At 56.8% G+C, this 115,343-nt stretch carries 101 protein-coding genes and 2 tRNA genes (1 of these 103 cut by a window edge); 49 read left to right on the top strand and 54 right to left on the bottom strand.

Annotation, left to right across the window (positions count from 1 at the left end):
* Nucleotides 1–1,641, bottom strand: the 5' end (the start) of a protein-coding gene (secA, locus tag OQH67_RS13060; protein ID WP_215435735.1) for a preprotein translocase subunit SecA. Its footprint begins 1,710 nt before the window's first position; only the first 1,641 of its 3,351 coding nucleotides appear in the window; its start codon is at nt 1,639–1,641; its stop codon lies beyond the left edge, outside the window.
* Nucleotides 1,642–1,862: 221 nt separating this feature from the next.
* Between secA and OQH67_RS13055 the strand changes: the two genes are divergently transcribed.
* A complete protein-coding gene (locus tag OQH67_RS13055) occupies nt 1,863–2,234 on the top strand; it encodes a hypothetical protein (RefSeq protein ID WP_215720044.1) in 372 nt (123 codons plus the stop codon).
* Between the two features lie 27 nt (nt 2,235–2,261).
* Here OQH67_RS13055 and OQH67_RS13050 read toward each other — a convergent pair whose 3' ends face one another.
* Complete coding sequence (locus OQH67_RS13050) at nt 2,262–2,420, bottom strand: hypothetical protein (protein ID WP_215435734.1); 159 nt, start codon at nt 2,418–2,420, stop codon at nt 2,262–2,264.
* Nucleotides 2,421–2,663: 243 nt separating this feature from the next.
* Between OQH67_RS13050 and uvrA the strand changes: the two genes are divergently transcribed.
* A complete protein-coding gene (gene uvrA / locus OQH67_RS13045; protein ID WP_215435733.1) occupies nt 2,664–8,186 on the top strand; it encodes an excinuclease ABC subunit UvrA in 5,523 nt (1,840 codons plus the stop codon).
* A 1,162-nt stretch (nt 8,187–9,348) separates the two neighbouring features.
* Here uvrA and OQH67_RS13040 read toward each other — a convergent pair.
* The gene (locus tag OQH67_RS13040; protein WP_215435731.1) at nt 9,349–9,846 is read right to left on the bottom strand and encodes a hypothetical protein; all 498 of its coding nucleotides are present in this window, start codon (nt 9,844–9,846) and stop codon (nt 9,349–9,351) included.
* A gap of 514 nt (nt 9,847–10,360) precedes the next feature.
* Between OQH67_RS13040 and OQH67_RS13035 the strand changes: the two genes are divergently transcribed.
* From OQH67_RS13035 to OQH67_RS13015, 5 genes are all read left to right on the top strand, one after another.
* Entirely contained in the window at nt 10,361–11,407 is a 1,047-nt protein-coding gene (locus tag OQH67_RS13035; RefSeq protein WP_215711758.1) for a glycosyltransferase, read from the top strand.
* 14 nt (nt 11,408–11,421) lie between these two features.
* On the top strand, nt 11,422–13,677 hold the full coding sequence (locus OQH67_RS13030; protein WP_215711757.1) for an alpha-1,2-fucosyltransferase: 2,256 nt from the start codon (nt 11,422–11,424) through the stop codon (nt 13,675–13,677).
* Between the two features lie 258 nt (nt 13,678–13,935).
* Nucleotides 13,936–16,053: a glycosyltransferase family protein gene (locus OQH67_RS13025; protein WP_215435025.1), complete on the top strand. Its 2,118-nt coding sequence runs from the start codon at nt 13,936–13,938 to the stop codon at nt 16,051–16,053.
* The gene (locus tag OQH67_RS13020) at nt 16,050–19,262 is read left to right on the top strand and encodes a glycosyltransferase family 10 domain-containing protein (protein ID WP_215435026.1); all 3,213 of its coding nucleotides are present in this window, start codon (nt 16,050–16,052) and stop codon (nt 19,260–19,262) included. The genes OQH67_RS13025 and OQH67_RS13020 overlap by 4 nt, the downstream gene beginning before the upstream one ends.
* Nucleotides 19,263–19,303: 41 nt before the next feature.
* Nucleotides 19,304–20,113 (top strand): hypothetical protein, encoded by an 810-nt coding sequence (locus tag OQH67_RS13015; RefSeq protein WP_215435027.1) that lies wholly within the window; start codon nt 19,304–19,306, stop codon nt 20,111–20,113.
* A 108-nt stretch (nt 20,114–20,221) separates the two neighbouring features.
* Here OQH67_RS13015 and OQH67_RS13010 read toward each other — a convergent pair.
* A tRNA-Ser gene (locus OQH67_RS13010) sits at nt 20,222–20,309 on the bottom strand.
* Nucleotides 20,310–20,608: 299 nt separating this feature from the next.
* On the opposite strand from OQH67_RS13010, the gene OQH67_RS13005 reads away from it, so the two are divergent.
* The gene (locus OQH67_RS13005; protein WP_215435028.1) at nt 20,609–20,971 is read left to right on the top strand and encodes a TfoX/Sxy family protein; all 363 of its coding nucleotides are present in this window, start codon (nt 20,609–20,611) and stop codon (nt 20,969–20,971) included.
* A 41-nt stretch (nt 20,972–21,012) separates the two neighbouring features.
* Here the strand turns inward: OQH67_RS13005 and OQH67_RS13000 are convergent, their stop codons facing one another.
* Both OQH67_RS13000 and OQH67_RS12995 read right to left on the bottom strand, forming a co-directional pair.
* Nucleotides 21,013–22,023, bottom strand: coding sequence for a TlpA family protein disulfide reductase (locus OQH67_RS13000; protein WP_215435029.1), 1,011 nt, complete (start codon nt 22,021–22,023; stop codon nt 21,013–21,015).
* Nucleotides 22,024–22,110: 87 nt separating this feature from the next.
* A complete protein-coding gene (locus tag OQH67_RS12995) occupies nt 22,111–22,611 on the bottom strand; it encodes a GNAT family N-acetyltransferase (protein WP_215435030.1) in 501 nt (166 codons plus the stop codon).
* Between the two features lie 193 nt (nt 22,612–22,804).
* Between OQH67_RS12995 and OQH67_RS12990 the strand changes: the two genes are divergently transcribed.
* The 9 genes from OQH67_RS12990 (at nt 22,805) to OQH67_RS12950 (ending at nt 36,479) form a co-directional block, all read left to right on the top strand.
* The gene (locus OQH67_RS12990; protein ID WP_215435031.1) at nt 22,805–23,659 is read left to right on the top strand and encodes a hypothetical protein; all 855 of its coding nucleotides are present in this window, start codon (nt 22,805–22,807) and stop codon (nt 23,657–23,659) included.
* Nucleotides 23,660–23,772: 113 nt separating this feature from the next.
* Nucleotides 23,773–24,297: a hypothetical protein gene (locus OQH67_RS12985; RefSeq protein WP_215435032.1), complete on the top strand. Its 525-nt coding sequence runs from the start codon at nt 23,773–23,775 to the stop codon at nt 24,295–24,297.
* A gap of 170 nt (nt 24,298–24,467) precedes the next feature.
* A complete protein-coding gene (locus OQH67_RS12980) occupies nt 24,468–24,614 on the top strand; it encodes a hypothetical protein (RefSeq protein WP_215435033.1) in 147 nt (48 codons plus the stop codon).
* A 159-nt stretch (nt 24,615–24,773) separates the two neighbouring features.
* Nucleotides 24,774–26,531: an arginine--tRNA ligase gene (argS, locus tag OQH67_RS12975; RefSeq protein ID WP_215435034.1), complete on the top strand. Its 1,758-nt coding sequence runs from the start codon at nt 24,774–24,776 to the stop codon at nt 26,529–26,531.
* Nucleotides 26,532–26,549: 18 nt separating this feature from the next.
* On the top strand, nt 26,550–28,154 hold the full coding sequence (locus OQH67_RS12970; protein WP_215435035.1) for a tetratricopeptide repeat protein: 1,605 nt from the start codon (nt 26,550–26,552) through the stop codon (nt 28,152–28,154).
* 28 nt (nt 28,155–28,182) lie between these two features.
* Nucleotides 28,183–30,279 (top strand): M3 family metallopeptidase, encoded by a 2,097-nt coding sequence (locus OQH67_RS12965; RefSeq protein WP_215435036.1) that lies wholly within the window; start codon nt 28,183–28,185, stop codon nt 30,277–30,279.
* 24 nt (nt 30,280–30,303) lie between these two features.
* On the top strand, nt 30,304–31,626 hold the full coding sequence (locus tag OQH67_RS12960) for a Gfo/Idh/MocA family protein (RefSeq protein ID WP_215435037.1): 1,323 nt from the start codon (nt 30,304–30,306) through the stop codon (nt 31,624–31,626).
* A gap of 336 nt (nt 31,627–31,962) precedes the next feature.
* Nucleotides 31,963–32,652 carry a PEP-CTERM sorting domain-containing protein gene (locus OQH67_RS12955; protein ID WP_215435038.1) on the top strand — a complete coding sequence of 230 codons (690 nt, stop codon included), beginning with the start codon at nt 31,963–31,965 and terminating at the stop codon, nt 32,650–32,652.
* Nucleotides 32,653–32,786: 134 nt separating this feature from the next.
* Nucleotides 32,787–36,479 carry a LamG-like jellyroll fold domain-containing protein gene (locus tag OQH67_RS12950; RefSeq protein ID WP_215435039.1) on the top strand — a complete coding sequence of 1,231 codons (3,693 nt, stop codon included), beginning with the start codon at nt 32,787–32,789 and terminating at the stop codon, nt 36,477–36,479.
* A gap of 241 nt (nt 36,480–36,720) precedes the next feature.
* On the opposite strand, the gene OQH67_RS12945 is transcribed toward OQH67_RS12950, so the two are convergent.
* The 9 genes from OQH67_RS12945 to nadA all read right to left on the bottom strand — a co-directional run bounded on the left by OQH67_RS12945 (nt 36,721) and on the right by nadA (nt 45,707).
* Entirely contained in the window at nt 36,721–39,438 is a 2,718-nt protein-coding gene (locus OQH67_RS12945; RefSeq protein ID WP_215435040.1) for a tetratricopeptide repeat protein, read from the bottom strand.
* 164 nt (nt 39,439–39,602) lie between these two features.
* Nucleotides 39,603–40,742: an AMP-binding protein gene (locus OQH67_RS12940; RefSeq protein ID WP_215458880.1), complete on the bottom strand. Its 1,140-nt coding sequence runs from the start codon at nt 40,740–40,742 to the stop codon at nt 39,603–39,605.
* 10 nt (nt 40,743–40,752) lie between these two features.
* Nucleotides 40,753–41,064 carry a ribonuclease III domain-containing protein gene (locus tag OQH67_RS12935; RefSeq protein WP_067572909.1) on the bottom strand — a complete coding sequence of 104 codons (312 nt, stop codon included), beginning with the start codon at nt 41,062–41,064 and terminating at the stop codon, nt 40,753–40,755.
* Entirely contained in the window at nt 41,061–41,891 is an 831-nt protein-coding gene (locus OQH67_RS12930) for an RbsD/FucU domain-containing protein (RefSeq protein ID WP_215435042.1), read from the bottom strand. Before OQH67_RS12930 ends, OQH67_RS12935 begins: the two co-directional genes overlap by 4 nt.
* Nucleotides 41,892–41,926: 35 nt before the next feature.
* On the bottom strand, nt 41,927–42,511 hold the full coding sequence (locus OQH67_RS12925) for an NADH-quinone oxidoreductase subunit C (protein WP_215435043.1): 585 nt from the start codon (nt 42,509–42,511) through the stop codon (nt 41,927–41,929).
* A gap of 35 nt (nt 42,512–42,546) precedes the next feature.
* Complete coding sequence (gene nuoB / locus OQH67_RS12920; RefSeq protein WP_215435044.1) at nt 42,547–43,128, bottom strand: NADH-quinone oxidoreductase subunit NuoB; 582 nt, start codon at nt 43,126–43,128, stop codon at nt 42,547–42,549.
* A gap of 329 nt (nt 43,129–43,457) precedes the next feature.
* Entirely contained in the window at nt 43,458–43,739 is a 282-nt protein-coding gene (locus OQH67_RS12915) for a hypothetical protein (RefSeq protein ID WP_215435045.1), read from the bottom strand.
* A gap of 12 nt (nt 43,740–43,751) precedes the next feature.
* Nucleotides 43,752–44,756 (bottom strand): SAM-dependent methyltransferase, encoded by a 1,005-nt coding sequence (locus OQH67_RS12910; RefSeq protein ID WP_215435046.1) that lies wholly within the window; start codon nt 44,754–44,756, stop codon nt 43,752–43,754.
* A gap of 15 nt (nt 44,757–44,771) precedes the next feature.
* A complete protein-coding gene (gene nadA / locus OQH67_RS12905) occupies nt 44,772–45,707 on the bottom strand; it encodes a quinolinate synthase NadA (protein ID WP_215435047.1) in 936 nt (311 codons plus the stop codon).
* 112 nt (nt 45,708–45,819) lie between these two features.
* On the opposite strand from nadA, the gene ffh reads away from it, so the two are divergent.
* The 3 genes from ffh to OQH67_RS12890 all read left to right on the top strand — a co-directional run bounded on the left by ffh (nt 45,820) and on the right by OQH67_RS12890 (nt 49,943).
* Nucleotides 45,820–47,244 (top strand): signal recognition particle protein, encoded by a 1,425-nt coding sequence (gene ffh, locus OQH67_RS12900; protein ID WP_215435048.1) that lies wholly within the window; start codon nt 45,820–45,822, stop codon nt 47,242–47,244.
* An 88-nt stretch (nt 47,245–47,332) separates the two neighbouring features.
* Nucleotides 47,333–48,988: a beta-N-acetylhexosaminidase gene (locus tag OQH67_RS12895; RefSeq protein ID WP_215458879.1), complete on the top strand. Its 1,656-nt coding sequence runs from the start codon at nt 47,333–47,335 to the stop codon at nt 48,986–48,988.
* A 193-nt stretch (nt 48,989–49,181) separates the two neighbouring features.
* Nucleotides 49,182–49,943 (top strand): DUF3313 domain-containing protein, encoded by a 762-nt coding sequence (locus OQH67_RS12890; RefSeq protein WP_215435050.1) that lies wholly within the window; start codon nt 49,182–49,184, stop codon nt 49,941–49,943.
* Between the two features lie 46 nt (nt 49,944–49,989).
* Here OQH67_RS12890 and OQH67_RS12885 read toward each other — a convergent pair whose 3' ends face one another.
* From OQH67_RS12885 to OQH67_RS12875, 3 genes are all read right to left on the bottom strand, one after another.
* On the bottom strand, nt 49,990–50,442 hold the full coding sequence (locus OQH67_RS12885) for a 6-pyruvoyl trahydropterin synthase family protein (protein WP_215435051.1): 453 nt from the start codon (nt 50,440–50,442) through the stop codon (nt 49,990–49,992).
* Between the two features lie 263 nt (nt 50,443–50,705).
* Nucleotides 50,706–51,722, bottom strand: coding sequence for a hypothetical protein (locus OQH67_RS12880; RefSeq protein WP_215458878.1), 1,017 nt, complete (start codon nt 51,720–51,722; stop codon nt 50,706–50,708).
* A 392-nt stretch (nt 51,723–52,114) separates the two neighbouring features.
* A complete protein-coding gene (locus OQH67_RS12875; RefSeq protein WP_215435053.1) occupies nt 52,115–52,450 on the bottom strand; it encodes a hypothetical protein in 336 nt (111 codons plus the stop codon).
* A gap of 58 nt (nt 52,451–52,508) precedes the next feature.
* On the opposite strand from OQH67_RS12875, the gene OQH67_RS12870 reads away from it, so the two are divergent.
* Nucleotides 52,509–53,048, top strand: a complete 540-nt coding sequence (locus OQH67_RS12870; protein WP_215435054.1) for a hypothetical protein — start codon at nt 52,509–52,511, stop codon at nt 53,046–53,048.
* Nucleotides 53,049–53,127: 79 nt separating this feature from the next.
* Here OQH67_RS12870 and OQH67_RS12865 read toward each other — a convergent pair whose 3' ends face one another.
* From OQH67_RS12865 to OQH67_RS12855, 3 genes are all read right to left on the bottom strand, one after another.
* Entirely contained in the window at nt 53,128–54,345 is a 1,218-nt protein-coding gene (locus OQH67_RS12865; protein ID WP_215435055.1) for a DUF418 domain-containing protein, read from the bottom strand.
* Nucleotides 54,346–54,360: 15 nt separating this feature from the next.
* A complete protein-coding gene (locus tag OQH67_RS12860; protein WP_215435056.1) occupies nt 54,361–55,527 on the bottom strand; it encodes a 1-deoxy-D-xylulose-5-phosphate reductoisomerase in 1,167 nt (388 codons plus the stop codon).
* 86 nt (nt 55,528–55,613) lie between these two features.
* Nucleotides 55,614–57,218, bottom strand: a complete 1,605-nt coding sequence (locus OQH67_RS12855) for a DUF4153 domain-containing protein (protein WP_215435057.1) — start codon at nt 57,216–57,218, stop codon at nt 55,614–55,616.
* 204 nt (nt 57,219–57,422) lie between these two features.
* Here OQH67_RS12855 and coaD point away from each other — a divergent pair, with 204 nt between their 5' ends.
* Nucleotides 57,423–57,950: a pantetheine-phosphate adenylyltransferase gene (gene coaD, locus OQH67_RS12850; protein ID WP_215435058.1), complete on the top strand. Its 528-nt coding sequence runs from the start codon at nt 57,423–57,425 to the stop codon at nt 57,948–57,950.
* Nucleotides 57,951–58,070: 120 nt separating this feature from the next.
* On the opposite strand, the gene OQH67_RS12845 is transcribed toward coaD, so the two are convergent.
* From OQH67_RS12845 to OQH67_RS12820, 6 genes are all read right to left on the bottom strand, one after another.
* The gene (locus tag OQH67_RS12845; protein ID WP_215435059.1) at nt 58,071–58,394 is read right to left on the bottom strand and encodes a DMT family transporter; all 324 of its coding nucleotides are present in this window, start codon (nt 58,392–58,394) and stop codon (nt 58,071–58,073) included.
* A gap of 9 nt (nt 58,395–58,403) precedes the next feature.
* On the bottom strand, nt 58,404–58,841 hold the full coding sequence (locus tag OQH67_RS12840) for a MarR family winged helix-turn-helix transcriptional regulator (protein WP_215435060.1): 438 nt from the start codon (nt 58,839–58,841) through the stop codon (nt 58,404–58,406).
* Nucleotides 58,842–58,987: 146 nt separating this feature from the next.
* On the bottom strand, nt 58,988–59,350 hold the full coding sequence (locus OQH67_RS12835) for a peptide chain release factor family protein (RefSeq protein WP_215435061.1): 363 nt from the start codon (nt 59,348–59,350) through the stop codon (nt 58,988–58,990).
* Nucleotides 59,337–59,846, bottom strand: coding sequence for a hypothetical protein (locus OQH67_RS12830; RefSeq protein WP_215435062.1), 510 nt, complete (start codon nt 59,844–59,846; stop codon nt 59,337–59,339). Before OQH67_RS12830 ends, OQH67_RS12835 begins: the two co-directional genes overlap by 14 nt.
* A gap of 31 nt (nt 59,847–59,877) precedes the next feature.
* Nucleotides 59,878–61,263 (bottom strand): UTP--glucose-1-phosphate uridylyltransferase, encoded by a 1,386-nt coding sequence (locus OQH67_RS12825; RefSeq protein ID WP_215435063.1) that lies wholly within the window; start codon nt 61,261–61,263, stop codon nt 59,878–59,880.
* A gap of 242 nt (nt 61,264–61,505) precedes the next feature.
* Entirely contained in the window at nt 61,506–62,249 is a 744-nt protein-coding gene (locus OQH67_RS12820; RefSeq protein WP_215435064.1) for a class I SAM-dependent methyltransferase, read from the bottom strand.
* Between the two features lie 158 nt (nt 62,250–62,407).
* On the opposite strand from OQH67_RS12820, the gene OQH67_RS12815 reads away from it, so the two are divergent.
* From OQH67_RS12815 to OQH67_RS12805, 3 genes are all read left to right on the top strand, one after another.
* Nucleotides 62,408–63,256 (top strand): hypothetical protein, encoded by an 849-nt coding sequence (locus OQH67_RS12815; protein WP_215435065.1) that lies wholly within the window; start codon nt 62,408–62,410, stop codon nt 63,254–63,256.
* A gap of 101 nt (nt 63,257–63,357) precedes the next feature.
* The gene (locus OQH67_RS12810) at nt 63,358–63,975 is read left to right on the top strand and encodes a tetratricopeptide repeat protein (protein ID WP_215435066.1); all 618 of its coding nucleotides are present in this window, start codon (nt 63,358–63,360) and stop codon (nt 63,973–63,975) included.
* Nucleotides 63,976–64,279: 304 nt separating this feature from the next.
* Nucleotides 64,280–65,308 (top strand): glycosyltransferase family 2 protein, encoded by a 1,029-nt coding sequence (locus OQH67_RS12805; RefSeq protein ID WP_215435067.1) that lies wholly within the window; start codon nt 64,280–64,282, stop codon nt 65,306–65,308.
* A gap of 100 nt (nt 65,309–65,408) precedes the next feature.
* Here OQH67_RS12805 and OQH67_RS12800 read toward each other — a convergent pair whose 3' ends face one another.
* A complete protein-coding gene (locus OQH67_RS12800) occupies nt 65,409–66,680 on the bottom strand; it encodes a polysaccharide pyruvyl transferase family protein (protein WP_215435068.1) in 1,272 nt (423 codons plus the stop codon).
* On the bottom strand, nt 66,658–67,422 hold the full coding sequence (locus OQH67_RS12795; protein WP_215435069.1) for a glycosyltransferase family 32 protein: 765 nt from the start codon (nt 67,420–67,422) through the stop codon (nt 66,658–66,660). Before OQH67_RS12795 ends, OQH67_RS12800 begins: the two co-directional genes overlap by 23 nt.
* A gap of 295 nt (nt 67,423–67,717) precedes the next feature.
* On the opposite strand from OQH67_RS12795, the gene OQH67_RS12790 reads away from it, so the two are divergent.
* Nucleotides 67,718–69,754: an alpha amylase C-terminal domain-containing protein gene (locus tag OQH67_RS12790; protein ID WP_215435070.1), complete on the top strand. Its 2,037-nt coding sequence runs from the start codon at nt 67,718–67,720 to the stop codon at nt 69,752–69,754.
* Nucleotides 69,755–70,007: 253 nt separating this feature from the next.
* Here the strand turns inward: OQH67_RS12790 and OQH67_RS12785 are convergent, their stop codons facing one another.
* The 7 genes from OQH67_RS12785 to hprK form a co-directional block, all read right to left on the bottom strand.
* Nucleotides 70,008–70,406 carry a PEGA domain-containing protein gene (locus tag OQH67_RS12785; protein WP_215435071.1) on the bottom strand — a complete coding sequence of 133 codons (399 nt, stop codon included), beginning with the start codon at nt 70,404–70,406 and terminating at the stop codon, nt 70,008–70,010.
* Nucleotides 70,407–70,420: 14 nt separating this feature from the next.
* Entirely contained in the window at nt 70,421–70,843 is a 423-nt protein-coding gene (locus OQH67_RS12780) for a SufE family protein (protein WP_067572967.1), read from the bottom strand.
* An 18-nt stretch (nt 70,844–70,861) separates the two neighbouring features.
* A complete protein-coding gene (argF, locus tag OQH67_RS12775) occupies nt 70,862–71,779 on the bottom strand; it encodes an ornithine carbamoyltransferase (RefSeq protein WP_215435072.1) in 918 nt (305 codons plus the stop codon).
* 101 nt (nt 71,780–71,880) lie between these two features.
* Nucleotides 71,881–73,572: a sulfatase gene (locus OQH67_RS12770; protein ID WP_215435073.1), complete on the bottom strand. Its 1,692-nt coding sequence runs from the start codon at nt 73,570–73,572 to the stop codon at nt 71,881–71,883.
* A gap of 121 nt (nt 73,573–73,693) precedes the next feature.
* Complete coding sequence (gene ptsP, locus OQH67_RS12765) at nt 73,694–75,475, bottom strand: phosphoenolpyruvate--protein phosphotransferase (protein WP_215435074.1); 1,782 nt, start codon at nt 75,473–75,475, stop codon at nt 73,694–73,696.
* Between the two features lie 46 nt (nt 75,476–75,521).
* Entirely contained in the window at nt 75,522–75,788 is a 267-nt protein-coding gene (locus tag OQH67_RS12760) for an HPr family phosphocarrier protein (RefSeq protein WP_067572974.1), read from the bottom strand.
* A 77-nt stretch (nt 75,789–75,865) separates the two neighbouring features.
* Entirely contained in the window at nt 75,866–76,834 is a 969-nt protein-coding gene (hprK, locus tag OQH67_RS12755) for an HPr(Ser) kinase/phosphatase (protein WP_067572977.1), read from the bottom strand.
* Between the two features lie 153 nt (nt 76,835–76,987).
* On the opposite strand from hprK, the gene OQH67_RS12750 reads away from it, so the two are divergent.
* The 3 genes from OQH67_RS12750 to OQH67_RS12740 are packed head-to-tail and all read left to right on the top strand — an operon-like array spanning nt 76,988 to nt 79,775.
* Entirely contained in the window at nt 76,988–78,328 is a 1,341-nt protein-coding gene (locus tag OQH67_RS12750; protein ID WP_215435075.1) for a dipeptidase, read from the top strand.
* 11 nt (nt 78,329–78,339) lie between these two features.
* Entirely contained in the window at nt 78,340–79,218 is an 879-nt protein-coding gene (locus OQH67_RS12745; RefSeq protein WP_265145535.1) for an ABC transporter ATP-binding protein, read from the top strand.
* Nucleotides 79,185–79,775 carry a 5-formyltetrahydrofolate cyclo-ligase gene (locus OQH67_RS12740; RefSeq protein WP_215435077.1) on the top strand — a complete coding sequence of 197 codons (591 nt, stop codon included), beginning with the start codon at nt 79,185–79,187 and terminating at the stop codon, nt 79,773–79,775. Before OQH67_RS12745 ends, OQH67_RS12740 begins: the two co-directional genes overlap by 34 nt.
* 114 nt (nt 79,776–79,889) lie before the next feature.
* On the opposite strand, the gene OQH67_RS12735 is transcribed toward OQH67_RS12740, so the two are convergent.
* From OQH67_RS12735 to OQH67_RS12715, 5 genes are all read right to left on the bottom strand, one after another.
* The gene (locus OQH67_RS12735; protein WP_149873320.1) at nt 79,890–81,536 is read right to left on the bottom strand and encodes a GTPase family protein; all 1,647 of its coding nucleotides are present in this window, start codon (nt 81,534–81,536) and stop codon (nt 79,890–79,892) included.
* 100 nt (nt 81,537–81,636) lie between these two features.
* Complete coding sequence (locus OQH67_RS12730; RefSeq protein WP_215435078.1) at nt 81,637–82,338, bottom strand: YggS family pyridoxal phosphate-dependent enzyme; 702 nt, start codon at nt 82,336–82,338, stop codon at nt 81,637–81,639.
* A gap of 11 nt (nt 82,339–82,349) precedes the next feature.
* Nucleotides 82,350–82,907 (bottom strand): YqgE/AlgH family protein, encoded by a 558-nt coding sequence (locus OQH67_RS12725; RefSeq protein ID WP_161981253.1) that lies wholly within the window; start codon nt 82,905–82,907, stop codon nt 82,350–82,352.
* A gap of 103 nt (nt 82,908–83,010) precedes the next feature.
* Nucleotides 83,011–83,862: a L,D-transpeptidase gene (locus OQH67_RS12720; protein ID WP_215435079.1), complete on the bottom strand. Its 852-nt coding sequence runs from the start codon at nt 83,860–83,862 to the stop codon at nt 83,011–83,013.
* Between the two features lie 9 nt (nt 83,863–83,871).
* Nucleotides 83,872–85,383 carry a cellulose synthase family protein gene (locus OQH67_RS12715; RefSeq protein WP_215435080.1) on the bottom strand — a complete coding sequence of 504 codons (1,512 nt, stop codon included), beginning with the start codon at nt 85,381–85,383 and terminating at the stop codon, nt 83,872–83,874.
* A gap of 134 nt (nt 85,384–85,517) precedes the next feature.
* Here OQH67_RS12715 and OQH67_RS12710 point away from each other — a divergent pair, with 134 nt between their 5' ends.
* Nucleotides 85,518–86,408 carry a hypothetical protein gene (locus tag OQH67_RS12710; RefSeq protein ID WP_215435081.1) on the top strand — a complete coding sequence of 297 codons (891 nt, stop codon included), beginning with the start codon at nt 85,518–85,520 and terminating at the stop codon, nt 86,406–86,408.
* Nucleotides 86,409–86,423: 15 nt separating this feature from the next.
* Nucleotides 86,424–86,801: an ApaG domain-containing protein gene (locus OQH67_RS12705; protein ID WP_215435082.1), complete on the top strand. Its 378-nt coding sequence runs from the start codon at nt 86,424–86,426 to the stop codon at nt 86,799–86,801.
* 144 nt (nt 86,802–86,945) lie between these two features.
* Here OQH67_RS12705 and OQH67_RS12700 read toward each other — a convergent pair whose 3' ends face one another.
* Nucleotides 86,946–90,455 (bottom strand): DEAD/DEAH box helicase, encoded by a 3,510-nt coding sequence (locus OQH67_RS12700; RefSeq protein ID WP_251828172.1) that lies wholly within the window; start codon nt 90,453–90,455, stop codon nt 86,946–86,948.
* Nucleotides 90,456–90,842: 387 nt separating this feature from the next.
* Here OQH67_RS12700 and OQH67_RS12695 point away from each other — a divergent pair, with 387 nt between their 5' ends.
* The 5 genes from OQH67_RS12695 (at nt 90,843) to OQH67_RS12675 (ending at nt 95,604) form a co-directional block, all read left to right on the top strand.
* On the top strand, nt 90,843–91,250 hold the full coding sequence (locus OQH67_RS12695; protein WP_231863920.1) for an Lrp/AsnC family transcriptional regulator: 408 nt from the start codon (nt 90,843–90,845) through the stop codon (nt 91,248–91,250).
* Between the two features lie 27 nt (nt 91,251–91,277).
* A complete protein-coding gene (locus tag OQH67_RS12690) occupies nt 91,278–92,447 on the top strand; it encodes an aminotransferase class I/II-fold pyridoxal phosphate-dependent enzyme (RefSeq protein WP_215435084.1) in 1,170 nt (389 codons plus the stop codon).
* A 12-nt stretch (nt 92,448–92,459) separates the two neighbouring features.
* Entirely contained in the window at nt 92,460–93,239 is a 780-nt protein-coding gene (locus tag OQH67_RS12685) for a CPBP family glutamic-type intramembrane protease (protein ID WP_215435085.1), read from the top strand.
* A 70-nt stretch (nt 93,240–93,309) separates the two neighbouring features.
* Nucleotides 93,310–93,945, top strand: coding sequence for a YdcF family protein (locus OQH67_RS12680; RefSeq protein WP_215720042.1), 636 nt, complete (start codon nt 93,310–93,312; stop codon nt 93,943–93,945).
* 114 nt (nt 93,946–94,059) lie between these two features.
* Complete coding sequence (locus tag OQH67_RS12675; protein WP_251828171.1) at nt 94,060–95,604, top strand: glycine--tRNA ligase; 1,545 nt, start codon at nt 94,060–94,062, stop codon at nt 95,602–95,604.
* 204 nt (nt 95,605–95,808) lie between these two features.
* On the opposite strand, the gene cas7c is transcribed toward OQH67_RS12675, so the two are convergent.
* The 4 genes from cas7c to cas3 are packed head-to-tail and all read right to left on the bottom strand — an operon-like array spanning nt 95,809 to nt 101,625.
* Nucleotides 95,809–96,672: a type I-C CRISPR-associated protein Cas7/Csd2 gene (gene cas7c / locus OQH67_RS12670; RefSeq protein WP_215435088.1), complete on the bottom strand. Its 864-nt coding sequence runs from the start codon at nt 96,670–96,672 to the stop codon at nt 95,809–95,811.
* 20 nt (nt 96,673–96,692) lie between these two features.
* Nucleotides 96,693–98,564, bottom strand: a complete 1,872-nt coding sequence (gene cas8c, locus OQH67_RS12665) for a type I-C CRISPR-associated protein Cas8c/Csd1 (RefSeq protein ID WP_215458877.1) — start codon at nt 98,562–98,564, stop codon at nt 96,693–96,695.
* Nucleotides 98,521–99,237 carry a type I-C CRISPR-associated protein Cas5c gene (gene cas5c, locus OQH67_RS12660; protein ID WP_215435090.1) on the bottom strand — a complete coding sequence of 239 codons (717 nt, stop codon included), beginning with the start codon at nt 99,235–99,237 and terminating at the stop codon, nt 98,521–98,523. Before cas5c ends, cas8c begins: the two co-directional genes overlap by 44 nt.
* Before the next feature lie 12 nt (nt 99,238–99,249).
* Nucleotides 99,250–101,625: a CRISPR-associated helicase Cas3' gene (gene cas3, locus OQH67_RS12655; protein ID WP_215458876.1), complete on the bottom strand. Its 2,376-nt coding sequence runs from the start codon at nt 101,623–101,625 to the stop codon at nt 99,250–99,252.
* 126 nt (nt 101,626–101,751) lie between these two features.
* Between cas3 and cas1 the strand changes: the two genes are divergently transcribed.
* Both cas1 and cas2 read left to right on the top strand, forming a co-directional pair.
* A complete protein-coding gene (gene cas1, locus OQH67_RS12650) occupies nt 101,752–102,150 on the top strand; it encodes a CRISPR-associated endonuclease Cas1 (RefSeq protein WP_257226998.1) in 399 nt (132 codons plus the stop codon).
* A 13-nt stretch (nt 102,151–102,163) separates the two neighbouring features.
* Entirely contained in the window at nt 102,164–102,454 is a 291-nt protein-coding gene (gene cas2, locus OQH67_RS12645; protein WP_067573023.1) for a CRISPR-associated endonuclease Cas2, read from the top strand.
* Between the two features lie 500 nt (nt 102,455–102,954).
* Here cas2 and OQH67_RS12640 read toward each other — a convergent pair whose 3' ends face one another.
* From OQH67_RS12640 to OQH67_RS12630, 3 genes are read right to left on the bottom strand one after another with little or no spacing between them, the layout of a single operon-like run.
* Nucleotides 102,955–103,212: a hypothetical protein gene (locus OQH67_RS12640; protein WP_215435093.1), complete on the bottom strand. Its 258-nt coding sequence runs from the start codon at nt 103,210–103,212 to the stop codon at nt 102,955–102,957.
* A complete protein-coding gene (locus OQH67_RS12635) occupies nt 103,209–103,502 on the bottom strand; it encodes a MarR family winged helix-turn-helix transcriptional regulator (RefSeq protein ID WP_215435094.1) in 294 nt (97 codons plus the stop codon). Before OQH67_RS12635 ends, OQH67_RS12640 begins: the two co-directional genes overlap by 4 nt.
* A 50-nt stretch (nt 103,503–103,552) precedes the next feature.
* Nucleotides 103,553–104,173: a phage connector family protein gene (locus tag OQH67_RS12630; RefSeq protein ID WP_067573029.1), complete on the bottom strand. Its 621-nt coding sequence runs from the start codon at nt 104,171–104,173 to the stop codon at nt 103,553–103,555.
* Between the two features lie 322 nt (nt 104,174–104,495).
* Between OQH67_RS12630 and OQH67_RS12625 the strand changes: the two genes are divergently transcribed.
* Genes OQH67_RS12625 through OQH67_RS12610 form a run of 4 tightly spaced genes read left to right on the top strand, consistent with a single transcriptional unit; the run spans nt 104,496 to nt 107,500 of the window.
* Nucleotides 104,496–104,702, top strand: coding sequence for a hypothetical protein (locus OQH67_RS12625; RefSeq protein WP_067573031.1), 207 nt, complete (start codon nt 104,496–104,498; stop codon nt 104,700–104,702).
* An 8-nt stretch (nt 104,703–104,710) separates the two neighbouring features.
* Nucleotides 104,711–106,348, top strand: a complete 1,638-nt coding sequence (locus tag OQH67_RS12620; RefSeq protein ID WP_215435095.1) for a portal protein — start codon at nt 104,711–104,713, stop codon at nt 106,346–106,348.
* The gene (locus tag OQH67_RS12615; protein WP_215435096.1) at nt 106,345–106,626 is read left to right on the top strand and encodes a Bbp19 family protein; all 282 of its coding nucleotides are present in this window, start codon (nt 106,345–106,347) and stop codon (nt 106,624–106,626) included. The genes OQH67_RS12620 and OQH67_RS12615 overlap by 4 nt, the downstream gene beginning before the upstream one ends.
* Entirely contained in the window at nt 106,619–107,500 is an 882-nt protein-coding gene (locus OQH67_RS12610) for a hypothetical protein (protein WP_215435097.1), read from the top strand. The genes OQH67_RS12615 and OQH67_RS12610 overlap by 8 nt, the downstream gene beginning before the upstream one ends.
* A gap of 337 nt (nt 107,501–107,837) precedes the next feature.
* Here OQH67_RS12610 and OQH67_RS12605 read toward each other — a convergent pair.
* Nucleotides 107,838–107,912, bottom strand: a tRNA-Val gene (locus tag OQH67_RS12605).
* Nucleotides 107,913–108,085: 173 nt separating this feature from the next.
* Here OQH67_RS12605 and OQH67_RS12600 point away from each other — a divergent pair.
* From OQH67_RS12600 to OQH67_RS12590, 3 genes are all read left to right on the top strand, one after another.
* Complete coding sequence (locus OQH67_RS12600) at nt 108,086–108,586, top strand: thioredoxin family protein (protein ID WP_215435098.1); 501 nt, start codon at nt 108,086–108,088, stop codon at nt 108,584–108,586.
* Between the two features lie 186 nt (nt 108,587–108,772).
* Nucleotides 108,773–109,120 carry a ferritin family protein gene (locus tag OQH67_RS12595; RefSeq protein WP_215435099.1) on the top strand — a complete coding sequence of 116 codons (348 nt, stop codon included), beginning with the start codon at nt 108,773–108,775 and terminating at the stop codon, nt 109,118–109,120.
* A 439-nt stretch (nt 109,121–109,559) separates the two neighbouring features.
* Nucleotides 109,560–109,907: an encapsulin nanocompartment ferritin-likeEncB family encapsulin nanocompartment ferritin-like cargo protein cargo protein gene (locus OQH67_RS12590; RefSeq protein WP_130082608.1), complete on the top strand. Its 348-nt coding sequence runs from the start codon at nt 109,560–109,562 to the stop codon at nt 109,905–109,907.
* 60 nt (nt 109,908–109,967) lie between these two features.
* Here the strand turns inward: OQH67_RS12590 and OQH67_RS12585 are convergent, their stop codons facing one another.
* Both OQH67_RS12585 and OQH67_RS12580 read right to left on the bottom strand, forming a co-directional pair.
* Entirely contained in the window at nt 109,968–110,444 is a 477-nt protein-coding gene (locus tag OQH67_RS12585) for a C-GCAxxG-C-C family protein (RefSeq protein ID WP_215435100.1), read from the bottom strand.
* A 10-nt stretch (nt 110,445–110,454) separates the two neighbouring features.
* Nucleotides 110,455–111,105, bottom strand: coding sequence for a DedA family protein (locus OQH67_RS12580; protein ID WP_067573190.1), 651 nt, complete (start codon nt 111,103–111,105; stop codon nt 110,455–110,457).
* Between the two features lie 133 nt (nt 111,106–111,238).
* Here OQH67_RS12580 and lpxB point away from each other — a divergent pair, with 133 nt between their 5' ends.
* Nucleotides 111,239–112,357 (top strand): lipid-A-disaccharide synthase, encoded by a 1,119-nt coding sequence (gene lpxB, locus OQH67_RS12575; protein ID WP_215435101.1) that lies wholly within the window; start codon nt 111,239–111,241, stop codon nt 112,355–112,357.
* Nucleotides 112,358–112,487: 130 nt separating this feature from the next.
* Complete coding sequence (gene ybaK / locus OQH67_RS12570) at nt 112,488–112,991, top strand: Cys-tRNA(Pro) deacylase (RefSeq protein ID WP_215435102.1); 504 nt, start codon at nt 112,488–112,490, stop codon at nt 112,989–112,991.
* Nucleotides 112,992–113,038: 47 nt separating this feature from the next.
* Here ybaK and OQH67_RS12565 read toward each other — a convergent pair whose 3' ends face one another.
* A complete protein-coding gene (locus tag OQH67_RS12565) occupies nt 113,039–113,464 on the bottom strand; it encodes a hypothetical protein (RefSeq protein WP_215435103.1) in 426 nt (141 codons plus the stop codon).
* Nucleotides 113,418–113,879, bottom strand: a complete 462-nt coding sequence (locus OQH67_RS12560) for a hypothetical protein (protein WP_215435104.1) — start codon at nt 113,877–113,879, stop codon at nt 113,418–113,420. The genes OQH67_RS12565 and OQH67_RS12560 overlap by 47 nt, the downstream gene beginning before the upstream one ends.
* Nucleotides 113,880–114,011: 132 nt before the next feature.
* Between OQH67_RS12560 and OQH67_RS12555 the strand changes: the two genes are divergently transcribed.
* Both OQH67_RS12555 and OQH67_RS12550 read left to right on the top strand, forming a co-directional pair.
* Nucleotides 114,012–114,512 carry a pyridoxamine 5'-phosphate oxidase family protein gene (locus OQH67_RS12555; RefSeq protein WP_251828174.1) on the top strand — a complete coding sequence of 167 codons (501 nt, stop codon included), beginning with the start codon at nt 114,012–114,014 and terminating at the stop codon, nt 114,510–114,512.
* Between the two features lie 15 nt (nt 114,513–114,527).
* Nucleotides 114,528–115,265 (top strand): YwaF family protein, encoded by a 738-nt coding sequence (locus tag OQH67_RS12550; protein ID WP_215435106.1) that lies wholly within the window; start codon nt 114,528–114,530, stop codon nt 115,263–115,265.
* The last annotated feature ends 78 nt before the right edge of the window (nt 115,266–115,343 follow it).

Raw genomic sequence — 115,343 nt, 5'->3', positions numbered from 1 at the left:
GGTGGCGTAGGTCTGGTTTTCGCGTTCCACTTCCACGCCTTCCTTGGCTTCCACGGCCTGGTGCAGGCCGTCGCTCCAGCGGCGTCCCGGCATTTCACGGCCCGTGTTCTGGTCGATGATGATGACCTTGTCGTCCTTGACGACGTATTCCACGTCTTTTTCGTAAATGCAGTAGGCCTTGAGAAGCTGGGAGGTGGTGTGCAGGCGGGCGCCCGTTTCATCCAGCTTTTTGGTGAGTTCGTTTTTAAGGCGGAGCTTGTCTTTTTCCGTCAGGCGGGGATTTTCATCCATTTCCGCAAAGGCGGTGCCGAGGTCCGGGAGAACGAAGTCTTCCGGGTGTCCGGGGGAGATGATTTCACGGCCTTTTTCCATCAGGTCCGCGTCATGGGTTTTTTCATCCACGGTGAAGTACATTTCCTCCTTCAGCTTGTAGAGTTCCTTCTTGCGGGTGTCCTGGTAAAGGGTCAGTTCGTATTTTTCCACGATGCGGCGGAGTTCCGGGTCCTGCATGGCGCGCATGAAAGCGCGGTGGCGGGGCTGGCCCATTTTCACCTTGAACAGGTTGCGTCCCACTTCTTCCGTCCTGCCTTCTTCCTGGGCTTTCAGGGCCTGGGTCATGAGTTCGTTGCAGAGGTCGGTCTGAGCCTTCACCACGCGTTCGATGGAGGGGCGCAGGTTGTCGTACTGCTGTTCACGGGTAACGACGGCGGGGCCGGAGATGATGAGCGGCGTACGGGCTTCGTCAATGAGGATGGAGTCCACTTCGTCCACGATGGCGAAGTAGTGGCCCCTCTGCACCTGCTCTGATTTGGACGTGGCCATGCCGTTGTCGCGCAGGTAGTCGAAGCCGAATTCGGCATTGGTGCCGTAGGTGATGTCGCAGGCGTATTGTTCGCGGCGCAGCTGGGAAGGCATCATGCTCTGGATGCAGCCGACCGTCAGCCCCAGGAACTGGAAGAGCATGCCCATCCATTCGGAGTCGCGGCGCGCCAGGTAGTCGTTCACCGTTACCACGTGCACCCCCATGCCGGTTAGGGCGTTGAGATAGACGGGAAGGGTGGCGACGAGGGTTTTGCCTTCGCCCGTGGCCATTTCCGCGATGTAGCCGCGGTGCAGGGCGATGCCGCCGAGCAGCTGGACGTCAAAGTGGATCATGTCCCAGAGCTGTCTTTGTCCGCAGATTTCCCGTTCTTCTCCGCAGAGCAGGCGGGCGCCGTGCTTGACGGCGGCAAACGCTTCCGGAAGGATCTGGTTGAGGTAGCGTTCCCGGAGTTTGTCGAACTGGGGCGTGATGTTGTTCCAGGCGGCCTTGCCTTCTTCAATGGAGGCCGGAGTGGCTTCCACCGTGGGGAGGGCGGCGAATTCGTTTTTCAGGGATTCAAAGCGGGCATTCAGCCGGGAGGCGATGCTTTCCAGCTCTTCTTTGGGCGCGGCTTCCACGATGCGCACGGGCGGCAGGTCCATGGGGAGGAAGCGATGCAGGTAGCTCTGCCATTCCTTTGTTTTTTCAAGCAGGAAGTCCTGTCCCTTGCCGTTCCATGATTCCTCAATGGAGACGATTTGTTCCACAATGGGGCGCAGGCGGCGCACTTCACGCTGGTTTTTGGTACCGACAATCTTGGTTAGAATCCACTTAATCATCTTTGTCTTGTTGAAAATTGACGAGGTAGAGGCGCTTTCAGCGATCTAAGAATCGAAAAATACTAGCGGGTGCGGAAGGAAATGCAAGCACGGCCCGCGATTTGGGCCAATCATGACGTGATCGGTTCATTTTTGAATGACATGCCGGGGCGTTGGACCTGATTTTCCTTGCATCCTTATTTTCCCTGCAAGATGTTATAGGAGAAAGGAGAGAACGTTTTATGCCTCATGTTTTCCACAAACTTCCCTGCTGGGTTCCCATGGCCCTCGCCTGTACGCTGGCGGGATGCTGCCATGAGGACGGAACCGTGTGCAAGGACGATATTCATTTGATATCCGGGGAAATTAATGAAGAAGGGAATATTTCCCTTCATTTTGACTTGAATACCCAGTATCAGGGAGACTTGTACGTGGAGATGCAGCCGGAAGGCGATGAGGTCAACGTGTTCCTCTACACCCGGCCTGCGGGCAGAACTTCCGGAAAGCTGCTCTATGCGGGCGGTTATCAGCTGGTCATTCCCTGGCCGGAGAATGCCGCCTCCGTGGAGGTCAACCTCTGCGGCATGAAGCTGGACACATGGACAAAGGAGTAAAGAGCGGCAGCGGAGGCACGGCGATGTTCAACGGCCGGTCGGCTTGTTGCGGGCAAGATGGATGAGCCAGGTGCAGAGCAGGGTGAACCAGCCGAAAAGCAGGAAAAGAGGAATGGTGACCAGATATTCCGTGCCGGTGACGGGTTTTTCCTTGTTGCGGGACCGTAGCCAGTAATAGATGGCCATGGGGAGGATGCTCCAGAACAGGAGCAGGAAATTTCGGGAGCTCCAAGTCGGAATAAGGTTAAAGCAGGCTGGTCCATGAAAGGGTGGAAGGGGACGTTTCCAGAATAATTTTTCCTGAGGGAATACAAGGGAAAAAGGCAGAGGAAATAAAGGAAGCAACGGGAAACCCGCAGGGCGAATGAATTCGGAATCATGACATGTAACATCATTGGAATGATTCCAAATTGATGATATTATCCGCCCATGAGTCATTGCGATGATGGGCGCATACGCATCCGGGGCGCCCGCGAGCATAATTTGCAGAATGTGGATGTGGATATTCCCCTGGGGCGTTTGACGGTGGTGACGGGGCCCTCCGGGTCCGGAAAGACAAGCCTGGCCATGCATACGCTGTACGCGGAAGGGCAACGGCGGTATATGGAAACCTTTTCCCCCTACGTGCGCCAGTTCATGGACCGCATGGACAAGCCGGACGTGGATGCCGTGGAGAATATTCTTCCGGCGATTGCGCTGCACCAGCGCAATTCCGTCAGGACTTCCCGCTCTACCGTGGGAACGATGACGGGACTGAACGATTACTGGAAGTTCGTCTTCGCCCGGCTGGCGTCCGGATTTGATCCGGAGACGGGCCGGGAGATTAGGCCGGAGACGCCCGGTTCCATCGACGAAAAGCTGAACGCGGAACTGCCTCCGGGCACGGAGCTGATGATTTGCCTGGAGGTGCCCCGTACGGAGTCTATTGATCTTCCCACGCTCAAGATGAACCTGGTGGCCCAGGGGTATTTGCGCGTTTTCGCGCATGGGGAGATGCTGCGGCTGGAGGACGATGGCTGGTCCCTGCCGGAAGGCGAATCCCTGCTGGTGATTCAGGACCGTGTTCGGCTGAATGAGGAACAGAGGGAACGCCGTCTGGAGGCTCTGGAAACGGCCATGCGCCTGGGCGGCGGGGTGGCCCACGTGGTCCCGCGCGTGGACGGAATTTGGCTGCCGGCCATGAAGTTCCGCGGAGACTGGTATCCGCTCATGGAGCCGCGGCCCGGCCTGTTTTCCTTCAATTCCCCCCTGGGCGCCTGTCCGGAATGCCGCGGCTACGGCCGCGTGATTACGGTGGATTACAACCGCTGCATCAAGCCGGAATTGAGTGTCAGGGACGGGGCCATCCATATTTTCGAGGGAGAGGGCAAGGTCTTCTCCGAATGCAAGAAGGACCTGATGCGCGCCTGGCGCAAGAGCTCCCGGCAGGTGCGTCTGGACGTGCCCTGGAAGGATTTGAAGCAGTGGGAACGGGACTGGCTGATGTATGGCGACGGCAGTGACCCGGATGAAATGTACGAACGCGGACTGTGGTACGGCATCGCTGGATTTTTCAAGTATCTGGAGAGCCGGACGCACAAGATGCACGTCAGGGTATATTTGAGCCGCTTCCGGGTTTATCAGGAATGCCCGTCCTGCCATGGACGGCGCCTGAGGCCGGAGGCCCTCCAGTTCAAGCTGGGTGGCAAAAGCCTGCCGGATCTGTTCTGCATGCCCATGGATGAGTTGCTGGCTTGGGTGGACAAGCACGTGACGCCGCGTTCCCATGAAGACCCCGGCCTGAAGCATGCCGTGGCGGAATTGCGGAGCCGCCTGGAGTATCTTAATGAAGTGGGCCTGGGTTACCTGAGTTCCGACCGCGCCACGCGCACCCTTTCGGGTGGGGAGATCGAGCGCGTCAGCCTGACTACCTGCTTGGGGGCCTCTCTGACGGATACGCTGTTCGTGCTGGATGAACCGACCGTGGGCCTGCATCCCAGGGACACCTCCCGCCTGATTTCCGCCATGAACCGCCTCAAGACACGGGGAAATACATTGGTGGTTGTGGAGCACGAGGAAGCCGTGATGCGCGCCGCCGACTGTCTGGTGGACATGGGCCCCGGCTCCGGCCGCGAAGGGGGGCGCCTAGTGTATTCCGGCGCTCCGGACTGTATTGCGGAGGTGCCGGAATCCCTGACGGGGGCGTTCCTGTCCGGCAGGCGGCGCATCGCCATTCCGCAGAAGAGGCGCAAGCCCGGAAAGTTTTTGCAGATTTCCGGCGCTACCCGGCACAACCTGAAGAAACTGAACGTAAATATTCCTCTGGGCGTGTTCGCCTGCCTGACGGGCGTCAGCGGTTCCGGCAAGAGTACGCTGGCACACGACGTGGTGTATTTGAACGCGCTGGTGGCCAAGGGCGGCGTGTGCGAGGAGGAGCCTGCACACGTGAAGTCCGTCAAGGGCTGGGAGCTGCTTGATGAAGTGGTGATGGTGGACCAGAGCCCCATCGTGCGCACACCCCGTTCCACTCCTGCCGTGTATTCCGGCGTGTTTGAGGAAATCCGCACCCTGTTTGCGGATACGGAAACGGCCCGCGCCCGCGGGATGAAGCCGGGATTCTTTTCCTTCAACAGCGGCGACGGGCGCTGTCCCCGCTGCATGGGGATGGGCAGCGAGAAGGTGGAGATGCAGTTTCTTTCAGACATTTTCGTCCAGTGTCCCCTGTGCCACGGTGCCCGCTACGGGAACGAGGTATTGAGCGTGTACCGCGACGGCAGGAATATTGCCGACGTTCTGGGCATGACCGTGACGGCCGCCCTGAAATACTTCGGCGGGGAAAAGGGTGCGCGTGCCAGACGCATTGCGGAAAAGCTGGGCGTGCTCCGGCGCGTGGGGCTGGGCCACCTGACGCTGGGACAGCCGCTGAATACGCTGTCCGGCGGGGAGAACCAGCGCCTGAAGCTGGCCAAGATACTGCTGGACCAGATGGGCTCCGGCAAAAACAATCCCAAGATGCTGATTCTGGACGAGCCGGGAACGGGGCTGCATTTTGCCGATATTGAAGTGCTGCTGGCCGTTTTCCGGGAGCTGGTGGAGCAGGGGCATACCCTGCTGGTGATTGAGCACAACCCGGAGTTTATCAAGTCCGCGGATTACGTGATTGACCTGGGGCCGGAAGGCGGAGCGGGCGGCGGCCATGTGGTTGCGGCCGGGACGCCGGAGGAAATCGTGGCGGGCGGCAAGGGCTACACGGGCAAGTACCTCAAGGACGTGCTCGAAGGCCTTCCCTCCGTTTACGATCCGCAGGACGCCGCCATGCCGGATTCCGCGGATATGGATATTCCGGCAGGCGTCATGGCCCTGCGGGGGGCGCGGCACCACAACCTGAAGAACGTGGATCTGGACGTGCCTCGCGGAGAAATGACCGTGCTGACCGGCTTGTCCGGGTCGGGAAAAAGCTCCCTGGCCTTCGATATCTTTTTTGCGGAAGGGCAGAGGCGTTTCATGGACGTCATGTCACCGTATGCCCGACAGTTTACCGAGCAACTGGAAAGTCCGGACATTGACCGCCTTACGGGCCTGCCGCCCACGGTGGCCATTGAGCAGAACATGTCCCGCGGCGGTACCAAGTCCACGGTGGGGACGGTTACGGAAATCTGGCAGTTCCTGCGCCTGTTGTATTCCAAGTTGGGGCAGGCCTATTGCCCGAAGTGCGGAGTGCCGGTAGGCAAGCGTTCGGAATCGGAAGTGGTGGAACTCGTTTCCCGGCAGTTGAAAAAGCATGGCAGTCTGGCCCTGCTGGCGCCCCTGGTGCGCGGGCGCAAAGGGCATTACGCCGATCTGGCGCGCTGGGCGGAAGGCAAAGGGTATGAAGAATTGTGGGTGGACGGAGGCCTGGTGCCGCTGAGCGGCTTTCAGCCCCTGGACCGTTATTCCAGCCACGATCTGGACCTGGTGATGAGCCGTCCGGAAAGTTCCTGGACCCCGGATGAAGTGGCGCAGGCGGTTCACGCCGCGCTGGACATGGGGGAAGGCTTCCTGCAGGTACTTCCTCCCCGTTCCTCCTCCCCGGAATTGATGGGCGTGAAGCTGGCTTGCGCCTCCTGCGGCCAGTCCTTCCCGGAACTGGAGCCGTACACGTTTTCCTTCAATTCTCCCCGCGGCTGGTGTCCCGTCTGCCGGGGGCACGGCGTGGTGGGCAAGCGCAAGATGAAGGAAGACCAGGCCCAGTCCCTGCTGGAAGCGGAGTTGAAATACGACAAGGAGCTTGCCAAGCAGGTGGATGACGAAAAGGAGGTAAAAACATGCCCTGCCTGCCGCGGCGTGCGCCTGAATGAATTTGCCCGTGCCGTCAGGCTGCAGGGCGTGACGCCTGGCGAGCTTGCCTCATTGCCGGCCATGGAGGCCGCCAAACTGGTGGAGGGCTGGAAGTTTGAACGTGAAGAAGCCCTGATCGCCCGGGACGTAGTTGCGGAAGTGACGCAGCGACTCGGCTTCCTCCAGCGCGTGGGGCTGGGGTACCTGTCCCTGGACCGCAGTGCGACGACGCTTTCCGGCGGGGAGACGCAGCGCATCCGCCTGGCCTCCCAGCTTGGCTCTCATCTCCGGGGCGTACTGTACGTTTTGGATGAACCCACGATCGGGCTGCACCCGCGCGACAACGAACTGCTTCTGGGTACGCTGGATGAACTCAAGCGCCGGGGGAACACCCTGTTGGTGGTGGAACATGACGAGGACACGATGAAGCGTGCGGACCGCATTGTGGACATGGGTCCCGGAGCGGGCGTCCACGGTGGGCGCGTTATGGCCCAGGGGACTTTTGAGGAACTGGCGGAAATGCCGGATTCCGTCACCGGGCTGGCCCTGCACCACAAGCCGCACCATCCGTACCGCGGCAAGCGCCGCCGGATACCTGCCCGCAAGGATGAAACCGCGTGGCTCCGGGTGGAGGGCTGCTGCCTGCATAACCTGAAGAGTGTGGACGTGGCTATTCCCAAGGGGCGTCTTACCGTGCTGACCGGCGTTTCCGGAGCGGGAAAGACCTCCCTGATGACTGGGACCATCCGTCTGGCGGCGCGCCAGGCGCTGGGGGACAAACTGACCCGTGAGCAGAAGAAGCTGTGGAAAACCTCCTCCGGCTTTGACTCCATCCGTATGGTGTACGGCGTGGACCAGAGTCCCATCGGCAAAACTCCCCGTTCCACCCCGGCCACCTACGTGGGCTTTCTGGACGACATCCGGACCCTGTTCGCGCAGACGGCGGACGCCCGCAGGCTGGGCTTCGACCGCGGGCGCTTCTCCTTCAACACGGGGCAGGGCAACTGCGAATCCTGCAAGGGAACAGGCATGCAGAAGCTGGAAATGGACTTCCTGCCTCCCTGCTACGTGCCCTGTGAAACCTGCCGGGGCAAGCGTTACAACGCCGCCACCCTGACCGTGAGGTACAAGGGGAAAACTATTGCGGACGTGCTGCGGATGGACTTCTCGGAAGCGGCGGAATTCTTTGAAAGCCAGCCCCGCATTTCAGATCCCCTCAAATTGCTGGCGGAAACCGGTCTGGGCTATCTGACACTGGGGCAAGCCTCCAACACGCTCTCCGGCGGGGAAGCCCAGCGGCTCAAGCTGGTGACGGAGCTCATCAAGGGGCGGCGCGTCAGCCGGAACGCCTTGATGAAAGGCAAGGAACTGCCCGGCGACCTGTACCTCATTGAGGAACCCTCCATCGGCCTGCATCCGCGGGACGTGCGTCTTCTTATCGACGTGCTGCACCGCCTGGCGGACCAGGGGAATACGGTCATTGTCATTGAGCACAACACGGAAATCATGGCGGAGGCGGATTATATTATCGACATGGGGCCCGGACCGGGAGAGGAAGGCGGCCGCATCGTAGCCAGCGGAACCCCGGAGCAAATCGCTCAAAAGGATTCGCCCACAGCGGAATACATACGCCGGGAGTTGGTTGAGAGTAAATAGCCGTAACATCTGCAACGCCGTTCCGGATTTTTTCGGAACGGCGTTTTTATGTATGGACAAAGGCCGATTTTGTCAGATGACTCCTATAATTGTTTATAGAAAATAGGTGAGGGTACAGAATGTGGCGTTAAAGTATTTCCAGATATTTTTTTAATATTATCATTCATCATATCTACTTCATACCATTCATTGTCTATACACACGGAAATGGTATGAATATCATTTCGATAAATACAGGAAACCGCCTGGTTAAAGGGTATGTCAGGCAACGAAGAATACTTTTTCCACAGGACATACATATCTCCTTCTTGAAAATAGTATAAATAATAGTCTTTATAAATATTACGACCGTGTAGATTAAAGGGATCTTCCAAAGACGGACAAAATAGAATACTATGCCCAATTATAAAAATTGTAACCAATATTGATAATATTACGACAAAGTATTTTATGATTTTCATAATTTTAAAAAGGAGGACAAATGTTGGTCGGTTCAAGATGTTCTGGTACTACATGCTTGAATATGCCGCCGTTCAAAGGAGGCGGGTATTTCAGTTTCTGGAAAAGCAATCGTTTTGGAAGGTTTCTGGAAATAGTACAACAAAGTATTCAATTTAAATACTTTATGGTCAAGATTTGTTTTTTCTAAGCTTCAAAAACGCACAGAATAGTAATAGGGAAAATAGTAGTAATAAGCAAAAACAAATAAGGAGTCCTATCATACTTGACAATATGGAACTGCCAAAAGTGTATTGCTCCGGATCCTCGGGATTAACATAGAGACGGACCAGATTTCCTTTCGTGGCATTTTCCCCATGCTGGTGCCACAGGAAACTTTTCTCATACAGGGATGTATACAATTTTTTCCCTTTCCAAGAATATGCTACACGGAATCCATCCTTGTGTTCAGATTTCTGCATTTCCTCCACTCTCCCCTGGATTTCAACCCAGTGTCTGGAATATTTATAATTCACGTATTCCACAGATAAAGGAAGACCTGTTAGTATCGTGCCAAAAAAGCATAAAAGAGAAAGCGCCAATGCGGACCGTTTTTTTACGGAATTTATCCGCTTTCTGTATTCATCAAGTAATCTTTTTTCACTGCTCGTATCAATTTCAGCCGTTAATTCCGGATATAGGCTGGAGATCTGGCGGAATATTTTTAATACCAGTAATAATTACCTGATGAAAGAACAACGTCTGATCTGCCTGCCTCCTGAATTTTGATACTGTATACGACTGGAGCCATCAGGAATGCCTGGACCTTACCATTGTTTTTAAAGATATGGGCATTTGAACCGGAAGGACCGCTTTCCAGAATAATACGGGTATCGCCGCTTAAAGGAATCTGCTTTGATGCCATGCGTATTCCCAGCACATATTGGTCAATAACAATTTTAAAATGATCTAAGACAATATGTAATTTTCCAAAAACAATCAGCAAACTGATGTAGAAAGTTGCAATAATGAAAATCAAAGAAAAAAAGGACGTGATTCCCAGAATTATGAAATGGCCATTGGTTTCCTTATTTAATTCGATGATAAATGAATATAAAACGACGGGAAAGAATATGCAGATGAAACAGAGGAATAGGAAAACCACTATCACTATCGGGTTAATTCCTGAAATCCATCTGTTATTAAAAATTATTGTAGTCATAACATATTTTAATTCAAAAAAGTATTTTATATACTTAATGAATTCCTGTCAAGATTATTAAAAATAAATAACTTAGTTCAATTTCAATGCAGGATTTTTAAATTCGTAAAGATCACTTCCCGGGGATAAATTATTGAGTACATCTATTATATAGGGCATGGAGGGAGAGAAAACAGGTTTTAGCCGTGGTGACTTTGAGGTATCCGAACCATTCATGTCGGGTATTGGCGGAAGCCGGGCGTTTGGCAACAAGGACGGGAGCGGTGAGACCGTTGACGAAGAAGTCGCCTTGTAAATGGTTGCGACTGTTCTGAAAACAGAGACTACCAGTGTAAACACGCTGGAAGCGTTAAGGAGGATCGATGAGTTTTGGAGGCGGATGGCAATGTGGAAAAAGGGAAGGATTCTTCTCCGGTGGCAGGTATTTCTTTGCCATATTTTCCAAACTTGTCCATTGCCAGGATAAAAGTTTGCGTGCTAGCGTCGCTCAGTGAATCCACTTGAGAATTAACCCATGAGCACCTCCTTAAAGAAAATCTATGTCAACGGCTTCCCCAGCCTCTACGGCGGAGCGGGAACCGAACTCCACCACCAGATCCTGGTCTGGAAACACATGGACATTGACGTCCACATCATCCCCACCAACGACGGCTTCCAAAACGAAATCCTCTATCTGGACATGGTCAGGCTGGGCGTCCATATCCACGCTCCCAACGACTGGTCCGTCCTGGAAGAAGGCGATGCCATCATCGGATTCTGCAACGGCGAATACCTGGAAAACCTCCCCGCCATCCGCCAAAAAACCAGGCGCACCATCTTCGTCAACTGCATGACCTGGCTCTTCAACAAGGAAAAGGAACTCATGAAGCAGGGCATGATTGCCATGTTCCTCTACCAGAACGAAGAAGTCCGCCAGAAAAACATGCCCCTGCTCAAGCGCTGCAACGACGATCCGGCCATCTCCTTCCTCACCTTCAAGCCCTACTTCCACAACGACTCCTTCCCCTTCATCGCCGAGAGAAGCGGGGAATACTTCGGCTGCGGGCGCATCTCCCGGCAGGACGCGGACAAATTCGCCGCCAACACGCTCCACATCTACGAATACTTCGTCTCCCCTCTCTTCAAGCGTGGCCTGTTTTTGGGCTTCGACCAGAGGAGCCGGGAGAAAATCGGAGAGCCCTACGGGTGGATACGCACGGCGCGCGACCAGAGGGAGGTGAGCCAGCAGGACTTCTACAAGCACTGTGAAATAGTGCTTCAGCCCACGGACACGACGGAAAACTGGCCGAGAGTGGGCTTTGAGGCGATGGCCAGCGGAAGCGTACTGGTGGTGGACAACCGCGGAGGTTGGCGCCAGATGGTGGAGCACGGCAAAACCGGATGGCTGTGCGACCATGAAAGGGACTTCATCTACTACGCCAGCAAGATGGCCTACGAACCGAACCTGAGGAGGGATATGGCGGAGGCGGCTCGGGAGCGCGGTATGGAGCTGGGGGGGCTGGAATCGTCGGTAGCCAGCTGGGAGGAAATCTTTGAAGCGGTGGAACAGCTTCCTGCCTAGAAAGGAGAAAAGACATGAAAAAGCAAGTGAAGATACTGGTAGGAATCTGCTCGTGCCAGCGGATGAAGGAAAAGAGGGATGCGGTGAGGGAGACGTGGCTGAGGCATCCGGCGGATGGGATAGAATGCGTGTTCTTCGTGGGAGGAAAGGAAGGAGTGGAAGAGGAAAGGAGGGATACGGTGGTGCTGGACACAGCGGACGGCTACAACGAGCTTCCGGGGAAGGTGAAATCTTTCTTTGTGTATGCGCTTGAGAACTACGACTTTGAGTGGTTGTTCAAGTGCGATGACGACACGTATGTGGACTTGGGACGTTTGGAATCCCTGGTTGATGATGAGTATGACCTGATCGGGGATGCGCTGGTGTCCATGCGCAACTCACCGAGTGGAGGAGCGGGTTATTTCCTGAAGAGAAGCATGGTGGAGAAGCTTGTGGAGGCGCCCGGTTTTCCTGACTGCGGAGCGGAGGACCTGATTGTGGGTGAACTGGCAGGAAGGCTGGGAGGCCGGCTGAAGTCAACCGGCCGTCTTTACATGAGCAATGTCCATTATCCGTATAAGGACAACGACATGGTGACGGCGCACTGGTGTACGCCCGCCATTCTGCGTGCCCTGCATACTTTCAATCACAAAGTTCCTTCAGTTGTTTGCGACGTAGAACATCTCCATTGGAAAGGCGAGATGCTGTTTTATTCCAATGGGGTGTTCCGCCGCCGTGATACTTCCTGTTATGGCTGGTGGAGTGTTGGACAGAAAGAGGAACTGACGTTGAAATGGCAGATGTGGCCGATGGAACAGCTTCTTCTAGAAGGAGATTCCTATATCGGCTCGGAAATGGAAATTCACCAGCGCCCAGGCATGCCTTCTCTGTACCGGTTGTGGTCTGAAAGCCCCCCCTCTGCCAGCAGTGCCGAAATCATGGACCAGTCTCCTCTGCTGTACATTCACCTGGGCTGCGGCAACCGGAGATTGAATGGCTGGTTGAACCTGGATTCCCCCAACTATGACATTACCCGTCCGCTTCCATGGAAGGATAGCTCGGTAGATGCATTTTATCTGGAACATGTGATCGACAAGGTCACGCCCCCAGAAGCCTGCCGTTTCTTTGCGGAGGCATTCCGTTGCTTGAAACCGGGAGGCATTTTGCGTCTGAGTTTCCGTGATATTCGTTTGATGCACGGGGTGATTTCTCCCGCATTTAAACAATATTTGAAAAAACGGCTCCGGGAAAAGCCGGTTCCGGAACATGACTTGTGCATTCTTATGGAAGCCTACCGGCATCAGTCCCTGTGGAATACCGATTTTCTAAGATATCTGTTGGAGGAATTCGGATTTCACGTTTCACAGCATGCTCCGGGCGAGTCACGTTATCTGCATCTTCAATGCCTTGAAAGACGCATTGACCGTGACGAGCATCCTTTTGACCTACTGGGCGCCGTTTGCCTGGATGCGGGGAAGCCGAAGAAGAGCAAATCCAGAAAGCTCCCGTCTTTGTCTTCTGATTCAGAACAGATTTCTCCCGAATACGTTACTACGCAATTCATTCCAAACTCACGAACAGGCAGACATTTGTTCCAGATAGCCGCCACTTACGCCCATGCGCTTAGAACGGATGTGGGATGCCGCATTCCCTGGCGGCACGATTTGAACACCTGGAAGCTGATGTCTTATTTGGGGGGTGCGTGTTCCCCGTGTCCGGATGGCGGTTATTCTGATCCCGTAACATACAGGGAATCCAGATTTTCTTACAGGTCCATCCCGGATACGGTCCGTCGCGGCGCGTTGAGCGGCTACTTTCAGAGTGAACGGTATTTTAAGGATTTTGCTGAAGAAATACGTTCGCTGTTCCAGCCCCTCATCGCACCCGTGCGGGAAAGTACAGCCGGCGTTCATCTGAGAATGGGAGATTACCTTCAGAAAACGGATGTGTACCATACCCCGGATGCCGCCTTCCTTAATGAGGCGTTTAAAAATCTTTCCGACAATATCAGAACACTGGTTGTTTTTTCCGACTCTCCGGATCTGGCCCGGAAGCTGGTGGAGGATGTTCCGGAAGCCAGGCGTTTTGAAATAGTCATGGATGAGCATGAAACACTGGACGCCCTGCGGGAATTGACGGCCATGCAGGAACTTGTCCTCTCTTGCTCCTCCTTTTCCTGGTGGGGGGCGTGGCTGGGCTCCCAGCAACGGGTTTTCATTCAAAAAAAGTGGTTTACCGGAAATATTGAAGATGAACAGGATATTTTCTGCCCAACCTGGATTAAACTTTAACATTGAAATTTTATGAAATGCGTCTTGATTGTATCTTCCGGCGAGATGGCGGAAGGAGCTTCCGAACTGCACCGGATGGGATATGAATTGGAACTCTATCCTTCCACCCGGGATCTTTCATCCTTGAAGGATACACGGGAGAAGGAAAGCGCCGCATTTATCGGACGGGAGCCTTGTTCCGCGGAACGCTCCCATGTCCGTTCCCTGAGGGCATCCTTCATCCAGGTATTGGAAGACAGGAGATATGCCGGAAATGACTTGATTATCTTCGGAGAAAGCGATGCCGTTCCCATGGTGGCTTCATCACGTTTGGAGGCGGCTTTGAGGAAAGAGATGGAGGAGCACCCGGAAACGGATATTTTCAGACTCTTTCACCATGCCGTCTGGTCGCCTCAGGGAAATCCGTTTGAGTCTGATGAACTTTTGTTTGAAGATTTCAAAACGGGAGGGACCGACTCCAACACGGCCTATGTATGGGGAACGCATGCCATGGTAATTCCCTCTTGCAAACGGAAAAAAGTCATTCAGGTTTTTGCCGATTATCGGCTGCCAACAGATGTTGCGTTGGAGGCGGCCAACAGCAGTGGCGAACTCAATATTCGGGTTGCCCGTCACAATTTGTTTTACCAGCATGAACGGACAAAAAAAAGACCGGCCTGCCGCATTGCGGCCTGCCTTGCTTCCTACAGGCGTTTGACGGATTTACAGAGGCAAATCTGGTGCATGATGGACCAGAGCTATGAGAATTTCCATGTTTTTGCCGCTGTTAAAGGCATTCCGGAAACAACATACCGCAAGACCGTTCTTCCTCTTTTTGAGCATTTCATCCAGGAAGGACGGCTGACAATGAGGCTGTTCCCGAACAAAAACCAGCTTTCCAACTTTTTAGATACGGTACGGGATCTGGATATCTCCAACTACGACCTTTTTGCCAAAATTGACGACGATGATTTGTACGGAAGGGACTATTTTAAATCCGTCAATGACTTCCATCAGCATCTTCCGCCGGAATTCAGCAGTTATTACTGCGGCTTTGGCCAATATCTGAACGCCCGTGGGGGTTATCCGCTTTGCGGGAATGGCTTTTTCAGCTGTTTCGGTCCCACCATGGTATTCAGCAGAGATGTCCTTGAAAAATTAATCACCTGTGAGCAGGAGCCCGGAAGAATCTCCGAGATTTCTCCAAGGCTGGGACATTCCGGATACGGGTTTACGGAGGATAATCTCATGCATAAGCTCATGATTGACACCGGGAGTTGCAACCGTATCCGTTACGTACAGGAAATGTCTCTTCCGATGCATTTGGTCATTCAGACCAACAATGCTTCCGTGATACGCGGAGGACTGGTGCCGGGAGACTTCCGGGGAAGAAACTGGCGCATCTCCACCAGCCGGGCCAATGCCGAATCGCTCATGGAAATCAGTCATCCCCAATGGTACGACATCGTACGTGTTTTTGACGGCCGGGCATGCCGTTTTCAGAGGAATGACTGGGCTGACGTCCTTTCCTTGACCGATGAAGAAGTGACCCTTAAATGGGATCAATGGGGAACGGAGACATTCAGAAGGAAAGAAGACGGTTCGTTTTTCCTTTCAGGAAATGGAAATCAGCAGCATTCTCCTTCCTCACGGAAAAAGAAAGTGGCTGTACTATATATCTCTACAGGGCGCTATATAACCTTTTGGAAAGATTTTTATGCAGCCTCCAAGCAATATTTTCTGCCAGGCCACGATGTCCGCTATTTTCTGTTCACGGATCATGATGAAGTAAAAACTGCTGATGATGTAACGCTTGTCAGCAAGCCGTTCTATCCCTGGCCGATGGAAACCTTAAGGCGGTTTGAGACTTTCTTAAGTATTGAGAAAGAATTGCAGGAATATGACTACATTTATTTTATGAATGGTACGTTATTGCCGGTCTCTCCCATTGGAGAGGAAATCTTTCCGAATGATCGGCAGGGACTTGCCGTGACTCTTCATCCGGGATTTTACGAACTTCCCCGTTCCTGTTATCCCTATGAAAAAAATGGAATGTCCGAAGCGCGAATTCCTCCCGGACAGGGGGAATACTATGTCGCCGGAGGTTTCAATGGAGGAAAGGCCAGGGACTTTCTTTCCATGTGCCGGGAATTGGCAGGGGCTGTCAAACGGGACCTCGACAATGGAATTATAGCTGTCTGGCATGATGAAAGCCACATCAACAAATATGTGATCGGCAGGCATCCCCTTGTTCTGGGACCGGAATATTTGTTCCCTGAGACTCTGGTATTTAACCGCTATCATCTTATGGGGCTCAAGCATAGGGTTAAAATCCTGGTGAAGGATAAATCGCTTTCCAAATATGGAGGGCACGCGTGGTTGAGAAAGCAGTCATGAATGGCAAGAAATCGACGCGTGTGGCCTTTGCCGACTTTTGGCAGGGATTCAATCCGCATGATTCCATTTTATCAGCAGTCTTAAGGGAGCGGCTGAATATGGTCATTGTGGATAGGCAGGATGAAGCCGATTTGCTGATTTACTCCGTCTTTGGAAATGCATACCGCCAGTTTAAAGGCATCCGGGTTTTCTATACGGCTGAATCTGTAAAACCGTTGTGGGATGAATGCGACTATGCCATTTCATTCATGAGGGAGGATGTCCTCTATCCCGAATGCCATTTGCGTCTTCCCAACTGGATGGGAAGGGATTATATAAAAAGGACTGGGGTAGTGGAACAATATCCCAAGGATAAAAGATCTCTTTTGTCCAGGCACACGCGTTTTTGCAACTTTGTATATTCCAATGGGAATTCTCCGGAAAGAATTCACTTTATGCGTCTTCTTTCCCAATACAAGCCCGTAGATTGCGGAGGTACGGTGCTGAACAACATGGGAGAATGTGTGCGGGACAAGATCGCCTTCTGTTCATCCTATAAATTTACGATTGCCTTTGAAAACTACCCGGCTGCCGGTTACACTACTGAAAAACTGATTGACCCTCTGGCAGCCCTTTCCCTCCCCATTTACTGGGGTGCACCCGATGTCGGAAAGGAAGTCAATCCGTCACGGTTTGTCAATGCCGGGGATTTTTTATCCCCGGAAGCCCTGGCTGAATACATTATCCGGCTTGACCAGGATGAAGAGCTCTATCTGAGTTACATGGATGGTCCCGTTTTTGCTCCCGGCCGGCCGGACATCAGGGAATACATGCATCGCCTGGAGGAATTCTTTTCCATGGTAGTTTCAACGGGGAAAATATGCCGTACCGGCAGGCCGCACATCCAGGCGCGGCGCTTACATCATGGCTATCCTGTAATGTCCCGGTATGATGATGGCAAGCAATGGCATGGGAAAATGGAACTCAGGCTGCCCCGGATGGTGAAAAAATCCGTTTCTTCTGTCTTTGAGCCAGGTAAAGAAGACACGGCCTCGCGTTTGTTTTATAAACTGGCCGTTATTCCGGCCAAAAAAAACTCGGAGCGCTGTCCCGGTAAAAACTGTCGCTTGTTCGCAGGGCGTCCGTTATTCTTATATTCTGTTTCGTATGCTCTTCAGGAAGGGTTTGTACCGGTTGTCAGTACGGACAGTGAAGATATCATGGAATGCTGCCGCCGGGAAGGCATCCGTTATTTCCGGGAAACGGTGGATGACCGGAGAATGGAAAATTGCGTTCGCCAGGTTCTGTCCAGATTCTCTTGTGAAATATTGGCCGTCCTTCAACCGACTTCTCCCTTGCGCAGGGCAGGACTCTTGCGCCAGATGGCGGAAGACATGGAAAAAGGGGAAATTCACTCAGCCTATACGGCCCATAGAATTAAAATGATCGGCCATCTGGATGGGCAATTTCACGTGGCTCATCGCGAACAGGATGCCAGGAAATTTTTCTATTTCTTTGATGGCAATATTAATATTATCACACGGAAGCATTTTCAGGAATCCGGCACTCTGTTTGATAACGGTTCCCGTCCGTATTCAAACGATTTTCCCTGTTGTTTGCAAATTGATACGGAAGAGGAATGGAAGCTGTTGTCAAGATTAAGCGGAAATGAAGAATATCAGCGTTTTCTGGCTTCTGAAGGACACAAGAAACGAGTATGCATCATCTCCAATAAACGGAATTTGAAACGCAATTATTCAGCATTTGTTGATTCCTGTGACCAAGTCATGCGGGTTAGTAAAATGGATAACCTGAATTCCGGTTTGGCGGGAACAAGAACGGATATCCTTTTGATTTCATGCTTTCCCGGGTATCTGTCTTTTTCTCCTGCGGAAAGGCATATGGATATGCTTCCTGAAATCCCGGAAATCTATTTCAATAATGAAGAATTGGAGTATTCCAATGAATTTGCCTGCCGGGAAGGTCTGAAAAACTGGAAATTCATGCCGGGAGCAGTTCATCGGAGTACCCCTAACTTCACGACATTGAGCAAAGCTCTTTGCCTGGCGGACTATCTGTTTCCTGATGCCCAACTCTATTACTTGGGAGATACGGATATGAATGTGAGAGCTCCCGGAATTCCCAAACATCATGCTCCTGTGGAAAATGCCTATATTCAGTCCCTCATCGCCCATGGAAGGGTAATTCCCATTCTGGAGGATGAGGCTGGGGAATTTCATTATTCCTCTCCTCCATTGCCGGGTTCCGCTTCTTTAGAGATTCCCTCAATGCCACAGGAATCCGTGCAGGACATTGTCATCAGGCATCCCCAATGGACGGATCAATTTCGTATACATGGGAAACGGGGACGCAGGCTCCACGGCAATGATACTGCAGCTATTCTTCATCATGATGAAGAAAAGCTCGTTCTTCAATGGGACAACTGGGGCAGGGAGGAATTTTATGAAACGGAAAAGGGAAAATACCAATACCTGAATTACCATTGTTCCTCTTCCATTAATGAAGTGAATAAATATGCGGATGAATTGCTCATTAATCTCTATGACGGCAATAATTCCGTATTCCGTAACTTGCGGAGTCCCTTCATGGGCATTAAACATCATCAATGGGAAGGGCTTCTCCTGCTGGACCGCATGCAGCTTGATATCGAACATAAAATAAGGAAGATGCCCGGACTCAAATCCATTCTTCTGACAGGCATTTGCAAGGATGCCCTCATGGCCCTGATTTTGGCCTTTCGGTTGAAAAAAGATTTTCCTTATCTTCACCTAGGCGTTTGGGGATGTCCCTGGCCGCTTGATTTCAGCGGCGAATCACCTATGCATCAGGGGAAATACATCTCTCCGGCGCATGAACAGGTAAGGAAGAAAAAAACGTTTTTGTCTCTTTTCCAACGTTATGGAGATCCTCTGGCGATACTGCGGCAGGAAAAATTCTCCGGTCTGCACCTGTTTGGTTTTTACAGTTCAAATCCACATTGGGACTGTGATGCAGAAGCAACAAGAAGATTAGAGCCTTATCTGACAAAAACATATGTTCATCACGCTGAAAATGATGAGGACATTGCCCTCGTTCATGGAAAAATCACACAATTGGTAAAGCAAAAACCGGAATTGATTCATTCATGGATGAACGAAATGTTTCATAAAATAACGCAAAGCGGATGCGGAGAAAATTCAAGTGAATCTGCAACAAGCATATCCGCCTGAAATTATAATATCATCCATATTTAAACACTGCCAGGATCAACATGAAATCTCTCATACAAACAGCAAGCTCTTCGGAAGAAAGGTTGGAACGGATAGGCTTTCTTCGTATTCTCAACGAAGAAAATACTATTATTCCCTGCCTTTTAAGTGTAGCTCCCGTTCTGGATCATATTATTATTCTGTGGTCGGATACGGAGGACCGCAGTATAGAGCTCATGGAAGCATGGAAACGGCATATTGAAGATAACTATGAGTGTCGCATGAGCTTTCTTCATTATCCGCATCATGTGGTTCCTCCCCGTTCCGTAGATGACTTGAGGATTCTTCCCAGGGAAAACAGGATTGATACCTACTTGAATTTCGGAATGGATTTCATCCGTGATCTTTACGCCGGGAAATCATTCTGTGTAGGTAAAGTGGATGCTGATCAAATCTATTTTACGCAGGAATTGGAGGAGGCTTTCCAAATGGCACGCAAACCGGAAGATTGCGTTTCCATAGGGGGCCATAATACTCTGGTTTTTCAGAAAAGGCTGATGATCTTTGGTCCACGGCCAAGAAACGGGGGAAGTGATTCATTAATTTGCGGCATGAACAATTTGCCGCATTTTGGAGTCGCTGCACCTTACGAAGTGGACATTGCCCGTCACCCCTGCATCAAAGCCTATTCCAGAGCCTGCTGGATGCACTTCCGGAGAAAAGCCAGATACAAAAATGTTATCCGGGAATTCAGGGAAGATGAGGTCATTCCTCTTCCTCAAAATCCCGGGTTGGTGAATCGTTTCCGGACTGATATCCTTCCGCTGCTTCAGGAGGCAAAAAGTCCGTACGTGGATCTATCCCTGGATTAAGTCCATAACGCAACATTTGGTGTCGGAACGTATCTCCCCGGAACAAGCTTCAGCGGGGAGACGTTGCCTCATACCTGGGGGACAACCTATTCTGCACATGGGAAAAACTGGCGGAGAGAGTGGGATTCGAACCCACGGTGGGTTTCCCCACGGCGGTTTTCAAGACCGCTGCATTAAACCGCTCTGCCATCTCTCCATGCAAAAAGCGTGGGCGTAAAGTATCTTGAAAATTTTTTGCTGTAAAGCCTGTTTTATGTTTCGCATGAGTTCAAAGCAGCAGGGAAAGAGGTGCCCCAGCACCCGTGAACGGGATAAGAACGGATTTGCAGCGGTTTGAGGGGAAGACGGCAGGGACGGTTTTTCCGCGAAAGGTTTCCGAATCGCCGCAGGATGAAAACGAGTGATGGCGGAACGGATTCCATAAAAGGCATCATGGATACAAAAGATGTTCGTTTACAGCTTGCAGGGAAGGCCGTGTATATGGGAATATAAGACATGGCCTCGTCTCCGGATTTTGTAGAATATGTTTGTTTCCAGCTCCGGCATGCCGGGGAAATTTCCTTCAAGAAAATGTTCGGGGAGTACGGTCTGTACTGTGACCGGAAATATTTCGGTCTGGTATGCGACAACCAGTTGTTTGTAAAGGTGACGGCTCCCGGGCTGGAGATGCTCCCGGAACAGGAGCAGGGCAGTCCTTATCCCGGTGCCAAACCGCATTTCCTGGTGACGGAACTGGACGATGACCGGGCTCTTTCCTCTTTTGTCCGGAAAACATGCTCCGTTCTTTCGGCTCCCGACGTTTTATCCGGTGGGAAAAAGAAAAAAACTTCCGGAGCAAAAAGAAACAGGCGTCTGTGACGCCTGTTTGTGTCGGAAATTGGACTGTCCGGCGGAAAAGGTTATTTTTCGTCGGAGGAGGAAGCGGCCAGGGCTGAAAGGGATTTTTTCAGGTTGGCCGCCACGGTCTGTGTGGCTTCGTTGTCGGACTCCGCGAATTTGTCCACAGCCTGTGTCAGGGATTTAAGGTCCGCTTCCGCTACCTTGCGCCCTTTGGCCTTGCGCTGTTCCAGCGCGGAAATCTTTTTATTGATATCCGCCAGCCTGGGCAGGTCCTTGTTGGCTTTCAGGGTTGCCAGGGCTTCATCGAACTCCTTGACGGACGGCACGGCGGTTTTCAGGCGCGTGATGGCAGAGACCGCTTCCAGAGGGTTGGTGCTGATTTGGGCCTGCACCATGTCCTTGGCGTCCCCCAGCCAGTCGTCAAAGGCGGCGCACACGGCCTGTGCTTCCTCATCGTCCGTCTTTTTTCGCAGGGGTGTGATTTTGGACTCGATGTTGCTGCCGTTGGAGACGACCGTTTTTGCCAGTGATTTGTACTTGTTCAACTCCACGTCTTCCAGAATGGGAAGGCCGCGTTCCGCCTTGAGCACTTCCTTTTTTACCAGGTCGTAAAGTTCGGGCGGGTATCCCTTGGCAACGACTTTTCCATTGGCCCCGATCAAGACGGCATGGGGCAGTCCGCCCGGGCAGGAGGCCGCCGGAATATCCAGCCCCTGGTAAACGGGGAAGGAAATATTCTTTTCTTCCAGAAACTGCTTCACCCTGGGGGAAAGTCCCTGCCTGTGGCTTCCAACGACGGTGAACCCCTTGGACTGGTATTTATCCTGGAGTTCCTGAAGGTGCGGCATGCTGGCGATGCACGGCGGGCAGTTGATGCCCCAGTATTCAAAAAAGACGACTTTCCCTTTCAGGCTGGAAGCCGTGATTTTCGGGCCGTGGATGTACTTGCTGTCGTCAAAGGCGGGGTAGGTGACCTTGGCACCCTTGCCGGTTTCCGCCGCATGAATGCATGCCGGCGCCGTAACGGCGGCCAGGGTTCCGGCAAGAAAAAGAGTGGTCAGGGTTCTCATATAAAAGAATGATGGAACATTTTCCATTGAGAGTCAAGCAGGGAACATGCATCCGTCCAGAAGTGCGGGTTTCCTGTGCCGGAGTACTCAGGCAATGTCCAGGCCCATGATATAGTCCGTCATGTAATAGCCGTGGCCGATGTGGAAGTCTCCGCGCTCCACTTCCTTCATTCCCATGCGGTTGTAAAATTCGACGGCTCTGGTGTTGTATCTGTTGACGTTCAGGCGCATCTGGCAGGGCGCGGGATGGATGCTCCTGATGTAGCTGACGGCTTGGCGGAACAGGTAGCTGCCGATGTGCTTTCCCTGGAAGCCGGGCAGCACGTAAATCTTCTGCAGGTGGAAGATGCCCGGTTCCTCCGGCTGCACGGAAAGGTAGCCGCAGTATTCCCCTTCGTGGGTGGCGATGAAGTACACGTGACCTTCCTCCATCTGCTTGAGCAGGTTGGCGGGGGAATACATCCAGTCCATCATGAATTCCATCTGGTCCCGGGAAAGGAGGTCCCGGTAGGTGGCGGGAAAAGCCTGCTGTGCCAGTTCGTGGATGAGCATGATGTCGTCTTTGGTGGCTTGGCGGAGTGTCGGCATGGCTACGAATGTTACACGGAAAGGCTTTTCATGAAAAGTGCGGCTTCCGTCCGCCGCCGGAATTTTCCGGCAATGGCTGACTTTTTTCTCCATGTTTCCGGACCGGGACCTTACGATGAATGACACAGGCTTTTTTGACGGAAACCGTGGGGGAATCCTGTCTGTAATGTGAGCACCGTATGCACATCCGATCATGAGAGAACCCTATCCCATACAACAATGGCTCCCCGCGGGGCCGCTGAGGGACATGGGGGAAAGATATGTGAGCCAGCTTCCCGACGTGGAGCAGAATCCCATACGGCCGGAATCCCTCATGCATCATTCGGACCATTCCTGGTCGGAGTACCTGGTGGCGTATTCCCTCCTGTATCCCGGGGTGGTGATTCTCCTGGCCATTCTGGGCGGCGCGGGCATGTGGGCCATGTTCCATTTCTGCAAGAGAAGGGAATACAGGCACCGCATCGTGTGTCCGGAATGCGGTACCGTGATGTATCCCTGCGGCCTCCACTGTCCCAAATGCGGAGCGCCGAATCCCTTTCCCCGCGCCCTGAACTGGCTCGGGTATTCCCGTCTCCGGAAAGTGGTGCCGGAATCCGGAAGAATCAGGCATGAAGAAGCCCTGCGTAGCTTCCGCAGGTGCTTTTACTGCGGGGAGCCGCTGAAGGAACCCACCCTGCTGCAGAAATGCCCGGCGTGCGGGAAGGCCGTGCTCCAGGGGGAACGGTCCGTGGACATTTATGACACCTACATTTCCCGGCGTACCTGGTGGACCTTCGGGGCCGTGGTGTTTCTGGGGATCATCCCCATTCTGGGGCCTCTCCTGGCCTCATCCCTGTACAAGCGGACGCTCATTGACCCCTATTCCCTGTACATGACCGTATTCCGGGAAAGCTTCCTGATGGTATTCCTCTTTCTGTGCCGCCACCTGTTCCGGCTGCTGCCCTTCATCGGCATCATCGGGATGCCGATTCTTTGCCTGACGGAATACCATGTGTACCGCAGGATGTTTCTCTGGAAGACGGAAAAGTACGAATTCGGGGAAAATTAGACCGTCCCGGCAGCGGCTCGGCATTTCCTGCCTTTCCGCCGTCCGGGAAGATGTTGTTGTGAATGGCTGCGCGGGTGATTGACTTGGCGGCGGGACGGCGTACCGTTGCCGTCATGAGAAATCTTTACGCGGTTCTTCCATGCGTGGCCGCCGGCGGCCTGGTGCTGGCGGCCTGTTCCGTGACTTACGGGAACAAGGCGGTGGCTTCCGCTTCAAGCTATGAAGGACTGAAGCCGGGCAGGGCCACCAAGGCCGACGTTTACGAGACACTGGGGCAGCCTTCCGACGTGCTGGAGATGGAAAAGGGAGTGCTGTGGACGTACCGCTACCGGAAGGCGAAAAACAATCTGGTGGGCAATATCCCCCTGTTTGGCGTGGGGCTGATCGCCGGAGGCAAAAATGGAGACGTTTATACCGTTCTAGTCCTGTTTGACCGGAAGGGCGTTCTCCTGTCCCGTACGGCGGACCGTCGGAAGCTGTATACGTCCAACCTGGCTTCCCTGAAGCGTTCCGTGGACGATATGATGGAGGACAACTCGTCACACCGGAGGGTGGAAGCGGAAATGAAAAAGATAGGCAAGCCGTTCAGCGAGGAGGCCGCTAGGGAAAGCCGTCTTCTGGAATCGTCTCTTGATTAGCCGGTTGTCATTTCTCTCCGGCTTATCGTTATAAGTATGACAAAAGGAGGAATTTTTTCTATTGCTATAAATGTATCTTGTACAATAAGTAGGCGCCGTTCCCCGCGGGAACGGTGCGGTTCCTCACTGAACGCTTCCTGTTCCAAGGGGTTCAAACCTGATAGAAAAACATGATGAACGTAAAGAACAAACTGGCATCGGTTCTGGCAAGGGCCTTCTCGCCGAAGGCCGCGCCGGAAGGCAACGTGAACAGGGAGGCTAAAGCCTCCAAAAAAATGGAAGACTGGCTGAAATCTTCCAGAATGAGGTCCTTTTAAAATGATCTGAGAAAACAGGCCGGTTTGGGCGTTTCATGCCCGGATCGGCCGGATGGCGGGGGCGAGTGCCGCAACGTGTTCTTTTTACTGGAAAAGATATGTCTTGATGACAGTTGCGCCTTGACTATGGAGGTGGAATGTCCGTTCATCTGAGCAGACATGACCATACCCGGAATACTTGAAGAAAAGTTATCGGCCGCATTGAAGGCGGTATTGGGGGCGGACCTTCCCGCCGATTTTCGCGCCACCGTGGCTCCGTCCGCGGACTTGCGCTTCGGGGACTACCAGAGCAACGCCGCCATGGTTCTGGCCAAGCAGTGCCGAACGAATCCCCGCGCGCTCGCCCAGCAGGTGGTCGACCAGGCGGGGGAGGACGATGTCTGCTCACTGGAAATCGCCGGACCGGGCTTCATCAATTTCCGCATCAAGCCGGAATTTTACGCCTCGCGCCTGCTTGCCATGCTGGCGGACGAACGGCTGGGCGTGGAGCAGGTGCGGGACCCCAAAACGATCGTGATCGACTTTTCCGCGCCCAACGTCGCCAAGCCGATGCATGTGGGCCACATCCGTTCCACCATCATCGGCGACGCCCTTTCCCGCGTAGCCCGCTTTGTAGGCCACAAGGTCATTACGGACAACCACATCGGCGACTGGGGAACCCAGTTCGGCATGATCCTGTGGGGCTGGAAAAACATTCTGGATGAACAGGCCCTGGAGGCCAACCCCATTGATGAGCTGCTGCGGGTGTACAAGGACGTGAACCTGATGTGCAAGGAAAAGCCGGAACTGCTGGATACCTGCAAGGCGGAGCTGGTGAAGCTCCAGGCCGGGGACGAAGAAAACCTCGCCATCTGGAAGCGTTGCGTGGAGGTCTCCAAATCCGGTCTTTCCAGGATTTACGACCAGCTTGACATCCACTTTGACTACTGGCTGGGGGAAAGCTTTTACAACGACGCCCTGGCTCCGCTGGTGGACGGCATGATCGCCGCCGGAATGGCCCGGGAAAGCGACGGAGCCATCTGCGTATTTTCCGACGGCTCCGTTCCGCCGAATGAAGACCCCTTCCTGGTTCAGGAAAAGGGCGAATGGCGCGCCAATCCCTGCATTATCCGGAAGGCGGACGGCGGTTTCCTTTACGCCACGACGGACCTGGCCACGCTGGACCACCGGATCAGGACCTGGGGCGCGGACTCCATCTGGTACGTGGTAGGCGCTCCTCAGGCGCTTCATTTCCGCCAGATCTTCTCCGCCCAGCGCCGCCGCGGCATGGAGGGGGATTACCGCCACATTGCGTTCGGCTCCATTCTCGGCGACGACCGCAAACCCTTCAAGACGCGGTCCGGGGATACCGTTTCCCTTCAGGATGTGCTGGATGAAGCCATTGAACGGGCCGCCCGCGTAGTGGAGGAAAAAAGCGCGGACATGCCGGAAGAGGAAAAAAAGCGCGTTTCGGAAATCGTCGGCATCGGCGCCGTGAAATTTGCGGAACTCTCCCAGAACCGGATGACGGACTACGTATTCAACTGGGACAAAATGCTGGCCCTCCAGGGGGACACGGCTCCCTACCTTCAGAACTCCTACGTGCGCGTCCGCTCCATTTTCAGGAAGCTGGACGGCGCTCCGCTGGACTGGACCGCTCCCGTGGAGCTCTCCCGGGACGCGGAAATCCACCTGGCAAGACTTCTCGCCCGTTATGGGGAAGTCGTTCCGCAGGTGCTGGACGACTGCCGTCCGAACGTCCTGGCCGCCTACCTGTTCGATCTGGCCCGCGCTTTCCATTCCTTCTATGAAGCCTGCCCGGTCCTGAAATCGGAAGGCGCCGTTCGCCATTCCCGGTTGGCCCTGTGCGAGCTGACCGCCCGAACGCTGGAACACGGGCTGGGGCTGCTTGGCATCCGCGTGCCGGACAGAATGTAACCAACACCGCCTTATCCCATGCAGTTCCCCTTCAACCGTGTTTTTCTGGCTGCCGCGTGCGGCTTGTGTGCGGCTCTTTCCGCAAATGCCGCTCCCTGGCTGGACCGTCCCGTCCTGAATGCATGGAAGAAGGAGGCCGCTGCCGTTCATCCGGCTCAGGCCCCGCCGCTGCCTCCCGGTGTGGAAATGATGGCCGTCTGCACCTCTTTCCCCGCGGCCCAGCCGCTGGTGCTGGAGGGGATGACGCACCTGCTCACCTTCGGCGACATGAAGGCGTACCGGAAATTTTCCGCCGCCCTGAAGCTGGACCCCGACTGCCTGATGGCTCATTGGGGCGTATGCATGAGTCTCATGGCGGCAGGGCCGGAATTCCAGAAGGAGCGCGTGGAATCCATGAAAAGCATGAAGGAGCTGGCGCTTCATCCCGCCTTCCCGGAACATGAACGGGCTTATGCGGACGCCCTGGCCGTGCTTCTCATGGATGGCCCGGAAGAAGCCCGCAAGGCGTGGAAAACTCTGTACGAGACATGGCCGCGCGACCCTTACGCCCCCCTGTTTTACGCCATGCTCCTACGGGACGGCTTTGACGACCGGGGCAAACCCGGAGAAGGGCAGGAGGAAGCTGTCCGCATCGTGGACGAAGTGCTGAAAAAGCGTCCCGGCTCCCAGGCGGCCCTGTTCATGCGCGCCCTGCTGGATGAAGTGGCTCCCGTCATCCCCCCGGAAACGGTGGAAACCGCCCGCAGGGCCGTGGCCGCCAACCCGCAGTCTTCTTCCGCCCATCACCTGCTGGGCCATTTCCTGTTCCGGACGGGGGATTATCGGGGCGCCTCCGCCGCCTTTAAAAAATCGGAGGACCTGTGCATAGACTGGGAGAAATCGGAAAAAGTACCCCGCGCCCTCAACGATGCCTACTTCCGTTCCGCCATTTACCGCGCGGTTTCCGAATTCTGCGCGGGCCGTTACAAGGAGGCGGACAGGATAGCCTCCGCCGTCGCCTCCGTTCCTCTGGACAAAGAATATCCCCTCGCCCCCGGAACGCTCCTGCAAATATGGGAGGCCAGGAACCTTCCCGTGCGCCTCATGCTGGCCAATCCGGACCTTCCCCGGCAGGAATACGTCCTCAAGGCCTCGCCGGCTCCCCTCCCCAAGGGCTTCCCGGACCTGAGCAACGGCATGATGGCCATGCTCACCCAGTACATGGGGGCCAAATACTCCTCGCAGCAGGGTGGGGCGGCCGCCGTATCCGCCCGGTTTGACAAGCTCTCCGGCATCATCCGTCTGCTGATGGACGGCGCGGCGACGGCCAGGCAGCAAATGAGCCTTTCCTACTGGGTCCGTAGCCTGCAGCTCGGCAACGCGTATGCCATGGAAATCCGCGCCATGATGTTCCCTGAATCCGCCAACATCTGGCTTTCCAACGCCATCCGGGACCAGCGCTTCGCCTCCCTTCTGCTGCCCCCCGTGCTGCCGTATCCGGAAGAATGGATTCTGGCCCGCGCCTGTCTGAAAGCCGGCAAACACAAGGAAAGCCTGGAAATGTGCGAGCAGGGGCTGAAACGCTTCCCCAACCACGCCGGAGTGCTGGAAACCATGAAAAAGGCCCGCGCCGCGGCCAAATAATCCTTTTCAATAAAACCCATTAATCGACATGAACCATCCTTATCTGGACCCCTCCTTCCTGGTCTCCTGGTCCCGGCTGACGCCGGAAGCCATCAAGCCGGACATTACGGAAGCCATCTCCCGCGCCAAGACGAACATCCAGGCCATTTGCGACCTGCCTCTGGACTCCCTGACTTATGAAAACACATTCGGCGCCCTGGAAAAAGCCTCCGAGGACCTGAACCGCGGCTGGGGCCGCATCATGCATCTGGACTCCGTGAACGACGAACCCTCCCAGCGCGAAGCCATCGGGGAAATGCTGCCGGAGGTGGTGGCCTTCTCCTCCTCCGTTTCCCTCAACCCCATGCTGTGGAAGGTGCTCAAGGCCGCCGCGGCCTGCGACTGGGTGAAAGACCTCTCCCCCGTGAAGCAGCGCTTCATCCAGGAAACCCTGGCGGACTTCCGCGAAAGCGGAGCGGATCTGCCGGATGAAGTGAAACCGGAATATGCGGAAATAGAAGCGCAGCTCTCCCTCAAGACCAAGAAATTTGCGGAAAACGTCCTGGACTCCACCAATGCGTGGGAACTGGTGGTGACGGATGAGGCGGAGCTTTCCGGCCTGCCGGAATCCGCGCGGGAAGCCGCCCGCCTGGACGCCCTGGCCAACGGCCACGGTACGGAAGAAAAACCCGAATGGCGCTTCACGCAGAAATTCACCTCCCTTCAGCCGGTTCTGCAATTTGCGGATTCCGACGACTTGCGCCGCAAGGTATGGGAAGGCTCCTGCACCATCGGCAGGGGCGGGGAATACGACAACGAAGCCCTCATCGCGGAAATCCTTGACCTTCGCGACCGGAAGGCCCGCCTGCTCGGCTTCGGTACCTTTGCGGACTACACCACCTCCCGCCGGATGGCGGCCAGCGGCGCAAACGCCCTGGATTTCGTCAATGACCTGCACGACAAAGTGAAGCCCTCCTTCCTGGCGGATATGGAAGCCGTGCGCCAATACAAGGAGGAAAAAACCGGAAAACCCGTGGAAAAACTCTCCCCCTGGGAAACCTCCTACTGGGCGGAAAAGCGCCGCCGGGAGCTGTACGCCTTTGACGAGGAAGACCTGCGGCCCTACTACTCCGTGGAGAAGGTCATGGACGGCCTGTTCTCCATTTACTCCGGACTGTACGGAATCACGGTAACGCCCAGAAAAACGGCGGTCGCCAAACCCGGGGAAGAAATGCTGGAAGGCGCGGTGGAAGTCTGGCATCCGGATGTGCTGTTCTATGACCTGCACGACTCGGAAACCGGGGAACACATGGGTTCCTTCTATGCCGACTGGCATCCCCGCGACTCCAAGCGCGGAGGAGCCTGGATGAACTGCCTGAGCGTCGGGGAGCCGCCACGCGGCGGCAATCCGCGGGTGCCCCACCTGGGCCTGATGGTCGGAAACATGACCAAGCCCGTAGGGAACAGGCCGGCACTGCTGTCCCACATGGAAGTGGAAACCGTCTTCCACGAATTCGGCCACCTGCTGCACCAGCTCCTTTCCGATGTAGAAGTGAAATCCCTGGCGGGAACGAGCGTGGCCTGGGACTTTGTGGAACTGCCCTCCCAGATCAATGAAAACTGGTGCTGGGAACGGGAATCCGTGGACCTCTTTGCCGCCCATTATGAAACCGGTGAAAAAATCCCGGAAGAACTCTTCGCCAAAATGCGCGCCGCGCGCAACTACATGAGCGGCACGGCATTCATGCGCCAGCTCTGCTTCGGCAAGCTGGACCTGGAACTGCATGCCCGCTGGCCCGAATACAAGGGCGGCGCCCTGGAGGAAACGGATGAACGCATTCTGGCGGACTACCGGGTTCCGATGACGCACCGCGGCCCGTCCGTTGCACGCCGCCTCACCCATATCTTTGCGGACCCCACGGGCTATGCCGCGGGCTACTATTCCTACAAATGGGCGGAAGTGCTGGAAGCGGACGCCTTCAGCCGATTCCTGAAGGAAGGGGTACTGAACCCGCAGACCGGCCGCGACTTCCGCCGCTGCATTCTGAGCAAGGGCAACAGCAAGCCCGCGGCGGAACTCTACCGGGACTTCATGGGGCGTGATCCCGATGCGGAGGCCCTCCTTGTCAAATCCGGCATTCTTTAAACCGTCCGCCCGTCTGTCACACTCATGCCTGGACAAAAAAGACTCTCCCTCGCCGGCATCGGCTGCGGTTCCCGCACCCGGACCTACATGGAGCTGGCCATGGAACGGAAGGACCGTTACCGCATTGCCGCGGCGGCGGACCCCGTGAAGGAACGCGCGGAAGCCGTGCGGGACTTTGCCCCGGAGGAGGAACGCGCCTCCGTCCGCCTGTTTCCGGATGCGGAATCCCTGCTGGCGCAACCGCGCCTGGCGGACGTCGCCATCATCGGCACGCAGGATGACTACCATTACACCCCCTGTAAAAAGGCCCTGGAACTGGGCTATAACGTCCTGCTGGAAAAACCCATCGCCAAAACGCTGAAAGAAGCCCTGGAACTGCGCGACCTGGCGAAACGCCTGGACCGCCGCGTGGCCGTGTGCCACGTCCTGCGCTATACCCAGTTCTACCGCACGCTGAAAAAAATCATCGACAGCGGGGAAATCGGAGACATCGTCACCTTCAACGCCAATGAAGGCGTGGGGGCGTGGCACTTCGCCCACTCCTTCGTTCGCGGCCACTGGGGAAACAGCAAAACCTCCACGCCCATGATCGTAGCCAAATGCTGCCATGACATGGACATCCTCTACTGGCTCATGGGGCGGCGCAAATGCCTGTCCGTCGCCAGCTTCGGGGAACTCTCCTTCTTCACGAGAAAGACGCTCTCATCCCCGCGTCCGGAACGCTGCACGGACTGGACCGCTCCAGTGGGGGAAGACCCCTGGGACGCGCGCAAATACGCCACGGACGACGAATGCAAACGCTGGCTGGGCATGGTGTACGACCGCGCCTGGGAAGCCACGGCTGAGGAAATCTATGAATGGCTCAAGACCTCCCCGTGGGGCAGGGACTACCTTCAGTGCGACAACGACCAGCCGGACCACCAGGTCTCCATCATGCGCTTTGAAGGCAGCCTGACCGGCACCTTCACCATGACGGCCTTTGAACAGGGGCGCCACATTGAAGTGTACGGCACCAAAGGCAGGATCCGCGCCGGAGCCTTCTACAAGGAAAACGGCCCGGGGGAAATCACCGTGACGCCCCACTTCGGAGGCCGGCCCCGCGTCGTGGAACTGGGAGAACTGGAAGGCGGCTACCAGGGGCACGGCGGGGGCGACTGGGGACTGGTGCAGGCGCTGTACGACGACATGCTCACGGTACCTTCCCCGGCAGACATGACAACCTCCATTGAGGAATCCGCCCATTCCCACGTGATGGCCTTTGCCACGGAACACGCCCGCCTGAGCGGGAAGGTGGTGGACGTGGCCGAGTTTGAACGCCGCGTCATGAATGGTGAATTGGCATATTAAACCATTAACCCGCCATTGTTTTCAAGGGAGCAGGATAGGAAATCCTGCTCCTTTTTTCTATTCTGAGTTGAAGTAAATATTTAATAAGCAAGAGGCAGGAATATGGAAAACATCTGCTGCGGATTTCTAATCCGTGATAAATCAACGCCGCAACGCAAGAATGCTTATGACAGGGAACATAAGGATCATAGGAATGATAGGGGATTTTGCTGCTCCCTGTTATTCCTGTTATCCTTATATATTTATTATCCCTAATCAACTTTTCTCCAGATTTTTTCGTTGACTTCCGGATTAGAAATCCGTTATCTATAACCAATAAAATATTAACAGCCTCATATGAAGAAAACTCTATATCTATATCTCATAGGTTGCCTCGCATTGCTTCCCGCAGCGGAGGCTTCCACCGTGCTGATGGACCTGTCCCCGGTGGATTCCGGAACTACAGGTTTGAACGCGAACGGGATCACTCCCGCGGATGTATGGGGGTATGATCTCATGTCCTGGCATGGCGTTTGGGAGAAGTCGGCTTTGGCAAACCAGGTTGCATTCAGCGCCGGGGCTGTCAGTTTGCAGGTTGGGGGCGCGGCCTCCCAGAACACTGGCGGCAACTTTGCCGGGCTCAAATTTTCTCTGGCCCCTGCCGCCGCTCCTTCTGCCTTGTCCTTTGATATTGCCAGAAGCAGCACGTGGGGTTCCGCTCAGTTTGAATGCACCTACACGTGCGACATTTACGGGTTTGCCGCCGACGGCTCTTCCACGGTTATCGGCACCTGGTCCCTGGCGGATGCGGTTGACAACCTGTCTTCCGATGGCATGCACGTTTCCATCGACCTGAATATGGGTGATGCCTCCTATGATTCCTACGGGCTTATTTTTAACGCCTATAAATCGGGGAGCCAGTCAGGGGGCATGGCCGCGTCGATCACCAATCTTCAGATTTCCGGAGAAATGGTTCCTGAACCGGCTACGGCGTCTCTGGGATTGATAGGCCTGGCCGCCATGCTGATGCGCCGCCGCAGAGGTTGAGTAGAGCTTGAATGGCTTCTGTTTCCTGGGCTGCATGGAATGCCGGAACAAGGGGAGAAAAAATCTTTCCTGTCCGGTGTCCCGGTAGCTCTTTTTGCTTGTGAAGCGATCCATATGTTGGATGATCAATGATCATGATGAAGAACAACGTCTTGCTCAGTCTGATTGCGGCGTTTGCATGCGGGCTGGGTGCTCTGGTGCATGGGGAATCCGCCAGGGAATCCTTTGGGGTTGATTTCGGAAATGCCTCCTCCACCACTCAGGAGGGATGGACCAATGTGTCCTTTACGGCAACCAGGGCCGGAGCGGCCAATACCTTCGTGAATGTTCCGCTGAGCAGGAACGGAGCGGCTTCCTCCTCCTCCATCATGGCGGGCAGCTTGTTCGGCAACGCCGTATATCTGTCCATTTCCGCCAAGGCAAATGTTGGAAATTTTAATAATCTTCTTTCTTCCAACACACTGTGGACATGGCAGGAAAACTCGGCCAGCCGTGGAACTCACGCGGCGGCCACGCCGGATTCCCCTTCGGCATTTGATTTTCCCAATCATTGCGAGGCATTCAACGCCAGCGGACGACTGAGTGCCAACGGTACGCCTGAAGCCACGGCCACGGCGCGCGTATCCCTGTCCGGACTGCTTCCGGGGAAGGAATATGCGGTTTCTTTCTTCATGGGGTCCAATAAACCCCAGTACCAGTCCGTTTCCCTGGTTTCCGGGGAATTGAAGGAGGTGAATGCCCTCCAGACTTCTTCGGGAACCTTGAATGGCACAACCTGGACAGGCGCGGCGAACACGGCGGAAGGAGACATTTACATGGCGGTGGAGTGGAAGGCCTGTGCGGACACTTCCGGCGTTCTGGAATTTGACGTAACCAAGAAGGCGAATGCTTCCGCTTCCGGAAGGATGGAACTGAATGCCCTTACCGTCATGACGGATGACTCTCCGGCTCCTCCCGCACCGGAACCGAGGCCCGTCAGCGTGCTGCATAACAGGGCCCTGACTTCCCTTCCTGCCGCGGTCGCGCTACCTGTGCCGGCGGACACATGGTCCTCTTCCCGTGAAATGACGTGCGAACTCTGGATCAAGCCGGAAGGAGACTCTTCTTCCGGCAGGATTCTGTCTCTGGGAAACATTTCCCTTTCCCTGAACCGGGGAAAACTTCAATTATCCTTCCCGGGACAGGAAGGGGAAACGGTTCTGGAAGCATCCGGAGACGCGTTTGCCGCCGGGTCCTGGCATCATGTGGCCGTTTCCCTGGATTCTGAAAACGCCCGCCTGTATGTGGACGGGGCTGCGGCGGGTTCTCTTCCCGGCGCTCCTTTCCTCGCCGCCGCGGAAAAAGCCTGGAACGGCGTGGTGCTGGAAGCGGAATTCAGGGGTGCCAGGGATGAAGTGCGGTTCTGGAATGCCGCACTGGGAGATGACGGTGACGATTTCTTTCTGACGGGGCCTCTGCCCATGGCGCATCCCAGGTATGACCGGCTGGTCGGACTCTGGAGGCTGGACGGTGATTTCCGGGATGCCAAATGGACGGAATTTGCGGAAAAAACAGGGAGTGTCCTGACCCGTTCCTACCAGGCGGTGACGCCTGCCGGAGCGGAATTCTCCATCGTGACGGACAATGCCGTATTCCGCTACATGCTGGTGACCGGGTATGTGCGTGAAAGCCATATCATGTGGAACTGGCCGAACAGGTCCCACATGATCAATAATTCGGACCTGATTTACATCGGTTCCGCTTCCCCTGCCGCCAATGGAGAAATCAATTTCTCCTACCCGGACAATGATGTGACGGAAAGCAGGGGCGTGCGGCTTCTTCCTTCCGACGGCACGCGGACGAACGTTCTGGAATTCTCCGGGGACGGGGCCTGCATGTACGTAGGCAACGGCCTGGTAACGGGAAACAATGCGAATGCGTTTACGATTGAAATCAACATGGCCCTTTCCGCGGGGGAACAGAACGTCACCCTGTTTGAGAACGACAGCGTGTCCATGACGCTGTCATGGGCGGACGACCATTACAAGGCCCGTTTGCAGGTTGGCTCCTCCGCCGCCTGGGAGGCGGATTTGCCTGCCATTGCCCTCCATGAATACTTCTGGCTGTCCTTCATCCGGAATTCCGCAGAGGGAACGGGCGTTTTTTACGTGAACGGTTCCGCTGTGGCTACGGCAAAAGCTTCCCCGGGGAATATGAACGGCACGGCGAATGCCGTAGTGGGGCGGGATCTGCAAGGCAGGATTGATGAAATGCGCGTGTGGCATCTGGCCCGGCCGGTGAATCGTCTGGGTACGGAAGTACAGCCCAATTGGAATGACCGCCTCATTGTCGCCCGCTGGGGCGATAGCGATATCTTCGGGCGCGATACCGCTTCCTGGGCGGAACACCTGCGCTGCCTGCGCAAATGGACGGCGGGCGTTTCCGGCATGCGCATCCGGCTCGGCATTGCCAGCGGGTCGTGGTCTTCCATGATTTCCAATGCCGCCGCGCGTCAAAGATTTGCGGACAACATAGCGGAATTGATCAAAACATACCCGCTGGACGGTGTGGACCTGGACTTTGAATGGATGTATGAGAACACTGCCCAGTGGAACCAGTACGGTATGCTGGCCCAGGCCATCCGCACCGCCTGCCCGGACATGTTCTTCTCCATCTCCCTCCATACGGTTTCCTACAAATTTCCGGCGGCCTACATGCAGTATGTGGACTATTTCACTTTCCAGAACTACGGGCCGTCCATTGACGTGAACACGTACAACAGCATGGTCACGGCATGCGGCAATTTCCGGAAGCAGGGATTCCCGGACAACAAGATCATTCTGAGCGCGCCCTTCCAGGGAACGCCCGGAGGCTCCAATCCCGGCACCTATATCAAGGGATACAGGGACATAGCCGCCAATTGTCCGGAAGCGGACAACCCGGACAACGACACGGCGGTTTATACTTATTCCGACGGAACCCGAACCCTCCATTACAACGGCGTAACGACGATCAAGAGAAAGGCCAAATACATCAGTGACCAGAAACTGGCCGGATTCATGTACTGGGACCTGGGGCTGGACTTGGCGGACTCCGCCGGTCGGAACAACTACTTTGACCGCCGTTCCCTGCTGCGCGCCGCCAATCGATATGTCTCTTCCACATCGTTCCCCGACACGCCCTCTCCTTTTTCCCTCTCCCGCGTGGGGGCCGCCCTGCCGGCGGAAGGCGGCACGGCGGACGTGGAAGTGCAGATGGAAGAGGAAAATCTGGGATGGATGGTGACCGTCCGTCCGGAATGGTTATCCGTTTCCGCGGATTCCGGCATCGGCCGGACGACGGTGGTTCTGACGGCCGGAGAAAACAAATCCGGAAGGCCGCGTTCCGGAACGGTTGTGTTCCGGGCGTCCGACGGACAGGAATGCTCCGTCAGCGTCACGCAGGAAGCACCTGAAACGGCAGGATATGACAAATGGGTACAGGACAAATTCCCCTCCGGCACGGCGGGGAACCAGACGGCCCCGGAGGCCGCACCCTCCGGCGACGGCATCGTCAACCTGATGAAATACGCTACGGGGCTTGATCCTCTCCGGCCCTGCGGAAGCGTCACCAGCGTGACGGCAAGGGAAGGAGAGGATGGGAAAATGCATCTGGTTCTGTCGTGGCCCGTCAATCCGGATGCAACGGACGTGAAGCATGAGGTGGAGGCGTCCACGGATCTGAAAACCTGGACGCTGGTGGGTGAAGCGGAAACGGCGGGAAAGACTGCGGCGCAATTTGTGGACCCGGAAGCGGTCGGTGCTGCTGGGGGACGCCGCTTTCTGCGCCTGAAAGTGACCAGGGAATAATCCCCTGCCGGGTTTCACCAAAACTCCTTCAAACTCCTTTTGGGGAACGGAAGCTTCGGGTCTTCGTGCCCGAAGGAATGCGGACCCTGCGAGGAAAGAAAAATGGGACGACGCCATGCACTACCGGACAGGGAGCCGTCAGCGGGCTTTCAGCATGAAAGACGGAGTTTTCCGTTTCCGTGCGCGGACGGGAATGGAAAACAACCGTTCTCCACGCTGAGGGCATTCCCGGAAGCGGGGATTACTTAATCGCCTTCTTCATCTTCTCCTTGACCCGTTTCATATTGGCCCGGGCGTCTTCATTGCCCAGGGCGGCCGCCTGTTCATACCATTTTTTGGCTTCCTCCAGGTTCTTAGCCACTCCGTTTCCTCCTTCATACATGGAGCCGAGATTGTTCATGGCCTTGTCGTCTTCCTGTTCCGCTCCCTTCATGTAGAACTGGTACGCCAGGGCGGTGTCCCTTTGCGTGCCCAGTCCTTCTTCATGCAGATAGCCCAGCAGGAAGTACAATCCGGGAACGGGACGCACCTGGTTCGGTTCCAGCCTCGTCAGAATGTCCAGAGCGGCTTTCGGGTCCGGTTCCATCCCTTCTCCCTTGATCAGCAGCCTGGCCTTTTCCACCAGGGCTTCCGGATCGTTCGTTTCCGCAGCTTTCAGCACGTAATCCCTGTGCAGCTCCTTGTTCGGCTGCACGCCGATTCCCTGCTCGTAATAACGGGCCATGCGCTTGAATCCGCGCACGTCGTTCTTTCTCACCAGTGCGGTGGAAGCGGTCATGGCGGAGGCCTGAAGCTGCTGGCGTTCGGCCGGGTCCTGCACGTTGCGGGCCACGGTTTCGTAATAGGCGGCCAGTTCGTCCAGGGCGGTCAGGCTTCCCAGTTCCGCCGCCTGTTCCCAGAACTTCACGGCTTCCGGATTGACGGTGGAGGGCTCCGGAGCGCTGCGTTCCCTGCCGCTTTCGGTCATCCACGGGGGAACGGCGCCGGGATCGGTGTCCTCCCCTCCCGTGGCCGTCTTGTCCGTGCGGGAGGCATCCTTCCTTTCCTCTCCGGCTGTCTGTTCCGCCGCATTCTGGGGATAGGCCGCCTGGTTCGCCAGGAAAAGCAGGGAAGGGATGTGCCCGCGGGAAGCAAGACCATGCATCATGGCGCTGTAGGGCTGAAGGTTCTCGTTGTTGGAGCTCCATATGTCCGCCGCGTCCACATGGCCTTTCAGGGCCGCGCGGAACATCCAGGAATCTCCTTCCGCCATGCGCTTTTCCAGCCCGAACTCATAAATCAGCGCGCGGCCCAGAACGTACATGCCGCAGGGATCGCCCTGTCCGGCGGAAAGGCGGGCCCAGGCAAGGGCTTCCGGGTAGCCGGACTCCTCGCTCCTGTAGCTGAACAGCATCAGATAAGCCAGATTGGCCTGGCTGACGGAATCTCCTTCCCGTGCCTTGCTGCGGAGGGGGGCTATCAGGGTTTCCCACTGTTCCGGCGTGACGTACTCCGCAATGCCTTTCAACGTAATGAAATCTCCGGTGGCGGCTTTGGCCAGGCAGTCGTTCAGCAGAGTTGCCCCCGGCTCCGAAGCCGGTTTTTCCAGCAGGTCGGGGTCTTCCATCTGGGCCAGGCGCAATTTGGCAAGGGGGTGGCCTTCCTCCGCCGCCATCTTGTACCACGTGCGCATGTTCTCCTGCGCTTCATGGGCCTTTCCCACGGAATCCATCGTATTGGCTAATTCCTCTTTCCACAGCTCGCCGAGCTGGACGCAGGAATCCACGTCCCCCATCTGGGAGGCCAGTTCCAGTTCCTTGTGAGTTTTGGCGTAGGGGGGAAGATGGTTGAGTTTTTTCTGCGGAAGCGCGAGCGGTTCTTTCAGGAAGGGCATGGCCCGTTCGTCATGAAGCGCCAGCAGGGCCCGGGCCGCTTCCTGCACTTCCTGTTCCTGCGGAGGCTTGGCCTCGGACAGAAGCTGGGAATACCACGCGCAGGCATTGTTGCTGCCCAGTTTCCGGGCTTTGTCGAACATGTCCTGCAGCATCTTTCCGTCCACGGAACCGGGCTTTTCCTTCATGTAGCCGGAAAGTCCGGCCAGCAGGCATTCCAGGTCTCCCCGGGCGCACAGGCTTTTCAGAAATCCCTTGTTTTTTTCCGCATCGGTTCCTTCCGGCATGGCCGCGAGGATACGCATGGCCGTGGCATGGCCCTGTTCCGCAGCCCGGGAAAGTGTTTGAACGGCCAAATCCCGCCATTCCTTCCGGCGCGGATCGTTTTGGGGAACGGAATTGCCCAGGGAAAGGGCCAGCTGACCCATCCGCGCCAGCAGGACCGGTTTGGCATTTCTGCCGTGCTTCTGCAGAGTGGCAAGAGTGGCGGCCGGGTCTTCCTTCAGCCAGTCCGTTTTGATGAAGGCAAGCTGGGCCAGGGCGTCCTGGTCCCCCTTGGCCGCCTTCTTTTCCAGCGACGCGAGATAACGCTTCAAATCTTCCGCGGGAAGGTCCGTAACCGTGTACAGGGCCGTCACGGCATCCATGTCCCCCTGTTCCGCCAGCTTGCGGCAGTCGGCGAGCCATTCCGCATGTTCCGGCCGCATGGGGGCGGTTTTGAAAATCCCGAAAATCCCGTAGGGGTCCGTCATCATCAGCCGCGGAGCCGGATGCCCGGACTTCTCCGCCGCTTTCTGGAAAAAGCTCTGCATGTGCTCCAGGCAGGCCAGGGGCAGGTCGCCCCGGTTCAGGTAATAAAACCCCATCCAGTACTCCCCTGCCAGCATATTGGCACGAAAATCGCCCGTCAGGGCCTTGTCGAGAAGTTCTCCGTAAGTCCACCCTCCGTCCATGGGCAGTTGGTCCAGATGCGGGGACTGAACCTGTCCGGGTTTTCCGGACGCCGTCTCCATCGATGCCGCGGGAACGTCCTGGGCGTTGGCCAGGGCGGAAAAAATAAAAGGAATAAGCAAAAGACGGGCACGCATGGATTAGTTCTTTTCTAACAGGAAAAACCTATGCCCTACAAGCGTTTTTCACGTGCCCTGATGTTTAAATATTTATTATGTCACGTTCTTTTTCCGGGAGTGGCGGATATGCCTCTGCCGGCACTCCGGAGGGCGAAATGAAAAGCCGCGGAACGGATGCGTTCCTACCGGGGAAAGTCCACCCGCTCCCGTTTCTCAGGATGTTCCCGCATCATGGCGCGCAGGGCGGTGCGGTCCAGTTTTCCCATGATTGTCAGGGGTATGGGCGTTTCCATGATGGAGCCTATGCGCTGCGGGCCGGGCGCCGTTTCATTCCATTCGCGGGAAGCTTCTTTCAGACGTGCCATGGAAGGACCGCAGGCCACCAGTTCCGCGCCTGCGCGCGGGTGGGCCGTGGCTTCCACCACGGCGCCGGGCGCGCGGCGCTGCAGGGCCTCCTGGACCGCATCCGGATCAACCAGTTCCCCCAGGATTTTGACGAGCCTGTCGGCCCGGCGCAGGAACGTCAGGAAGCGTCCTTCCAGGCGCACCAGGTCGCAGGTAGTCCACCAATCGCGGGACGGCACGTGTTCCAGCAGGAATTCGCCGTTGTCCTGCGTCAGCAGGCGTCCGCACAGCTTGCCTTCCCCCTGGAAGCGCGCACGGCACAGGGAATCCGCCGCCACCTCCCAGTGCGGGAGAATGGAAAGCCGGTCCGTATGGTAGGGTTCATCCGGAAGGGCGGTAGCCAGCTGGGAGCCGGACTCCGTCATGCCGTAGCTCTGAACCACGGGCCAGCCGAGCGCTCGGGCGCGCCTGCCCGTCTCCATATCCAGCGCGCCGCCGCCCACGATGATGCACCGGACGCCGGGGGGAGCCTGTATTTCCCCGTTCACCAGGTCAACGACCTGCGTGGGCACGAGTGAGGACCACCGCGCTCCGGAAGTTTTCATCAGGTCCGCGTAGGCACGCGGATTCCACTTGCCCTCCAGGGCATGCACGGCCGTGCCGGCAAGCCCGGCGCGCAGGTAAATCATGGCGCCCCCCACGTGCCAGACGGGCAGGGGGCAGCACCAGTCTCCGCGTTCCGCATGCAGGTGCTCCAGAGCGCCGCGGGCACAGATGTCCAGCGCCTGCCGGGTAAACAAAACGGCCTTGGGCGGGGAGCCGGAGGAACCGGACGTGGCGAAGGCGATCAGGTCTTCCATGCCTTGCCGCTCCAGGAAAGCGGCGGCGCGGCGCGCCCATTCCGACAGGTGCGGAGGCGCCATCACGCACGGTCCGGCGTTTTGTTCCCAGGGCATGGGTGTTCCGGTAGCGGGCATGGCGGCGGGATTACCTGAGGGCTTTCCGGCGCAGGGTATGCCAGCGCTCCTCCATGCGGGGTCTCAAATTCTGTTCAATCCAGGCGTAGGCGGCTTCCAGTCCCTCCGCCTTGAACATGCGGCCTATTTCCGCTTCCACTCCCGTGGCGTTGCCCGTGCGGCGCAGGAAATCATTGCTGGTGAATTCCACGAAGAGCTTGCCGTTGATGGCTCCTTCCTCCGCCAGAATCCACTCCCTTACGTAGAGCGCCAGAATGGCGTCGCCCACCCATGCTTCAATGCGGAGGCGTTCCTCGGTAGCCTTATCGATATGTCGGTTCATGAAAATCTGGCGATGGCTGACTTGCCGCCCAGCGGGTCCTTGATGGGCGGCGGGGCGATACCGGGCGCCTTGTCTCCGGCCGGAGGCGCGGCAGGGGCCGGTTGTCCGCCGTCTTTGGGGAGCACGGGGAGCTTGTCCGCAGGAGATGCGGCGGGAACGGCCGGCGGCGGGGCTTCGGAACTGGGCTGCACCGGTGCGGTTGCGGGATTGGGGACCGGGACAGGAGCAAGAGGAACGTCCAGAACGGTATCCCCGGCCTGGCGGCGGTTGGCGGCGTCCCTGGCCTCCAGCTTTTTGCGCAGGGCCGTTTCCGACTCCGAATTCCAGTAGCCGGAATCCAGTTCAATGTAAATGTTGGAATAGGGAAGCGCCGTTTTGGTCTTGATGACCAATACATTGAACTGTTTGGAAGCGTCCTCGATCAGGGAATTGATCGTGCGGCTCATCAGTTCAAAATGCTGGCGTCCGGGAAGCATCTTGTTGATATTGTTGCGGTAGCGCTTGATGCCGGGGGCGTAGTCTTCCGTGACGCTGCGCAGCTCGGAGCTGATCATGATGCGGGGCAGCACGTGGGCTTCCTCTTCCAGAATGTCCAGAACCTCAAGAAGAACTTCGTCGGACTTCTTGTCGGAAACCATGGTCTTGATGCCGGGGCCCGTATAAGCCGGGAAAGAGGCCTCCGCAATGACAATCCAATTCCTGGCTCCGACGAGGGCCAGATTTTTATACAACTGATCCTTCCATTCCTGCTCTGCCGGATTGGCGTTCTGGCAGCTGCCGAGCAGGCTGATGAAGCATACTGACAGGATGGAGGCGAAACGGATCATGGGGCGGGCCCTGGCTCGCAGGGCGGAAAACGGGGCTAAAACTTGTGTGACCTGGGTTCGCGGCATGTACTGGGGCAGGCGCCCTGTTCCGTGGCGAACGGCGCTCCCTGGGTGGGGGCTGCTTCCGTAAACGCCACTCCGGGCACTTCCGTGGGCAGGCCCTGGACGGGGAAATCCTTCCGGAGCGGGAAATAGGGATAGCCCTCCCACATCAGGATGCGGCGCATGTCCGGATGGCCGGAGAATTTAATGCCCATCAGGTCCCACACTTCGCGTTCGTGCCAGTTGGCGCCCTGGAAAATCCCGGAGACGCTGGGCACTTCCTCGCCGTCGTCCACCTTCGTCTTGAGGCTCAGGTTCACGCCCGTTTCCGCCTGGGTCAGCGTGTAGATGACTTCAAAGCGGGGGCTCTCGCCCATGTTGTCCACGGAGCAGAGGTTCACCAGCATGTCGAACCCGGCGGAATCCCGCAGCCAGCGGACGACTTCCGCCACGGAATTGCGGGCCACGGTCAGCGTGGTGTCTCCGCGGAATTCATAACGGTCTGTGATGACGTCCCTGCCGAAGCGGTTCAGGACGCTGTCTGCGGCGGTCTTGATCTGTGATTCTGAAGAAGGCATGGAGAAAAGGAGTTAAAAGGTGGAGGAGGGAAGGATTATTCGATGGGCATTTCCGTGGAAATCGGCATGGGGGAGTTGGCTTCCCTGGGTTCATCCTTCTTGAAGAAGGTGCGGGCGGGATGCTGGGTGTCCAGCTTCTTGCGCAGGGTGAGCAATGCTTCCAGAATGGCTTCCGGCCGGGGAGGGCACCCGGAAATGTAAACGTCCACGGGCAGAATCTTGTCCACGCCCTGCAGCACGGAATAGGAGCGGAACATGCCGCCGGTGGAAGCGCAGGCGCCCATCGCAATGCACCATTTGGGCTCCGGCATCTGGTCCCAGATGCGGCGCACGGCCAAGGCCATCTTGTAGGTCACGGTGCCGGCAACGATCATCACGTCCGCCTGGCGCGGGGAAAAGCGCGTCACTTCGGAGCCGAAGCGGGAAAGATCGTACCGGGAGCAGGCCACGGCCATGAATTCGATGGCACAGCAGGAAAGCCCCATCGGCATGGGCCAGAGGGAATTTTTACGAATCCAGTTGATGGCGGCATCCAGCGTGGTGTAGACGAAATTGCCTTCCGCATTGGTGTCCAATACTCCTGTTTCGTAAATATTCGGTTCGTTTGTGGTGACCATGATGATAGATAAATCTTGCTGGAGCCAGATTAGCGACCTGCCTTCAACTCTCAAGCCTTAATTTGGTTCAGTCATGTTTTTCTACGGCCCCGTTCCGCCTGGTCTTTCAAACCATTCGGAACGGGATGAATAAACCCGCACGGGGTTGCCCCCGTGCGGGTTTTTATCCAACTATATTACCTATGAAACTCAGAACTCCCCATTATGAACGGCGGTCTCTCTACCTCCCGCCGTCCGGTTTGTTGCTGATGGAGGTTAGAGTCCGCATGACGGTTTGACGTTCAAAAAAGTTGAAGAAATTATGACACGAGCAATTCGAGTATTGATACTCAATAATTCTTGTTAGATTGTCCTCTCTCGTAGTGGGAGGCAAGGCTGGAACGGATGGCCAGATGAACAATCAGCCAGAGCCCTGAGATAATGCTTGCCGCCACGCACGCCGTGTCCCCCAGCATGCCGCTGAAGAGCCATACGCCCGGCACGAAAGCCAGCAGGATGATGCCCCCAAGACGCCAGTAAAGAAACTCTCCCGGATAGAGGGCGCAGGGATTGAGGCTGGAAAGCAGGGACAGGGAATCAATAAGGTCCAGCAGCAAATTCAGAATGGTCATGAGAAATAGAGTTCATGGTTGCAAACGTTCGTGAATCAGCACCTGGAAATGACTGCCCGCGCCGTATTCGTCCGTCAGGAAGGCGTCCTGCGGCGTGTTTTCCGCGTAGGGAAGCAGGTAGTCACGCTGGGTGGTCAGGGTGACCCGGTCCCCGATGCAATTGCGGGAAAGTTCCAGAAGGTCCGTGAAATTGACGTCGCAGGTGATGTCCGTCATGCCGGGGTAGCGGTACAGCTCTTCCCCGCTCAGTACCTGGTGGCTCTTGTAGCCGCGCAGGGAGCCCTTCGGGCGGCGATGGTACAGGTATTCCATCTCCGCGCCATAGTCGATGACCGTCATGGAGCCCGTACTCCACAGGGGAAGCCATGCGGTGAACCACTTGGCGTAGGAATCATGGATTTCAATACGCTGGCCCGGCTGGGAATCGTACTCCAGCATGTGGGAAAACAGGGGCTTCTGAAGGACGGGACGCAATTCCTCCCGGATGGCGCCGTCCTTCACGGTCAGGCCGACTTCCTGCCAGCCCTGTTCCGTGTATTCGAACACCCGCGCGGGAAAGGCGTCCACCAGTTCATTGGAAAAAATAAAGGCCTTTCCGCCGCAATGCTTCAGGGCTTTTTCCATGCCGGAATAGATTTTTGCCTGGCTGCCCAGCAAAAGGTGCTGGAACTCCCGGAGCCGGGGGGACGCCTCCACAATCACGTAATCCGTGTTCAGCCGGTTCCAGAAGCCCAGCTGGTCCATGATCTTGACGGCCAGGGCGCCGGACCCGGCTCCTATCTCCAGCAGGGGCAGGCGCGTGCCGCAGCGGGCGCACGCCTCCTTCCAGCGGGCGATGATGGCTTTGGCCAGAATGGGGGAAAGAGTGGGCGTGGTGGAAAAATCCCCGCGCATTCCGATGTTTTCAATGGCGGTGGAATAATAGCCTTCCTCGGGATGGTGCAGGGCCAGTTGCATGAAGGCTTCCAGGGAAAGCCAGCCCCCGGCTGCGGCGATGTGGTCGGAAAGGCGTATCATGTCCGGGAACGGCGGTCAGGATTTGGACTGTTCCAGCATGCGGAGCAGGGGGGCCTCCGCCCGTTTGCGCAGGTCTTCCGGCAATTCCACGGCAGGGGTGAGGTCACGCAGGGCGTGGTACAGTTTTTCCAGCGTATTCATCTTCATGTACGGGCAGGTGCTGCAGGAGCACTGTTCCGTGGGTGCCGGGATGAACTCCTTGCCCGGCACCAGCTTGCGCAGGCGGTGCAGGATGCCGGATTCCGTCACGATGATGAAGGAGGAGGCGGGGCTCTCCGTACAGAAGGGAATCATCTTTTCCGTGGAGCAGATGTGGTCCGCCAGCAGGCGCACGGCCTCCGTGCATTCCGGATGGGCCACCACCAGGGCGCCGGGGTGCCGGCCCTTCAGGGCCTGGATCTGGTCCCGCGTGAATTCCATGTGAACGTGGCAGGAGCCGTTCCACAGCTCCATGGGGCGGCCGAGCTGGCGGCCTACCCACGCGCCCAGGTTCTGGTCCGGCACGAACAGGATGGGGCGGTCCTCCGGAGCCTGGGAGACAATGTTGACGGCATTCCCGGAAGTGACGATGACGTCCGCCAGGGCCTTCACGCCTATGGAGCAGTTGACGTACGCCACGACATAATAATTCCTATGGGCGTTCTCGTTCAGGAAGGCTGCCAGGTCCCCGGCGTCGCAGGAGGCCTCTAGGGAACACCCGGCGTCGGCGTCCGGCAGGACGACCGTTTTATCCGGATTGAGAATCTTGGCGGTTTCCGCCATGAAGTGAACGCCGCAGAAGGCGATCACGCGGCAGTCCGTGCTCTGCGCCTTGTAGGCCAGTCCCAGGGAATCCCCCACAAAATCCGCAATATCCTGGATATCCGCCGTCTGGTAGCTGTGCGCCAGGATGATGGCGTTGCGCTCTTTCTTCAAGCGCAGGATTTCCTCTTTCAGGTCAACGGGTGCCATGCGGGAAAAGATGGGACGGAAGCCCCGGCAAGTCAAGCATCATGTCCTGATGCAGGCCGCGCCTGTTGACGGAGGCGGGGAATTGTGGCACAGTCTGGCACACCGCACGATTATGTTTTCACTTTTAGCAGATAAACTGGACAACACGTTCCGGAGGCTGAGGGGCCTGGGAAAGATTTCTGAAAAGAACATTGCGGACGCCATGCGCGACATCCGGCTGGCCCTGCTGGAAGCCGACGTGGAGTTCGGCGTGGCCAGGGACTTCATTGCCCGCGTCAAGGAGCGCGCCATGGGGCAGGAAGTGCTCAAATCCATCAAGCCCGGAGAACAGATCGTCAAAATCTTCCGTGATGAAATCGCCTCCCTGCTGGGCGGCGATGCCGTAGGCCTGGACCTGACGGACCCTGCCAGAATCATGGTGGTGGGCCTGAACGGCGCCGGGAAGACCACCACCAGCGCGAAGCTGGCCCTGCGCCTGAAAAACGAAGGGCGCCGCCCCCTGCTGGTGGCCTGCGACCTGGTACGCCCCGCCGCCGTTGACCAGCTGGCTACCCTGGCGGAACAGATCCAGGTGCCCGTGTACAAGCCCGCGCCCGGCAGCCGGGACGTGGTGGCCGTGGCCCGGGAAGCCCTGGAATGGGCCAAAACCCAGAACGGAACCGTCATGATCTTTGACACGGCGGGCCGCCAGGAAGTGGACGAGGCGCTGATCGACGAACTGCGCCATCTGCACTCCTTCCTCTCTCCCCGTGAAACCCTGCTGGTGGTGGATGCCGCCACGGGGCAGCAGGCCGTCGGCGTGGCCCAGACCTTTGACCGGGCCGTCAACGTGACGGGTATCGTCCTGACCAAGCTGGACGGCGACGCTCGCGGCGGCGCGGCCCTCTCCATGCGTTCCGTGACGGGCAAGCCCATCAAATTCTCCGGGGAAGGGGAAAAACTGGACCAGTTCGGCCCCTTCGTCCCCGGCCGCATGGCGGACCGTATTCTGGGCATGGGGGACATCGTGGGCCTGGTGGAGCATGCCGCCGCCCGCATTGACGAGGAACAGGCGGCCAAATCCATGAGCCGCATGATGTCCGGCAAATTCGACTTCAACGACTTTCTGGACCAGATGAAAATGATGCAGAACCTGGGTCCCCTGGAAGGGCTGCTGGGACTTCTGCCCGGCTTCGGAAAAATCAAAAAGCAGCTCCCGGACGGCGCGCTTGATCCCAAAAGGATGAAGCACATGGAAGCCATCGTCCTTTCCATGACGGCCAGGGAGCGCAGCAACCCCAACCTGCTGAACCCGTCCCGCCGCCGGCGCATTGCCGCCGGCTCCGGTCGTTCCCTGATGGAGGTGAACAAGCTCATCAAGAACTTTTCGGAAATGCGCAAGATGATGTCCGGCAAGGGCAAAATGGGCGCCATGATGAAGCAGATGGGGGCCATGAAAGGCGGCAAGATGCCCAGCCTTCCCGGAATGGGAGGAGGCCTGGGCGCCTTGAAAGGCCTCGGCGGAGGTCTGGGGGGCCTGTTCGGCGGCCGCAAATAACCGTTTTGAAAAAGGCGCGGGCATCATGCCGCGCCTTTTTTGTTTTCCCTGGGTGAAAGGGTTCTGCCTCTGGAAACGTAAACCCGGAATGAGGCTGACCAGGGAACGTTTTCACCGGATGAGCGCCATTCTGGCTCTGGCGGCATGCCTGACGGCCGCGGGAGGAGCTCCCGTCCCTGCGGAAGACGTTTTGCTTCCCGCGCCGTCCGAATGCAGGTCCGACGCCTCCGTTCCCGTGCGCCTGCCTCTGCGCCTGGCCGTTTATGCCCCCGGCAGGGACGCCGGAACGGTGGAAGCCCTGCTGAATGTTCTGAATGCCCAGGGCATTGTCACGGGACTCTCCATGACCGGGGACAGGGAATCCGCGGACGTGCTGTGTTCCCTGGAAGGCGAGTCCGCAGAAACGGGAGAGGGCTATGAAATGCGCCTGGAAAACCGGAAGGGAGGAAGAGGCGTCCTGCATCTGCGCGCGGCGGCTCCGCAGGGGCTCTTCTACGCGTGGCAGAGTGCGGTGCAAATACTGAACGCCAACCGGACGGAAGGCGGCTTTTCCGTACCCGCATTCTCCATCAGGGATGTTCCGCAGTTCGAATGGCGGGGCATCATGCTGGACGTCTCCCGCCATTTCTTCACGATGGCGGAAGTCAAGCGCATGATTGACACCATGTCCCTCTTCAAGCTCAACCGGCTGCACCTGCACCTCACGGACGGTCCCGGCTGGCGGCTGGAAATCAAAAAATACCCGCTCCTGACGGCCATGAGCGCCTGGCGCGTGCCGCTGGCCAGCGGGGAATGGAACTGGCAGGAAGTAAAGCTGGCCATTCAGGAAAACGATCCGGAAGCGACGTACGGCGGATTCTACACGCAGGAGCAGATGAAGGAAATCATCGCGTATGCCCGGAGCCGCCGGGTGACCGTCGTTCCGGAAATAGAGCTGCCCGGCCATGCGTATGCCGCCATGCACGCTTACGGAGAACTGGTCTGCGACGGAGTCAACTTTCCCGTGGAAGGCAAGAAGGGTCGGGATACCGTTTGCATGGGGCGGCCGGAAACCCTCCGGTTCGTGAAAGACGTGGTGGATGAACTGAAGACCATCTTTCCACCCGGTTCCCCCATCCATCTGGGGCATGATGAAGTGTCCACGGAATCATGGAGGAACTGCAAGTACTGCCAAAGCCGTCTGAAAGAATTGAATGAAAACAGCCTGAAAGCCCTCGGCAGGGACTTTCTCCAACAGGTCGCGTCCTATGTGCGGCAGGGAGGCTATGACGCCATCGTCTGGGACGAGGGCGGGGAACTGGAAGCCGACAAACACATCTTTGTGATGGCGTGGCGCGGCAATGATGTCGCTGCGGGAGCGGCCAGGAAGGGCCACTCCGTCATCCTCTCGCCTTCCTCCCATTTCTATTTTGACTACTACCAGTCCGCCTCCGCCGCGGAACCGAAGGCCATTGGCGGCCTCATACCCCTCAGGCAGGTTTACGGCTACGAACTGCCGGAACTGGCCCCGGAGGAAGCCCGGAAAATCCGCGGACTCCAGGCCAATATCTGGACGGAATACCTTTACGACATGGGACTGGTGGAATACATGGCATGGCCCCGTGCCCTGGCTCTGGCGGAACGGGCCTGGAGCGACTGCGACCCCAGGGATTACAAATCCTTCCGCAGCCGCGCAGCCCTGGCCCTGAAACTCCTGGAAAAGCTGGCCGTGAAATACCGCCCCATGGACGAGGAGGACGGGTAGCCTTTCTCCTAACGGACGACGGAATCGGCGCAAACATGGCTGAGGAGCGCCGTCCCCGGTTTTTCCGGGAATGCTGCTTCCATTCAGGGAGAATTGGGAAAAGGGGCGTTTCCGGATCGAATGCCCGGCATAAGCCGGGTTTTATTGACAAAAAAGGGTGTATTGGGTATGAAAGGGATCAAATTGACGACTGATGATGAAGATGCGCCGTTTCCTGTCCCTGCTTTCCGTGATGATGCTTATGCTGCTTGTCTGCATGACGGCGGTCTCCTGTTCCAATAACTTCAAGAAGGTGCCTCAGACGGGATTTGTAACCCATCACGTCAAAAACGGGGATTCCCACATCCCCTTTGATGCGTACTGGAACGCCCCCGATGAAAAAGCCTGGAATGAACGGGTAAAGGGTGAGCATGGCAAGGAAAACCTGCTGGCCGTGGCTTCCGTCGACACGGGGCACATGGACGTGCGCCCGGACACTCCGGAAGGTCAGGAGGCCTTGCGTGACCTGGCGGAATACTTCCGGAAAAGCGTGAATTCCCAGCTTGAAAAAACCGCGGAAAAAACCCCTCATTTCCGCATGGTACCGCTGGGAACCAGGGGGGCATATACTCTGGAGCTGGCGATCACTTCCATCACGCCGACGAATGCCAAAGCCGGGATTTTCGTAACGGCGTTAAGCGGCATCAAGGGCGGCGGACTGGCAAAACGTTTCATCAAGAAAGGGCACATAGCCATGGCCGGTCGCGTGCGTGACGACCGGGGCCGGGTGGTCTCCGAATTCGCGGATTATGAGGAAGACCACAGTTCCTTGCTGGGCGTGGACACCAAAGACTTTAGAAAATACGCCCATCATCACCATACCATTGATGAATGGGCGCGGGAAATTGCGGATGTGTACTCCACCGCCTACGGGCACAGGACGAACAAGCACATGATGACGCTGAATCCGTTTTAACAGAGGAACGGTCATTCTGCCGGGACCGGAATGCCCTGTTCTTTCCCTATTCTCCGTATTCCGCCCAGGAACTGCTGGTTTCCCAGACGCGCACGCGCTCCAGCGTGACGCAATCCCTGACGGGGTATTCCGTGAAAGTTTTCTTGGCCTTTTCCAGGGCTTCCTGGGCGTAGATGAAAATGGTGCGGGCCATCACCTCGCTGGTGGGGTCTTCCCGGTCAAACGGAATAATGCGGTCTCCGTACGCGGCTAGAAAGGTCCCGTAGTTCGGATCTTCCGTATTCATGCACAGGGAATGGTCGAACTGCTGGAGAAAATCCCCCATCATCTGCTTGACGGCCTTGAAATCCAGCACCATGTCGCTGGCGTCCAGGGAATCCGCGCGGAACACCATCTCCACGGAACGGGTATGGCCGTGGGGGAATTTGCAGTTGCCCGGATGCTTGGATAAAAGGTGTCCGCTCTCCAGCTCGATCGATTTGCAAATTCGGTATGCCATGCAAGAAGGATAGCGCGCCGGGGCATGGGGGGCAATATCAAACAGGGGCGTTATTTGTCTTGCGGAACTGCCGTTTCCAGATGGCTTCCTCCTTCTGCGGGAGGTTGGACTGGAGTACTCATGTTCCGTTCTGTGCGGCACCATGCCATGACTCCTTTGGCGCTTTCCCCTTCCCGGAAATAAAACAGCAACTGTTCCAACGGGGTCGGCTTTTTCACGATCGACCAGTAGGCAATGTGTTCAGGATGGTAAAGGGAGCCTTTTCATTCATTGCGGATATTCTTCTGAATGCCTACCGGGGTGACTGAAAATGTCTTGGCATGATGCATGAAGAGCCTGATCGGAAAAATGCTGCAGAGGGCGATATAGGCAACAAGGAGGAATTTCCGAACTTTCCCCAGCATGGGAAAAGCCTGTGTACATAGAATGGCAAGGAAGAAAAAGAAAACGCCTGATGTTTTGAAAACAAGCTCATTGTAGCGAACTCCCACGTAAATGAGTGTACAGGCTGCAAAACCGCAGATCGTTATCCAGAACATGGAGGATTTCCGGAAAACGGGGTAAAGAAGAATTGCGGGAATGACCAGGTTGGCAGCAAGGAAAATGATGGTTCTGCCCAGAAGGATCATGGACTCATCCGTTTCTTTCTGGAAAAGCAGCAGGACGTTCATGGAACCGGCTCCAGACATGAATAAAGCCGTCACCAGAACGATTCCGCAAGCGGACGCCGTAAGGAAAAAGGACCGTGCGTTCCAGGAACGGAACATGTCGGAAAAGAAACTTTTGTCCGGATAAATGGCGGCCGCCAGGTAAGGCAGGAAGGCGATCCCTCCGAATGGGGAGCACAACAGGAGAAGGCTGCTGAAGAAAAGCAGGCTGCCTTTATCGAGCATCCTGTTGATAAAAACCCCTCCAAACACAAGGCAGGGAATAAAGTGGTTGAATGTGCAAACCAGTTGAGCCATGCAGCAGTTCCAGTGCAGGTCTTGTCCAACTTCTTTCACTCCCAGCAAAAAATAGACGATTCCCGTCTTGTTGATCACTACGTTGAGAGGTGCCAGGGAAAAGAGTACGAGGATGAAAATCCATATCCTGCTTTTAAAGTAAAAGGACATGGTTCCTGTAAACAGCACCATCCCGGTCAGGCTCCACAGCCATAAAAGGTACGGACTCCATCCCAGGGGAAAGAATTTGGACGCCAGGGCGGGAGGAAGCCAGAACCCGAAGTAATAGACAAGCAGGTTTCCGTCCGGAAAAACAAGTGGCCAGTCATAGCGCACCAAATTACTGTAAATGGGATTTCTAAGGAAAAAATCCGAATTCTGTTCAAAATGTCCTGTAAATCCGATGATGGCCGTTGCGCAAAAAATAATTGCCAGAGATGCAATGAAAGGAAGACGCGGAAGAGAAGCCTGTTCCGAAGGAAGCTTGCGGTAAACAAGAAAAATACCTGTTGTCAAAACCGCCAGAAGAGGTAGCGAGAAAGAAGGCTGAACCCATCCACAAAGCCAAATCATGACGGGCAGCGCAAGATAAAGAATAGATAAGAAAATCCAAGATTTGCTGTTCAAGACAACCATTTGGGAAGAGAAGATATTATTTTGGCTGGAAAAAGCGGTAACAGTACAAGCCTGAAATCCTTATCGGAGAGTAAGGATTGGGAATCCGGAAGTCAACATGCAATTTTGATAGAAAAGCAGTTGGAGTAAAATTCCTTTTTATTTATCTGAAGGAGTTCCACTGGGAACGGAAGACTTTCGGCTTTCGGAACCGAATGGTTTTCGAAGCGCTGCGGCAGGGTAATTCTCCTCCATTTTTCGACCTTTCCTGGTTTGGTGAAGGGCAGAAACAATTTATTTGCAGTATATTTCTTCCTTGTTGAAAAAACGAATCGGATTTGATGGTTCAACGAAACATGCCGTTTGGTGCCAACCAGAAAAAGAGCGGCAGCTTCTTTCAGAATATATTCCGGATTCCCAATCCGTGAAGTCTGCAAATCTCTTGCCATCCATGCTTGGGGCCTGTATCGTAATAAGGTCGGAAGGAGAACATCCTGACTGGTGCTTATGGCTTATATCTCATGGACATTCCTGAAAATGGGGGACAGGGCTGATCGCAAAACGGGCCTCGTCTTCCTGTTGATCGCACTGGCGCCGGTCATTCTTGTTTCAGTTTTAGCCTTCATCATCGGCCTGGGGGCGATTGTGTACGGATGGCCCGCCCTTCTGCCGATGCTGGTACCGTTCTATTTACCCTTTGCGTTGCGCAGGGAGACCGGGACTGCGATCAAGTCCGGCCACGTTCTTTTTGACAAGGACCCGCTGGTCGTCACCTCCAGACCGGTAGTCCGGAACTGGGTGTATGCCGTTTATGCGGTCATGCCCGCACTCTCGCTGATTCTGTCCGGCTGGCACATGACCCTTGACAGAGGAGGCAATGGCAGCGCCCTGGCGGCGTTCGCCCTAATCTGGATTGCCCTGTATTCCACCTTTCTGCTGTTGTCGCTCGTGCTGGGAAAAATCGGCTATTTGAAAATCGGCCGTTTTTTTCTCGCCGCCGCAGTCAATATTGTGCTTGTCCTGTGCTATTCCGTGTGGGGACTGTGAATCCGCCGCCGTTCCACGGGAAAACCGCTTTCCGCGCTTCCCTGGCTTGAGGAAGGGAGTCCTGTGCGAGGTGCTGGCCTTATTTCCTGATGAACGGCTGCATCCGGCACATGGTGGCCGTGCGCCACAGCCATTCCAGCGGGCCGTACAGGAAGTGCTTCAGCCACTGGCGGCATACCCATGCCTGAAGGCAGAAGACCGCCACGGCGGAACACAGGCATATCCATGGCCCCATGCTCTGCGCCAGCCCCAGGCCCCAGCCGAAGAACAGGAACGTGAATATCAGCGTTTGCGTTACGTAGCAGGTCAGCGTGCATTTTCCGGTGCTGCTGAGCAGGGCGGAGGGCAGGGGAAGCCCGGGGCGGGAAAACAGCAGGACGGCTCCGGAAACGAAAGCCGCTACATAGGAAAGGTTTTCCCACTGAAGGACAAGGTGCCGGAGGTCGGAACCCGCGGGGGAGGACGTCAGCGGAACAAGGAGCGTCCGCACGGCCAGCAGGGACAGGAATAGCAAGAGGGAAACTGCCAGCAGCCGGAGGAACAGAACACGCTTGCCGGGAGCGTCCGCAAACAGCCTCCATCTGCCTGCCAGCATGCCCAGAATAAACAGCCCCAGCGTCTGCCAGATACGGCCGCTGAGCAGGAAAAACTGCCATTTCCCGAGCTGCCCCCGGGTGAGGTTCCACCAGGCCGCCTCCCCCCAGGAGTCGCCGGCGTACAGGAATTCCCGGGAAGGCCCCGCCGCCGGGGAATCCGGGAGGAACCAGCCGGAGGAATGGGGCCAGCCCTCCGCCATTCCGGCCCGGGCCAGCGCATCCATGACGTTGACGGGCTGCATCAGGCACAGCAGGCACAGAATGACAAGAAAAGGAGTGCTGCGCCTGTACAGCAGAACCAGCGCGAACCCAAGGACTCCAAAGATGGTGAGAATGTCCCCGTCGTAAAACAGGGTGTGGACCAGGCCCAGCAGGAACAGCAGAACGAGCCTCCACATGAATCTTTTCCGGAAATCCACGCCTCTTTGCTCCTGCCTGTCCAGCTGGATGAAGAAGCTGAGGCCGAACAGGAAGGAAAAGAGAAGGAACGACTTGCTGACGAAAAGATGTTCGTAGAGCCAGTCCGCGGCTCCGTTGGCCGCCGCCTGCCATCCCGCAGCGGGGAGAACGGGAAGGTACAGGTTGAAATGGTCGTGCGCGTGGACGATGACGATGCCCAGCAGGGCCAGTGCCCTGAGAATGTCAAGAATGGTGATCCGGGGCGCGGGAGCGGGGGCCCCGGAGGAACTCCGGGCTGTCATGAGAGAAGGAAAAAATCAGTGCATGGAAGGTATCAGTGCGGCGGCGTGGTCCCTGGCCCAGGCGTCCGCCTCCAGAATGGGGGCCAGGTTTCCGCGGGGGTCCGTGTTCGCATGGTCGTTCATGACGGCTTCCACCAGCTTCCAGATGCCGGTGAAGCGGAGATCGCCGCGGATAAAGGCGTCCACCGCCACTTCATTGGCGGCATTGTACACGGCGGGCATCGTGCCGCAGCATTCTCCGGCCCTGCGCGCCAGGTCCAGGGCGGGGAAGGCGTCCGGCCGCGGGGCCTCGAAAACCAGTTGGCCGATCTCCGCGAAATTGAGCTGTTTCAGGGAATTGGGAACGCGGTCGGGCCAGGTGACGGCGTACTGGATGGGGAAGCACATGTCCGAACTGCTCATCTGGGCCAGAACGGTGCCGTCCATGTATTCCACCATGGAATGCACGATGCTTTGCGGGTGCACGATCACGTCCACCTTGTTCATGGGGACATCGAACAGCCAGCGGGCTTCGATCATCTCCAGTCCCTTGTTGAACAGGGTGGCGGAATCGATGGTGATCTTCCGGCCCATGGTCCAGGTGGGGTGCTTGAGCGCCTGTTCCAGAGTGACGTGTTCCAGGTCTTCCTTCTTCCAGGTGCGGAAGGGGCCTCCGGAGGCTGTCAGGATCAGACGGGAGACGGCTTCCGGCCCCCCGTGGTTGCCGTTCAGGCATTGGAAAATGGCGTTGTGCTCGCTGTCCACGGGCAGTACGCGCACTCCGGCCTGCCTCGCTTTTTCCATCACGATCTGTCCGGCCATGACCAGAATTTCCTTGCTGGCGATGGCCAGGTCCTTCCCCGCCTCAATGGCGGCCAGTGCCGGGCGCAGCCCCGCTGTGCCCACGATGGAAATCAGCACCATGTCCGCCTCCGGAAGCTGTGCCAGGCGGCACAGGCCTTTTTCCCCTGTTTCAACCTGCACACCGGGAAGGGCGCGGGAGAGTTCCTCCGCCCTGGACAGATCGTAAATGCAGACGTTGTGAACGCCGAATTCCCGTGCCTGGAGGGCCAGGGCCTCCGCGTTGCTGCCGGCGGCCAGGCCCACCACTTCCATTCTGTCCCGAATGTCCCGGGCTACTTTCAGGGCGCTGGTTCCGATGGAACCCGTGGAACCCAGGATAACGACGCGTCGTTTCTGCATAACGGAAAAGAATGATGCAAAAAATACGGCCTCTTGACAAGCCGGGGGATGAAAATCTTGCCGTGGCGGAGCGGGGAGGTTTTCCGTTAAGCCTCGGGTTTCATGCCCGTGGGGCGCCGGGAGGGTTTCCAGGCATCGGTCTCGTAAGTGGCCTCCGCCGTGGGAACGGGAAGGCGGCTGAACGCCTCGTCCTGGCATTTTTTGCGCCATCCCTGCAAATTGAAGGATCTCCAGTTGGAAATCTTATAGTAAAAAATGGACTCTCTAATCATCTGGTATACATTGGCTCCTGCTACGGTGTCCGCTCCCAGCCTTTGGTAAACAGCTGCCGCAAAAGAAAAATTGTCACGGATTTCAAAGCGCGACAGGTCGCCGTCGCTGAAATACCACTCCGGGTGGCTGTCCATGGTCATCAGGTTGAGGTCCCCGCTCAACTGGGAAGGGCTGCGGAATCCCGCCAGGCACAGGAAGACGAGGGACAAGGCCCCGCAGCGCACCCCGTAGCGTTCCCAGTTGCCGCTGCCGGCCATGTAGGCGAACAGAAGGCCCAGGAAACAGGCCCCCAGGAGCAGGTAAATTCCGGCCGTAACACGCGTGGGGGAAAAGCCGAAGTCTTCTATCTGGTTGTACAGCCTCATCGCGACGCTGGCGGCGATCAGCCCTGTCTGGACAGCGAGAATAAAGCCGAGGACGGTCCCCGTTTTTGAAGCCCTTACGGCCCCGGAAGAGCGGAACATGACCAGCAGGATCAAGCCGGAAAGAATGGCTGCCAGCGTAAGGGAGTCCGCCCCTTCATGCAGGTAGCCTGTCTGGGAAATACCTTCCGGCACCGTCCCGCTCCACAAGAAGGAGATGTCCGTTCCGTTATTGACCAGGAAAGCCAGGTTGATGAACAGCAGGGAAATGACCGGAAGGGATGGCAGCCACGGCTTCTCCGGCCGGATGGGCCGGTCCTCGCCAAAGGGGGCGCATCTGCGGTGCATGGTCAGAATGCCGAAGGACAGGGAACCCAGTACCCACAGGAGGAAGTGAATAAACATCTCCCTGCTGGGAAGCAGCCAGGACAGGTAGCGGACGGCCAGCTCGTTCATGGCGGTCCTGACGGAAGCGACGACAGGATTCCCGTCCGCAAAAATGGAGAGAAAGAACAGAAACAGGGATATGCCGATGGCGACGCTGGCGGCAAGAGGAAGTTTTCCCTTGAGGCTCTGCGCCGCCTTTCGAACCTGGTTCATGCGGAAAAATCTGTATTCCAGCCAGGAAGTATATCTTGTTCCGGGAACGTAGCCGTTACCCTCCTTCCGCGGCAGGAAAATAATGGCCAGGGGAAGAAACATGGCGACAAGCAAGTTGTAATGGGAATCCGGGGAAAGATTGAGGCTTACAGCGGTGGCATTCAGAACGGCCATGACGCCCAGGAACCACTGTTCCTTGCGGCTGATATCCGTCCGCAGCATGAGGAAGGCCGCGGTGTACAGCAGGATGCCCAGCGCCGTGCCGATTCCCAGCCCTTGCAGGGTGCCGAACATGAAATCCGCGGCAAAGCCGCTGCATGCCAGGGCAACGAGCGGTATGTTCCCGTGCCTCCACCAGGAAGGGGGGAGGTCCGGAGCCGGAGGAAGGACGGGCGTGTCTGCTGGAATTGACGGAAACGCCGGGCGTTCCGGAAAGAGAGAGGGCTGGCCTGCCATGGGAGTTGTCGGGAGAGGAATGAACAGGAAGGATTCCCTGCACGCGGCTGCACAGGGAACAGTTCCTCTTTAAAGCTGTTCGTAAAATTGTCAAGACGGATTCCGATGAAAAGCGGAGGTTCGGCCATGATGTTCGCAAAGGGGATCACAAGGGATGATGGAAAAGGATTGTATTTTCCAAAAGAGGGCGTATAGCATGCACGGATGAAGCGCATCGCCGTGTACGCCGGTAGTTTCGACCCCCTGACCAATGGCCACTTGTGGATGATCAGGCAGGGGGCGCGGATGTTTGATGAGCTGATTGTGGCCATCGGCGACAATCCGGAAAAGCATTACACGTTTTCCCATGAAGAACGCATGGACATGCTTCGTACGGCGCTTTCCGATATGCCGGAGGTCCGCATTGCCGAATTCCACAACCGCTTTCTGGTGGACTTTGCCAAGGAGCATGAGGCCTCCTTCATGCTGCGCGGCATCCGTTCCACTCAGGACTATGAATATGAACGCGTGATGCGCCATATCAATGCGGATATGGCTCCCAAGGTTTGTACCGTGTTCCTGATGCCCCCGCGCGATACGGCGGAATTGTCCTCCAGCATGATCAAGGGCCTGATCGGGCCGGAAGGATGGGAAAGCCAGGTGAGCCGTTACGTTCCCCCGAACGTGTTCGCCCTGCTCAAGAAGAAATATAAAACCCTGACGGAGGAAATGCGCCGGCAGGGCGGCCAATAGGAAGATTCCCTGCGGTTTGCCTCCTTCCCTCGCAGAGAATTTTCCGGGGAAGTCTGCCGTGCCTTTTCCGCCGTCCGCCCGGGGAAAGTCCCTCGAACCTTGACGGCCCAAAATTCCTCCCTAATGCGCCGAGCCGGAAACATTCAGAAGCACGGTGCCCGTCACAATGAGGACGATGGCAAAAACGCCTGCGGCATTCAGATGCTCTTTGAACAGGAATACGGACAGGCAGGTGGCGGCCACTATTCCGATGCCGGACCAGGAAGCGTACGCGATGCTCAGCTCGATGCCCCTGAGGGATTTGGACAGGAAAAAGAAACAGATGACATAGGCGGCAATGGCTCCTGCCGTCGGCCAGGGACGGGTGAACCCTTCCGCGTATTTCAGGCAGAGAGTCCCCATCAATTCTCCCGCTATGGACAGCAGCAAATACAAATACGGCATGGCGTCCTCCTATTGGTGGGCGGCTTTCCGGAAATGGCGGAGGTACGCGCCGCTGTGGCTGATCAATCCGTTGACCTCTTCGGGGCTCATGGCATTGAACGCTTCCGATTCGGCCTCGTAAAGTTCGGCCAGGACGTGTTCCGCATAATCCCTGCCTTCAGGGGAAAAAATGATGATCTTGCTGCGCCTGTCGGCGCTATCCGTCTGCTGTGAAACGTAACCACGGCTTTCAAGGTTTTTGAGGATGCTGTTCACCGTCTGCTTGGGAAGCATGAGTATCCTGCATAGGTCCGTCTGGGTGCAGCGTTCGGTATTCCGCACCATGTACAGCACCAGAAGTGTGTTGATCGTGATTCCGTGCTGTTCGGCCCATTGGGAATAAAGATTGTTGGTTTCAAGCCAGATTTGGTAGTAACGCCTGATCGTGGATTTGAGGTCGAGGTGCATGCAATAAAATGGTCTGATTTCGGACTAAAAATATCAGGACATACCGGAAAGTCAATACAGAAACCAGTTCCGTCCGGCAGAACGGGGACTACCGGAAATTGCCCATGGAGCAGGGATACATGCAGCGGTGCGTCCACGGGGATTGCTTACATGTCTTCCGCTGGCGGCCGGGAATGCGCCGAAGAACGCCTTCTGCGCCTGTCCTTCTGTTTGCGCATGCGCTGGATAACGCGGGCTTTTGCGGCGCACTGGCCTGTCTGCTGCCGTTCCACGGCGTCGCACAGTTCCCGGCGCGCCAGAAAGCGGTTGAGCTCCCGGGAACGGTCCACGTGGCACTTGACGGCGATGCCCGTCGGGACATGTTTCAGATAAACGCAATTGTTGGTTTTGTTCACCTTCTGGCCGCCGCGCCCGGCGCCTCTAACAAAACTTTCCTCCAGGTCCTGCTCCCGGATTCCCAGGGATTCCATGCGCTCCTTCAGGGCGGCGAGTTTTTCAGGCCTTACCATAACCGGAGTGATGCAGGGAGTTGAGGCGCGCTTGAACGGCATGGACCAGCATGTCCCGGCTGGCCGCCGTCAGGGGAGCCATTCCGATGACGGCGTTTGTTCCGTCCGCCAGGCGGAGCGTCAGCCGTGTTCCGTCCCGCTCTGCGGAGCATATCTGCTGCCAGAGGTGCCACCGCATGGTGTGGCGCGGACGCACAAAGGGGAGAATTTCCACGCCCAGAGGCGTGACGATGACGGCCGCATGCTTCAGGCAGCGGAGCCCCAGATACAGGAAGAGGACGGCCGGGACCACGGCCGCAGCCTGCATGGCCCACAAGGGAGCGGGAAGATAGGGTGTGATGGTGCCGTGCCCCGCAAGCTGGAGAAAGCCTGCTATGGCAATCAGCAGGAAAGCCGACCCGGTCAGCAGGGCTCCCGCCCGGTTGCGCGTAAAGCGCAATTCCCGCTCCTGCACGGGAATGTGGCGGATATCGTCCACCCCCAGGCCGGTTTTCACCGGACTGGGAAGTGTTTCGGATGATGTATGTTCAGGCTCCAGCATAAACGCCAGGAAGGATTTCCTTCGTTTCCTCCGTGTTATTCTCCATCAGCAGGGTGCCTTGAAGGACGGCCCCGTCCTGGAAATGGAAGTGGCCGCGCAGGGTCAGCTTGTCCAGCCCCACCAGGGAAGGCAGGCCGAGGCTGTCCAGGGAATCCACCAGCTTGTACAGCCCGGGGTCCAGGTCCACGATGGGGGCGGTTCCGTTCCGTTCCGGAGCCAGGGCCACCTTGCCGTCTGCATCTACGGAAACCGCGTCGGAACGCAGCAAAAGCAGGTCGGAGGTGGTTTTAACGGGGAAAAAGCGGGAGCGCGGCACATTGACGGCGCGCGCGCCGGGGAAGCATTCGATGCCCGCGCCCATGGCCGTTTCCAGCTGGAACACCTTGGCGGACTTCGGGTCCCTGGGGTTCACCGTCTTGCTGTTCCGGATTATGGGAAGGGGGAGTACGCCTCCGTTGGCGTCCAGAATCTGCTTGAGGGAATCCAGGCGGATCCAGAGCGTGTTGGTATTGAAATAACGGTGCTTGGAAATGTTCTGGAATTCGGGGATGTCCGCGTCCGGGCACTGGGCTACCTCCCGCAGGATCAGGTGACCATCGGACTTCCTGACGGCCAGGTGGCCGCCTTTCTTGTCCGCCTCCGTGCGGCGCGTGACTTCCATGACGAAGGGGGCTCCGCTTTCCGCAAACCAGCGCAGGAAATTCATGTCAGGCTGGGCTCCCAGATTGTCGGAATTGGAGATAAAGGCATACTTGACGCCGTCTTCCAGAAGCCGGTCCAGCCAGCCGGAACCCAGCAGGGCCGGGTACAGGTCCCCGTGGCCGGGAGGGCACCATTCAAGTTCGGGCTGCTGCGGATAGGAGGCTGGTTCCAGCGTATCCGCCAAAATCTTCGGCACGCGGTTCTGCATCAGTTCCACCTGATGGGCGTCGGCAAAACCGTCCGCCGCATACTTTTCCAGATAGGCCAGCGTGTCCGCACTGGTGGAGAAGGAATTCATGAGCAGCAGGCGCACCGGGGTTCCGGATACGGTGCGCAGGTGTTTCACCTGCCTGACGATGAGATCGAGAAAAGTGTCCTCCCCCTTCACCTTGAGCAGGCTCTTGGCCTTCTGGAGTCCCATGCTCGTTCCCAGGCCGCCGTTGAGCTTGATGCAGACGCACTGGGAAATCAGGTCTTTCCCGGCCGGTGCCGTGGAATCCGTGATGTTCGTCCAGTCCGCCACCTGGTCCGCCGGACTGATGTCCGTTTCGGGGATCATGCCGGAATGGTTGGAAACGAGAGCTTCGTAACAGCGGGAAAATGCCTTGATGGCTGCGGTGGAGATGCCCGCGGACTCCATCTTTTCTTCAAAAGGAGTGAACGTACTCATTGCCGGGGGTTGTACAAAATGACCGGAGAACTCTCAAGCATTATGCGCGTACCCCGCATGCAGTTCCGGAAGTTCCCCTTTTTACCCGGAATGACCGGATGCGGGAAGGAAAAGAAGGAAAAGAAGGAAAAGCCCGGGCGTGGCTCCGCGAAAACCTCCTTTAGCCGGATATCCGGTGCTTCCGTGGCAGCTCTGCACGGAAAGGAAACCTTCCTTTCATGGAAAAGCGGGTGCGGAAAATGTCATTTCACGGCTATGACCCGAATGCGTCGGTAGTCGGCCACCCATTGGGTGCCGTCCCACAGCTCGTCCCGGAGGGCGGACTCCATCTCTTCAAGAATCCGGATGCGGCCGGCTCCCGGCAGAGGGGACAGGTCGGAGGCAAAAAACTGCCGCACCCAGTTGCGCAAGCCGTTCTCCCCGTCCTTCAGCGGCGTGGGGCGGTCGTAATCCATGACCAGTTCCGGGTGCAGTCCGGCCTGTTCCACCAGTTTCCGGTATTCCTCCACGGTGGGGAAGTAAAAGGGATTTTCATGATGCCTTTTCTGCCGGGAAAGGCTGGATTGAAAGGCTTGCTGGATGCGGTGTATGTTGCGGACGGCGCCGAATTCGCAGACCAGCCTGCCTTGGGGTTTCAGCACGCGGAAAATGTTTTCCAGCAGGGCCTTTTGATCGGAAATCCAGTGAAAAACGGCATTGGAGAAAACGACGTCGAACCGGTTGGACCACGGCATCCGGCAGGCGTCCACCACCCGGAAGTCGATGTCCGGGTGAAGCATCCGCGCCTTGCGCACCATGTCCGGGGAAGCGTCCGCCCCGACGACATGGGCGGATTTGGCCAGCAGTTCCTGCGTGAGTGCGCCCGTGCCGCAGCCCAGGTCCAGAATGGCCTGTCCCGGATTGTCCGGAACGTGGGAGAGCAGGTCTTTCCCGTAGTCCGCGACAAAGCCGTGCTTGTCTTCATAAAAATCCGCATTCCACTCCATGACGGCGCCAGCATACAGGTCACGGGCTTGTTCTCCAAGGCTAACCCTGCATTATTTCACCATGCTCCGGCGGTGGAAATGGCCCCTGGCGCATTTTCCGCGTGCGTCCGGGATTCTGCTTGCTTTGGACGGCGTGGAATGGTTAAGATAAGTTTACTATGAAAGCAACAGCCCTGTTCATGACGGCCGGAGCCCTGGCCGCGGTTTCCGCCGGCGCCTATGACGGATACGGATATGATCCCCGGCCGGCAAGTGCCTACAATGATACGATCAGCGGCGCGGCCAGAATTGGCTACGACTCCCGCTATGCCTACAAGGACCTGGTAGCCTCCTCCCTGCTGAATCGCAGCGGCGTGTTCACCTTCGGCGGGGAAGTGGACTTGAACCTTGTCAAGGACTGGAAGCAGGAAATCGGTGCGGAATACCTGGCCTTCTGCGACGGTCTGCTGAGCGACAAGAACGCTTTTGACGCGGACTGGAAGGCCGTGAAGGAATTGTTCCCGAACCTGACTTTCCGGGGCGGTTATGAATTCAATTACGGCGGTCTTCCCGGCTATCTGAGCAAATACACGGGCAAGGCCCCCCATTCCGTGGCCCAATCCTTTACCGCCGGGCTGGCGTACGACGATCCGGGGCACGGCTATTTCGGCGCTCTGGATGTCCAGTACGGTTTTTACGGCATGACGGGCTGGCGCATCGATTTGAATGCGGGCAGGCGCTGGAGCGGCCTGATTCATGAAAAGGTGGATTTGGAACTGAGCGCGGGCACCAGCTATTCCTCCAGCTACTGGGGCGCCGGCGTGGCCGGATTCGACCAGTTCAACATCAAGCTGGCGGCTCCCGTGCGCATTTCCGGCGTGGATTCGCAGAACGGCTTCCGCGTCATTCCCTTCATCCAGTTTGACTGGGCGGGGAACACGCGTTCCGATATCCGCCGCTATACCGGCATGAGCACCATTGAAGACTTCCGCATCCGCGTGGGCGTGGAAGCCGTGTACAGATTCTGACAACGGCCTCCGGGGGCGTCTTTCCTCCCCGTCCGGGGAGGAAGAAAACCCTCGGCGGCATGTGCCGTTTCCTGCTCTGTCCGGGGAATAACGTATGATTCATGAAAGATGCCGCCATGTGGAAAACGATTCTTATTCTTGCCCGCCATACCTTCATACGCCTGTTGTGGCTGCTGCTCCCTCTCGGGATCTTTGCCTTTCTGGTGCGGGCCATTCCCCTGAGTCCGCTCCAGGCCCTGTGCGGACTGATTCCGGTCATTATCTTTGAAATATGGCTGGTGGTCAAATACCTGCTTCCGGGCATGAGCGACCTGGTCACGAAAACCCTGTATGCGTCCAACATCACCACGGACGAGGAAGTGCTGGTGGACGCGGCCCGGCGCATGCTGGGAGCCGGAGACGCGGCGGGCGCCCTGGAGCTTTTGGAACGCAATCGCAGGGAGAATCCCGGAATGGTGCGTCCCTGGCTGATGGAATCCGGTCTGCTGAATGATATGCGCAAGTACGCGGAATCCGTTGAATTATTACAGGAAGGCTTGGCATCCCGAAGATGGAGGAAGGAGGACCGCGCCCTTTTCCTGTATAAAATAGGGGGAATTTATTCCTCCCTGCTCAATAATCCGGAGCAGGCCGTGAAATACTGGCAGGAGGCTGTCAAGAGATACCCGAACACGGCTTACGGCCGTGCCGCCAAGGACAAGCTGTACGAGCTGCGCTGAGTGGAAGGCAAGGCGCATTTTTCAAACAAAAGCCGGGGGAGGGAGGAAAGAATGCACAGCCTTGAATGCGCCCTTGGAAAAAGTAGAAGGATTTGATCATGATGCGCGTGTTGATGAAACAAGGGGAACGTTCCATTTTCTCTGTTGCACGGAGTTTTCTGGATGCAGCCGTGCATCCGCAGGTCCCTTCTGGAATTGTAGCTGGACTCCGGATTCATAATCCGGTATGTGCATGCAGAGACGCCATTATCTAATGGTTTTGTTTCAAGGAGGAATGTAGATATGATAAAAGAATGCTGTGTTTATGCAAAATACATTCCATGAATTGCCTGCCTTGACTGTTGTTGTAACAGGATTTAATCAGGAAAGTAGCATCCGGGGGGCGATTGAGAGTGTTTTGAATCAGGATTACGCGGGAAAGCTGGAATATATTTTTTCAGATGATGCATCTTCCGACGGAACTTTCCAAATCATGAGGGAAATGGAGCAGGCGTACCGGGGCTCCCATTCCATCAAATTAAACCGCAATGAGCAAAACATGGGTATCACTGACCATTTGGAAAAGGTGTATTCCCTGGCGTCTCATGAATGGGTTATGCGAATGGACGGGGACGACCGCTCTTTCCCGCACCGCTGCCGCATTCTTGCCGAAGCCATCATAAAGTACCCTCAGGCAAGATATATTGCCTCTGATGTGGAACTGGTTGTCTGCGAATCCGCCGGGCAGGCTGTATGGCCTGCCCATTTGGAAGAGGATAAAGGCCTGCGTGCCTTCCTTCCGCAGGATGGAACTGCTCACAGGGCGTTTCTCGGAACGGCATCCGCCATCAGACGCTCCTTGCGTGCCCCCTATTCGGAAATCCGGAATCTGTCCATGTGCGAGGACTTGTATGAAGCTCATAGGGCATGGCTGCATGAAGGACTCGTGGTTTTGCGGAACAAACTCGTTTTGTATGTTGAACACAGTTCCAATATTTCCAGGATCAATCCCCGGTTAAAGAACCGGAATATGGAGACTTTTCTTAAGGGAATCAGCCGTTTGAAAGGCATCAACCAATCTTTTATCCAGGCACAGGAGGCTATTGTGCGCATGACGGAAATGTTTTTGGAATCATGCCCGGATAAAAATTCTCCCCATATCGAGTCTGTCTGCAGGGATTTGGAAAATAGAAAAGAATTCATTCGGGAGCTCCGCATGGAGGTTGAATGGCCGGAAATGACGTTGGGCCGGAAAATGCGGCATTGGCCATACTTCAAAAGAAATCCTCTCAAGCTTCTGCCTTTGCCGGTCTATGGCCGGCTGCTGTGTCTGATGTACCGCCTGAAGCGATGATTTGCCCATGAGGCGCCGGGAGGCCGGGGAATATGTATTCCGTTGGAGATTTACTGAAATTCCCTGCCGGAATGCAGGCTCTTTCCTGCAGGAAAAAGTCTCATGATCTCGGAATCAATTTTCCCATGATGGGGAAAATCTTTTTCTGGAGCTTCTCATTCAGGCAGTATCTTGCCAGTTTGCTGATGCGGCGCCTCAAACGCAGCTTCCAGGAGGGTCTCCAGCAGGAAAGTTCTTGTCGGCACCTGATGCCCTTTTCCTTGGTTTCCTCGGAAACGGGATTGGAAAGATTGGTCTGGAGCCAGTCCAGAGCACGCTGTTTCAGGGAATGCTTCTTTAGGGAAACGGCGTCTTCATCCATGAACCTCAGAAGATGAATTTTACCGGGCAATTCTTCATGGGAATGAATGAGACGGTCTTCCAGGCCGAATTGCTTTAGCAGGGATGTGAAGCGGGTTGCTCCTCTTTGCGCGTTTTTGATGCACAAAAAGGGCTTGTTGAAGATAATGGCGAAGCATGTCCCGTGAAATGAGTCGGTAATCACACATTTGCAATCCTGAAATGCGCGCACCCATTCGTAGATAGTGGCTGCCGCATGCACGCGGCCTTCCGGAAAATACTGTTTTTTGAGTTCCATATCACCGGAAGGGTCCAGTAAATGTGCTGAGGGAAGGGCGAGTTCGCGTGAGATGGCTGCACAGGCCTGTCCGTAGGATTCAGTGATGTCCAGAAAATAGGTCAACATTCCATCAGGCATGGGCGAGGCTTTCTGCGTTAGCCGGTTCCAGTCCTCCATGCTTGTCAGGAAAACGGGATCAACAAGATGCGTGGCGGATATGTGGTATCTTTCCCGCAGTGTCCGTACGGAATCGCCTTCCCGCACGGAAATGGCGTGAAAACAGTCCAAATAACGCGGTATGCGGTCCAGGTAATCCTGTGGAGGCTGAACCGGCAAATCACCCAGAGAGGTGGCATACGCGATTTTACGTTTTTCTCCATCCACAAAATCAAGATAATACTGCATATCCTGATTATGCGTATATTTGTAATTCCATAACTGGTCGGAACCTGCGATGAACGTATCCGCCAGCCTGTTCGTCCTTTCCGCATCCCTGCGGGAAGAGATGGGAATGGACTCTATTCCTTCCTCCCTGAAAAACGTGCGGAATACGGAACCAGGATCATTAACATGGGAGGCCATGGTCATGGGGGCATGGTCCAGCAGAAGAACCCTGTAGCCCTGCCGGGATAATACGCAGTGCAGGGAGAAGGACGTTAGAACAGCCCCATAGTTGCAGCTCCACCACAGTCCCAGCAGCGCGATGTCCCAGTGCGGAGGGGTGTTCCTGTTATTGCCTGATACGCCAGTCATAATTCTTTTTCAGGGAAACGCCCTTCAGAGCGGCACGGTAATAGGGATAAAACTCGTTCCTGCGGAGAGCCAGGGCCGTATTGATCTTGCGCTTGAGCCATTTGACCTGGTGGCAGAATGCCTGGTTCAGGATGAAGGAATGGCTTTTTCCCGGCATCCAGGAACCGCAGCAGTGGTGGATGGAAAAACCGCGGGAACGGATGAAGGCGGGTTGCTCGAAAAACTCCTTGGGATACAAGGTTGCCAGATCGCTTTGCCATTTTTTTCCGTTCAGCAGGAATTCGGGTACTTCATTGATGAAGTAATCCGTATAAATCGTGTTGGAAACGGGCCAGCATTCTTTCCTTATTTCATTATGCAGGCTCAGAAGGCTGATGCAGAGGGGATGCTGCGGCGGAGCATAAAGAAAAGCGGTGCCCAGAGCGCAGTTATACATGTACCCCAGCGTAAAGCGATGGTCCACGGGAAGCCGGGACAGGGGCTGGAACAGTTCCACGTCGCAGTCCAAATAAAAACCTCCGTGCTCCACCAGGGCCTGAAGGCGGACGATGTCTCCCAAAAACCCCCATTTGTTCTGTTCCAGGCATCTTCTGCCAAATTCAAAACGTGAGACGTCAATATTGGACTCATTCCATTCTATTATCTCAAAATCCGGATTCAGTTCCTTCCATTTCCGGACATTTTGCCGGACTGCTTCAGGAACAGGAGAGCCGAACCAGCAATAATGGATTTTTTTAATCATATCATGGTGAATATGTTGAACTTCTAGCGGGATTGACGATAGCCGGGAATGGCAGGAAGGGAGACTTGCGGAACGGCTTCCGGGAAGAGTGTCCGGCAGGCGTGCACGGCATCCATCTTTGAATGGAAGCTGTTTTTTGTCAACTTTTCCTCCGGTTTTCTTCCTGAATGTCCGGCATTTGCGGACAGGGGAAGGATGCTGAACGGAAGACTCCTGCATTTTTGTGCGGATGCATGGGGGAGGGGGGACGGCTTTCTCCTTGACCCTGCTGATTACGGCGGAGTATCATTGAATAATGAGAAGACCCCCGATTCCCGGCCTGGTGATGGCCGACGGATGGCTGCAGCCGTATGCGCGCCAGATCCGCGACCGCCAGCGTTTGTTTGATCTGAAGATGAAGAGGATCATTCAGCGTTCCGGGACCTTGGAAAGGCATGCGGAGGGCTACCGCTATTACGGATTCAACCGGGACTCGGGGACGGGGGCATGGACCTACCGGGAATGGGCGCCCGCCGCGCGCGGATTGTTCCTGACGGGAGATTTCAACGGCTGGGACCGCAGGAGCCATCCGCTGGTGCGGAATGAACGCGGCGTGTGGGAAATCACCCTTCCTCCGGATTCCCTCGCCCACGGCCAGAAGGTGAAAGTCCACGTGGTGGGGGCGGACGGCACGGGCAAGGACCGGATTCCCGCCTGGATCACCAGGACGGTCCAGGACCCTTCCACCTATGATTTTTCCGGGGAAATATGGATGCCGGAACGTCCTTACGAGTGGAGGAACTCCGGGTTCGACCCTTCCCGAGTGGACGTGCCGTTCATTTATGAGGCGCACGTGGGGATGAGCGGGGAGGAGGAGCGCGTGCACACGTACCGCGAGTTTGCGGACCAGGTGCTTCCCCGCATCGCGGCCCTGGGGTACAACACCGTCCAGCTGATGGCCGTGCAGGAGCATCCCTATTACGGCTCGTTCGGTTATCATGTTTCTTCGTTTTTCGCGCCTTCCTCCCGTTTCGGAACGCCGGAGGATTTGAAGTACCTGATCGACCAGGCGCACGGCCTGAACATTGCCGTGCTTCTGGATGTGGTGCATTCCCACGCCGTGAAGAACGAGGCCGAGGGGCTGAACGACTTCGACGGTTCCGGCGGCATGTATTTTCTGCCCGGGGAGCGCGGCCGCCATCCGGACTGGGATTCCTGCTGCTTTGACTACGGCCGGGACGAGGTGATCGAATTCCTGCTTTCCAACGTCCGGTGGTGGCTGGAAGAGTTCCGGTTCGACGGCTTCCGCTTTGACGGCGTAACGTCCATGCTGTACTTCCACAGGGGGCATGAGCCGTTCGGGGAGCTGGGCGCGTACTTCGGCTCCTCCGTTGATCCGGATGCCGTCGCCTACCTGCAGCTGGCTTCCACGCTGATCCAGCGGGTGAAGCCGGGCGCCGTTGCGATTGCGGAAGACATGTCCGGCATGCCGGGGCTGTGCCGTCCGGTGGATGAAGGCGGCATTGGTTTTTCACACAGGCTGGCCATGGGCATTCCGGATTACTGGATCAAGCTGCTCAAGGAGAGGAAGGACGAGGAATGGAGCATGGGGGACATGTGGTACACGCTGACGAACAGGCGTTACGGAGAACCGCACGTGGCCTACTGCGAGAGCCATGACCAGGCCCTGGTGGGGGACAAGACCCTGGCGTTCCGGTTGATGGATGAGGAAATGTACTGGAAGATGGCCGTGGACCAGCAAAGCCTGGTCATTGACCGCGGGATGGCCCTGCACAAGATGATCCGCCTGGTGACTCTGGCCGCGGGCGGGGAAGGCTGGCTGAACTTCATGGGCAACGAATTCGGGCATCCGGAATGGATTGATTTTCCGCGGGAGGGCAACGGCTGGTCCTACAGCCATTGCCGCCGCCAGTGGTCGCTGGTGGACAACCCCGGATTGAGGTTCAAGTTCCTGAACGCTTTTGACCATGCCATGGTGCAGCTGGCCCTGGAGGCGCGCCTGCTGAACAATCCCCCGCCGTTCCCGCTGAATATTGACGAGGGAAACCAGATCATGGCCTTCCATCGCGGGGGGCTTGTCTTCGTATTCAACTGGTCCGGGGACCGGGCGATCATGGACTACACGCTGCCCGCACCCCAGAAAGGGGAATGGAAGGTGGTGCTGGATACGGACAATGCCCGGTTCGGCGGATTCGGGCGGCAGGACGGATCCGTGCACCATTTCACGGATGAAGAGGGCAGGCTCTCCCTGTACCTGCTTCCCCGCACGGCCCTGGTGCTGAAAAGGGTGGGGTCCGCCGTGATGGCCCGTCCCGCTGAACCGGATGCGTAGCGGATGCCGTAATCGCCGCCCTGGCCGGTGAAAGGAATGCGCCGGCACCTTTTCCGGATTCCCTGAAGATGCGGATTGGGGAAATGGCGGACGGTTTTGCCGTTTTACAAAAGAAAGGGAGGGCACTCTCCTGATGCCCGGTGAAGCCTGAAGCCGGGAGAAATCCGGGCGTTGCGGTCCCTGATGGAAAAAGGATGGCCGTTGCCTCTCTGAATGGCTGTGGATGAATCAACTTTTCCGGCCCGTGCCCTTACTAAAGCTTATGGCCTTGCTCCCATGCCGGAGGCAGTTTCTCCAGCGGGGGCGCTTCGGAATTTCTCTTTTTGAGACGGATGGTCAGGGTATCGGTCTTGAAGTTTTTAGACTTCTCGTTGTTGAGTCCCCACAGAATGGCCCCTCCCGTGGTCATTTCCGGGTGGAAGGTTTTTTCCGCGGAGTAGTAGCCCGGCTTGTCCGCCGCCACGTGAATGGGCTTGTGCCTGTTCAGGGAGAGGGTGGCGGGAGCCTGCCCCACGTACTCCCCGTTGACGCGCAGGCTGGCCCCGGAAGGAATGCTGCGTATCGTCATGTCTCCGGAAGTGCTGCTGCATGAGATGCAGGAACAGGCCGCGGCGGCCAGAAGGGCCAGAGGGGGAAGGAGTCTGGAGAACATGGGGGAAGGGACGGTTACTTGTTTTCAACCATGCGCATGGCGGCCTGCTTGATTTGGGCTGCCATGGAGTTGAGGGCGTTGGCCCTGGTGGGCGCCAGGTGGTCCTTGAGTCCGGTCTTGTCCAGCTTGGACATGTCCGCTTTCAGGACTTCTTCCGGCGGCAGGCCGGAGAGCAGGCGTACGAATACGGCGATGAGACCCTTGGTAATCAGGGAATCGCTGTCCGCGTAGAGTTTCAGAAGGCCGTTGCTGTCCTGTTCCGTATGCACCCACACCCTGGACTGGCAGCCCTTGATGAGGGACTCGTCCGTCTTGTACGCCTCCTCCAGCGGGGGAAGCTTTTTGCCCAGGCTGATGATGTATTCGTAGCGTTCCGTCCAGTCCTGGAACAGGTCCAGTTCGTCCAGCAGGTCTTGCAGGCGTTCTTCGTAATTCATGGCGGGGGAATGGAAAGGTTATGCCTTGCTGGCTTCGGCAAGCGTGGCGAGAACGGCTTTCTGGGCATGCACCCGGTTTTCCGCCTCCTGGAAGATGACCGGGGCGAAGCGTTCCAGCACGTCTTCCGTGATTTCCTTCCCGCGGTAGGCGGGCAGGCAGTGGAACACGGAATGGCCGGGGGCCGCGTGAGCCAGCAGTTCCTCGTTCACCTGGTAGGGGTAGAAGTGCTTTTCCTTGGACTGTCCTTCCGCCTCCTGGCCCATGGAAAGCCAGACGTCCGTGTTGATGACGGAGGCGTCCCGGACGGCTTCCACGGGGTTCGTGGTAAAAATGACGTTGTCGCAGTCCAGATGCCTGCGGAAATCTTCCAGCGGCAGGTAATTGGTGGGCGCGCCGATGGCGAGCGTGAAGCCCAGCCGCTTGGCCGCCCACATCCAGGAGCGGGACATGTTGTTGTCCCCGTCTCCGACGAAGGCGATTTTCATGTCCTTCCAGGAGCCGGGGCCGTAAAGCTCTTCAATGGTCAGCAGGTCCGCCAGTATCTGGCAGGGATGTTCCTCGTCCGTCAGCGCGTTGATGGTGGGAATACCGGAGAAGGAGGCGAATTCCTCCACTTCCTGCTGTCCGTAGGTGCGGATGGCCGCGCCGTGGATCATACGGCCCAGCACGCGGGCGGTGTCCTTGACGGGTTCTCCCCGCCCCAGCTGGATGTCATGGACGGAAAGGAACATGGGGCGCCCTCCCAGCTCGCTGATGCCCACTTCAAAGGAGACGCGGGTGCGGGTGGAAGATTTGGAAAAGATCAGCGCCCAGGTCTGGCCTTTCAGGGGAAGGTGTTCATGGTGGCCGCGTTCCGCCTTGAGCTTGTGGCCCAGGGCCAGCAGGTCCCTGATTTCGTCTCCGGTGAGCTGTTCTATGGAAAGGAGGTTTTTCATATGTTGGAAAGGGAATAAAAACAGGAAAGCCGCACCATACTCCCGGTTCCTTTAAAAGAAAAGGGAATAATGCGGCTTTCCGGGGAGGGGAACAAATGCCTTTAAAGCCTGGCGGCGGCCTGGTCCGGCCACGGCACGGGCGAGCCTTCGCGGGCCCCCGCGGGGTTGTTCTTCTTGTAGGTGGGCATCTGGGCCTTGCGGTCCTTGAGCAGGGCGGTCATGACCTTGGCCATGGCTTTCACCCGTTCGGGGTGCTTGTCCGCCAGGTTGTTTTCTTCGCTGATGTCTTCCTTGATATTGAACAGTTCGAACTTCTGGGTGGGGTGCCAGTAAATCAGCTTCCAGTCGCCCTGGCGCATGGCGGTGCTGGGGGAATAAAGGGGGCTGTTGCCGTTTCCTTCCCCCCACACGTTGGGCGTATGGAAGAGCAGGGGACGGTTGGCGGTCATTTTGCCGCCTTTCAGCAGTGGTACGAAACTCTTGCCGTCCACGACCTGGGGCGTTTTTATCTTTCTGGCTCCCGCCATTTCCAGAATGGAGGGGAAGAAGTCTTCAATGATAACGGGCGTGGTGCAGACGCTTCCCGCCTTGGTGACGCCGGGCCAGTACACGATCATCGGCTCGCGGATGCCGCCCTCCCGGTTGGACCCCTTGCCGAAGCTGAGGGGATAGTTGGATTCCTTGTTGCCCATGCGGCCGCTGATGGCCAGGCCGCCGTTGTCCGCCATGAAAATGATGATGGTGTTTTTATCCAGATTGTTCTTTTTCAGGTATTCCCGGATGTCGCCCAGGCTCTTGTCCATCCCTTCGATCAAGCCGGAATACCTCTTCTCGTTGTCGGACCATTTGTGGCCGTCGTTGGGATTGGAATAGTTTTCCGCAAAACGCTTGTCATAGCCGCGCATGTCGAAAGGGGCGTGGATGGCGTAATGGGCCATGTACAGATAGAAAGGCTTGTTGGCTTCCCTGGGGTCCTGGCGGATGGCATCCAGGCGTTTGAGAGCTTCCTGAGTGAGAGCTTCCGTCAGGAAGGTGTCGTTTTCATAATAGTTGTTCTCGTCCAGGCCCTGGACGTGGAAATTGCCGGTGCCGTATTTCTGGGAACCCCGGTAATCCGCAGGACCGCCGATTTCCGTGCCGGCGATGTTGTAGTCGAACCCGAAGAGTTTGGGGTTGGCTCCCGGCGTGTTTTTGGTGCCGAAGTGGGCCTTTCCGCAGTGAATGGTCGTGTATCCCTGCTTCTTGAGCAGGGCGGGGAGGGCCAGGACAGGAGTGAAAGGCTTGTCCATCTTGTACCGGATTTCCTGTTCCGTCAGCGGCAGATGAGTGGTTCCGGAAGATTTGGTGCCTGCCGGCTGAATGCCGTTGACGCTCCAGTCCGGAGGGGCTTGGAGCGCCTTGTGGCCCGCATCCGTGGTTTTGTCCCGCAGAAGCGTCCAGTTCGTCACGCGGTGCCGGGCGGAGTTCATCCCGGACATGAGGCTGCACCGGGTGGGGGAGCAGATGGGCTGGGCATAGGCGTCCGTAAAGACCATGCCCTGTTTGCCCAGGACCTCCATGTTCGGCGTGCGGTAGCGTTTGTTCAGGAAGGTGGGTTTGGGCGTGCCGTCGGCTTCCCTCCAAAAGGGCAGGGAGGTATCCTGCCAGCCCATGTCGTCCACCAGGAAGAAAATGATGTTGGGGCGTTTCTGGGCGGCCGGGGCGGCAGTTGCCGCCGGAGTCGCAGCAGAGGCTGAAAATGCGGTGCCGAGCAGGCACAGGGCGAGAGAGGCGGCGGTTTTGGAATATCTCATGGTGAAAATGCTGATAATAATATAACGCACGTGACGCGTGAATCTGTCAAGACTGCATGTCTGCCCGGCCATGTTTTTTGCCGGATGCGGGATAGAACGGTTTCCCGGCCGTGCTCCGGCTTTATTCGAACAGGGCCGGATAGGATTCCCGGGCCAGGGCCAGGCTCAGATTGACAATGGTCCGGCTGTTGGGAGCGCAGAGGGCTTTCCCGGCCATCTCCCGGCACTGGCCGTAGTCCAGATTGCGGATGGCGTAGCGGATGATGGGAACCAGGTGGACGCCCACGGACATGGAGGTGGCCCCCAGCCCCACCAGCAGGGGCAGCAGGGTGATGTCACCCGCCATTTCCCCGCAGATGGCCGTCGGGATGCCTTCCTTGTCACCGGCGGCAATCGTCATGCCGATGATGCGCACCACGGCCGGGTGCGTGGGGCGGAACATGTTGGCTACGCGGTTGTTGACCCTGTCCACGGCAATCGTGTACTGGGTCAGGTCGTTGGTTCCCACGGAAAAGAAGTCCACTTCCTTCGCAAGCACGTCCGTCATGATGGCGGCGCTGGGGACTTCAATCATGATGCCCACTTTCAAGTCCCGCGCGTAGGGGATTTTTTCCCGTTCCAGTTCTTCCCGGCATTCCTGGAGGATGTGCTTGGCGGTGATTACTTCCGTATAGCCGGAAATCATCGGGAACATGATGCCGCAGCCGGGCGTGTCCGCGCAGGCGCGCAGAATGGCGCGGAGCTGCTGCTTGAACAGTTCCGGACGGCTCAGGGAAACGCGGATGCCCCGCCAGCCCAGGAAGGGGTTCGGTTCCGGAGTGTCGAGCCGTTCGCAGGGCAGCTTGTCGCCTCCGGAATCCAGCGTGCGGAAGATGACGCCGTGGGGGGCGCAGCCTTCCGCCAGTTTTTTGTAATAGTGCATCTGCTCTTCTTCATCCGGCATGCCGGATGGATTGCCCAGCAGGAAGAACTCCGTGCGGAACAGCCCTACGCCTTCCGCGCCCACTTCCTTGATGCCGGAGTATTCGTGGGGGAATTCCACGTTGACGGAGAGCCGGATGCTGCGGCCGTCCCGGGTGACGGTGGGCAGGTCCCGCAGGGCTTCCAGGGCCTTGTACGCCTTTTCCTTCTCCACCTGGAGCCGCTTGTAGTATTCCACGGTCTCCGTGGAGGGCTTGAGGATGAGGACGCCCTTGTAGCCGTCCAGGATGGCCGGAGCGTGGCTTTCCACATTCAGCAGCGCCTGTTCCAGCCCCACCACGGCGGGAATGCCCATGGAGCGCGCAAGAATGGCCGTATGGGAAACGGAGGACCCTATTTCCGTGGCGAATCCGTGAATCTGGCTGGCGTCCACCGCGGCGGTGTCGGAAGGCGTCAGGTCGTACGCCACGAGGATTTCGGGCTCTTCCTCGTCCGCCTCGTCTTCCTCCGGCGGTTCCGTGCTGCGCAGGTTGTCGATCACCCGCTGCATGATGTCCTCCATGTCCGCCGTCTTGGCCCGCAGATAGGGGTCGTCCACGCGGCGCAGGACTTCCATGTAGTTCTGCATGACCACGTAGAAGATATGCTCCACGTTCTGGAGGCGCCTGGCCAGTTCCGTGCGGACCTGGTCGAGGATGATCTTGTCCTGGAGGAGGAGAATGTGGGCGTCAAAAATGGCGGCTTCCTTTTCCCCGGAAATCTGGATCATGCGCTCGCGCAGGGCCCTGATCTGCACCGCGGTCGTCTGGAGGGCGCGGTGAAAGCGCACCAGTTCGGAATCCACCTCGTCCGGCTCAATGTCGTAGGCGACCGGTTCCTTGGACCCCTTGATCTGGATCCTGATTTTACCGAGGGCGATGCCGGGAGAAACAGGAATGCCCTGGAGATGTATTTCTTCCGTGGAAATGGGTTCCTGAATCATCTGCGGGCTTTCTGGCCCGGACTCATGGCCATGAGCCGGAATATGTTCAATCTTCTTCGAATTTGCGGGCGACCAGGTCTTCCAGCGCGTCGAGCGCCTGCTGCTCGTCCTTCCCTTCAGCCGTGACGGTGATCTTGGAACCGTGTCCCACGGCCAGCATCATGAGGCCCAGAATGCTCTTTCCATCAACTTCTTCGCCATCCTTTTCCACGACGATGTCTGCATCGAAACTGCTGGCCAGTTTGACGAATTGAGCAGCCGGGCGGGCATGGATGCCGAGTTTGTTGATGATGGTGAGTTCCTTGGTAACCATGGAAATAGAAGTAAGGGGTGAAGCGGTTGCTAAAACGGTAAGTACACTAATAAGAGCTTTTTTCCAAGAGTTTTTTGTCAGTCGCCGCTTTCCGGGGCCTGGAAGTTTGACATGAGGCGGCGGTTGAACTCCCCGGCCATGTCGATGCCCATGTCCTTGAGATGGTAGTCCATGGCGGCCACTTCCACCAGGCGGGCGATGTCCCTGCCGGGGGCCACGGAAAGCTGGACATGCAGCACCTTTTCCCCCAGAACATCAAGGCCTTCCCTCTCCAGGCCCAGCCTGTCCAGCTGTTCCTGGTCCCTGGCTGGAATGAGCGTGACGATGAGGTCCAGCCGCTTGTTGTGGCGCAGGGACTTCAGCCCGAACAGGGTGGTGATGTTGACGATGCCCAGGCCGCGCACCTCCATGAAGCCGCGGCTCATCTCCGGCGCACTTGCCACCAGTTCCCCGCCCACGTTGCGCACGTAAACCATGTCGTCCGCCACGAGGGCCGCCCCGCGTTCGATCAGGCCCAGGGCCGTTTCACTCTTACCCACGCCGCTCTTGCCGCGTATCAGCACTCCCACGCCGCGCACGTCCACCATGCAGCCGTGCAGGGTCATGCTTTCCGCAAATTCGTTTTCCAGAATGATGGTGGCGGAGTTGACGAATTTCATGGTGACCAGGCTGGTGCGGAAAACGCAGACCCCGGCCTCGTCAGCCAGTTCCACGATCTCCTGGGGAGGGTCCTGGTCCCGGGAAAAGACGATGCCCGGCACCTCGCACCGGAACATGCGCTGGATGCGGGATTTGCGCATTCCTTCCGGCAGTTTCTGGAGGTAGGCCAGCTCCGCGGAGCCGAATACCTGGATGCGCTTGTTGGCGAAGTAGGAGTAAAACCCGGCAATGGCCAGGCCGGGACGGTTGAGCGCCGGTTCGCAAATGTGGCGGGTGAGGCCCGCCGGGCTGTTGATCAGCTCAAGCTGGAGGGCTTCCTTGTATTTGCCGTAAAATTTGGACAGGGTGACGAAATCCACTTTTTTCACTTTGGATTTACTGAACATAGGCTTATTAAAGGGACAAACGAAGCTCCAGGGCAATCAAATATATTCCCGGACCGCCCCGATGGCCCATTTTTTTGAAAAAAGCCCCGTTCCGGAAGGGAATGCCACACTTTACCTGTTGATTTGAGGGCCCAGGCATGGTCTCATGGTGCCATGAACAGACTGGATCAATTGGCTACGTTGTTAAGGTTTCCCAGCATCTCCGCGCAGAAGGAGCATGCCCGGGACGTGAGCGACTGCGCGGACTGGCTGGTGGACAAGCTCTCCGGCATGGGATTTGAAGCCGTGGCGCACAAGACGCACCGGCATCCCGTCGTGGTGGGGCGCAGCCCCCGGGAGGAAGGCAGGCCGACCGTGCTGATTTACGGCCACTACGACGTGCAGCCCGTGGACCCGGTGGAGCTGTGGGAATCCGACCCCTTTGAACCGGAAGTGCGCGACGGCAAAATTTACGCCCGCGGAGCCACGGACAACAAGGGCCAGCTGTTCGCCCACATTCTGGGCGTGGAGGAACTCCAGCGCCAGAACGGCGGGCATCTGCCCGTGAACGTGATCTTCCTGCTGGAAGGGGAGGAGGAAGTCGGCAGCGGCAGTCTTTCCCTCTTCCTGAAGGAACACAGGGATGAACTGGCCTGCGACGTCATCGTTGTCTCCGATACCGGCATGGCCGCTCCGGACACCCCCACCTTTTCCTACGGCCTGCGCGGCCTGGCGGGCGCGGAAATCATCGTGAAGGGACCGTCCGCCGACCTGCATTCCGGCGTGTTCGGCGGGGCGGTAGCCAACCCCGTCACCGCTCTGGCGGAAATCATCGCTTCCTTTCATGATTCGGAAGGCCGCGTGGCCGTGAGGGGATTTTATGACGGCGTGGAATCCATCGCCACCTGGGAACGCAGCATGTGGGCCACCGTGCCCGGCATGAGCAATGAAGAGCTGGCGAAGCTGACGGGAGTGGATACCGTGGTGACGGAAGCCGGATTCACCGGGGCGGAATGCATTTACGCGCGCCCCACGCTGGAGCTCAACGGCATCGGCGGCGGTTACCAGGGAGAGGGCAGCAAGACGATCATTCCCAGTCGCGCCTTCGCCAAAATATCCTGCCGCCTGGTGCCGGGACAGGACCCGGAACGGATCGAATCCCTGCTGGAAGAGCACGTGAAAACGCATACGCCCAGAGGGGTGTCCGTGGAATTCAAGCGGGAGCACAGCGGCAGGGCTTATGTCTGCGATCCCAACTCCGAATTCGGCCTCGCCGCGCAGCAGGCCCTGGAGGAAGCCTTCGGGCGCAAGCCGGTGCTGGTGCGCGAAGGCGGCAGCATCCCGATCATTGAGGAAATGAAAAACGTGCTGGGAGCGGATGCGCTGATGCTGGGCATGTGCCTGCCGGACGCGCGCATCCATTCCCCCAATGAAAACTTCTCCGTGGAACTGTTCACCAAGGGAATAGAAATGAGCCAGATACTCCTGCGCCGCCTGGGGCAGATCAAACGGTAATCCCCCCTCCTATGAACCAGCCTGCCGCCGCTGAAATAGTCAATCTGCACAAGACCTTCAAGACCGGTCTGGGCAAGCCCGTGGTGCACGCCGTGCGTGGGGTGGACATGAACATCCGGCAGGGGGAGGTGTACGGCCTGATCGGTCCCAACGGATCCGGCAAATCCACGCTGATGAAGGCCCTGCTGGGTCTGGTGAGGCCCACGCGGGGCTCCTGCTCCATCTTCGGCAAATCCAGCCTGTCCCCGGACAGCAGGGAGGAAGTGGGCTTTCTGCCGGAAAACCCGTACTTCTACAAATTCCTGACCGGAGCGGAAACCGTGGCCTTTTACGGAAAGCTGTGCGGACTCAGCGGCAGAAGCCTGAAGGAAAAAGTAAGGGAACTGCTGGACCTGGTGGGGCTGTCGGACGCCGCGGACCGCCGTCTGGGCGGTTATTCCAAAGGCATGCTCCAGCGCATCGGCATGGCCCAGGCCCTGGTGCAGTCCCCCCGCCTGGTGGTGCTGGACGAACCGACCGCCGGGGTGGACCCCCTCGGTTCCCGGGACATCCGGAACATCATTGAAAACCTCAAGAACCGCGGCATGACCGTGTTCCTGTGCTCCCACCTTCTGGAGCAGGTTCAGGAAGTGTGCGACCGGGTGGGCATCATCTTCAAGGGCCTTCTCATTGCGGAAGGCTCCATGAACGAACTGACGAGGGACTCCGACAAGCAGGAAATCCTGCTGGAACACGCCTCCCCCTGTCTTCTGGAGGAATTGAAAAAAATGGTGCGGGAAGACGGGCGCGCCGTGTGGCTGGAGGACGGGCACCCCCGCAATTCACTGGAAAGCGTATTTCTTAAAAGCCTGCTGGAATGGAAAGCGAAGCACCCCAATCCGGAACAATAGGAGGACTGCCGGCCGCCAAGCGGGAACTGCGCCGCATGATCCGCGGGAGGATTGCGGAACTGGACGCCGCCGCCCGGCAGGCCATGTCCCTGGACATCTGCCGGAAATTGGCGGCCCTGGCACGGGAAAAAGACTATCGGCGCGTGGCCGTCTTTGCCGCCAGGCCGGGGGAGGTGGACCTGCTGCCCCTGCTGGACATGATGCCGGAACGGGAATGGTATTTTCCTCTGGTGCATGAAGGGCGCCGGTTGAGTTTTCACCGCGTGTGCCATGGCGGGGAATTCGTCACGGGCAGCTGGGACATCCGGGAACCCGGTCCGGCATGTCCGGAACTGCACGCGGGGGAACTGGACCTGATTGTTCTGCCGGGAGCCGCCTTCACGCGGGACGGCAGGAGGCTGGGCTACGGAGGCGGTTTTTACGATACCCTGCTGGCCGGTCCCGCGCGCGACGTTCCGCTGGCCGGCGTTTGCTTCCCCTGCCAGCTTCTGGACGATCTGCCTGTGGAACCGCACGACAAAAAGGCGGACATGGTCGTCACCTCCGGCATGGAGTAATGCGCATAGCTGCGTATTCCGCAATATTCCGCAAAAGCCCGTTTGCGGAAGTGCGAATGGAAGGGAAAACGGAAATTCCCCGGAGCGGGCAGGGCGCCCGGAAAAGTAGGAGGGTTAAATGCGGAACCGGTGCTTCTGCACGGTCAGCTTGTAGAACAGGTCATAGCGTGCATTGAGCAGGGGCGTCAGGTGCTCCACGCCTCCGGCCACCTGGCCGCGGATATCCGCGTACAGTTTGCGGTAATCTGAAAGGCCGCTGATCATGGCTTCATAAAGGGGAGTGCGCAGGCCGCAGTCAATCGCAATGCTCATTTCAGACGCCGCGGAGACGATCTGCTTGGACAGCCGGTACTGCATCCAGGCCAGTCCCAGATTGCTCCCCAGCCACAGGACCAGAGCCACGCCCAGGCAGGCGAATCCCGCCCCGTGTTCCCCGAAGCTGCCCAGCAACGCGCCCAGAATGACCATGACGAGCATCAGCTTGAGTTCCGTCCGCATCACGTCTTCCTGGTCCAGGAACAGCTTGCTGAGGCACGGCTTGATGCCGAAATCCTTCAGCGGCATGTACACGGAGCGTCCCAGCCGTTCCTTGTACACCTCCAGGTCCGCCTGGAGCCGGGCTGCCGGGAATTCCCCGATGTCGCAATCCCACTGCTCCCTGACGCGCGGGCGCACGTGGTTCCAGTGTGTTTGGCAGATGTTGAGAAACTCCTTGTTGTAGTAGGCGTGCCGTTCTTCGATGCCCGACTTGACCAGTTCATAAAACCATTCGTCGATGACGGGGGGAAGCTTGTGCAGGATCATCGTCCTTCTGATGGAAAGGAAGCGTCCCAACTGCCGGGCGGACTTTTTACCCAGCCGCGGCACGCAATCCTGGACGTATTGCGCGTATGCCTTCAGCCTTGCGGGCATTTCCTCCTCCATTTGAAGCTGGATGCGGTCGATTTCCCGGTCAATGGAAGTCAGGAAGCCGGAATCCAGCTTGGAAAGGCGGTGCAGTTCATTGAGCACCTTTCCCTGTTCCTCCAGCAGGCGGTCCGTGGCCAGCAGCAGGCGTTCCACGCGCCTGTCCGTCAGGGGGCTCCGTTTCAGAACCTCCTGAACGCAGGTTCTCAGGGCTTCCACTCCCTCGCCCGCGCGCTCCCCCGCGGGAGTGATGGGGTACAGGGGAAGCTGGACGCCCAGATGTTCCCGGGAGACGGAGCGCATCTCCTCCTTCAGCGCCTGAAGCTGTTCAAAAGGCAGAAGCTCCGCGTGGGTGATGACCAGCACCATGCGGGAATGGAGCCGTTCCTCCAGCGTTTTCAAATACTCCCAGATGGCGGGTTCATTGCCGTCTTTGGCGGAAATGACGACCAGCACGGCGTCCGACTTGGGGACGATATGCTTCAGCCGCTGGGGGGCGGCAGGCTGTTCCAGGCCGATGGTGTCCCAGAACTCCAGGTTCAGCAGGGAATCCGACGGGTAGAAGCGGTCCTCCACCCATTCATGGGTGTGCGGGGCGGGGTTGGGCTTGTATTGCCAGCGTATCAGGGTGGCTTCGCTGGAAACGCGGGAGCAGAAGTATTCCCCCGCCAGGGCGTCCAGCGTGGAGGACTTGCCGGAGCCCGTCAGGCCGATGACGGTGACGTTCTGCGGAGTGCAGCATTCCTCCAGCGCTTCCTCCACATCCTTCTGGGAATCGAAATGCCTGTCCGGACCAATGCGCGCGGAAAATGCCGCGGCGGCATCCGCTACGTCCCGCACCGCATGCGGAATCACATTTTTCCCTCCTGTCAGCATGGGTTATGAAATCAAAAAACCGTCCGGGGCTTTCCCTTCCTCTTCAGCAACCCTACACGCCGCAATTCCTTCTGTCCAATTAAAATGACGGCGCCGGGGCATACGCCCTGCCTCCGAAAAGGGCCGTGCCCACGCGGACGAGGGTGGCTCCCTCCTCCACGGCGGTTTCAAAGTCGTGGCTCATGCCCATGGACAACTCCGGAAGCGGCATTCCGCTTTTGACGGCCAGGGAATCCCTCAGCTCCCGCAGGCGGCGGAAATAGGGGCGCGCCTCCTCCGGATCATCCACGGGAGGGGGAATGCACATCAGGCCGGCGATCTCGATATGGCCGAGCCGTGCCAGTTCTTCCCAGTCCCGTTCCAGAAGTTCCGGGGAAAACCCGAATTTGCTGTCTTCCGCCCCGACGTTGACTTCCAGCAGGATGCGGGGGCGTTTGCCCGTCTCCTGCGCTACCGTGTCCAGGAACTGAGCCAGGCGCAGGGAATCCACGGCATGGATCAGCGTGAAATGTTCGAGGGCCTTGCGCACCTTGTTGCGCTGGAGGGGGCCGATAAGGTGCCATTCCGTGTCCGGCGGCAGGGCGGGAATCTTTTCCAGGGCTTCCTGAACCCTGTTTTCTCCGAAGACGCGCTGTCCCGCATCGTAGCAGGCCAGGACGTCGCAGGCCGGAAACGTTTTGCTGACGGCTACCAGGCGGGCGGACCCTTTCGGGCGTCCGGCGCGTGCTTCCGCGGCGCGGATGCGGGAGATAATGTGTTCCAGGTTTTGTTGGATGCTCATGACGGGTGATATCAGTTCAAGGAAGGCTGTGCGGGCGCGTGGCTCATGATCTGGTGCAGCGGGGACAGGCGGCGCATGGCCATGGCCCACACCTTGGAATAATCCGGCTCCAGGCAAAGGTCCGGAACCATGGGGGAAACGTACCACGCGCGGTCGTTCAGCTCCCTGCGCAGCTGGGGCAGCGTCCAACCGCTGTGCCCCACATAGGCGCGCAGCATGACATGGGGGTCTTCCGCGTATTCCAGCGCCTGTTCCTCCTGAAGGTGGAACTGGACGCGCAATTTCTCCTCCGTGCGGGAAAAGGCGGCGAAAATGAGCTGGTTGCGCTCCACCGGACCGCCCTTGAAGATGGGGACGGAATAAAGGGACGCAGGAATGTCCGTGCTGGGAGCTACGTCTCCTACGGTCATGTTGGCCGGATGGTTCAGGATGTAGCCGATGACAAATTCCTCCTCCACCCGACTCAGGAAAATGACGGAATGGTGGAATCCACCGCCTTCCAGGTAGGGAGCGGCCACCAGCAGATGCCCGGCTAGATTAGCGTTGCTGATATCTTCGTGTTCCATCATCTCCATATGCGCATGTTAACAAATGTGACGAAGGCGCGCAACCGCGCGTTCAAACAGCCGTGTCAGGCATGCCGGGAGAGGAAGGAAGCCGGGCGGAGAAAAATCAGCCGCGGCGGGACCGCGATGTTTTGAAGGAGCGGGACGCGGACTTGCCGCTTTTCGCCTTGCGGGACTGTACGGTGTGAGTCCGGGAGACGGCCTTCTTTTTGGCGGTGGTCTGCTTGTGCGTCAGGGCCACGGCAGGGGGGCGGGAAGACCGGTGGCGGTAGGAAACCAGGGAAGCCGTATTGTGGGGCTCTGCGGCCGCCGGGGCGGGGGCCATGACCAGAAGGGGGGTGTTCTGCATTCTTTCCGCCTCTTCCAGCGCTTTCAGGGAGGCGCTGATGGAGCAGCGTTCAATCACCACGGGGTCTCCGGTGTTGACCAGGTTGAAAGCTTCGTACACGTCGTCGCTCTTCATGCGGATGCAGCCGTAGGAGGCGGGGGTGCCGATGGTGCGTTCCTCAGCCGTTCCGTGAATATAGATCAGGCGTGAATAGGCGTTCCGGTTGCGGGATTCCACGCCCTTCAGCCACATGATGCGCGTGACGATGGGGTCGCGGCCCGGAGAATTCGGCGCCACGCATTCCCCGGTGGGCTTCCGGCTTTTAAACACCATGCCCTTGGGCTGGTTTGTCCCTATCTTGGCGGCAATCCGGTGCGCGCCCAGCGGAGTGCGGCAGCTTCCCTTGCTGTCGCCGAGACCGAATTTGGAGGTGCTGACCGGGTAGGTCTTTACGACCTTGCCGCCGCGCATGACGGCCATTTTCTGGTCCCGGACGCTGACGACCACGCCGTCCTTGACGATGGCGGTAGGCTGGTAGTCCCTGCCGGTGCAGGAAACGAGGGTGCCGAGCACCGCAACAGCGGCGGCGGTCAGTTGAATCAGGCGTGCTTGCGAGAGAGGCGCAGGCATGGGAGGCGGCTAGTTCTTGGCTTTGGCGGTTTGCCGGGCGGGCATCAGATTGGAAATCATGCGGCCCAGGGAGCAGAACCCGGTGTAATAGAATCCCAGGAAGGGAATCATCAGGATGGGGGAAATATAGTGGCCCTGGCGTATCATCAGGATGATCAAGTTCAGGAAGAAAGTGCCGCAGGCGATTTCAAGCACGGGAATGACGACGGATTTGATTGCCTTGTACCCGTTGCGCTTGAGCTGGGAGACATGCTGCCTGTTTTCCTTCTGTTCCACGCCGTACTTGGGCGTGCGGACAAAGGCGGACTGGTGGCCGAAGATGGCTTCCAGAACGGCTTTGGCGTTATTGACCGCCATGCCCACGCTCAGGGTGAGCAGAAGAGGCAGGTAGGGAAGTTCCTTCCACCAGGACTTGGGACGCACCACGATCTGGGCGCTCATATAAAAGATGCAGACGGCCACGCTGGTCAGGAAGAACAGGGCCACGTTCACGAACCACATGACCACCGTTTCATTTTCCGGGATGCGCTGCGTGCAGATGGGGTACACCAGGAAGCAGAGCAGGGCCAGAAGAAGGTAGGAATAATTGCAGGTAAGGTGGGTGGTGGCCTCCACCTTGGCCTTCAACGGAGCCTTGGAACGCCAGATGTCCAGCAGTATCTTCTGGCAGACCTGGATGGAGCCCTTTGTCCAGCGGTGCTGCTGGGACTTGAATCCGTCCATGTCCACGGGAAGTTCCGCGGGGGTTACCACGTCGTTCAGGTAAATGAAGCGCCATCCCTTGAGCTGGACGCGGTAGGAAAGGTCCATGTCTTCCGTCAGCGTATCGTGGGACCAGCCGCCTGCGTCGCCGATCACGCATTTGCGCCAGATGCCGGCAGTGCCGTTGAACGTGAAAAAGCGTCCGGAACGGTTGCGGGCCGTCTGTTCCATGGCGAAGTGGCCGTCCAGGTACATGCCCTGGATGCGGGTAAGCAGGTTGTATTCCCGGTTGATATGGCCCCAGCGGGTCTGGACGAGGCCGACGCCCTCATCCGTGAAATAATGAATGGTCTTTTGCAGAAGGTCGGGTTCCGGGACGAAATCGGCGTCCAGGATCAGCAGGAATTCCCCCTTGGCCACCTTGGTGGCCGCTTCCAGCGCTCCGGCCTTGAAACCGGTGCGGTCCGTGCGGTGAATGCAGACGGCGTCAAAGCCGCGGGACTTCAATTCCTCCACCTTCCGGTAACACTGTTCCGTCGTATCGTCCGTGGAATCGTCCAGAATCTGGATTTCCAGCTTGTCCTTGGGGTAATCCAGGGCGGCGACGGATTCCAGAAGGCGGTCCACAACGAACTTTTCATTGAACATGGGAAGCTGGACCGTGACCACGGGAAGCTCCCGGAAGCGGGATTTGGGCTGCGGCTTGTTGTTGCGGTTCTTCCAGTAAAGGTAAACGATGGTGAGGCGGTGAAAACCGTAGCCGGCGAGGCCTACGAGGACCAGAAGATAGCACAAGAGCCAGATAAAATTGTAGTTCATGCAGGGCGGATGGGTTGTTCAATATCCTTTTTGCGTCAGACGCAAGGGATTTCCTTGACGCGACGCCCGTATAAGACACCATAAGCCGAGAGTCAAGACATATTCAGTTTTGCCTAACCTTTTTGAATATTGTTATGAAGAGATTTTATCTGCTGGCCGCGGCCATATCCGTGACGGGGGGAATGGCATTTGCCGATCCCGGGGAAGAAGTGCCTGACAGGGACGGCACCGTGCTGGACATCCAGCTTCCGCAGCCTGACAGGCAGTCCCAGCCGGCCATTCCGGAGCGCCTTCTGGACGACTCCCATATGAATGAGGAATTGGGAATCAACGAATTTACCGCCCCGTCCATCCGCAAGATTTTTGAAGACCTGGAGGGACTGCCGGAAATCCCGGAAAACGCGGCCCTGCGTCCGCGTCCGGAACGGCCGCCGATGGACCGCTGCTCACTGGCACTTCAACTGGGAGGAATGATGGCGGACGGCTTTGTCATCGTGCAGTGCGGCAAGATGAACGAAGTGAAGCCCATTGCGCTGGACCTCTCCAACTACGCGAAGGCGATAGGTGCCGGAGAGCGCGTAAACCGCCACGCCGCCAGCCTGCTGAAAAATGCGGAGGACGGCGATTTGGGCAGTTTCAAGAACAACCTGGCCCTGATCCAGTCCGACGTGGAGCAGGAGCTTGCCTCCCTGCGTGATTCCGACATGGCTAACCTGATCGGCCTGGGCGGCTGGATTCGGGCGCTGGATGCCGCTACGGCGGCCCTGGACAACAAATTCTCCGAAGACAAGGCCAAAGTCATTTTTCAGCCGGACGTGCCGGAATACTTCCATTACATTCTGGACGGAGTGGAGCCGGAAATGAAGGAACGCCGGGACATCGGCAAAATCATGGAACTGCTGACCACGTTGCAGGAGCAGATGACGCTGGCACCCGGAGCCAAGCCCACGAAGGCGGGAGTGGAAGCCCTGCGCAAGACGACGCTGAAATTGATGAAGGCGGCGTTGGCGCCCGCGGAATCATAACTCTCCCTGTTCCTTATGGTGCTTCCCCTCTTGACGAGCCTGGACGTGCGTCTTTCTCCGCGCAATCTGTATTCCCAGGATCAGGAATTGCAGCAAATGGCGGGCGACGACGGGCGCATCCCCGTGCCCTACAATGTGAGCATCCGCAACATGGGGGACGGGGCCGTGCGCATCATCGGCAAAAAATGGACCGTCCGTTCCCACCAGGACGGCACGCAGGTCATTGAGGGGGATGAACTCTTCGGTTCCCGCCCCCTGCTGTGCCAGGGGCAGATTTTCGCCTTCAACGGCCTTCAGATGCTCCGTCTTCCCGCGCGCATCCAGCTCACCCTTCTTGTCCGGGACGAGGGCGGCGTGCTCTACCATACGGACCCCGTCAGTCTGACTTGGTGATGCTGCCTGGCGAATGGACATTTCAGCGGCCATGCCGCTGAAACAGTGCCAAAACCGATGATGAAAAAAGGGCGGGAATAGGAATCCTGCCCTTTTTCTGGTCTTTCATCATGGACCACTTCCATCCGGCAGTGCCGGACCGCTTTAACCTTCCTCGTCGTCCCCGTGGTTGAGGATAAAGTTCAGGTCGTCAATGCCGAGGCTGGACGTGAAGCCTTCGTCTCCAAGCACGTTGGCAACCAGCTGGTTCTTCTGGTGCTGGAGGATGCGGATTTTCTCTTCCACGGAATCCTTCGTCAGAAGACGATAGGCGATTACCTTGTTCTTCTGGCCAATGCGGTGCGTACGGTCGATGGCCTGGCTTTCCACAGCCGGGTTCCACCACGGATCGTACAGAATGACGTAGGAGGCGGAAGTCAGGTTGAGGCCGGCGCCCCCGGCTTTCAGGGAAAGAAGGAAGACGGACGGGTCCTTGGTCGTCTGGAACTTTTCGATTTCCCCGCGGCGGTCCTTGGTCTGGCCCGTGAGGTAGTTGAGCGGACGGTTCTCCGCTTCCAGGCGATTCTTGATGATTTCCAGCATGGAAACGAACTGGGAAAAGACGAGCACCTTGTGCCCTTCCTCCCGGAGCTGGTCCAGCAGGTAGAACAGGGCGGTCATCTTGGCGCTGTCCTCCTTGGCGTACTTCGGGTCCACCAGGCCGGGATGGCAGCAAATCTGGCGCAGGCGCATGAGGCCCTGAAGAATGGCAAAGCTGTTCTTCTTCACGGATTCGTCTGAATCCAGGCCGAGCAGGGCTTGTTGAATGCGGCGCAGTTCCGCCTTGTAAAGCTGGCTCTGGATGCCTTCCATCTTGGCGTACACTTCCTCTTCCGTTCTGGGCGGCAGGTCTTTTGCCACCTGGGACTTGGTACGGCGCAACAGGAAAGGCTTCAGGCGGGCGGCCAGGCGGTTCTGGCTCTGCGGGTCCTTGCGTTTGTCGAACCTCTTCTTGAAGTAGGAACGGGAGCCGAGTACGCCGGGCATGGCGAAAGCCATGAGGGACCACATGTCCAGCAGGCGGTTTTCAATAGGCGTGCCGGAGAGGACGAGGCGGTTGTAGGAAACGATGTCCCGCGCGGCCTTGGCGGCCTTGGAATCCGGGTTCTTGATCTGCTGGCCTTCGTCCAGAATGACCGTGAGCCATTTGATCTGGTTCAGGGTTTCTCCGCAGACGCGGAGCTGGGCGTAGTTGACCACGACCATGTCGTAATTCTTGTTGATGTCCTCCAGATTGGCCTGGTCCTTGCTGCGGATGACGAGAACGCGCACGCCGGGGGCGAATTTCTCCGTTTCCCCCGCCCATACGTCCAGCACGGATTTGGGGCACACGATGAGCACCGGAGGAACGGCGAGCTTTTTCCTGGACTTGTTCTTGCGTGCGTATTCCTCACGCAGCCACAGAACGTAGGTAATGGACTGGATGGTTTTGCCCAAGCCCATGTCGTCCGCCAGAATGCCGCCGAACCCGTTCGTGGCCAGATAGGCCAGGAAGTGGAAGCCGTCGATCTGGTAGGGGCGCAGGGTGGCCTGAAGTTGGCTGGGAACGTCCGGCTTGACGTCGATCTGGATTTCCGCGGTACGGTCCTTGATGCGTTTCCATGCCTTCGGGTCGAACACTTCCGCGGCCTTGGGGTCCGCGAGCTGCATGGCGTGCATGCGGTGGGTTTCCCCGGAAAGGTCGAAGGGGTCCAGGCCCAGGCGGGTAACGGCGTCGCGCTGGTCGTTGTCCAGCTTGATTTCCAGGCGCATCCAGCCGCCGTCGTCCATGCGGACGTAGCCGCCTCTGGCGGCCACCAGGGCGCGGATTTGTTCCTTGGAAAGCTGGACACCCTCCACGTCGATGACGATGCGGAGGTCGAACCAGTCGATCTCCTGGTTCACTACCTCGAACCGGACGGCCGCCGCCACCGGGTCCGCCAGCAGCGTCTTGAGCTTTTCATCCATGTTCACGGTCAGCTCTTCAGGAAGGTGCTTGGCCCATTCCGCAAACTTTTCAGGGAACTGGCGCGTGACGCGCGCCTTGAAGGCCCCCACCTGCGGATCATAAGAGAAACCCATGTCCTCCAGCAGACCGGGGATGGGGTAAAGGTGTTCACGGATGAAGCGCAGGAGCGCCTTATTGCGCATGGGTTCCTGATGAGCAACTTCCCAGCCGTCCTTGCCAAGTTTTTCCGTGCGGTAGCCGGAAGCGTCCGTGGCGGTCACTTCGCACAGCACGTGTTCCGTTTCCGCGGAGGTGAGGCCGCGCACGATCTTCATGTCAAAGCTGCCGCGCAGGTCGATGTCCACCACGCGGTCCTCCATGCTGGGGGGCAGGGTAGCCCCGATCTTGCGGAGGAATTCCACGCCTTCCAGGCTGTCGATAACCTGCTTGGGGATGGAATAGCGGGGTTCCACTTCCGTGCTCTCCAGCCAGCGGGGAGGGCCGGGGAAAACGGTTTCGTCAGACTGGTACAATTCCTGCTGGCCGGGAAGCTGCCTGACGGAGTGGGAAACGTTGATGCCGGAGGAAGTGACGAGCTGAAGCGCGTAGCAGTCCGGCTCGATGGGATCGTCCTGGCAGACCCACTTGAGCGGTTCGTCCACCACTTTGAAATAATTCTCATCCAGGTTCACCAGATACCCCTTCAGCGCGGGCTGGTGGAAAAGCTTGTTCATCAGGGCGCAGGCGGCCTCCTGGTCCAGGTCCAGCGTCAGGGCGTCTTCCTCATGGGCGTAATCGGCCAGGGACACCAGCAGGATTTCCGTCTGGGCGTCCATGCGCACGGCGGCGCGTTCATGCAGGTTTTCCAGATGTTCCAGGTCCTGTTTTTCCCGGACGGGAATCCAGTCCTGCTTCAGGGAATGGCGGTACTCGAAGTGACCCTCGTTGATGGTGGAGACGAGCCGCATGAACAGCTCGCCGCGCGGAGGCTGGGGCGGCCGTTCGTTGACGGACTGGATGCGGTCATACCAAGTGCCCACTTCCCGGGAACGTTCCCACTCGTGAATCTTGTGCTGCACCTTTTCCAGGTCCGTGATGCTCTCCATGAACTCCGGATAGGGCAGGCGCCTCTTGTTGAAGGCATAGGCGATGTAATTCCAGAACTCCAGAATATTCGTCGGCGGAACCGGCCACAGCTCCAGCGGATCATAGGTGGTGATTTCCCACCGTGGATTCAGGCGTACCATGTCGTGGTCATGGATTTCCTGCTCAATGGCGAAACGGCGGTAGCGCTTTTCCAGCTTGCCTACGTAATCAGCCTCCTTGTCGTCCAGCTCCCGGCCCAGCTTCTCTTCCAGAATGTCCAGCAGGGGAACGTCGTTCAGCTCGTTGGGGGACTCCGGAAGGTCCTGGCCGCGGTACATGCGTTCCAACATGGTGGCGTACATGGCGGCGCCCGCCAGATCCTCGTCTTCCGTGGAACATGCTCCGAACCATCTGTTCCCCTGAAGGCGGAGGTTCACCCGGTGGACGCCGTGCGTGTCTTCCACACGGCCCTGAATATATAAATGATTGCCGAAAATTTGTGTAACTGCTCCGTCTTTTTGCAGCTTTTCACCGCGCAGCCGGATTTCTTCCGGGAAGGCATTGAGAAAGTTCAGGGTAGCCCTGTCAGGATTAAGTGCCATGCTCATAATGTCAGACTGTCATATAAAAATTGGTGTCCAGCGTTCCCGGGAAAAGGACGCTATAGGTCTATGCACTTTATTATGGCACAAAAGGTAGATTAGAGCAACTATTCTCTGAAATTAATTCTAACGAATGTTTGAAACACTTCTTATGATGTTGATAGCAATGACGTTCCTTTTTTACAGGCATGATCCCCTCTTCAAATGACGAACTTGAATAAAATGGTAGGGGATAGTATAATGTCATCCTTCCGGAATATGTATCCTTGACACGTCCGCTTCAAAAGAGTCTTTTATCTCTGAAAATTTATGTCCTCCGCACCTCTTTTACAGTTATTGGCGACTCAAGCGCGCTTGAGCGATGGCGAATTGGCCGAACGTCTCGACATGACTGAAGAAGCCGTGCGGGCCCAGCGCGAGCAATGGGAACGAGAAGGGCTGATCGTGGGCTACCAGGCCGTGGTGAATGAGGAATACGAACACGACAACAAGGTGGCGGCGTTCATCGAAGTAAAGATGACTCCGGAACGCGACGGCGGATTCGACCGCCTGGCGATGCGCATCTCCCGTTTTGACGAAGTGTCCTCCTGCTATCTGGCTAGCGGAGGATTCGACCTGCTCGTCCTGGTGGAAGGCAAAAGCATGCGGGACATTGCCCGGTTTGTCGCGGAAAAACTCTCCACGCTGGAAGGGGTGCTCTCTACCTCCACGCACTTCCATCTGAGAACCTACAAGAAAAACGGCTGCATCTTTGAAGCGCCCGCGCAGACGGAGCGCCTCGTCGTTGCGCCGTAAGCCTCTGCCGTCAAGAAAGGAAACATCATGAACTGGCAGAATAAAATTGCGGAGCAGGTAGGCTCCATACCCCGTTCCGGCATCCGTGAATTCTTTGATCTGGTCACGGGCAGGTCGGACATCATCTCCCTGGGCGTCGGGGAACCGGACTTTGTCACGCCGTGGAACATCCGGGAAGCCGCCATTTACTCCCTGGAAAAAGGCCATACCTCCTACACCTCCAACTACGGCCTGGAATCCCTGCGCCGGGCCATTGTCAAATACGTCCGCGGTTTCTTCCATGTGGATTACAACCCGCTGAACGAAGTGCTGGTGACAGTGGGCGTCAGTGAAGCCATTGACCTGGCTCTCCGCGCCGTCCTGAATCCGGGGGATGAAGTACTGTACCACGAACCCTGCTACGTCTCCTACGCGCCCAGCGTCAGGATGGCTTACGGCGTGGCTACCGCCGTGCCTACGAGCAAGCAGGACCTCTTTGCCCTCAATCCGGCCGTGCTGGAAGCCGCCATCACCCCCAGAACCAAGGTGCTGATGCTCAACTTCCCCACGAATCCGACCGGGGCTGTGGCTCCCGTGGAAACCCTCCAGGAAATCGCGCGCATCTGCATCAAGCACGATCTCATTGTGCTGACGGATGAAATCTACAGCGAACTGCGGTACGACGGCAAGCCGCACGTCTCCATTGCCGCCCTGCCGGGCATGAGGGAGCGCACGCTGCTGCTGCACGGCGTCTCCAAGGCCTTTGCGATGACGGGATTCCGCCTCGGTTACGCCTGCGGGCCGGAGCCCCTCATCTCCGCCATGATGAAAATCCACCAGTACTCCATGCTCTGCGCGCCCATCACCTCGCAGGAAGCGGCCATTGAGGCACTGGAAAACGGCACGAATGCCATGCTCAAGATGCGGGAAAGCTACCGCCAGCGGCGTGACTACCTGGTGAAGCGGTTCAATGAAATAGGAATGGACTGCCATATGCCCGGCGGTGCCTTCTACGTTTTCCCGGACATCTCCAAATTCGGGCTCAGCAGCAAGGAATTCGCTACGCGCCTCCTGATGGAGGAACAAGTGGCGGCCGTGCCGGGGACCGCCTTCGGAGAAAGCGGGGAGGGTTTCCTGCGCTGCTGCTATGCCACGGCCTACGATCAAATCAAGGAAGCCTGCAACCGCATGGAGCGCTTCGTCAAGACACTCTCCTGACCCGGTCTTCTCATGAACTCCGACCTGGAGTACCAGAAAACGAAGGCGTATGTGGCGCCGTTCGCGGTATTCATGGGATTCACCCTCCTTTGGCAATTCGGCGGCCCCTTCCTGGAATGGGACCACCCGGCTGCTGCGTGGTGGAGAAGGGCTCCTGAGCAATGGCTCTACCCGCTCCAGGCCGTTGTCTGCTTCATTCTGTTCCTCTGGTGGAGAAAATCCGTGGACTGGGACTGGAAAGGAAAGCCTGCGGCGTGGGGAATCCTCTTCGGCGTGCTGGGCATCCTGTGCTGGCTGGCCCCCACCATGGCGGCGGACCGCCTGCCGGGAGGCCCCGATGCGTGGTTCGGCCATCCGGAATGGCCCTGGTACCGTTATCTGCTGGGAATCGACGCCCGTCCGGAGGGATTTGATCCTTCGGCGGTCTTTGCTCCGGGATCCTGGAGCTGGCTGACGGCTCTGGCACTGCGGTTCTTCCGCGCCGTCATCGTGGTGGCCGTGGTGGAGGAACTCTTCTGGCGCGGATACCTCATGCGCTTCCTGGTCAACCCCGACCATCCGTGGAAAGTCCCGTTCGGCACGCACTCCTGGAAAGCGTACTGGATCACTACGCTCTGCTTCATGGCCGTGCACCAGCCCGTGGACTACTGCGGCGCCTTCATCTACGGCTCGCTGGCGTATCTGCTCGCCGTCTGGCAGAAAAACCTGTGCGCCGTCATCGTGATGCACGCCGTGGCCAATGCCCTGCTGGGCTGGGCCGCGCTGGAATGGGGCAAATGCGGACTGTGGTGAATCCGGCATTTACAGAGAGACCAATCTTGAGTACACAGGCGCGATGACTCCGGATGAAGCCATAGAAATCTTGTGGAACTACCATCACGTCGGGCAGGAGCTCCGCCCGGCTGACCTCATCTTCGTGCTTGGCAGCAATGACGTACGCGTGGCGGAATATGCGGCGGAGCTCTATAAGCGGCATCTGGCTCCGGTCATCCTTTTTTCCGGCGGCATGGGGCGCTTTACGGGAGGCTGGGCCGTCCCGGAGGCGGAACTCTTTGCCGAGGCGGCCATCAAAGCGGGCGTTCCGGAAAACTGCATCCTGATAGAAAACAAATCCACCAACACCGGGGAAAATGTCCGCTTCTCACGGGAAGTGCTGAAACGGGCGGGAATCGGGGAGCCTGTCAGTCTCATCGCCCTGCAAAAGCCCTACATGGAACGGCGGACGCTGGCTACGCTCCAGGCCCAGTGGCCGGAAGCGCGGGTGGCGGTCAGCTCCCCTCCCGTCACTTTTCGGGGATATCTGACCGCGGAACTGCCGCAGGAGCTGGTTGTCTCCGCCATGGTGGGGGACTTCCAGAGAATCCTGGAATACCCGCGGCAGGGATTCTCCACGGAGCAACCTGTAACTCCGGAAGCGATGGAAGCCTTCCGCACGCTGGTGGAAGCGGGTTATGACTCCCAGCTGCTCAGGAACATTCCCCTCCCCTGGAATTCTTGAGAAGACACGCTTTTTGCTTTCACTGCCCTCCGTTTGAGGTCATCAATACCCCCGCACAGCCAACCCAACCTATATTCAATCATGGCAGACAGAACCAATACAGATCCCGCCCGAATGGAGAAAATTGTAAGCCTTTGCAAAAGGCGAGGTTTCATTTTCCAGGCAGCCGAAATCTACGGCGGTCTGAATGGTTGCTGGGACTACGGTCCCATGGGGGTGGAGCTCAAGCGCAACCTCAAAGAATACTGGTGGCGCAAAACCGTCCAGGAACGTGACGACGTGGTAGGCATGGACGGCTCCATCCTGACCCACAACTCCGTGCTGGTGGCCTCCGGCCACGTGGGCGGCTTCTCCGACCCGATGTGCGACTGCCTGTTGACCAAGGAACGCCTGCGCGCCGACCAGGTGCCGGCCCAGAGCGGCATGGGGTTCTTCTACACGGGAGCCGCGAAAAAGGACGGTTCCTGGAACATGGAAAAGGAATACTCCGTGCTGGTGGAAACTGAAAAACAGGCGGACAAGGCCCGCAAAACCGCGGCCCAGTACTACGCGCAGCTGGCCGGCAAGGACGTATCCCACAAGGAAATCGAGCTTCAGGGAGAGCGTATGGAACCCGTCACGGACTCCACCATGTACAACCCCGCCAACGGTTCCCTGCTGACGGAAGCCCGCGAATTCAACCTCATGTTCAAAACGACCATTGGGGCCACCTCCGATGAAAACGATCCCAATGCCACCGGATGGCTGCGGCCGGAAACGGCTCAATCCATCTTCTGCCAGTACAAAAACATTCTGGACAGTTCCCGCGTGAAACTGCCGTTCGGGATCGCTCAGATCGGCAAATCGTTCCGCAATGAAATCAATCCGCGCAACTTCACCTTCCGCTCCCGTGAATTCGAGCAGATGGAAATCGAATATTTCTGCCGTCCGGAAGACGGCCTGAGGCTGGTGGACGAATGGCTGGAAAAGCGTCTCAGTTTCTATGACGAAGTGGGGGTTCCCCGTGAACACATCCACATTCTGGACGTGCCGGATGACGAACGCGCCTTCTACTCCAAAAAAACCTATGACCTGGAATACGAATTCCCCTTCGGCATCCAGGAACTGGAAGGCATCGCCTACCGTACGGACTACGACCTGACCTGCCACCAGAAAGGCTCCGGCCGTCCCCTGGAATACTTCGACGAAGAAACGCGGGAAAAATTCATTCCCCATGTCGTGGAACCCTCCGCCGGATGCGACCGGACCGTGCTTGCCATCATCTGTGAAGCCTACGATGAAGAAGAGCTTGTGGATGACAAGGGCAAAAAGGACGTGCGTACGGTGCTGCGCTTTGTCCCCCGTATCGCCCCCATCAAGGCCGCCATCTTCCCGCTCCTCAAGAAAAACGAGGAACAGGTACGCATTGCCCGGGAAATTGAAAAGACCCTCCAGCCCTGGATGACCGTCTTCTACGATGAAGCGGGCGCCGTTGGCCGCCGCTACCGCCGCCAGGATGAAGTGGGCACCCCCTTCTGCATCACGGTGGACTTCGAAACCCTCGGAGAAAACGATCCTTCCCTCAAAGACACGGTGACCATCCGCCACCGCGACTCCATGGAACAGGAACGCGTCGCCGTCAAGGACTTGTTGCACTGGCTCATTGCCCGTGTGCGGTAAAAATCAGGCATTCCTCATATCTTTTCTTTCGCCCGGTTCCGCTATTGCGGACCGGGTTTTTTTGCGGAAAGAAAAGGAAGGGAAAGAAAATCTGGACACAGGAAGGAATTCCGTACATGGAGCCTTTCTTTCCATAATAATGAGGGCGAACCAATCCTGGCTCGCCCTCATTATTATATGATCTGTAGAATGAAGCAGCAGTAACTAATTTTCAATTACTTCAACGGTCACTCCTGCCGGAATGGCAGACTGGTCGATTGTCACCTCGTAATCCTTGAAGGATCGGGCTACCTCCACATCCGCTTTTCTTGTGATGGAAACAGCATCCATCAATTTGTGCGCTGGGGCGTTGCCCAACTGGCTGTTGTGCTTGAAAAGAACCAGTTTGCGAACAGCCATCGCACCTGCCGGACGGGCCGCAGAGGCATCGAAGTCAAACAAATGGACCATGGCCTCCACCAGCGTTTGCCAGTCCTGCTCGGAAAATCCTGTCTGCTCGGCCAGGAAAGGATTCATGGTGCCGCGTGCGCTGTAAACAGCATAGGGGACCGTAAATTTCCGCCCCATAGTTCTATTGTCTCCTTTTTGGTCCTGGGCCTCTTTTTCCGTGGCGACCGCACACCTGGTTACGGCATATTCCGCGCTGATAATACTATCTACCGAACGGGCAAAAGACAGTTGTACCGGGCCGCGGACCTGTCCGCAATTGGCTTCCTTGAGAGACATGACTGCTCCAAATGTACGGATATCGAAAAAGTTTTTACACATCCAGAGGCGCCCGGCGTCGCGTTCCTTTTCTCCCGGTTTTTTCGGATCAAATCCCAATGCTTCGTAAGCCCTTTTCTGCTCGTTTGTCAAAATGGCCTTTTCTTTGATGTAAATATCATATCCGGGGACATCTTTTTTCGTCAATTGAATGAAATTGCGGATTTTCCGTTTCAAGCAAACATCCGTCACCAGACCCTGGTTGCTTTCCACATCGACGCGAGGCATGTTTCCCGCATCAGGGTCTCCGTTAGGATTTGCGTCCAGTACGTCGAAAATAAGCATAAAATCAATTTTGTTCATGATCTAACTCAGGTTGTTTGTTATTGTTCTTCTGTTTGTATGGATTCTTTTTTCTTACAAAAATCGTTTATTTGATGGTAGTATCCCAAATTAAAGTAAGCCTGCTGTTCCAGGTCCAGGAATTTGGGAAGGGTAGCTATATCTACTTTATCCTGAATTTCCTGCACCAGCTCTTCTCTTGCTATTTTTTCCCGATAGCTCAGTTTTCCCAGATGCTGGGAATAAAGCCGCGCCAGACGAGACATGACAAAGCACGGTGACGTGGAGGCTGATGCGTAATAACTGTCACGGATGGTCGTATTGAGAGTTCTTCCTTTAAAGACGTCTTCCTGCGTTTTGACATAAACCGCAAAAAGACGCCCCTGGAGATACCCCGGTTGTTTATTTTCAATATCCAGCATGGGTGTAATGGTTTGTTGTTGAAAGTGCTTTTTTTGCCGCCGAACAAGCCATGCCTTTAAAGCGGCACAGCGGATATAGGATATCTTCCGGTCGGCTTTGATTCTCCGCAGGATGGACAATGGGAGAGAATCCGGATAGGGATTATTTAAAAAGATGGATTTTATGTAAGCCCCCGTCAAGAGCGGGGACACGTCCTTCATTTCACGTGCCGTTTCCCGTAAAACCGCATAGGGAGACGGCAACAAAGGTTCCGGATGCCTGGAATTGTCTTCCGTCCATTGCCGCTGCAACTGCATGTCCCTGTAGTGGGACTGCAATGCTTCCATGATAACCCCAAAGGAGGACTCATACCAAAGCCTGACAGCCAGCCTGGTCGAGTTGGGAGAAAGTCCAAGAATGAAGAAGCGTGCATCCCCATAAGATAGGTCATCGTATCCCAGCTTGCCCTGCACCATTTTTTTCAACAGGGCATGCGTTTTTTGCAAAACATTCTCGTCCATGGCGGAGACAGGAACGGCATTTGGGGAAAAATCATGAGGAGGGACCATGCCTGCCATAAATTCCGCCATGATCGCATTCATTTCCGCTACAGGAGCGTCCGCCCAAAACACCATGGTGGCATCCCCCATGAATATGCGAGTTTCCTGCCGGGACAACAGGTAATTCAGACCGCAGCAATAGGCAAAGGCGCGGTCTTCGCTGACGGGGGCATTGAAGCCTTTTTCCTTTCCGTAAGAAAGGAATGAAGCGCAATTGTAGGAAACCAGTTTGGCTCCAGACATTTGAGCATTTCTCACCCCTTTAATGACTGGCTCATGCAGTAAAGCAAGAGGAGCAATTCTTCCGGAGACCAGGCACATTCCGGTTTCCTGGTCTTCTCCTTCTCCTTTCCATAGTTCCATTCCTCCCTGCTTCAGCCACCAGTCCCTGATTTCCGAAAGTTCATGCACGTGCCGGGAATTCCCTTGAATCCGGAAAATCCCGTTGCAGAGGCAGAGTTTCTCGTCATTCAGATAACCCAATATCTTATCGGGATTCCATTGTTCCAGAAACCGGCAGACAGCTGAAAAGGCAGGATGGCTTATTTGTTCTTCAAACTGCAAATGCTTGTCCCGTAGGGCTTCAAACGCTTTTCTCGTTCTACCTGGGTTCTCGTCGCCATTTCCTTTGAAACCCAGCAAATAACCGCAGTTGTCCCAAAGAAAGGAAGCGTTAAATCCTGACCCGGAAGACTTGCCACCACCCAGTACTTGCATGGGAATGGACACCAAGGAGCTCTTGCCTTTCTGGACGGAACGAATATCGTCAATTCCAACCAACGTTCCTTCTTCATCCAAAGTAATCCGGAATCCGATATTCTGGATACTTGTTCCGCGGCCTGGAACTTCTGCATCGGGATCATCCGAAAGCCGGTCATACAATTTGGCCAATTCCTGTAAAATCATCTCAATATACAGTTTGTTGAAGTGAAGGAACTTCCAGGATTCCATCTTTCAATTCCGCCCTGAAAAAATGAGGACGGGCTGTCAGCATGCTTCCATCCAGTCCGCTTTTGATTTTTCCCTTTTTGTCCGGAATATAGACAATTTCATGGAGCATCATGCCTAGCGGGCGGTTCTTTTGATCTTCTGGCAAATGGGATTCGGGAATAAAGTCATCTTCCAGAAGTTCAAAATTGACAGGAAATTCACGGTTGCCGAAATAGGGCTGATGGAAACATTGACCGCGGGAGGCGCGCCGGTGAAAAATTTCTGCGTGCTTGGCTTCGGCATGAAGTTTGTCTTCCTCATTCCTGTGGCAAAGATCGAAATGCGCTTCGATAACGTAATCTACCTTCTTGAGAATCGTAGAAGCCCGTTGCTTCCTGTCCTTTTCAATATAAATGCCGAGTTCTGCTTCCCCTCCCTCTTTGATGAGAGCTGCCTTTGGGGAGGGTATTTTCCCTTCCAGTTCATTCCTTCTCACTTGAATGGTATAAATCGGGTTCAGGACGTGGATTCTGTCGATGCGCCAGCATATTTGCGGTTTCCAATAAATTGCCGACAGAATGCCTATGGCTGCCGACGGAGTCATCACTTCATAGGAAACGCGTTCAGACTTCAACTCCGGGCGAGTGAAACAGGCGTAATCACCCCATACGCGCAATTTAAAACCTTTACTCATTTCTTAATATACTTAATTACAATGGAGCGAATCATAATCCGCCATCGGTAAAAAACCAATATTCATATCATAAACATTCTTCATATCGGTAACAACTTCAACGGAGCCTTCCGCATAGGATTCCATAATTCCTTTTTGCCGCATAATGTTATATTCGTTGTCATACACTTGTATCGTATATTGCGCAATTTTCCTTCTCAATTCCCGGTTTGGATAACGGCTGAATTCAGGGAGACTTTCCAATTTTTTCAATTCTTTCAGAATGTACTCCTGCTCATCGCCGAAAACAAGTACAACTTCTCGCTGGCCGGGGGGAATCATGTGAAATTGTTCGGCCAGGTCTTTAAACTGAATGGTTCTGAATCCATTCAGGGAATTCATATTAACTTTGCATTTTGAAGAAACCCGGCATTCATCCCACGTGTTCGTTTGGATTTTCCGGTTGTCGTAATACAATTGGAAAAAAGACGAAATGACCTTGTCGTCAAAAACATCGCATCCCTTCTTCCATACGTCTCGCGTTGCGGTAGAGGCGGCTTCCATGTCTTTCAGCCTGGAAGGGATGGGAAAGTCTGCCGACTCAAACGAATAAACCGTTCCTCCTTCGGAAAATTCCCCGTGGCGGTTGCAACGTCCAGCCGCCTGGGCCAGAGAATCCAGACCCGCCTGGGCTCTGTATACGACAGGAAAAGAAAGATCGACTCCCGCTTCAACGACGCGGGTTGCTATCAAAACGACTCTTTTTCCCTCCTTCAATCGTTCCCGGACGTCATCCAGCACCAAAGTGCGGTGTTTGGGAACCATTCTTGCTGACAAGTGGTAGAGGGAATCGTCATCCGCTACGGCCCGCATGCTCTTGTATAATTCCTGGGCATGGCGAGTTGTATTGACAATCATCAGCACAGAGCTTCTCTCCTTTGCCGCGCCATAGTGCGTTACCAGCTCCGAGCAGGAAAGGTGTTCCGGCAACCGTACAACCTTCACGCGCCGCATGTTGGTTTTTAATTCGCGTTCCAATGTTTCCCCAAGTAAACTTTGAACGTCTTCCTGTTTCCAGCCTATTGGAAAATCATCATTGCGTTCAAAAGACGGTTGTGTGGCCGTGCACAGCACAAGCGTGCTCCCGTAATCCCGGTTCATGCATTTCATGGCTTCAAGACACGGGGACAATAAACCTGATGGCAGGGTTTGGGCCTCGTCGAAAACCAGCACGGCATTTCCGCAGCGATGAACCTTGCGGCAGCGCGACGGTTTATTTGAAAACAGGGATTCGAACAACTGCACACCCGTTGTCACAATGAGAGGAGCATCCCAATTTTCACTCATTAACCGGATGGTATCGGAATCCAATTCAGGAGCGAGACCTGAGTGATGTGTCAAAACACATTCCTCCCCAAGTTCTGCGGACAAATCGGTAAAGACCTTGCGAAACTCTTCTGCAGTTTGGTCGATGATACTTGTGTACGGGATCACGTAAATAACGCGGTTCAAATGACGGGTACATGCATGTTTCAATGCAAAGCTCAATGAGGAAAGCGTTTTTCCTCCGCCAGTGGGAACATCCAGCCGATAAACGCCCCTAGGCAGTTTTTCTCCTTGTTCCAGGCAACGTTTGTGTATCCTGGCCCTCAAGTCGGAAATATTTCCGGATATTTCCTGTACGGTTCGGGCCTCCTGTTCTTTATTGGAAAGATACTCTTCCAGGACTGCGCTCATCCGTTCCAAAATATTTTCCGGCCAGCAGGCACGTTCCTTGCTCCGGACGGGATTCATGAACGCCTCTGTGGCGAGAAAATCTGCATCGACCAAACAGGAGAACAACATGCGTACTTGCATCGCCAGAGAGAAACCTAGGCTGCGGTGCATCTCTTCCTGGGAAGAAAACCGGACAAGGGGAAAGAGTTTTTCACATCCGGCATTCAATACGCTCTTGGGAACGTATTTCTCCCATTCCGGTATATCCTCTTTCATTCTCTCTCCGAAAAGATCGGTCCCGTTCGGCATGCCCCCATGATGGCCGGCTATGGCGTAAGCCATCAAATCCCCGGAGACTGGGAATTGATGGACCGCATGAAGCGCACCGGCGGTTGAATGATTATATCTGCCCTGAATCTTACTGCGGATATAGCACTGGAATTCACGGGAATATTTGCCTACATCATGCCATAGTCCAATCAATTTTCCCCATTTCCTCCATTCTTCTGGACGATAAAAGGAAAGCTCTGATGCAAATTGCTCCGCCAATTCAGAAACGCGATTCAAGTGGCCTTTGATACGGCTTGTATCTTCCTTCTCCGTATGGAGGGGTTCTTCTTCTCCGGATTGTTCCTGACGGTGAGCAATATCCATATTATATTTATATTTAACAAATAATTTCAGGGTGATCAACTAAATTATTTTCAGTTCCCTCTTCCCTCCTGCGGTGATTAAGATGGTGAAAAGCTTTTCTCCGTATGGTGTTTTCCGGCACATTCAGAAGCGTCTTTTTATGAATTGTAATAAAATATTAATATTTTGTTATCAATGGGTTGTTTGTTTTTTATGGAAAGCTCCGGAATTGACGCGGCTGCAGGGTTTCTGCACCGCGATCGTCCGGGACGCCCTGGCATGGCATTGGACCTTATGGAAGAATTCCGGGCTCCTTTGGCGGACCGTCTGGCCTTGACTCTGATTAACCGCAGGCAGATATCTTCAGACGACTTTGACAGGGAAGAATCCGGAGCCGTCTTTTTGAAGGAGGATTCCCGTAAAAAAGTTCTGACCGCATGGCAGGAACGCAAGAAAACCGTTCTGGTTCATCCCTTCCTCCAGGAGAAAACCACGCTGGGACTGCTGATCCATATTCAGGCGCTGTTGCTGGCGCGCCATCTGCGCGGGGATATGGATTGTTATCCTCCGTTTATTGGCAAATAAATGCTTTCTCTCCATGTATATTCTCATCACCTACGATGTTGTTACGGAAGACAAGGCCGGCCAGCGCCGCCTGAGGCGGGTTGCCCGTGCTTGTGAAAACATCGGGCAGAGAGTACAGAATTCCGTGTTTGAATGCGAGGTCTCTCCGGCCCAATTGGTTGACATCAGGAGCAAGTTGCTTAAAATTATTGATCAGGACAGCGACAGCCTCCGGATTTACCACATGGGGTCCAATTGGCATCACAAAATCGAACAATTAGGCAAGGAAAAGAGCTATGACATTTCCGGGCCGTTGATCATTTGAGTGCTGTTTGACATGGCCTTTGCGCCAACCCCAAGCTTACATCAAATTGCCGGGAGGTCGGCGATTCTTGTAAGACATTGGAAAACGCAGATTGACAACCAAGTATGATGAAGAGAAGACGGTATGTGATGTGCCGTCTTCGTGAAGTTGGCGCAAAGCCTCACTTGCATGATTGATTAACAACATGTACCGTTGAGGCAGTCGCTCTCCGCAAGGAGGGCGTGGATTGAAACCACTCTATTTTGGATGCGGGAAGTAGCTTGTGAGGTCGCTCTCCGCAAGGAGGGCGTGGATTGAAACCATCCGTAGGAATCGCCGTCGGAGTAATGTCCGTGTCGCTCTCCGCAAGGAGGGCGTGGATTGAAACCCACTGATTACCAGCACATGCGCCCGCCTATCAAGTCGCTCTCCGCAAGGAGGGCCGGCTGACTTGTACGATGATTAAAAAGCACCCCGGACCAGATAAGTCCGGGGTGCTTTTTTGTTTTCTGCCGCAGGAGTCAGAGAATGGGACGATCTTTCGGGTTGAGTTCGGCGGGCGGCAGGGAACGGAGCAGGGCCAGCAGGGGGTCCTGCACTGCGGTTCCTGTTTCACTCTGGCGTTTGAATTCCTCTTCTTCCTGCTGGAGGGCGGCTAGTTTGGTGTCTTCCACCAGGGCTTTGAATTTGTCCGCCTGGGAGTATTCTCCGTCTGTATCCCGGAAGACACGGGCAAGCCAGCGGCGTTTTTCTTCCGTGCTGAGCAGGGGATCGTTCATGAGTCCGGCTGTGTTTGTTTGTCCAGCAGGTTTCCGGCCAGTTGCCTGCCTTTCTCTGTAGAGCGGTAGACATAGGGACGGCAGTCCCCGAAGCGCTCCACGTAACCCTGCGCGATGAGGTCCTGCAAAATGTTTGTAACGGTGTTGGGGTGCAGCCGCGTCGTTTCCGTGATGGTGCTGTGCCGCCGGTACCCGGCAATGATGGCCAGAATGACTTGCGCGCTGCTGAGGCGGAAGTCCATCCTGCGTACGTTGGAAGCGAATATTTGGATGAAGTCCAGGGCTTTCATGAGTTTTTATTCACAGGTTTTTTGGATATTATTCACTTGTTATTCTCAAGTTATTCACAGTCTTCCGGATTGCGTGGGGACTTGATTTTTCTCAAGAGGTCCAACAGAGGGTGAGAGTCGTTGGAGAAGGATTGAACGGCGTTGACCGTGGCGGCCTGCGGAAGAATGATCTTGTGGAATTCCTGGTGAAGATTCTGGCGCAGGCTCTGATTTCCCGTCATGGGCATGGCCAGTTTTTCCGCCAGGCGCGTCGCCAGGGCGTCCATGAAGAGGGGATCGAATTGTTCCGCGTCTTCAATGTCCGCGATGTAGCTCATCCGCAGCGGCGCCCGGGAGGCAAGGATGCGGCGGCCCTGCATTTTCCATTCCGTGCATTCCACGTCCAGAACGCGCAGGCAGTCTTTCGGCAGGGTGAATTGATAGGGCGTCAGGGAATTGGGGGCCTGGGCGGAAACGGAGTCCAGCGTGATTTGCACGGTGGCGAACGTCCACCGGGCCATGCAGAGTGTTTCCCTGCGGGCCGGATGGTAATGCAGGACACAAAGGCGGGACGCTGTAGATTCATTGGCAATCAGGGCGTCCAGCGGAGCCTCCCCGATTTTGGATAGTGCGGCATTGCATATATCCAGTGCGGACGGTGTATCCGGCTGAAGAGTGGATTCATTTGTCATAGCACCCCATGATTGGCGGAAAATTTTTGCTGGTGCATCATGTTTGGCTGGCGCCTCTTTTGTGCCATCGGTGGCAGGTATGTGTTCCGGGCTTCCCCGGATGCATTTTATATGAATTCCATTATTGGATAGGGGCATCCGCCGGCCGGAACCGTTCGGCAGGCGGCATAGCGTTCCTTCCGGATGCGGGGAACGGGGTGTTTTCAAGGGCAGGCCGTTTTATGGACTGCCGGACGGAATATCCCGCAGTCGGCCCAGGCCGTCCTGCCATGACCGGAACGGTAAATAACAAAATACAGAGAAAGAAGATATTATGGGATTCATGAAACCGTCCACACCTTCCACCCCGGCTCCCGTTCAGACCATCCCGGTCAAGGCGGAGAGCGTGGGTGCGGAAGTGGGAGAAGATTATCAGGCCAGGGAACGCCAGAGGCAGGGAATGATTTCCACCATTCTGGCGCGGCGCGGTACCGCCGGAGGGCAGGAGGATGTCAACCCGAAGACCCTGCTGAGAAAAACACTGGGATAATCACCGCCATGGAAGAACGAATTGCGGAACTGACTTCCGTGTATAAGGCCCTGGCCGCCCAGCGCGCGCCCTGGGAGACCTGGTGGGACCGGCTCCGGGACTATGTACTGCCCAGGCGCCTGAACCGGGAGGGGGAGGTTTCCCTCCCCAGCCGGGACGCCATGGACCGCATGACGGACACGACCGCCGTGGAGGCCTGCCAGAAGCTCGCCAGCGGCCATATGTCCTACATCACCCCCAGCCATGACGTGTGGTTCAAGTGGTCCGCTCCGGATGACCAGGGCGGGGACGAGGCGGAAGCGTGGTACAACCAGTGCTCGGAGGTCGCCTTGAAGGAACTCTCCGTATCCAATTTCTACACGGAGATTCACGAATGCTTCCTGGACCGCGTGGCTCTGGGAACGGGCAGCCTTTTTACCGGAACGTCCGCGGACGGGCGGCTGCTGTTCACGAACATCCCCTGCGGACAATTCGCCTGCGCGGAGAATGCGGAGGGAAGGGTGGACACCTACGTCAGAGAATTTACGTTCACGGCTCATCAGGCACGCAGCATGTTCGGGCTCAAGGCCCTCGGCCCTCGGGCGCGGGAAGTGCTGGAACGCGGCGGCAATCCGTATGCCACTTCCCTGAGGTTTCTTCACGTGGTGCGTCCGCGCACCCGGCGCAGCCGCCGCAGGGTGCAGGCGTCCCACATGCCGTTTGAAAGCGTTTACCTGTCTCTGGACGACCAGGTGATCGTGGAGGAAGGGGGGTACATGGAATTTCCGTACCTGGTCACCCGGTTCCTGAAATGGGGAAACGGCCCGTACGGGCTGGCTCCCGGCAGGCTGGTTTTTCCCGCCATCCAGCAGGCGCAGTTCCTGAACCGTATTCTGGACACGCTGGGAGAGGTAGCCGCCTTCCCCCGCATTCTGGAACTGGCCAGCCAGATCGGGGAGGTGGACCTGAGGGCTGGCGGCAGAACGGTGATTACGCCGGAGGCCGCCTCCCTCCATCTGCCGCGGGAATGGGCCACGCAGGGCAGGTACGACATAGGGATGGACCGCCTGGCCCAGAAGCAGGAGGCCATCAAGCGGGCCTACTACCTGCCCATGCTGGAACTGTGGAGCGGCCACCACGGCAGCATGACCGCCACGGAAGTAATGGCCCGGGAAAACGAGCGCGTGCTCATGTTCTCCCCGTCTTTCACCCTGTTCGTGAGCGACCTGTATTCCACCATGGCGCGCATCTTTTCCCTCCTGTTCCGCATGGGCAAATTCCCCAGGCCGCCCCGCGCTGTTCTGAGGCAGGGGCGGGACGGCACCATGCAGGTGGGCGAACCCAGGGTGGTTTACCAGTCCAAAATAGCCCTGGTGCTGCGGCGTTTGCAGAACGAAGGCATGGACCGCAGCCTGCAGCGCCTGAACATGATGATGCAGGCGGCTCCGGATCTGGCGGATCACGTGGACTGGGACGCCTGCTTCCGCCTCTCCGCACGGGTGGAGGGAGCCCCGGAAAGCATGCTGAAACCCTGGGCGGACGTTCAGGCCATGCGGCGCCGGCGCCAGGCCCTGCAGCAGGCCGCAGAACAGGAACCTGCCGGGGAGGAGGACCCTTACGCCTCCCTTGATCCGTTACTCAGCCAATTAACAGCCATTCAGGAATGAACCAGGATACCATCTTGCAGCAGGAGACCTCCCTGAAGGAGGCCCGCCTTAAAAGGCGGCAGCTCCTCCGCGTGTTTGATACGCCGGACGGCCGCGACATCCTCTCCTTTCTGGAAGCTCGCTTCCAGACTGATTTGCCCGTTTTTCAAGGCAGTCCGGGGAATTACGATCCCCTGGACGCCATGAGGCGCGATGCGTACAGGGAGGTATTCCTGTACATCCGCCGCCAGCTCCAGCTAGCCCTTAAAGAATCCACAACAGAAAACAAAAATGATTGATTCCATAGACACCAATGCCGCCGCACCCGCCGGGGATGCGGATTTTTCCTCAGCCGCGCCCCTTGAGGCGGAATCCCCTGCCGGCTCCATTCCTGCTACTCCCCATTCGTCCGGCCTGTTGGGGGAAGATGGTTCCTTTGTTCCGGAATGGTATTCCCGGTTTGAGGAATTGAAAGGCACGGAAAAATCCCTGGCCAAATTCAAGACTCCGGAAGCCCTGGCCCGGAGCTACACGGAATTGGAACGCCTGCGGCGTTATCCGGGGGTGGATAATGAAGAACAAATGGCGCGTTTCCGCCAAATGGCCGGCCTGCCTGACTCCGAAGAAGACTACTGCCTGGAACGTCCGGAAACCATGCCGGAAGAGGAATGGAACCCTGAACTGGCGGAACGCATGGCCCGCGCCGCCTACCGCTACGGTGTTCCTCCGGAAGCCATGAATGCCCTGCAGGACACGATGGCGCAGGCCTACCAGGAGGCCAGGGAAAAGGTGCAGGAACAGCAGATGGAACAGGAAACCCAGGCGGAACAGTCCCTGCAGAACGAATGGGGCGGCAGCTACGAGCGCAACATGGGCAGGGCCACGGCGGCCCTTCAGCGCCTGGCCTCGGAAACGGGTGTGGATGCGGACGCCCTTCTGGATAATCCGGCCCTGGGTTCCAATCCGGACGTCATCCGCTTGCTGTACCAGGTTTCCCGCCTGCTGGATGAGGCGCCCCTCCATCAGGCGGGAGCAGCCGCTCCCTCCCCGGCTGAGGAAGCCATGCGGATGGAGTCGGACCCCTCCCATCCCCTCTATGAGGCATACATGAGCGTGAACCATCCCAATCACAAGTACGCCAATGAATTGTATGACCGCCTGACTTCCCGGTAACGGCTCCGGTGCGCGGAACGCCGCAGCCGGATAAAACAAGCCCGGCGGAAGGGGAACTTCCGCCGGGCTTAATGTCAGTTTTTCATCAGGGGAAGGTTTCAAGGGCTGGGGCCTTCTTTTTCCTTCCTACCATTAGCGTCCTGAGTGGGTGCTTGTGTTCAAAAAAAGTTGAAAAAAGATTTTTGAGCACCAAAAATTACGGTGTGGAAAAGCGTTCTTCTTATCGTATCGGAACACGTCATTTAAGTTTTGTTGCCCATTCCCTGCGTGCGCCCTGTTCCCGGAAACGGCGCCATAAAAAAATCCTGTCCGGGAAGGACAGGATTTTAAGGGGAAGTGGTACGCGGTATAGGATTTGAACCTACGACCTCCACCATGTCAAGGTGTTGCTCTACCACTGAGCTAACCGCGCGTTTGGAAGTGCGGGCGGATTATTACCCGATTAAGGCGGAAAGAGCAATACTTTTTTTGAACCCTGCCCATTTTATGGAAAAGCCGGAAAACTTCCGGCCTTGGGAAAGACACTGATTTTTCTTCCTATGCGGCTTGTTTTTGGTAAGTTGAAAGGAACATTTCCAAAGTGCGATGAACAGACATTTAATTTTTGCATTATGCGCCGCGGTGGGATTCAGCGTTTCCGGGGTTTCCCTGGCTCAGGACGTCCCGGCGGACAAGGAAGCCGCCGCCAAAGCGGCCAAGGCCGCCAAGGTGAAATTCCGCTGGGGAAAGAGCCTGAAGAGCGCCCAGAAGCAGTCGGAGGAAACGGGGCTTCCCATCGTTCTTCTCTTCACGGGAACGTCCTGGTGCGGTTACTGCGTCAAGCTGGAAAAGGAAGTCCTTTCCAAGAAGGAATTCAAGCAGGGCATGGATGGCGTAGCCATAGGCGTCAAATTCGAATTCAGCAGTTCGGATTTCAGCAAGTCGAAGGAAGCCAAGACGTACAAGATCACGGGCGTTCCGGCCATGGTCGTGGTGGATGCGGAAGGCAAGGAACTGGGGCGCACGGGTTATGTTCCCGGACGCACTCCTGTCCAGTACGTTGAATTTTTCAAGAAATACGCCCCCAAAACCGCAGAGGCCAAATAGAACTGGTATTCTGACCGAGACATTTCAGGCAGGAGCGACGGCAGAATACCGTCGCTCCTGCTGTTTGTTATAAAGGGAAGAATCTTTTACCGGAATCTTTCCCGTGACAAAAAAACAAAGGATGTCACGGAAAAGTTATGACAGAACCACATTGAATGAAGCTGCCTTACCTTCGGTCTTACTTGCATGCCTGAATTTACAAATGCATTTAGCGGATTGAAGGAAGACCGTATGCTCACTCACAACGAACTGGTGCGCTCCATCCGGTTCATGATCGCGGCGGAATATGAATCCATTCAGCTTTATACCCAGCTTGCGGAATCCACGGACAACAAACTGGCGCAGGAAGTCCTTTTGGACATCACCAATGAAGAAAAGGAACACGCCGGAGAATTTCTCCGTCTCCTCCAGGTACTGGCCCCGGATGAACAGGGGGCCTACGATGAAGGGATGGGTGAAACCAATGAAAAAATTGAGAAATGGAAAGGATCCTGCCAAGACGGCCAGTGTGCCGCCGGCAAGGACGCCCATTGACGGGGACGCCCCGCCGTTTATGGTTGCAACGCCCGGTTTTTCCCACAGGGAGGCCGGGCGTTTGAATATAACGTTTTCTGCCTGGACTGCCTGCCGTATATGAAAGACGGTGCAGGGGAATGAGACGGCGCAGGCTGCCGGGGCGTCCAATGAATTCGGCGGTTTGATTCCTCCTGATAGGAGAAAGGTCCGGAGATGCGGAATTACCCGCGCCCTGTCAAGTTCCCGTGAATGCAAAGGCCGGGAAACCGGGACGCACGGGTGAATACCAATGCCTGTCTGCTCTTCCGTAATTTGGAAATATGTTTTACAAAAGAATGCCGAAAGGGAAGAAACTCTCATTAGACCAGTTTTCGTGGAGAAAGTTCAAAGAATGTCGCGAAAAAATTATGACAAAACCATATTGAATGAAAGAGTGGCGTATTAAGTCATACCCAATATGCCTGAATTTACAAATGCATTTAGCGGATTGAAGGAAGACCGTATGCTCACTCACAACGAACTGGTGCGCGCCATCCGGTTCATGATCGCGGCAGAATATGAAGCTATTCAGCTTTATACCCAGCTTGCGGAATCCACGGACAACAAACTGGCGCAGGAAGTCCTTTTGGACATCACCAATGAAGAAAAGGAACACGCCGGCGAATTTCTCCGTCTCCTCCAGGTACTGGCCCCGGATGAACAGGGCTTCTACGACGAAGGGATGGGCGAAACCAATGAAAAAATTGAAAAACTGAAAGGTTCCTGCAAGAGCGGCCAGTGCTCCTCCGGCAAGGACGCCCATTGACGAGAATTTCTCTTCGTTCATGGTTGAAACGCCCGGTTTTCCTCAGGAAGGCCGGGCGTTTTAATGGGCCGGAGTGCCGGCTTCCAGATCCGCCGCCAGGCGCGCGCAAAAAGCGATGCAGCGTTCACACGGGCGGGATGCGTAATAGGCCGCCGTCCTGTCGCCAGGACGCGCCGTTTCCCCCGCCAGTTGTTCCGGGGTCAGGCCCAGCAGTTCCCGGCAGTACAGCGTGCCGAATTCTTTCTTGAAGTCTGCGGCCAGGGACTGCACCAGGGAAAAGATTTTTTCCTTTTCCCCGGTATCCGGGGAGGTGTTGCCGTGCAGACTGCCGGCTACCATGCTCAACCCGCAGAACGCGCCGCAGACTTCCCGCATGCGGCCGATGCCCGCCCCCAGCGGGGAGGAGAGCCTGAGAGCCGTCTCTTCCGACAGTCCGCAGACATCCGCAAAGGCCGTGAACACGGACTGGGAACAATTGTAGCCCTGGTGAAAGTAGTCCAGCGCGCGGGCTGCGCGGTATTCCCCGGGAATGGTCATGGGCGGCTGTTTATTCGTCTGTTTCCGGAGAAGCGCTTTCCGTCCCTTCCTCCGCCTTCTTCTTGTCCGTCAGCCGCAGCATGATGATGTAGCAGACGGCCAGGACGAGCACGGCCAAAATGAGGGGCAGGCTTTCGCTTTTCACGGTGCGGATCAATTCTTCAGGGGACTTGAGCAGTTCCGGATGCCGTTCGCCGATCCGGTGGCCGTACCAGGCGAGCACGGCGCACCAGGCGAAGGCGCCGAGCGTGGTGACCAGGGAAAACACGCCGAATCCCATGCGGACGATGCCCGCCGGGATGGAGATCAGGTGGCGGATGACGGGGAGAAGGCGCGCAAAAAAGACCCCGGACACTTCATAACGCTGCAGGAAAAGTTCCGCCTTCTCCACCTTGTGGGGCGGCATGAAAAAGAATTTGCCCCAGCGCATGATGACCGGGCGGCCTACAACTCTGGCCACCACGTAGGTAATGGCGGACCCCAGCCAGGAGCCGAAGGTCCCGGCAAGGACGACGCCCCAGAAGCTCATGGGGGCGTCCGGCTGGGCGGAAAGAATGGCCGCGGGGGGAATGACCACCTCGCTGGGCACGGGAAAAATGGAGCTTTCCATGGCCATGAGAATGATGACGCCCGCATATCCCCAGTCCTGGACCCAGGACATCCAAAGTGTGATCAACTCATGCATACCGCGCGTATATTGCATTAAAATCCTTGAAAGAAAAGTCTTTTATTGCCTCGCTGGAGGAGAGCGGATAAAATCCGCAGGCGTACGGCGCGCGTCGTTCCAGAGTATTATGAATCTTTACATTATAGCGGGTGAGAAGAGCGGGGATATTCACGGGGCCTTGTTGCTGAAAAACCTGCTGCGCCTCATGCCCGGACTGGAGGTCCGGGGGCTGGGCGGCGGCGGCATGCATGCGCTGTGCCCGGAGGTGGAAGACTGGGCGGATGAAGCGGCGGTGATCGGCTTTGTGGAGGTGGCCAAAAAATACGGCTGGTTCAGGAAGCGCTTCCTGGCGCTGCTGGAGCAGATCCGCCGTGACCAGCCGGATTGCCTGGTCCTGATTGACTATCCGGGATTCAACCTGCGCATGGCGGAGAAAGTCCGCAAATACTGCCCCCATACCAAAATCGTTTACTTCATTTCTCCGCAGGTCTGGGCCTGGCACCGCGGACGCATTCCCAAAATGGTTCGCACGCTGGACCTGATGATGTGCATTTTCCCCTTTGAAGCCCCCCTGTTCCGGGAGGCCGGATTGAAATCGGAATTCGTGGGGCATCCCCTGGTGGACGAAATCGCCGCCATCCGGAAGGAAGGCGTGCGGGAACCGTCCCTGGTCGGCCTCTTTCCCGGCAGCCGGAACCGGGAGATAGACAGGCATTTCCCCGTATTCGCGGAAGTTGTCCGCCGCCTCTCCCGTACGCGGCCGGACCTGAAATTTGAGACCGCCGCCTCCAATGAGGCCCTGGCGGAAAGAATGCGCGGCATGGCGCGGAAGGCCGGAATGTCTCCGGATATCTTCAACATCACCGTAGGGCGTTACCATGAACTCATGGACCGCGCCGCGGTGGGCGTGGTGGCCTCCGGCACCGCCACGATGGAAGCCGCCCTCCACCGCCTCCCGTACATGCTCGTGTACAAGGTCCCGCTGCTCACGTACTGGATGGCCCGCATGCTCATTAAAATCCGCTTCATCGGCATGGTGAACATTCTGGCGGAAAAGCCCGTGGTGAAGGAACTGATTCAGTTTGATTTCACCCCGGACAAGGTCATTGAAGAAATTGAGCGGCTGCTCGTTCCGGAAAACAGGGATGCGCTGCTGGCGGAAATGAAGCGGGCCTCGGACAGGCTGGGGCAGGGCGGAGCCGCGGAACATGCGGCGCAGGCCGTCTGCCGCCTGCTGAGCGAATAACGAATAGGAGCCTTCATTCATCCGGTCCTGCCTGTGCCGTGGCGGAGACTGCCGCAGAGTGGCATTTCCCCGCGGACCCTTGCCAAAACCGTGTATTTTCTCTAAAATCACGGCACGTTTTTTAGCTCTTATGGCCGGGAAAAAGGAAAGGGATGTCAAAACCAATGCCATGCGGCTGCTGGACGCGCTTCATGTTCCGTACAGGCATTATGCGTATGAATGTACGGAATTTGTGGACGCCCGGCACACGGCGGCGGCCCTGGGACTGCCGCCGGAAAGGATGTACAAGACTCTGGTGACGGAGGGGGCTCCCCGCCAATACTACGTATTCGTCATTCCCATTGATTCGGAACTCTCCCTGAAAAAGGCCGCCCGGGCCGTGGGAGTCAAATCCCTGTCCATGATTCCGGTGAAGGATATTACCGCGGTGACGGGTTATGTCCGCGGCGGCTGTACGGCCCTGGGCATGAAGAAAAAATATCCCACCGTGATTGACTCCGGCGCGGAAGCCCTGCCGGAAATCGTGGTGAGCGGGGGGCGCCTGGGATGCCAGATCGAACTTGCCCCCGCGGATTTGCTCCAGGCGGCGGATGCTTCCTTTGCGGATGTAGCGGAACCGGGCGGCCTCCCGTGAGGGTCCTGTTCAGGAAATGCGGGTATTCCCGGTAAAAAGCTTCCCTGTTAATCGGCCTTGTCCTTCAGGAGCTTCATGGATTGGCACTGCCGGATTCCTTCCCCGGACCACGCGTATCCAACCGCTATGAGGCTGATTTTCCCGTCTCTGGCTTCACAGGTAAAAATGATGCACCAGTCATCCGGAAGGAGAGTCGTACTTTCGGGAGCGGAAGACAAGCCTTCGGCATCCAGCAGGATGTCTGTTCCCTTGACGTTCAGCATCAGGGGCAGGATGCTTCTATGGGCAAACACCACTATTTGATCGCCGTTTCTGATCCCCTTTAAATTTCCTTTCCCTCTGACAAGGGCCGTTCTGACGACATACTTGCCATGATAAAAACATCCGACCGGGTTCAGGAATTTCTGCAGCAGCGTATTGTCCCTTTCAACGGAAATGATGCCTTCCACGGGTATTCCGTGCTGATTGTGCATGCCAACGGCCCATGGCTCTTTTCCGTGCAGATCCGGAGAAAAAACAAAAAACAGGATAAGCATGGCTCCGGGAAGGAGCCATATGCTGATTTTTAGCAAGGTATTCTTTACTCTCTTTGGCATCCCGATTCGCTTCGTATTTCTGCGGATGAAAAATTCTTAAATGGATATCCTTATCTGCATCATGCATTAAGTTATCTTCTAACATTTTTAACGTTTGGTTTCCAGATTTTTTATCCCCGGCGGTTGACTGCTGATGCGTACGGATCATGCTGCCATGCTGGACATTTTGGCGGAGAGCGGCCCGCCCTGCGTCATTTCCGCCATTCCGGAAAAGCCCGCTTTCCCCGGTAAAAAGCTTTCCCGGCAGACTGTTTTTTTGTATTCCTGCCGGAGCCAGTCCTTCCGGTTCCATGAGCGGCCATCTCCTTTTCCATACATGCCGGCCCCCGATGAATGGGGGGCTTTCCTTCCGTTTCCCGTCGTCGTTCCCTGCGCTGGAATGCTTCTCTTTCCGTGCGGAAAAATCAATGAATACTGTCAGGTGATGAGAAGAAAAGACAGGGAAGTCCGCCGGAGGGAAGACCTGCTGGCCATGATCTCGCAGTGCAAGGTGTGCCGCCTTGGCCTGTGGGACGGGGAGGAAGTGTATGTCGTCCCCCTGAATTTCGGGTATGAGGAACGGGACGGAGCCCTGCACCTGTTTTTCCACTGCGCCAGGGAGGGACGGAAGCTGGACATTCTGCGGAATAACCCGAAAGCCGCTTTTGAAATGGACGGGAATCATCTGCTGGTGGAGGGGAATACGCCCTGCCAGTACGGCTATTCCTATTGCAGCGTCATGGGGCGTGGAATGGTGGAAATTCTTGAAAAAGACGCGGAAAAGATTCATGCCCTGAACCGCATCATGCTGCACCAGACCGGACGGGAAGCGGCCTTGACGCCGTCCATGGCGCGCACCGTCTGCGTCCTGCGCCTGAAAGCGGAATCCGTCAGCGGAAAACTCCGTGCGCGGCCGGATGTTCCCCCCGGTCCCGTCGATCGTTGATATTCCTGGTGATTTATGAATGACGACGTTTCACCCTTGTTCATCCGCTGGAGCCTGGTCCACTGGGCGGCGCTCGGGGCGGTGGCTCTGGCCGCCGCAATCCTGCTGTGGGGCGGCCGCCGTCTCCGGATGGAAAAGCGGATACTGGTGGGCAAGGTGCTGGGGGCCGTCTTTCTGCTGACTTTCCTGGCGGAAACGTTCGGGCGCATCGTCCGGGAACACTGGGAGCCCTGGCAGGACAGGCTTCCCCTGCATTTTTGCAGCCTGATGACGCTGGTGTGCTTCATTGCCCTGTGGTACCGCAGGCCCTGGGCATGCGCCGCGGCGTACTTCGGCGTGCTGACGGCCAGCATCCAGGGGCTGATCACCCCCATGCTGTATGAAGGTTTTCCTTCCGCCGCCTTCTTCGCTTTCTTCATAGGGCACGGCCTTCTGTTTATTTCCGCCCTGTATCTGCCGCTGGTGCTGGAATGGCGCGCCCGCCCGTGGGACGACGTGAAAACCCTGCTCCTGTGCGACGCCTACCTTCTCCTGATTATTCCCGTCAATATCTGGCTGGGAACGAATTACGGATTTACCCGGTACGCCCCGGAGGGAAGCGTTCTGGAATACTTCGGTCCCGCGCCCTGGTATCTGCTGACGCTCCAAATCCCGGCCCTGGTCGTGCTGAGGCTGCTGTATCTGACCGTGCGCCCCCGGAAAAAGAAGAGGGAAGAAGAAACGGCGTCCGTTGAAAAACTCCCTGGGCAATAGGGTGAATTTCCTTGCGCTGTGGGATGCGCGTGTTAATCAGGGATGAAGAGTGGAGAGGTTCCGGTCCATGTCTTTCAA

It is taken from the genome of Akkermansia biwaensis, assembly GCF_026072915.1.
GTDB classification, from domain to species: Bacteria; Verrucomicrobiota; Verrucomicrobiia; order Verrucomicrobiales; family Akkermansiaceae; genus Akkermansia; species Akkermansia biwaensis.
Note: the sequence above shows the minus strand (reverse complement) of the source record. Positions and strands in the feature narration are given on the sequence as shown.

Coding starts and splice junctions, on each gene's coding strand:
- OQH67_RS13055 (WP_215720044.1), top strand. CDS start 1,863: ATGCCTCATGTTTTCCACAAACTTCCCTGCTGGGTTCCCATGGCCCTC.
- OQH67_RS13050 (WP_215435734.1), bottom strand. CDS start 2,420: ATGGCCATCTATTACTGGCTACGGTCCCGCAACAAGGAAAAACCCGTC.
- uvrA (WP_215435733.1), top strand. CDS start 2,664: ATGAGTCATTGCGATGATGGGCGCATACGCATCCGGGGCGCCCGCGAG.
- OQH67_RS13040 (WP_215435731.1), bottom strand. CDS start 9,846: ATGACTACAATAATTTTTAATAACAGATGGATTTCAGGAATTAACCCG.
- OQH67_RS13035 (WP_215711758.1), top strand. CDS start 10,361: ATGAGCACCTCCTTAAAGAAAATCTATGTCAACGGCTTCCCCAGCCTC.
- OQH67_RS13030 (WP_215711757.1), top strand. CDS start 11,422: ATGAAAAAGCAAGTGAAGATACTGGTAGGAATCTGCTCGTGCCAGCGG.
- OQH67_RS13020 (WP_215435026.1), top strand. CDS start 16,050: ATGAATGGCAAGAAATCGACGCGTGTGGCCTTTGCCGACTTTTGGCAG.
- OQH67_RS13015 (WP_215435027.1), top strand. CDS start 19,304: ATGAAATCTCTCATACAAACAGCAAGCTCTTCGGAAGAAAGGTTGGAA.
- OQH67_RS13005 (WP_215435028.1), top strand. CDS start 20,609: ATGGCCTCGTCTCCGGATTTTGTAGAATATGTTTGTTTCCAGCTCCGG.
- OQH67_RS13000 (WP_215435029.1), bottom strand. CDS start 22,023: ATGAGAACCCTGACCACTCTTTTTCTTGCCGGAACCCTGGCCGCCGTT.
- OQH67_RS12995 (WP_215435030.1), bottom strand. CDS start 22,611: ATGCCGACACTCCGCCAAGCCACCAAAGACGACATCATGCTCATCCAC.
- OQH67_RS12990 (WP_215435031.1), top strand. CDS start 22,805: ATGAGAGAACCCTATCCCATACAACAATGGCTCCCCGCGGGGCCGCTG.
- OQH67_RS12985 (WP_215435032.1), top strand. CDS start 23,773: ATGAGAAATCTTTACGCGGTTCTTCCATGCGTGGCCGCCGGCGGCCTG.
- OQH67_RS12980 (WP_215435033.1), top strand. CDS start 24,468: ATGATGAACGTAAAGAACAAACTGGCATCGGTTCTGGCAAGGGCCTTC.
- argS (WP_215435034.1), top strand. CDS start 24,774: ATGACCATACCCGGAATACTTGAAGAAAAGTTATCGGCCGCATTGAAG.
- OQH67_RS12970 (WP_215435035.1), top strand. CDS start 26,550: ATGCAGTTCCCCTTCAACCGTGTTTTTCTGGCTGCCGCGTGCGGCTTG.
- OQH67_RS12965 (WP_215435036.1), top strand. CDS start 28,183: ATGAACCATCCTTATCTGGACCCCTCCTTCCTGGTCTCCTGGTCCCGG.
- OQH67_RS12960 (WP_215435037.1), top strand. CDS start 30,304: ATGCCTGGACAAAAAAGACTCTCCCTCGCCGGCATCGGCTGCGGTTCC.
- OQH67_RS12955 (WP_215435038.1), top strand. CDS start 31,963: ATGAAGAAAACTCTATATCTATATCTCATAGGTTGCCTCGCATTGCTT.
- OQH67_RS12950 (WP_215435039.1), top strand. CDS start 32,787: ATGATGAAGAACAACGTCTTGCTCAGTCTGATTGCGGCGTTTGCATGC.
- OQH67_RS12945 (WP_215435040.1), bottom strand. CDS start 39,438: ATGCGTGCCCGTCTTTTGCTTATTCCTTTTATTTTTTCCGCCCTGGCC.
- OQH67_RS12940 (WP_215458880.1), bottom strand. CDS start 40,742: ATGCCCGCTACCGGAACACCCATGCCCTGGGAACAAAACGCCGGACCG.
- OQH67_RS12935 (WP_067572909.1), bottom strand. CDS start 41,064: ATGAACCGACATATCGATAAGGCTACCGAGGAACGCCTCCGCATTGAA.
- OQH67_RS12930 (WP_215435042.1), bottom strand. CDS start 41,891: ATGATCCGTTTCGCCTCCATCCTGTCAGTATGCTTCATCAGCCTGCTC.
- OQH67_RS12925 (WP_215435043.1), bottom strand. CDS start 42,511: ATGCCTTCTTCAGAATCACAGATCAAGACCGCCGCAGACAGCGTCCTG.
- nuoB (WP_215435044.1), bottom strand. CDS start 43,128: ATGGTCACCACAAACGAACCGAATATTTACGAAACAGGAGTATTGGAC.
- OQH67_RS12915 (WP_215435045.1), bottom strand. CDS start 43,739: ATGACCATTCTGAATTTGCTGCTGGACCTTATTGATTCCCTGTCCCTG.
- OQH67_RS12910 (WP_215435046.1), bottom strand. CDS start 44,756: ATGATACGCCTTTCCGACCACATCGCCGCAGCCGGGGGCTGGCTTTCC.
- nadA (WP_215435047.1), bottom strand. CDS start 45,707: ATGGCACCCGTTGACCTGAAAGAGGAAATCCTGCGCTTGAAGAAAGAG.
- ffh (WP_215435048.1), top strand. CDS start 45,820: ATGTTTTCACTTTTAGCAGATAAACTGGACAACACGTTCCGGAGGCTG.
- OQH67_RS12895 (WP_215458879.1), top strand. CDS start 47,333: ATGAGGCTGACCAGGGAACGTTTTCACCGGATGAGCGCCATTCTGGCT.
- OQH67_RS12890 (WP_215435050.1), top strand. CDS start 49,182: ATGATGAAGATGCGCCGTTTCCTGTCCCTGCTTTCCGTGATGATGCTT.
- OQH67_RS12885 (WP_215435051.1), bottom strand. CDS start 50,442: ATGGCATACCGAATTTGCAAATCGATCGAGCTGGAGAGCGGACACCTT.
- OQH67_RS12875 (WP_215435053.1), bottom strand. CDS start 52,450: ATGGCAAGAGATTTGCAGACTTCACGGATTGGGAATCCGGAATATATT.
- OQH67_RS12870 (WP_215435054.1), top strand. CDS start 52,509: ATGGCTTATATCTCATGGACATTCCTGAAAATGGGGGACAGGGCTGAT.
- OQH67_RS12865 (WP_215435055.1), bottom strand. CDS start 54,345: ATGACAGCCCGGAGTTCCTCCGGGGCCCCCGCTCCCGCGCCCCGGATC.
- OQH67_RS12860 (WP_215435056.1), bottom strand. CDS start 55,527: ATGCAGAAACGACGCGTCGTTATCCTGGGTTCCACGGGTTCCATCGGA.
- OQH67_RS12855 (WP_215435057.1), bottom strand. CDS start 57,218: ATGGCAGGCCAGCCCTCTCTCTTTCCGGAACGCCCGGCGTTTCCGTCA.
- coaD (WP_215435058.1), top strand. CDS start 57,423: ATGAAGCGCATCGCCGTGTACGCCGGTAGTTTCGACCCCCTGACCAAT.
- OQH67_RS12845 (WP_215435059.1), bottom strand. CDS start 58,394: ATGCCGTATTTGTATTTGCTGCTGTCCATAGCGGGAGAATTGATGGGG.
- OQH67_RS12840 (WP_215435060.1), bottom strand. CDS start 58,841: ATGCACCTCGACCTCAAATCCACGATCAGGCGTTACTACCAAATCTGG.
- OQH67_RS12835 (WP_215435061.1), bottom strand. CDS start 59,350: ATGGTAAGGCCTGAAAAACTCGCCGCCCTGAAGGAGCGCATGGAATCC.
- OQH67_RS12825 (WP_215435063.1), bottom strand. CDS start 61,263: ATGAGTACGTTCACTCCTTTTGAAGAAAAGATGGAGTCCGCGGGCATC.
- OQH67_RS12820 (WP_215435064.1), bottom strand. CDS start 62,249: ATGGAGTGGAATGCGGATTTTTATGAAGACAAGCACGGCTTTGTCGCG.
- OQH67_RS12815 (WP_215435065.1), top strand. CDS start 62,408: ATGAAAGCAACAGCCCTGTTCATGACGGCCGGAGCCCTGGCCGCGGTT.
- OQH67_RS12810 (WP_215435066.1), top strand. CDS start 63,358: ATGAAAGATGCCGCCATGTGGAAAACGATTCTTATTCTTGCCCGCCAT.
- OQH67_RS12805 (WP_215435067.1), top strand. CDS start 64,280: ATGCAAAATACATTCCATGAATTGCCTGCCTTGACTGTTGTTGTAACA.
- OQH67_RS12800 (WP_215435068.1), bottom strand. CDS start 66,680: ATGACTGGCGTATCAGGCAATAACAGGAACACCCCTCCGCACTGGGAC.
- OQH67_RS12795 (WP_215435069.1), bottom strand. CDS start 67,422: ATGATTAAAAAAATCCATTATTGCTGGTTCGGCTCTCCTGTTCCTGAA.
- OQH67_RS12790 (WP_215435070.1), top strand. CDS start 67,718: ATGAGAAGACCCCCGATTCCCGGCCTGGTGATGGCCGACGGATGGCTG.
- OQH67_RS12785 (WP_215435071.1), bottom strand. CDS start 70,406: ATGTTCTCCAGACTCCTTCCCCCTCTGGCCCTTCTGGCCGCCGCGGCC.
- OQH67_RS12780 (WP_067572967.1), bottom strand. CDS start 70,843: ATGAATTACGAAGAACGCCTGCAAGACCTGCTGGACGAACTGGACCTG.
- argF (WP_215435072.1), bottom strand. CDS start 71,779: ATGAAAAACCTCCTTTCCATAGAACAGCTCACCGGAGACGAAATCAGG.
- OQH67_RS12770 (WP_215435073.1), bottom strand. CDS start 73,572: ATGAGATATTCCAAAACCGCCGCCTCTCTCGCCCTGTGCCTGCTCGGC.
- ptsP (WP_215435074.1), bottom strand. CDS start 75,475: ATGATTCAGGAACCCATTTCCACGGAAGAAATACATCTCCAGGGCATT.
- OQH67_RS12760 (WP_067572974.1), bottom strand. CDS start 75,788: ATGGTTACCAAGGAACTCACCATCATCAACAAACTCGGCATCCATGCC.
- hprK (WP_067572977.1), bottom strand. CDS start 76,834: ATGTTCAGTAAATCCAAAGTGAAAAAAGTGGATTTCGTCACCCTGTCC.
- OQH67_RS12750 (WP_215435075.1), top strand. CDS start 76,988: ATGAACAGACTGGATCAATTGGCTACGTTGTTAAGGTTTCCCAGCATC.
- OQH67_RS12745 (WP_265145535.1), top strand. CDS start 78,340: ATGAACCAGCCTGCCGCCGCTGAAATAGTCAATCTGCACAAGACCTTC.
- OQH67_RS12740 (WP_215435077.1), top strand. CDS start 79,185: ATGGAAAGCGAAGCACCCCAATCCGGAACAATAGGAGGACTGCCGGCC.
- OQH67_RS12730 (WP_215435078.1), bottom strand. CDS start 82,338: ATGAGCATCCAACAAAACCTGGAACACATTATCTCCCGCATCCGCGCC.
- OQH67_RS12725 (WP_161981253.1), bottom strand. CDS start 82,907: ATGATGGAACACGAAGATATCAGCAACGCTAATCTAGCCGGGCATCTG.
- OQH67_RS12720 (WP_215435079.1), bottom strand. CDS start 83,862: ATGCCTGCGCCTCTCTCGCAAGCACGCCTGATTCAACTGACCGCCGCC.
- OQH67_RS12715 (WP_215435080.1), bottom strand. CDS start 85,383: ATGAACTACAATTTTATCTGGCTCTTGTGCTATCTTCTGGTCCTCGTA.
- OQH67_RS12710 (WP_215435081.1), top strand. CDS start 85,518: ATGAAGAGATTTTATCTGCTGGCCGCGGCCATATCCGTGACGGGGGGA.
- OQH67_RS12705 (WP_215435082.1), top strand. CDS start 86,424: ATGGTGCTTCCCCTCTTGACGAGCCTGGACGTGCGTCTTTCTCCGCGC.
- OQH67_RS12700 (WP_251828172.1), bottom strand. CDS start 90,455: ATGGCACTTAATCCTGACAGGGCTACCCTGAACTTTCTCAATGCCTTC.
- OQH67_RS12695 (WP_231863920.1), top strand. CDS start 90,843: ATGACTGAAGAAGCCGTGCGGGCCCAGCGCGAGCAATGGGAACGAGAA.
- OQH67_RS12690 (WP_215435084.1), top strand. CDS start 91,278: ATGAACTGGCAGAATAAAATTGCGGAGCAGGTAGGCTCCATACCCCGT.
- OQH67_RS12685 (WP_215435085.1), top strand. CDS start 92,460: ATGAACTCCGACCTGGAGTACCAGAAAACGAAGGCGTATGTGGCGCCG.
- OQH67_RS12675 (WP_251828171.1), top strand. CDS start 94,060: ATGGAGAAAATTGTAAGCCTTTGCAAAAGGCGAGGTTTCATTTTCCAG.
- cas7c (WP_215435088.1), bottom strand. CDS start 96,672: ATGAACAAAATTGATTTTATGCTTATTTTCGACGTACTGGACGCAAAT.
- cas8c (WP_215458877.1), bottom strand. CDS start 98,564: ATGGAATCCTGGAAGTTCCTTCACTTCAACAAACTGTATATTGAGATG.
- cas5c (WP_215435090.1), bottom strand. CDS start 99,237: ATGAGTAAAGGTTTTAAATTGCGCGTATGGGGTGATTACGCCTGTTTC.
- cas2 (WP_067573023.1), top strand. CDS start 102,164: ATGTATATTCTCATCACCTACGATGTTGTTACGGAAGACAAGGCCGGC.
- OQH67_RS12640 (WP_215435093.1), bottom strand. CDS start 103,212: ATGAACGATCCCCTGCTCAGCACGGAAGAAAAACGCCGCTGGCTTGCC.
- OQH67_RS12635 (WP_215435094.1), bottom strand. CDS start 103,502: ATGAAAGCCCTGGACTTCATCCAAATATTCGCTTCCAACGTACGCAGG.
- OQH67_RS12630 (WP_067573029.1), bottom strand. CDS start 104,173: ATGACAAATGAATCCACTCTTCAGCCGGATACACCGTCCGCACTGGAT.
- OQH67_RS12625 (WP_067573031.1), top strand. CDS start 104,496: ATGAAACCGTCCACACCTTCCACCCCGGCTCCCGTTCAGACCATCCCG.
- OQH67_RS12620 (WP_215435095.1), top strand. CDS start 104,711: ATGGAAGAACGAATTGCGGAACTGACTTCCGTGTATAAGGCCCTGGCC.
- OQH67_RS12615 (WP_215435096.1), top strand. CDS start 106,345: ATGAACCAGGATACCATCTTGCAGCAGGAGACCTCCCTGAAGGAGGCC.
- OQH67_RS12610 (WP_215435097.1), top strand. CDS start 106,619: ATGATTGATTCCATAGACACCAATGCCGCCGCACCCGCCGGGGATGCG.
- OQH67_RS12600 (WP_215435098.1), top strand. CDS start 108,086: ATGAACAGACATTTAATTTTTGCATTATGCGCCGCGGTGGGATTCAGC.
- OQH67_RS12595 (WP_215435099.1), top strand. CDS start 108,773: ATGCCTGAATTTACAAATGCATTTAGCGGATTGAAGGAAGACCGTATG.
- OQH67_RS12590 (WP_130082608.1), top strand. CDS start 109,560: ATGCCTGAATTTACAAATGCATTTAGCGGATTGAAGGAAGACCGTATG.
- OQH67_RS12585 (WP_215435100.1), bottom strand. CDS start 110,444: ATGACCATTCCCGGGGAATACCGCGCAGCCCGCGCGCTGGACTACTTT.
- OQH67_RS12580 (WP_067573190.1), bottom strand. CDS start 111,105: ATGTCCTGGGTCCAGGACTGGGGATATGCGGGCGTCATCATTCTCATG.
- lpxB (WP_215435101.1), top strand. CDS start 111,239: ATGAATCTTTACATTATAGCGGGTGAGAAGAGCGGGGATATTCACGGG.
- ybaK (WP_215435102.1), top strand. CDS start 112,488: ATGGCCGGGAAAAAGGAAAGGGATGTCAAAACCAATGCCATGCGGCTG.
- OQH67_RS12565 (WP_215435103.1), bottom strand. CDS start 113,464: ATGCACAATCAGCACGGAATACCCGTGGAAGGCATCATTTCCGTTGAA.
- OQH67_RS12560 (WP_215435104.1), bottom strand. CDS start 113,879: ATGGAACCGGAAGGACTGGCTCCGGCAGGAATACAAAAAAACAGTCTG.
- OQH67_RS12555 (WP_251828174.1), top strand. CDS start 114,012: ATGAGAAGAAAAGACAGGGAAGTCCGCCGGAGGGAAGACCTGCTGGCC.
- OQH67_RS12550 (WP_215435106.1), top strand. CDS start 114,528: ATGAATGACGACGTTTCACCCTTGTTCATCCGCTGGAGCCTGGTCCAC.